Below are 115343 nucleotides of genomic sequence, written 5' to 3'. Positions count from 1 at the left end.
GTTGCAGGGGAGCCATCGATCTCATGTTCTGCAAACTCCCCGTGGACCATGCCATGCAATTCAGAATTGCTTAATGGAGATGCGGATGCGTTGGGCAGTGTTCGTGGTGCAGTTCCGACGGGTGGAGAGGTTGTATCGGCCCAGGCCATCGCGCCAGCATCGGCAGGAGTGGTCCCGGGCGCTTTCTGATCAGGAGGGTTTTGATTATTGCTCCCTTGATTATTACTCCAAAGTGGAGGCTCTGAATTTCCGGCCACTCCCTCGGGATGTTCGGTGAGAGGCGTAGTGCTTGCTGGCAGGGCAGACGATGTCTCAGAAGGTAATGCCCCAGCACCAAAAGCTTTAGCGTCGGAGGCCAGCGGCGTTACATCCGAGAGTTCCGGGAACTCTTCTTCGAGCGACGTCTGATGAGTATCCGTCGAAATTTCCGGAAGGCCAAAAATCGCAAAGAGTGGCACTGCCAGGACTGGTACGAGTAGTAACAGTGTGGTGAATGACCCCTGGGAGCTCGCACGCATGTTTGAAACCTCCCTGTCTGTTCTACCCCGACATCCCGTCAGGTCGATCTGAGAATCTCGCTGCCATCAACTTGAGTTGAAATTTAGCCCAGTCGAGAATTCTCTACAATGACAACTCATCAGAATTGAACTGTGCAACTCTCATGAAAGTCGCCTTGGAATTGGCCCGTGTTCTCTATCCTCGCCAGATTGACGGGTGATCTGAATTCTTACAGGTTTTCAAGTGGGGATTCAGAAGCATCACCATGAGATCGTTCCAATCGTTCTCTGGCCATATCGGCCCATGGCCCGCGGTTGTCGAAGTCGAGATAGCGCAGCCAATGAGGACGGGCTTTCAAATGCTGGCCGATCTGCTCAAAAAGTTCTGCCAGATGCAGATGAGCATCGGGATAATCCGGGTGGAGCAGCAGGGCAGCTTCAAACGCTTCGCTGGCTGCCTTGGTATCACCCATTTGTGCCAGGACACACCCCAGTTGCGTCCAGGCCTCGATATACTCGGCATCGCATTCCACAGCCACATGATACCGTTCTGCGGCTCCCGCATAATTTCCAGAGCGGTATAAGGCATCGGCTAATTGAAAATGAATCGAGGCTTCGTGAGGAGCCAGCAGCAAGGCTCTGCGAAAAGCCTGGATGGCGGCCACTGTTTCGCCGGAGTCGAGCAATGTTGAACCGGCATGAGCCCATTCATTGGCTCCCCAGTTTCTGGAGGGATTCTGCAGGCCATGAATCGCTTTGGTATGGCCAGGAAAGGGGATTGTCAGCGTATTTTCAGAAGCGGAACCATCGTCTGATTCCAGCTTGTTTGCCGAACTTTCGCCGTCGCTGAGAGTGATTTCATGGAAATCAAAGATCCGCTGACCTGTCTGGGGATCCAGCAGGCTGGCAGCGTCCCGAATGTAAAGTTGATGGTCTTGCGAGAGAATTTCGAGTTGAGCCAGAGGTCTTTCAATCGTGGGGAGCAGCGACTTCAGCTTCTCCAGGCTGGCTCCGATTTTCTTGGGAGAAATCCCGGTAGAAATCAGATCTGCCAGTCGGCGAACCCCCGTCACTTCCTGAAAGTCGAAGTAAGGCAATCGGCAAACTCGTCGAACTGGTCGAATGAGTCCCAGGCGTTCCCAATGACGGATGCGCGAAACGGGAAGTTTCATTAACTGACTCAGCATGGCTGGCGTAAAAACCCTGCGATCTGCTGGAGAAGGGCTTTCCAGCTCAATCAACTGCAGCCATTCGGGTTCGCTCAGAATTTTGATCGGGAATCCCCGTTCGAGCAGTTCACGAGCAGCCTCCAGCTTTAACGAAGGTTGACCATCTTCTTCCAGTGGCCAACCTTCATCGCCGACGACCAGCAGGGTTGTCTGCTGGGAAACCTGAGTCGTGAAAGTTCCCCCAAACTGCTCGACATATCCGGCTGCTTCCCGGTGGGTCATCGAAGCCAGCGTTCCCGTAAATGTGACTCGCTCACCTTGAAGTGGAGCCGTGCTTTTCAGTGGACTTGTGGATTCCGCGGAGGTGATCGGAGTTTCCGCAGAGTTCATCAAAATGTTCCTGAGCAAAGAAAATCGCGGAGGTTGATCATCCGGCGGACGGCTGACTGCTGTTTAGCAAAGTTGTGGAGTATCCAGATATTGTGGGGGATCGAACGTTCGATTGCCAATTCACCACAGGTTGGATCAAAGCATTTTTGTCTGACTTTTCGCGCCAGAATTGATTTACCGATGCGACAACCTTTTTCGAAATGTCGTCACCGGGATACGACCTTCAATTGGCCCATTGGTTTCACAGATTCATGGTGCTAAGACACGGAGAGCAATCACGATACTCTGGAATTACGTGCCCATCAGGGAGCACAGGTGCGAAGCTCGCTTGCATTGCCTATAATTTGGAGCAAAGACCAGATTGATCAGTACAGCACGCGCCATTGAGGACGTTCTGTCCAAACTGGCAAATCGATGATCAGAATAAGCAATTGATATCAGGGAGAGTAATTGATGGCCGACCGTATGCCTGTGCTGACCGCTGCAGATCCTGAGATTGCTGGTGCAATTCGACAAGAAGAAGTCCGGCAGCATGACGGTCTGGAACTGATTGCCTCAGAGAATTACACCAGTCAGTCTGTGCTCGAAGCGGTGGGCTCAGTCCTTACGAATAAGTATGCCGAAGGGTATCCGGGTCGGCGTTACTACGGTGGTTGCGAGCATGTCGATACGATCGAGTCCATTGCTCGAACACGGGCCTGCACGCTGTTCGGTGCCCAATATGCGAACGTACAGCCTCATGCCGGTTCGCAAGCCAATATGGCTGTCTTTATGGGCTTTTTGAAGCCGGGAGACACTTTTTTGGCGATGGATCTCGCCCATGGTGGCCATCTCACGCATGGCATGGGATTGAATTTTTCGGGAATTCTGTACAACGCAGTTCATTATGGTGTGCGAGAGTCCGATCACCGGATTGATTTTGATCAGGTGGCTCGTCTGGCAAAGGAGCACAAGCCGAAGCTGATTATTGCCGGAGCCAGTGCTTATCCTCGCGAAATCGATCATGGAAAGTTCGCCGAAATTGCGAAGTCGGTGGGTGCGTTGTTCATGGTCGATATGGCCCATTATTCCGGATTGGTGGCAGCCGGCCTGCACAACAGTCCGGTGCCCCATGCGGACTTTGTGACTTCGACCTCTCATAAAACTTTGCGTGGGCCCCGATCCGGGTTTATCCTCTGCAAAGAAGAGCATGGCAAAACGATCGACAAAACAGTCTTTCCCGGATTGCAGGGCGGGCCTCTGGAGCATGTGGTCGCTGGTAAAGCGGTCTGCTTCCGTGAAGCGGCTCAGCCAGCTTTCAAACAGTATATTGAACAGGTCATCAAAAACGCTCGCACATTGGCTGAGACATTAGTGGCAGGGGGCGTGCGTCTGGCTTCTGGGGGGACGGATAATCATCTGATGCTGTGTGATGTCACATCTGTCGGTTTGACTGGAAAAATCGCCGAACATGCGCTCGATGTCGCCGGTGTGACCGCCAATAAAAACATGATTCCTTACGATACACGCAAGCCGCTGGACCCCAGCGGAATTCGACTCGGCACACCGGCGCTCACGACTCGTGGAATGAAAGAAGCGGAAATGCAGCAGGTCGGTCAGTGGATCCTGCAGATTTTCAAGCATCCGGAAGATGCAACCACCCTGGGCAAGATTCGCCAGGAGATCTGCGAGTTCTGCAAGAATTATCCAGTTCCCGGCATTGCGCTGTAATGATCAAGTCGGCGGTTCTGAACAGACGCGGTCTGCCTGAATCTCCCTGCGGATTTTAAGTGGCTTTCAGGGAACCAGGTTGTTTCCCTGAAAGCACCAATCCCTCAATTTGCTACAACCGGCAAATTTGAACTCCCTCCATCTCGGAAAGTGCTTCCGACGGGCATTCCTTGACCGCACTACCTCTTGAGCGAGCTTTATTTCACCCGTATGTCCTGATGAGCGAGGGCCGGGCAGCATGTGCTGCTGCGCTACATTCAGGACATGAGGGAGTGTTCGGCATGCGGGCAGCAGATCAGCTGATCTTCGACGATGGTGACATTGTCGACGAAGAGGCGGCTCTGGAACCCACACTCGTGGGGCATGCGGCTTTTGGGACCGATCTCAAAACTCTGGATGAACTTTTGTCGGGTGGTGCAGAGTCGGCAGATGCCTCCCGGTTATTGCCTCCACACCATCCTGAAGTTCTTCATGCCACCGGTTCATCGGTTTCGGCATCTGGTGTGACAACTCAGACGAAGTTGTTGTCTGCTCCGGTTCCGAAGAGAAAAGTCGAACGTGTTCGAGATCTGTCTCCAGGCCAGGTCAATGCCGATGTAGGCCGACAGCGTGGTCGTTCCGGGACATTGATCCAGCAGCGATTGATTGCTGCTGCTATTCTGGTGTGTGTGGGATTACTGGCGTATTTCATTCGCTCGCTGGTCGTGCAAAGTTCGCCTTATCCATACTTACGTGCGATTGTCCTGCTGAACTCCATCACCTGTCTTTGTATTCTGTTGAAAAATCGAATGCTTCCCCTGGACAGACTTCGATTTCTCGAACTGTTGCTCTTTATCCCGCCGGCCATTCAGATCGTGTTGACACAACTGCTCCAGATGCGAGAAGCGGGTGTCCTGCAAAACAGCGTGCTTTTAAGCGATCTGCTGCATAATGGAACCCTGGGCCTCATCATTGTGATGATGTCCTATGCGATGTTGATTCCTAATGGCTGGAAGAGGGCTGCGGTACTTCTATCACCTTTAGCACTGGCCCCTTTGGCAACAATTGCTTACCTGCGAATGACTATTCCCTGGACTCAGGAAGTTCTCACTCTCCAGGTATGCCTCGAACTGGCCACGACATTGGCTGTTTCGCTCTTCGCTTCGATCTGGGGAACATTCACGATTTCTGCCTTGAGGCAGGAAGTCAGCCGAGCGCGACAGCTGGGCCAGTATCGACTGGCCCGGAGATTGGGAGCAGGGGGCATGGGTCAGGTTTTTCTGGCCGAACATCGGCTGTTAACTCGCCCATGTGCAGTCAAGCTGATTCATCCTCAATATGGCACTGATCCCATTGCCCTCATGCGGTTTGAACAGGAAGTTCGCAGTATGGCGCAACTTTCCCATTGGAATACGGTTGAGATTTATGATTACGGCCATACTGAAGATGGCACGTTCTACTACGTCATGGAGTATCTCCCGGGGATGAATCTGGGAGAACTGGTGGCGCGTTTCGGGCCGCTTTCTCCGGAACGCACTGTTCATTTTCTGATTCAGACCTGCCGGGCACTGCATGAGGCTCATCAATTGGGCATGATCCACCGCGATTTGAAGCCCGCCAACGTCTATGCTGCCAAGCGGGGCGGTGAGTATGATGTGGCGAAACTGCTGGATTTTGGTCTGGTGCTCGATTCCCGAGGCGTTCGTGTCCGAGGTTATAGCGACAGCAGCAGGCAGACGAGCGTGGCTGGCTCGCCCCTGTTCATGTCGCCGGAACAGGCCACTTATGAGAGTGTTCCTGATGCCCGGAGTGATATTTATGCTCTGGGAGCAACCGCGTATTTTCTGCTTACAGGGCGTCCGCCATTTGAAGGCAAAACTCCCGTGCAGGTGATGATCAAGCATGCGCGAGATCGCGTCGTGCCTCTGCGAGATCTGAGAGCCGATATTCCTGCCGATGTCGAGGCGATTGTTCTCCGCTGTCTGGCAAAGAATCAGGAATTGCGATTTGGCTCGGCTCGTGAGTTGGAACTGGCGCTCTGTCGATGTAGTGTTTCGGGCAAGTGGAATAGCGATCAGGCGGAAAGATGGTGGCAGACCTTCGCCCCCGAGATCGATTTACCCGTCGAAATCTGAAATTCCAGCGTTGTTGGCGGAATTGATATCACGATGAGCTTACGAAACGACGAGTGAGCAACTCAGGGTGAATTCCAGGTCACTTCGAGGCTGCATTCAATTGGATGAGTTCGTTGTGGCTGCCCGAGCGAAAGCCGGCAAGATCGAGGCAGATCTGACGAAATCCAAGTTCGCTCAGGACTCGCACGCATGCTTCACGCATTGGCGAACTGACAAGCTGCGTCAGATCCTCGGGATGCAGTTCGATGCGGGCCAGCTCTCCGGGTTCAATCCTGACTCGGAATTCCTGAAAGCCGAGTGATCGCAGGTATTTTTCGGCCTGTTCGACTCTCAGTAATCGATCGGAAGTGACTTCGACGCCATAAGCGATTCTGCTGGCCAGGCAGGGGCTGGCAGGTCGATCATGGACGGTTAAACCTGCGAGATGAGCCAGGTTTCTGACGATCTGCTTGTTATAACCCAGTTCGACGAGAGGACTGCGGATCTGAAATTCTTCAGCCGCCATCAGTCCTGGGCGATGATCTCCCAGGTCGTCGAGGTTTGTGCCATTGACAATCAGGGGGAATTCGCTGGCTGGGTATTTCGATCGAATCGTGCTGTAGAGTGTGGATTTGCAGAAATAACAGCGAGTTGGTGCATTGGCCCGATACGCAGCTAGCTCAATTTCGTGTGTGTGGATTGTCTGATGCTTAATTCCCATTTCACGGGCGACTGCTGCGGAGAGTTCCCGGTCACTCTCAGAAACACTCGGGCTCAGGGCTGTCACGGCGAGTGCCGAACTTCCCAGTGCCTGAAACGCTCCCCAACTGACTAAAGCACTGTCAACTCCGCCTGAATAAGCCACGATCACAGATGGCCACGGGCGAAACCATTCCACGAGCTGGTCGAGTTGCTTCTCGGTCAAAGATCGAGTCGCTCCAGGACTTTTTGATGGATCATTTTCCTCAAGCTGAGGGCGATTCATGGCATTGATGGATGTTTGTGGAGGTGGTTGCGGGTTCATGAGTCAGTCATTTGTGAAAAATCGGTCTCTGCGGAAACTTCCGGGCGAACTCCGGGCATGAAAGAAAGGTTACCCGAACATCTGGCGTTAGAATGTCGCAGCAATTCGTAACCCACAACCGAAACGGGGTTTGCCCCGATTGCGTCAAACAGGATACACTACCGGGAGTTGACAATCTCGGAAGAGTTCAGGTGTGAGACAAATCGGCGGGTGGTTCTGTGCCAGGTAGCGGCTCCTCGCAATTCGTATGAATTCAAATCGATTACTGGTCGAATCGAAGAACAAAATCCAAAACAACGTCAGGCAATACGCGATGTTAAGAATGTTTGGATATCAGGTCTCTATGCTTCGTCAAATCTGTTTCAGTCTCGTCATGGCAACAGCCCTGATTCAGGCTTCATCGCTGATGGCTGCCATCACGCCTGAGCAGCGGCAACAGCTCAATGATCTCAAGACGGAAATTGGCAAGGTTCCCGCACTCCTCTCAAAAAAGAAACTCGACGAGGCCACGGCAGCCGTCACTTCCGTGGAAGAAAAACTCAATACACTGGTAAAGGACGGGATTCCAGAGACCGAGGCGCTCGTCAAAGCTCTTCGAAAACAAGTCGAGACGCAACGAGGGATTCTCGCGAAACAGCAGGCCTTGGTAGCAGCCAAAATTCCGACCAGTTTCTCGAAAGAAGTGGCTCCGATTCTTGAGGCCAACTGTGTCTCCTGCCACGGAGAAGACAATCCACGGGGTGGTCTGCGGATGGATACCTTCGCCGGGATGGAACGAGGCGGCACGAATGGCGCCCTGGTGGTGGCTGGCAATCCGCTCCGCAGTCCTCTCGTCCTGCGGCTGACGACCACGGACAACCGCTTGAGAATGCCGAAGAATGAAGAGGCACTCAAACCTGCCGAGATACAGGTAATTGCCAAGTGGATTTCGGAAGGTGCCAAGTACGACGCGATGGACAAAACCGCGTCGCTGGGATCGCTGGCCGCCATGGCAGACGGGAAACCGAAGCCAGCGCCGGTTCCTGTTGAAGTCGCCAAGCCGACTGGCAACGAAAAGGTCTCGTTCATCAACGATGTCGCCCCCACTCTCGTCACCACCTGCGGACAGTGCCATTTAGGGAACAATCCGCGAGGTGGCTTCAGTGTCGCGACTTTTGAACGCATGATGCAAGGTGGTGAAAGTGGTCGCGTGATTGTCCCTGGCAGCCTGGAAGGGAGCCGGTTGTGGCGACTGGTCAATGCTGATGAAGCTCCCGTCATGCCGGCAGGGCAGGGCCGCATTACCAGAAAGTGGCATGCGGATTTGCGCACATGGATTACGGAAGGCGCCAAATTCGATGGCCCCGATGCCAAACGACCACTTATGCAACTGGTGCCGACTCCCGAGGAGATTCGAGCTCGGGAACTGGCCAAGATGACTCCCGAACAACTCCTTGAGCGGAGACGCAAGGATACGAACGAAAAGTGGGAGATGGCACTCAGTTCGACTCAACCGAATGTCCATGAGACGGACGAGTTCATCATGATTGGGGATGTTGATGCGGCTCGTCTGAAAGAACTGGCTGAATCGGGAAGTGAGTTTCTCAAGGTTCTCAAAACAACCTTTGGCTTTAAAGAGACACCCGTCTGGAAGGGTAAGCTGGCGGTGTTCGTCTTCAAAGAACGCTTTGGCTACGAAGAATTCAATCAGACGATCAACCGCCGCGAAGTTCCCAAGGAAATCATTGGTCATGCCGATGTCTCACCGACACTCGAAACAGCACTTGTGGCCATTTACGACGTGGGCGACGATCCCACAGAGAAGTCTCCAGGGGCAGTTCTGAATCTGGCCGAGCAATTGGCTGCTGCTGCATTACTCAAGGGGGGCGGAGATCTCCCTGACTGGCTCATCAGAGGTACCGGCTTATCATTGGCTGCGTCCGGTCCGATTGGTAAAGGCAACCCGTATGTGGTGGCCCTCAAGCCAAGGGCAGCCGAAGCGATGCAATACAGCATTCAGCAACCACAGGATGTGTTCCAGGATGGTACGTTTTCGCCAGCGGATGTCGGGCCTGCGGGCTATGCGATTGTTGAATTTCTCATGCGAAATGGTGGCGCATCGAACTTCGGGAGTTTCGTGAAACGAATTCAGGGTGGAGATACTCCAGCCGCCGCATTGCAGGCTGTCTATAGGCAGGATGCCCGGACAATGGGTGCCAGTTTCCTGAGTACCCAGGGTGCAGCTCCAGGAAATCGCAAAGCGAAGAAAAAGTGATTGTGGTGTGATTTCCGCCGCTATACGTGGCGAACCAGAGTTTGTTAGACCCTTCGGCCACGCGAAGCACGGTAGCCGAACTCAATGGCGAACCAGTTGGCATAACGTTCACGGTCGATATAAGAGCGATTGCGATGGTCGTTCAAGTGGCCAATTTCGTGAATTAGAACGTTATTCAGATAGAAATCTTTAATCGTCTGTTCGGTCCATGTGAGTTGCCAGATACCGCCGACCTCTTCCCATTTCCCACCGTACATTTCTGAGTCGATGCGAAATTGTGGCTTGGGCATACGTGCGTATCGCTCGATCAAGCTTTCTTCGAGTGGGTAGAGGTAGACATTTGGGCCCCATTGCATGCCATAAAGCGGGAAGATAGCTCGTTTGCGCGTCATGCGACTCAACTGCACCACTTGCAGATCGGAAACTAAGTGTTCGGGCAACTCGGCGAGCCGATCACGGATTTCCTGTTCCGTCACCACATGACGAAACGAATCTCCGGCTGTCTCGATGACACACCGAAATTGCTGTTGTTCGACGGGATCATGCCAGGTCTCCGGGGCAGAGAATTGTCCGGCTCGATCCATGCGGCCCGGAGATCGACTGCGATGGGCTGCGGTTGGCCTCACGACCGATCTGGCCTTACGACCAATCGGCTGATGTCGCTCGGCACGTTCCCGTGCCTGAGGTGCTTCTTTGCGAGCAGATTGATGATGATTAGAGAATCTCATAGACAGTCAACTTCTGGGCTCGTATCTTGCCCTTAGGTTCTGTCGCTCCTCGCTGAGCGTTCTCGCTGGCCTCCTGCCTGCTCTCGGATCGGCCGGAAACTTTTCCCAGCCACTCCTTTATCCTCAGGGCTGAGAAGACACGTCGCAAGTGTACACTTTAAGTGACCAGCTCACAGGAATTTACGACAAGTCTTTCGGTTCAGCGACCGTATTCAGGATCGCGTTGACATGTTCTCGTTATCGTAACACGTTGCTGGGAAGTGGTTTGCGAGAAAGAATGTGAGGCAGCAGACCTGTTCACCTGTCCGCAGTCAGGGTCAGTGCCGAGGGGCAGAATATTACCGTAGATCATTACAGGGCATAGGGTTACTGCCCAATAGCGCCGGTATGGTTCAGCTCTCGCTCCAAAGCGTTATCTGTCGGCTTGGGGATCGCTGGAGTCGCTGGAACCAGGAAATTGGGATCAGTGGGTTCCATCGATTTAAAGCTGATTTTGCTGCCGACACGGCTGCCACCCGAGTTTGCCAGATCAATCACACCCGGAGCAGGTGAGGGGGGCAGACGGTCAGTCACATTACCCTGAGTTCTCCCCTCAGTCGCCTTCTTCCAACCATCGGCACTGAAATTCGATTGAATACGAATCTCGGCTCCTTTCAGACCAGCAAACAGATTTCGTCTGATCGAAAGTGTCACGCTGTCTGAGCCGGGCTGTTCGGTAAATACAACTCCCTGGTTTCCAGCAGCAATCGTGTTATTACTGACGGCAATTCCCAGCCATGACGCTTCGCCTGCAAACTCGATTGCGTTGTCGCATTCGAAAAAACGATTCTCGCGAATCTGGATTTTCGAAGCAAAACTGGAGGCTTCAATCAGTACACCAGCCGCCATCGGGCCATGGAATCGATTTTTAAGCAAACTCACATCTGCCAGAGTTTCTTTGGCTTCCAGCCGGACACCGACGGCCTTCTCCGACTTCGTTGAAATCAGGCAGTCATTGATGGTGAATTCCTTATCCAGAAGCCCGGAAACATCCTTTCCAATGATTCCAGCATTTGAAAAATCCAGAAGGCTCAGATTGGTCAGGCGTGTACCATAAAGGTAATCCCCGACTTCGATGGCGGTTTCATGCTTTTCAGCATTGATTGTGATGTTTTCGAGTTGAAAACCTTGAACATCGCGAATCTTCACGATGGGATCACCGGTTTGTGTTCCTCCCTGAATCACGACTTTTGCATTTTCAGCCCCAGCCACAGTGATGTTTTCGGGCCATTTACGGCCACTTCCTCGTGAATCGAGCACGATTCGCTCGGGATATATCCCCGCAGCGACCTCAATGCGGAATCGGTCTTTCTCTCCGCCAGGTTTGAAGTTGGCTCGCACCTTGGCAAGAGCGTCAGAGATCTTTTTGAACTCACCTTGAGGCCCCACTGTCGTTTCACGTCGATCAATCCACGTGGGGTCGGGTCGGCTGTAATCCACAGTCTTGGTGGGAGTGCTGTAAGTGCTGAAGATCGTATATCCAGCGCCGAGAACGAAGACGACGCTCAAAGCGATGCCAGCAGGGATTGCCCAGCCGGGAAGTTTTTTCGCGGTTCCTTTGTGACGACTGGATTGTGAGCGTGAACTGCTGTTGCGGTTCGAAGTGGACGTATCTCTGATCGGTTGCTCGACATCCGCAATCATCTGTGAGGGTTCGCTCGCCAGATCGGTATTGGAAATCGGGATTGCTTCCAAAATGACTTTTGTGGGGGAGGGAGTTGTTGCAGCGGGTCGAATCACTTTCGCAGTACGTCGTACAGGAATGGCCTCAGGTATGGAATTGCCAGAACCTTCACGAAGAGGGATCGCTTCGAGAATGGGAGCTTCGCTGGCAGCCACAATCTGTGGAGGGGTTGCAACAGGTTTGGCTTCAGGAGGCTCTAACGCGGCTTTCGAACTGCCCGCAGCTCTCTGGATCCCGGAGGCTGATTTTGGGGGAACTGGAGTTTCGAAACTCTTCGAACCCGCGTGATCTGTGGAAGATTTTGCAGCTGATGCTTCAGCGGCGTTCTGATTCGCTGGCAAAGTCTTCGATGAGGGGAGCTTAACAGACGATGGAGCCTTTGTTGGAGCGGATGCAATCTCGGCCCCAAAAACCGAGCTGGATTTCGAAGAATGCCCCTCTTCAGGCAAGTGGTTCAGTGGCTCAAGAAACTGAAAATCATGGACTGGCTGCCCAGTGCTGCTCGATGATTTCTTTCCTTTGGCAGAATCCGTCGAAGGCTTGGCGACCTCTGGCGTTTTTCGCTGCGGTACTGGTTCAGGGAGGGGTGTGGAAACTCCACCGGATAACGAGGTGAGGAACGCTGAGAGTTCATCCCCGGCTGGAGCCACGCTCATATCCGTCGGGAGAGGTTCCCGAGGAGGGAATTCCAAACCTGCCACAGCCGCGGGATGAGCATCCTCCTGCTGTAAAACATCACTTTCTACAGAGACGCCGCCAGAAGAGACTTCACCCGAACGATACTGCTTCAACCAGTTTTCCAGGGTCTCTGCCACCGCCATTGCAGAAGCAGGCCGGTCGCCTGGGGATTTGGCCATCATCTTGCGGACGATGGCAGCGAGTTCGACAGGAACATCCGGCCGCTTGCTCTCAATGGATGGCGGCTGTTTGGTCTGATGCGCCATCAATCGCTGCGCCAGAGTCCCTTCGGTAAATGGAGGGGAGCCCGTGAGTAGAAAATAAAGTGTGCAGCCCAGGCTGTAGATATCGGCACGAGCGTCGACGGAGTGGCTGTCGAGGGCTTGTTCCGGTGCCAGATAATCGGCTGTCCCGAGAACTTTTTCATCGTGCTGAATGGTGAGGGCATCGTCGCCGGTATCACTGAAAAACCTGGCAAGTCCCAGATCGAGAACCTTCACGACCCCCGTATGATCCACAAGCAGATTTCCGGGCTTGATGTCCCGATGGACAAGACCGGCACCATGGGCGTGGGATAATCCCAGAGCCGCCTGACGAATGTAATCTGCTGCATCTGCAAATGGCACCTGACCAGATTTTAACACCAGTTCCTGAAGGCTCTGCCCGTCGACAAATTCCATGACAAGGAAGTGGATATCTGTATCGCGATCCGCCTGATGATCGACATCGTAAGCGCGGACGATATTGGGGTGATCCAGTGAAGCAACAGCCTGGGCTTCTCGGTGAAATCTTCCCAGGTACGAAGTATCTGAGACTCGTTTTTGTGGGAGCACTTTAATCGCGCAGCGGCGGCGCATCACAATATGTTCAGCGAGATAGACCGAACTCATGCCTCCCCGGCCGAGGAGTGACAGCAGGCGATACTTCCCCAGGAAAAACCCCTTATGTTTTCCCTGGAGCAGCTTTTCACCCTGCCAGGCGGTCACCGCATTCCGGTTGACAAGAAATTGAGCCAGGTCTGTGGAATCGGCCTCGCCGTTCAATCGTTCCGCGTATTCCGCATACAAAATATTAAGTCGGTCGTCCTCAATGAGGCCGCTGCGGCGAACAGTTGCAAGGAATGATTCACTGGACAGTTTGGCGGGCATTGACTGATCCGCTTGTCTTTCACGAGAAAACGTCATGACGTACTGATGACCAACAACGAGCATCATGGCTTGTTGCAGTGTGTTCCTACCGGGCACGCAGGTTAAAATGAGAAAGGGTGACAAAAATATGGATGTGATTTATGCAAAAAACAGGCTAACACTCTGACTCATCCAGTTCTAGGGTCGAACAGATTCTGCTGAAGAATTGCTCGATGGAAGTGGATCATAGGGCCATCGGCATTATTCTTTGTGCATGACTTTTCGACGATCAGGAAGTGTTTCATGGAAGATGCATCTCAGGAGAGACAGAAATCAGTGGCAGCAGACTCCATGAATTCGTGGCGAAGCATGGGCTGGTTTTTGCTGCTGGCTGGAAGTGTTTTGTTGCTTCTCAATGCACTGGAATCCGTGGAATCCTTAGATTGGATGCCTTCGATCTGGTTCATGAATCGCACTCTCTGGTGGATGATTGCCATCCTGATGGCCGGGGGCGGTCTATACACCCTCAGTACTGTTTCGGTCAGCGATGAAGATGACGTGACTCATTCCGAGTGACTCTTTCCAACTCCCTGCTGAGACGGGCTCTCTGCATTTCGAAGATACGACAAAGTCGTTACTATTATCATCTTGCGGAATTTCAGGGTGTGTATTGTGAGCTCACTTGAACACCAGCGGCCTTGTGAAACCTTGCAGCTCGATGGGCAGCATCGCAATACTCATGCTGACTTACGAACTGATAATTGCGGATTAAAGTGATGACAATTGTTTCTCGAATCCTGATTGCAGACGACAATTTGCAGAATTGCGAATTGCTCGATGCCTATCTCGCCAGCGATGAATACGAAATCGCCATGGCCTATGACGGGCAACAGACGCTGGAAAAAGTCCGGGAGTGGCAGCCCGATCTGGTGCTGCTGGATATCATGATGCCTAAACTCAGTGGTTTTGAGGTCTGTGCCAAACTGCGCAGTGAACCCTCAACCAAGTCGCTCCCCGTGCTGATGGTGACAGCTCTGAATGAGATGGGGGACATCGAAAAGGCCATTCAGGCAGGGGCTGACGATTTCCTCACCAAACCCATCAATCGACTCGAACTGACCACCCGGGTCAAGTCTCTGCTGCGCGTGAGGCATCTCACCAATGAGCGCGATCGTCTGCTGGCCTATGTTGAAGAAGTTGATCAGCAGCAGGCTGCCCTGCGTTCACGGTAACTGCGTTCACGGTAACTTTCTGAGATGACCAGTGGCTGCACTTTGACAACGACCTGAGACAACGACCTGATTCGTCAATTGGAAGTTTTCTGTTATTCGTGAGTGGAGAAGGGCGGGGCGTTTGATTCGGGTTGTCACCAGTCGTCAGTTTTCGCGAGGAGCCTCCCGGCATCCCTGGCTGTTTGATTCTGCCATAGACCGCGTGGAAGGTCAGCCACAAGTTGGCGATGAAGTTCTCGTGGTGGGGGCCAATGAAAAATTTTTGGGCTATGGCCTCTACAACAGTTCCAGTCGCATTCGAGTTCGCATCTATTCATGGAATGAAGATCAACCTTTAGCGGAAGATTTCTGGCGGTCGAGAGTCCGAATGGCGTGTGACCTGCGCCGGAAATTCATGCCAACTCCAACGGTTATGAATGGCTCACGGTTGATCTCCAGCGAGGCCGATTTTCTTTCGGGGCTAACTGTCGATCGCTACGGAGACTGGTTGCTGGCCCAACTGGGATCGCACGCTCTTCAATCCCGCATGGAATTGCTGGTTGATGAACTGATGCGGCAGACACAAGCCAGTGGTTGCTGGCTCAGGACAGAGAAGGGGATTCGTCAAGCCGAGGGCATGCCATTAATAGATGGATTGTTTCGAGGCGAAACACCTCCAGCGTTTATCCCTGTTGAAGAGCATGGGCTGGTTTACCATGTGGATCTGGTCGACGGACAAAAAACGGGTTTCTATCTGGATCAGCGGGAGAACAGATTCAGAGCCGCTCAGTTTGCCAGTGGCAACATGCTTGATCTGTGTTGTTATTCGGCGGGCTTTGGCATGAACGCCCTGAGGCATGGGGAAGTCACACATGTCATTGGTGTCGATACTTCGAAGATCGCTGTTGAGAATGCCACTGCGAACGTCACACGAAATGGTCTTGCCGACCGATATGAAGTCCGCCATGGTGATGCTTTTGAAGTTCTGACGGAGTTTCGTAATCAGGGGGTCCGGTTTCAGACCATCGTGCTGGATCCGCCCAAGCTGGTGAAAAGCCGATCAACTATGGATTCGGGTCTCAAAGGCTATCACTCACTGAATCGACTGGCACTGGATGTTCTTGAGCCACAGGGAACGCTCGTGACCTGCAGCTGCAGCGGATTGGTGACTCATGACCTGTTTCAGCAGGTTCTTCGTGAAGCTGCCTGGCAGGCTCGGCGTGAACTGAAAATTTTAGAAGCGCGCGGCCCCTCGCCAGATCATCCGCAATCATTGCAATGTCCGGAATCCAACTACCTGAAGTGTTACATTACGACCGCCTGAGCCTGAATGTTTTGGCGGCAAGCGGCAACCGGAATACAAAGTAGCCATCGCCGGACGATCTCAAACGATCGACTGGTTCTGGCTGCAGATTCGATTCCGAGCCAACGAATAGAATCAATGAATACAGCGGGCTGACTCCAGATGGGCCCGATAGGAAAGATCTTCTTCATGAATTCACCGCGCCGATTACGAAAAGGGGAGGTGGCTCCCCAGTATGTCCCGAAGGTTCGACCAGCCGAACAATTGATGGTCGATGCGCTGGCTGATGTTCAGGGTGAAAGAATCCTGTGTAACAGTTCGGGGCGGGCACAATTTGCTTTTGCACTGGCCATCGCAAAGCCACAAAGTCAGGTGACCTGCTGGTTTCTGGATGTTCATTTGCGTGATCAGGCCGCATTGGCACCAGCGGGTGTGCCTGCCAATTTGCAGCTGGTTTGCGAACCCGACTTTCCAGGAATCGAGTACCAGACGATCTGTCTGGTGTTACCTAAAACTGGTGAAGCAGAACTGACCAGAGATCTGTTACAGCAGGCATGTGTTCGTCTGGTCGAGGGGGGAACTCTCATTGCGACAACTGATATGAGAGATGATCAGTGGTTGCATACGGAGATACAGCGATTCTTCCCTAAAGTGACTCGTCGGCCCACTCGTAAAGGTGTGACATATCTGGCAATCAAGACGGAGTCCCCGAAGAAGCTCAAGAATCATGACTGTGAATTCATGTTTCGAGACGGTGAGCGGCTGATTCGCATGAAAAGTCGCCCAGGTGTGTTTGCCCACAGAAAGCTGGATGTCGGAGCACGCACGCTGATCTCGGTGATCGAACCGATGGAGCAGGGACAGATTGTTGATCTGGGTTGCGGCAGTGGTGGAGTGGCTGTTGCCGCCGCCTTGCGACATCCGGAACTCGACGTGTTGGCTGTGGATTCGAATCCTCGGGCTATTGAATGTACTCAGTGGGCAGCAAAGGAAAACGGAACCAGTCGAGTGCAGACTCGATTGGATGCCACCGGGAAATCCTTGGAATCCAACAGCGTGGATGTCGTCTACGCGAACCCACCCTATTTCTCGAATTACAAGATCGCCGGGATTTTCATTGAGACTGCGTTCCGTATTCTCATTCCGGGTGGTCGAATTTATATCGTCACCAAAGCACCTGCCTGGTATGTCGAATCGCTACCGTTATTGTTTGAAAATGTGACCAGCGATCTGATTCGCGGCTACTCGATTGTCAAAGCCACGAAATCCATGAGTGGCAAGGTACCGGCACCAGCACCTGAGTACGAAGAATACCGCTCTGCCAAGCCTCGTCGCCGCAAACCGAAGCTTTATGAAGAGTAGAGGCTTTGTTGGTCCTTGATTCTGGGCAGACTTTCACAACGATCCATTCGCTCTCGGAATTTTTGCAGGAGTGTTTATTGCAAAGATTCCTTCATCTCCTCGATTCAAATCGACCTGCGAATTGACTTTATAGAACGAGTCAACGTAGCGTTACCAGTTGGAGAACTTCATGTTCTGCCAGTTGGAGAATTGATTTGTGAGCGCCACCGTTTGAAAGGCTGTCTTCATGGCGTTTGATTTAAGAGCACTCAGGCAGAGTGTTTCGCTGTCGATGATGGGGGCAACATTCCTCCTGACTGATCCCGCACCGGGTCTGGCCCAGCCTCCCGCTGCTCCAGCAGCTGAAACAGGCGAGGCTAAACCCATTGCCAGTCCTGGTGATCAGATTGTGATCAAGCGGGAAGGGGTGCAGTTGATTGACCCCCAGAAGTACCGAATCAACTTTTCTCTCGTACCGAAATCACGAGTCGAACTGGTTGCTCCCGCCGATGGCGTGATTCGATCCATCACGCAAAAACCCGGCGCCAAAGTCGCCGGACAGTCCGAGATTCTCCGGCTGGAAAATACACGGGCCAAACTGCAGTTGGATCGTGCCAAAGCACTCTTCAAAGTGGCGACACTTGAGCAGAAATCGGGAGATGGTTCGGAATCGGCCAAGGCCGTCAGCGATGCAAAGCTTGAAGCTGCCAAGGCAGAACTCGATCTCGCACAACTCATCTTCGATCAGACTTCGATTCGAGCACCCTTTGATGGCGAGATCGAGCGATTTCTCGTCGCGACTGGCGAGTTTGTCAGGGCAGGGCAACCGGTCGCGGTTGTGGCAGATTCTTCCCAGATTGTGGTGGAAGTTCCCATCGAACGGGCCGCCGCAGAAGTCGGGAAAGCTGTAAAACTCAAAATTGAAGGAAATGAACTCGAAGGGAAGATCGAATCTGTCCTCCCACTGAATCCCAGGTTTGACAACCTGCGAGATCTGTTCGAGACGGTCACGAGTGCGATTGTGATTTTCGAGAACACCGACGGAAAATTGAAATCCGGGATGACGGTCTATCCCCCGATGATTCCGAGGCAGAATGTGGTCGAAGTACCGGCAGCCGCAATACTCAATTCTGGTGATGGTGGTCGCAAAGTCCAGGTTGTGCGGCTCAACGTCATTCGCGATATCCCTGTCAATTTGCTGGCATCGGTTGGCACCGGTCGTTTGTTTGTCAGTGGAGCTTTCCTGACCGGTGACGAGGTGGTTTATGAATCGTCTCACACTCTCGGTGATGGATTCCAGATTCAACCCAGCCAGTTGACGACCAAACCAGGGGCGACACCAGCCACTCCTGGTCGTACCCCACCCCCAGGTAATTCTGACGTCGGCTTTTGATCGCATTTCTGGGTGTGACTTCGTGTGTAAGCAATGCTTACCCGTTAAGCATTTTTTCAAAGCGACGCGTATCAGTTAGCTCGATTCACGTTCAAGGGTGCTCAGGTTTTCTGACAGGTAATTCGTGGATTGAGTTGTGGTCACTTGAAGGGCTCGCAGAGGAATTCTCTGCGAGCCCTTTTCTTTGAACTTGGTCATCATTTTTCCCGGCAGGCAATAACCTGCTGGAAATCTGCTGATCAGCATAATTATTCTAAAAGGAGGAACTTACCTATCTGGAAGTTTCCCTGGAGTGGCAATTGGCCTTTGTTGGATGGAATGGATTGATGGCATGTACTCGTGCCTGATTCTGTTTCAGAAGGGGAGCCCGTTATCGCCCATTCCTCAGGTTGACCCGTCGCTGTTGTATTTCCCGACCAATCTTCCATTCAGTGAGCAGACCCTTGAGTGACGACGACAGCAATATGATCGATGAGTACCAACTGATCAGTCCCATCGCGACAGGAAGTACGACTCAAGTTTGGGAAGTTCAGGAAGGTGGGCCGGGGGGCCGCACTCTGGCGATGAAGCTCATGCTCGCGAATGTCCCTGATAAAGCAGCTGCCAAAGCCACTTTGCGGATGGAAGCCGCCGTCGGTAAGACGCTCGATCACCCGAATATCATCCGCAACGAGAAACTCGTCATTGGGCGGGATCACTCCTACCTGCTGATGGAATACTTTCGGGCAGTCAATGTGAAGCTGCAAATCAAGGGGGAGCCGGCGGCTCTGCAATCGAGAATTGCCAAATATATCGAAGGCACTTGCCAGGCCATGGCTCACCTGCACCAGAAAGGCTGGATTCATCGAGATTACAAGCCGGAAAACGTGCTGATGAATCGGGCCGGTGAAGTGAAATTGATTGACTTCTCTCTGGCCATGCACCCGCCCGGCGCACTTTCGAAACTCATGGGTGGCGGTGGTGTCAAGGTGATTCAAGGGACGCGAATGTACCTCGCGCCGGAAACGATTCTGAAGCGCGCCCCCTCGTTCCAGACAGATATGTACAGCTATGGCGTGACGCTTTTTGAGATCGTGACTGGTGGAAAAATGCCATTCCAAGGTTCCACACCTCAGGAATTGCTGCAGAAGCATATTGCCATGGAACCACCCATGGCTTCGTCACTGAATCCTAACGTCACCCCCGAGATGGATCGTGTGATTCAGAGGCTGATGGCTAAGAAGCCACAGAATCGATACAAGGATTTTCAGGAGATCAATTCTGAACTCCGACGAATTCGCATCTTCAAGGAAGATGTCGTCCCTAAGGCTCTCGATAATGAAAAGCTGAGTGAAGAAGCCAGGATTATGGAGACGCTGGGGGAAGTGCAGGTCGACAGCCGGGCCGATGTGTTACGCCAGCAGATGATCCGCGATAACCCGGAACTGGGGGCTCGTCACTCGGCCGAACTTGAACGGCGTAAACAAGCAAAGGCAAAAAAGGCGGCCGCCGCACAAGCGCCACAGACCAGGCCAGGGGGAGCACCGCCCACAGCGCAGCGGCCACAGTCACAAGGGGGGCCACCTCCACAGAATTTTCCACCGGGCATGCTGCCGCCTGGTGTGATGCCTCAAAACCCTTATGCACCATCACCTTATGGCCCCCCAGGGAACTTCGCTCCGAACGCTTATCCTCCGGGAATGGCTCCAGCAGCCATGGCCCCTCCCGGTATGGTTCCTACAGGAATGATGCCGCCAGGTTCTGTACCACCTGGCATGCTTCCCCCGGGAGTGATGCCACCGGGAGGCATGCCTCAACCGGGAATTCCTCCCCAAGGGCCCCCCCGCCCGGCACAAGCGGGTTTCCCAGCACAAATGCCGCGACCAGCAGGATCAGCAGCACCCATTCCCAATGCACCACCGGCAGGGCCTCCCATGCCTCCCCAGAATCCGCCAATGGCTGGGCGACCTCCTCAGTCCATGCCGCCCAAGCCGCCCGGGCCAGGGCAGGTGCCTCCCCGGCCAAACGCTCCCCATCCCACAGCTCAAGGTTCGGGTTCCAGCGATGATGATCTCGAAGTCATGACGGAATTGCCGGATGTGATCTAACTGATTAACTTAACGGTAATCCCAAATTGGGAGATTCGCCGAATTCTCCGTCATTGGGAGACCTCGGCATCCCTGTGAATTTTTGACGACCATTGACTTTCACCCAGTGATTGCGATTGGCCGGTCATGCGGAGCAACCCGCTGACTGGCAGCAGCGGAGCAATTGCCGTGTCTGTCATGCCATGGAAGTTTTATGTCACCGCAATTTCAGCTCCCGTTTGAACGCCCGATCTTTCAGCTCGAGGATCAACTCTCGCAACTGGAATCGCAGTCGAATCCCACACCGGCAATTCTCGAATCCATCCGCACTGTCCGACTTGAACTGGCGAGGATGAAGCGAGAAGTTTTTGAGAATCTTGACGCCTGGGATGTTGTCAAGGTCGCCCGTCATCCTGAGAGACCACAAACTCTCGATTACATCGAACTGATCTGTGATGAGTTCATCGAACTGCACGGAGACCGGACATTTGGCGACGACCGGGCCATTATCACTGGTTTCGCCAAACTGGATGATTACAAGGTGATGTTCATCGGCCAGCAGAAAGGCCGCACGCTCAAAGAGCGAAATGAATGCTTCTATGGCTGTGCTCATCCCGAAGGATATCGTAAGGCTCTTTTGAAGATGCAGATGGCCGCCAAGTACGGTCTGCCGATTGTGTGCCTCATTGATACTCCAGGCGCCTATCCAGGCGTCGGTGCCGAAGAGCGGGGCCAGGCTTACACGATCGCCTACAATCTCCGAGAGATGGCCCGGTTACCCGTCCCGATCATTTCCGTGGTGATTGGTGAAGGGGGGTCTGGTGGTGCTCTGGGGATTGGCATTGGGAACACGGTTTCAGTCCTTCAGTTTGCTTATTACTCCGTGATCAGTCCCGAAGGCTGTGCGGGGATTCTGTGGAAGCATGTGAAATTTGCCGATAAGGCCGCCCGGGCACTCAAGTTCACCGGGAAAGATTTGCTCCGTTTCGGGATCGTCGATGAAGTGATCCCTGAACCGTTGGGTGGCGCCCATCGCGATCATCGGGCCATGGCCACCAACTTGAAGGCGACCATCGTTCGACAACTGCGAGCACTCTTGCCATTGAGCGGGCCGGAACTTTTGGAACAGCGATATCAGAAGTTCCGCAAGATTGGCGAGTTTGACGAAGTCGTCCAAACCAAGATCAGCCAGGAAGCGCCCACGGCAGAGCAGACTCTCGTGAGCAATTCCAAATAAGAGGCGAATCTGTTTCATAGACAGAGTGAACTTCAAGCCTCACGAACAGACAGCCCGGAAGGCAAGCCGCCACCGGGCTGTCTGTTTTCGTTAGCAGGCCAGCCAGTCCATTCCGTGTCGCCAGACAACAAAAAACACCCCCAACTGCAACGTCCGATAATGTCCGTTATGTTGCTTTTCGACCCAGAAATCCAGTTGGGAATCGTCGTACCGAATTTGCGGCTGGCTTGAACCCGTCGATTGGCTCCTCTGAGATGCTCCCCTGTTGATCGCTGGGTGAAGCGAAAGATCGATGAGGAGTTTTGCTCATCAGCCCGAAAGTTGTCGCGATGCAACTCGGGCGGCTGACCAGGAAGAACTTGCCCGGCAAAACTTAAAAAAGTTTCTGGCTGTCGAGCAGCATGGTGACTGGCCCATCGTTGATCAGTTCGACTTTCATTTCCGTACGGAACTGACCTGTCTGCACGTTAAGCCCTCGATCACGGAGAATGGAAACGACCTGCTCGTAAAGTGGCTCTGCCAGTTCTGGTCTGGCGGCCATAGTGAAACTGGGACGCCGGCCCTGACGAGCATCTCCCAGAAGTGTGAATTGAGAGACAGCCAGAACACTTCCCCCGATCTCAGTGCAGGCGAGGTTCATTTTTCCGTCCTCGTCTTCAAAGATGCGGAGACCCACCAACTTGTCTGCCAACCATTCCGCGTCGGCCTCTGTGTCACGCGTGCTGACACCAATCAGCACCATCAGACCACGGCCAATCTCGCCCACGATCTTGCCCGCCACTTTGACACGGGCTTCTGTCACTCGTTGAACGACTGCTCTCATGCCGTATCCTCGATGGCCTGACTATGCCGGCTGAGCTAAGGCCAGTTCCGGAGAGATGGGAGGTAAACTGATGGCTGTCGGTTGCTGCAGGATCAACTGTCGGGCCAGTTGGGCGGTGGCCGGAGACATCTGCAGGCCATGACGAAAGTGTCCGGCAGCGATCAAAACCCGTTCATGGGCTCCGCACCCTGCTTCACTCATCCAACCGATCCAGGGGGTTGTCGAACCGTTCCAAGGCCTGAGGCCGGCCCAGGATCTTTCCAGTTGGGCATTAAGCAAAGATGGGACAAGACGAGTGCCAAATGCAACCAGTTGCTGAATCGACTCCGGCTGAGTTGATCGATCAAATCCACAGTCATCTTCGGTGGAACCAATCAGCACATAACCATCACCCCTGGGAACCACGTACTGCTTGCCACGTTCAATAATCGTAGAAAGCGTGGGGATGCTTTCCTTGAGTAAGGCAATCTGTCCGCGAATGGGGCGAATTCCCGGGTTTATGACATCAGAGGAACGCCGCAGAAGATGTTGCGTCCAGGCTCCTGTGGCCAGAATCAGTTTGTCGCCGCAAATTTCTTCGCCATTGGTGGTGGTTAAGCGAATCCCTTCAGAAGTGCTGATATTCCACTGAGCGACCGTCGTCTGTGATTTGATGATGCCACCGGCCTGCTGAAAGGCTGTCTGCAATGCGCGGAGATATCTGGGATTTCGTACCTGACCAAACTCTGGAATGAAAAAACCTGTTTCCTCGGTGGAGGATTGGCAGCCAAAGCGATGCTTTAGATCTTCTTTCGAGAGTTGTTCAACAGTCACCCCTTCCTGCGCGTAATCATCAAAGAGCTGACGCTGCGAATCCCCACTTGGTATCAGGCCCACAGCACCTTGCCTGCGATAGCCAATATCAATCCCCGTTTCCGAGGAGAGTTGATCAGCCCAGGAATTCCAGAGCTGATGAGACATGGCTCTCAGTCGAGCTTCAGAGGAAGAGTGATCCAGCTGATAGCCTGGTGGGAGCATGCCCGCTCCTGCCCAGGAAGCTTCTTGTCCCGGCAGCGACTTTTCAAGAACAATGACACCCAAACCCTGACGACGAAGCTCGAGAGCCATCGATAAGCCCACGACTCCGGCACCGAGGATCACGATGTCACAACTCAATCCTTTCAAGTGCTGGCTCCCGTATTGAGCTGCGGAAATCTCTCAAACAGGTCGAGTCCGATGGCATGCTGTAATGCTCGATTTCGTCGCTGATGCCACCCTTCTCCGGGCATTCCATTCGTGGCCCAGGTGACAACAATCCCCGATTCAGGATCGCAGAACCCAATGGATGATTGAGAACCACCATGACCAAACGTTCGCGGGGAGGTCCAGAGTCCATAACTATATGGTACGGTCTCCGGGCCATAAGCCTTCGAGTTAATGATGAAACCCAGTCCAAAATCGACGATATGCTGAAGCGTCAAATCAAACAGGCCCACTCGATGCCTGGCTGTCAGAGCGGCGATCGTCGTGGGGTGGAGGTAACGCGAACCATCAGCCGCCACCCCCTCTTTAAGAATCATTTCATAGACGGCACCCAGATCTCGTGCTCGCCCACGGGTGTTACTCCCCGGCGAAATGCAGATGGCTCTTGGGGGTTGGTGCCAATCGAGAAGTTGCAATTCCCCTTTGATACGAGCATACATGGGTGCAACGGACGATCGGTTCTCGATGTACCATTCCTCGGATAAGCCGATGGATAATTCTGGCAAGCCGAGGGGATAGCGAAGTTCCTGATCGAACAACTCCCGCACAGAAAGCCCTGTTGCCCGCGAGAGTGCTTCAGCCAGGATGAACCAGCTGCTGATGGTGTGATATCCAGCCGTGACACCGACAACCCAGTCATTTTCCAGTGATGTCCGACAGATTAATTCGATCACGTCTGGCCACGATTTTGTTTCCCAGCCCAGGTCGAGAACGCGAAAGCCGCCTGTATGAGTTAAAACATGTCGGAAGGTGATCGTTTCTTTTCCGTGAGTACCGAATTCTTCAATCCAGTGGCAAATCGGTTGATCGATGCCAATCAGGCCACGCTCCCAGATTCTGGCAAAGATTAAAACGAGCAGCGGCTTACCTGAAGAAAGCCAGAGCATCCTGTGTTCTGAGGTGAGTGGCAGGCCTGATTCGGCTTCTCCCAGTGCTGCTTCCAGGAGAAGCTGGCCATGTTGTGAGATGTAAATCTGCAGGCCACGATGCAGTCCGGTCGCCACACCCTCATCGAAGGCTTTGAGCAGGTGGGGCCAGTCTTTCAAATCGTCTGCAGGCACATTTCATCCTTAATGATCAATTCGAGGGATCAAGATCCCAGAATGTGAATCCGTTCGGTGGCGATAGGGGATTATTCATCCTTCAAGCGAATATCGACACTTTGACTGTGCGCCGTCAGTCCTTCCACAGTCGCGATTGTGCGAACATCCTGTGCAGCATCATCGAGTGCGTCACGATTGAAGCGAATCACTGAAGATCGCTTGAGGAAGTCATTCGAACAGAGCCCATTTGCGAATCGGGCCGTTCCCCCTGTTGGTAGAACATGCGAAGGCCCGGCAAAGTAATCGCCCAGTGCAACGGGAGTGTAATGTCCGCAAAAAATAGCGCCGGCATTTTGAATCCGCTCTAGTAACTGATCAGGCGATTTCGTCGACAGATGAAGGTGCTCGGGGGCAAGTTCATCGGTCAACTGGCAGGCCGTTTCGAGCGAATCGACCAGAACAATCGCACCAAAATCTCGCAGGCTCGCTGAGGCCAGTTCAGACCTGGGCAAATCAGTCAGCTGACGATGAATTTCCGCTTGCACTTCTTCGATCAGCGGGCGATGCCAGGTGATCAGAATACTCGATCCGGGGCTGTGTTCGGCCTGAGAGAGCAGATCACTGGCAACAAAGCTGGCTGTGGCGGAATCATCGGCAATCACCACAACTTCACTGGGGCCCGCAATGCTGTCGATATCGACATCGCCATAAACAAGTTGTTTGGCCAGTGCGACGAACATATTGCCCGGGCCTACGATTTTATCGACCCGGGGAATCCCTTCGACGCCGTAAGCCAGTGCGGCGACCGCCTGTGCTCCTCCCACACGATAAACTTCTGTGATTCCCAGTTCAGCACAGGTGGCCAGAACGTGGGTGTTGTAAGCGCCAAATTTTGTGGGAGGCGTCACGACTGCCAGTTCTTGAACTCCCGCAGCCTGGGCGGGGATAGCCGTCATGAGAATTGTCGAGGGATAAGCTGCGGCACCGCCGGGAACGCAGATACCAACCCTTTTGAGTGGCAGATATCTCTGAGTCAACTCCACCCGGGCCAGGCCGTCTTGTCTGACGAGACGGACATCTTCGTGGAGAATCCGTGACTGGAACTCAGAGACATTTTCGCGAATGCGGCGAATCGTGGACAGAAATTGTCGATCGACCGCTGCGTGAGCTGCTTCAATTTCTGCTTGAGGAACACGCAGATCGTCGTCTTGAAGATCTGGCTTGTCGAGTAAGCGAGCATACTTCAGCAGAGCTTCTCTTCCCTGCTCTTTGATTTCAGAGAGAATGCGAGTTGCCACCTCACGAGGCGAAAGCGGTGCACCGAAGAGTTCGATGGTTCTGGCACGACCTGCATCAGAGACAATATCGCCGCGCGGGCTCAGTTTTTTCCGGAGAGTCAGTAAAGCCTGCTCTGCTGATTCCGTACCATACTCATAAACGGGAAGCCAATCGGCGCCAGGGCCAGCGGTCATGGGAGGTGATTCCGAGGTTAAATTTCAATCGTCGCAGGAAGTCATCTGCCTGAGCTTTCGCTTTCGGGCAATGACTGGCATTCTCTTCGGTGTGATCCGATCTCTGTCCTGTCCGATCTCTGTCATATGTGATCAGTGAATCGAAAATGCATAATGTATGGTAGGTAAAGCGTCTCTTGAAGTCCACGAGAGCCCACCTCCTGAGTGAATTGTCTCTCCAGAGGGTGGATGGTGTTCGATGACAGGTCGTTCGAAATCTAAGGGTTAGTCGTAGTGAATGTCAGAACAATCGATTTACGCAGCGATACAGTGACACGGCCGACTCCCGAGATGCGGCGGGTGATTGCGGAAGCTGAAGTGGGCGATGATATGTTCGGCGAAGATCCGACAATCAATCGGCTCGAACAGCGTGTGGCGGAAATGCTGGGTAAGGAAGCTGCTGTTTATGCCTGTTCAGGAATTCAATCCAATCAGATGGCCTTGCGAGCCCATTGCTCGAGTGGTGACGAAATCCTGCTCGATGGTTCCTCACACATCTTTTATTACGAACAAGGAGCCCCTGCTGCCCTGCATGGTGTGACTTGTCGATTGATTGATGGCGAAGGGGGAATCTTTCGTGCAGATCAACTGGAAGGGATGATTCACGGCCACGATCAGCATGAATCGATCACAAAAGTGGTCTGTGTTGAAAATACAACAAATCGCGGTGGTGGCAGACCCTGGCCACTTCAGGCATTTCGTGAAGTCGCCGATTGGGCACATGCCCGTCATCTGGCAGTGCATGTCGATGGCGCGCGTTTGTTCAATGCCTGTCAGGCTATAGGTTACAGCCCACGGGAGTTTTGCGAGTTCGCCGATACCGTCTCGATCTGTTTTTCCAAAGGATTGGGCTGCCCGATGGGTTCCATGCTTGTGGGAAGCCAGCCGATGATGGCCAGAGCCAGACGTGCCCGTAAGCTCTTTGGTGGCGGCATTCGGCAGGGCGGGATGATGGCTGCTTCCGCGTTGTTCGCTCTCGATCATCATGTCGAGCGATTGAAAGACGACCATGCGCATGCTCGCTGGTTAGCGGAACAGATCGCCAATGTTCCCCAGCTTTCGATCGATCTGAAGGCTGTTTCGACGAATATTGTGATCATCGAAATTGCCAAAGAGTGGGGCCCTGCTGATCGATTCGTCGAACTTTTGCAGCGGGAAGGTGTCCTTGTGCTGGCCTTTGGCCGCCAGAAAATTCGTTTGTGCACACATCTGGATATTCCCGGCGATTGTTTGCCACGAGTCGTGGAGTCGTTTCAAACGGTGGCAGCAAGCTCATGCGATTAACGCAGGACATGCAGAACAGGTCCCCGAGGGGAAGGAAATGTCTGCTGAACAGCGGCTGGATATCCTTTTGCCTGAGAGAGTTGGGAATTTTTGAACAAGTTTTCTACCGCGAGCCCATCGAGACTTCACGAAAGATCGCAGGAAAGATATTGTACTGCTAAATAGGCATAGTCTGGATTATCTCAGATTACGCTGTACTAGTGTGCATTTCAGGATTCATGCTTCTCTCCTCAGCAGTTCTTTGCCTGATGATTCTGGGGATGCTTTGAGAAGTTTGTTTTATGAAGTGGGAATTCAGTTGGGAAAATCGAGAATGCTGATTTGGGAAGTTCCTCCACCCATGTAGTTTCCGTGGTGCGCGAGTATCGGGGTCATTTTGAGGAGCCCTACTCTCTCGTGCATCACGACAGTGGTCTGACTGATCACTGCGATTCCACTGATTACTGCCCCGAACAGCATCGCCTTTTTCAACGATGCTAAAATCCTAAGTTCTTTCTGCGTCAGGGTTTTCATCCTCAGCCCCAGTGATCGCAGAAGTTGTTTTTCACTCACTTTCTGTCGATCAGATGGTTTGTTTCCTGAAGTTCCTCCGGCGGCTGATCTGCCGAGGCAAATCAAGGTTTCTGATTGTCTGGTTGTTTTCTGTCCCTTTCACGGATTTTTGAAATCATGGATCTATCCCGTTACCGCAACATTGGTGTTTCGGCCCACATTGACTCCGGCAAAACGACGCTCTCCGAGCGCATTCTGTTTTACTCCGGCCGTATTCACTCGATTCACGAAGTGAAAGGTAAGGACGGCGTCGGGGCTACCATGGACCACATGGAACTCGAACGCGAAAAAGGGATCACGATCACTTCCGCTGCGACGCAAGTCACGTGGAAGGATTACACCGTTAATCTCATCGACACTCCTGGCCACGTGGACTTCACCGTGGAAGTGGAACGCAGTCTGCGCGTGCTCGATGGTGCGATCCTCGTGCTCTGCTCCGTCGGTGGTGTGCAAAGTCAGTCGCTGACTGTTGACCGCCAGATGAAGCGGTATAAGGTGCCACGCATTGCGTTCATCAACAAAATGGATCGTACTGGGGCCAATCCCGAGAAGGTCATTGGGATGGTGCGCGATAAGCTCATGGTCAACCCCTGCCCTCTGCAGATTCCCATGGGTCGTGAAGCAGCTTTCGAAGGCGTCATCGATCTTGTCGAAATGCGCGCAGCGTTCTTCGATGGAGAAGACGGCGAAGTCGTTCGCTATGAAGAAATCCCTGCTCAATATGCTGAGAAAGCTGCCGAAGCTCGTCTGTTCATGCTCGAGACACTCTCGATGTTCAATGATGACGTGGCCATGGCGATTCTCGAAGAGCAGCCACTCTCCGCTGAACAACTCCGTCCCATCATTCGCGATTGCACGCTGACACATAAGATCGTTCCTGTCATGATGGGCACGGCTTACAAGAACAAGGGTGTGCAGGAATTGCTCGATGCAGTGACATACTACCTGCCCAGCCCGCTGGATCGCGAACTGTCGGCCATGGACAACGACATGAAGCCGCCAGCGGATACTTCGGCCCTTCAGCCAGGTTGGAACCGGGTACCGCTCTCGTCAGATCCTGCTAAGCCGCTCGTCTGTATGGCCTTCAAGACCGTTGTCGAGCAGTTTGGTCAGTTGACTTACACCCGTATCTATCAGGGCAAGATCATTAAGGGTGATAGCTATGTTAACACCCGTACGGGCAAGCGAGTGCGCTTTGGCCGACTGGTGCGCATGCACGCCAACAGCCGTGAAGATATTGAAACGGGTGAAGCTGGTGACATTGTGGCTCTGGTGGGTGTTGATTGTGCATCGGGGGATACGTTCTGCGCAGAAGGCACGAACTATTCGCTGGAAAGCATCTTCGTGCCTGACGCCGTGATCCGTCTCTCGATCGAGCCAGTGAAGCGCGATGGGGCAGACAAGCTCGGCAAAGCTCTGGAACGTTTCCGCCGTGAAGATCCGACTTTCCGCGTTTTGACTGACGAAGAAACTGGTCAGACGCTGATTGCCGGTATGGGGCAGTTGCACCTCGATATTTATGTAGAGCGCATCAAGCGAGAATATGGCGTCGAATGTATCGTTGGTCAGCCACGTGTGGCTTACCGCGAAACACCGACCAAGAAGGTGGAATTCAACTGGAAGCACAAGAAGCAGACCGGTGGTTCAGGTCAGTTTGCTCACATTGTGGGCTACCTGGAACCATTGCCTGAAGACAGCGTGATGCCTTATGAATTCGTGAATGACGTTTCCGGTGGTCGTATTCCGAAGGAGTATATTGCTCCAACGGATAAGGGCTTCCAGCGCGGGATCGTCAAGGGGCCACTCTGCGAGTGCGAAGTGGTGAATGTCCGTATGGTTCTGCAGGACGGCAGCTACCACGACGTCGATTCTTCGGAAATGGCGTTCGACATCTGCGGTTTCGATTGTATGCGTGATACGCTCAAGAAGGCCGATATCGGTCTGCTGGAGCCGATCATGAAGCTCGAAGTGGAAGTTCCCGAAGAGTTCCAGGGTTCAGTGACAGGGCAGCTCTCCAGCAAGCGTGGTGTGATCAATTCCTCGGATACCAACCTGGGAACTGCCGTCATCAGTGCTGAAGTTCCTCTGTCCATGATGTTCGACTATGCCAACGAACTGCGTTCGATGACGCAGGGTAAGGGTACGTTCACCATGGAATTCAGCCGCTACTCCATGCTGCCACGCAACCTGGTCGACGAAGTGGTCGAAAAACGCAAGAAGGAAAAAGCTGAACGTCTGGCAAAGACGTAATGGCTGCTTCGAATTGAATAAAGGCCTCAAGCGAGCCCGTCAGGAGAAATTCTGGCGGGCTCGTTGCTTTATGGCTGTTGACTTCGTGACATCATGCGGATTGCATCGGCCGGGCATAATTTTCCCTTGATGATTGGCGAAATGACCGACACAATAAGTAAAGAAAGTTTGATGTGATCATGTTCGCATGAAACTCCTGCCGATCATTTGCCCTCCTGCATTGACTCTCCCCTGCCCTGCCGACGGTGATACGACATGTTGACACTTCGCGAGCTTCGTCTGATCGATCCAGGTACGACTGGAAACAGTTCCAGGGGCCGCCATTTCGTGCAGTACGCAGTCCTGGTTCTCCTGATGCTTGTTGCTCATGCGATACCTGCCGTCGCTCAGGCCGATGACGCGGCTGACCCCGCTCAAGTGGCGTTCTTTGAAAACCGCGTTCGTCCGCTCCTGGTCGAGCATTGCCTCGATTGTCACGGCCCCAAAAAACAGGAAGGCGATGTCCGCCTCGATTCAATCACTTCATCGCGAGCCAAAATTTCTTCAGGCCATGTGATCCTCCCAGGTAAGAGCCCTGAGAGCCGACTCTTCAAAGTGATCGAATACCGCGATGATGACATTCAGATGCCTCCGAAAGGGAAGTTACCCGAAGCTGCGATTGCCGACCTGAAACGCTGGATTGATGCGGGTGCTGTCTGGCCAAAATCGGCACAGGATGGGGCGCCCTCTGGCGATAATCTCCGCGATCCTCAAGTGGCCCGTGAAAAGCACTGGGCATTTCAACCACTCAATGAATCCCCTCCTCCCTCAGTAAAAAATCGTTCCAAGGTCAAAACACCTGTCGACCAGTACATTCTTCATAAGCTGGAGGGAGTGGGCCTCGATCTGTCGTCCGCTGCAGATAAAGCGAAATGGATTCGTCGAGTGACCTTTGATCTGCATGGACTGCCACCAACTTTTGCGGAAGTTCAGTCCTTCATGTCAGATCGGTCGCCAAGTGCTGAAGAGACAGTCGTCAATCGATTGCTCGATTCTCCACGTTATGGTGAGCGCTGGGGACGCCACTGGCTGGATGTGGCTCGATATGCCGATACCAAAGGGTATGTTTTCACAGACGAGCATCGTTACCCATACGCCTATACCTACCGTGACTGGGTTATTCAGGCATTCAACAGCGACATGCCTTACAACGAATTCGTTAAGTACCAGTTGGCGGCCGATCAGGTGGATGCCGGGCCAGACAAGATGCATCTGGCCGCGTTGGGCTTTCTGACGACCGGCAGGCGTTATCTCAACAATACACATGACATTATCGATGACCGCATTGATGTGACCATGCGTGGTTTTCTGGGCATGACAGTGCAATGTGCCCGGTGCCACGATCATAAGTTCGACCCGGTCTCGATCGATGAATATTACGGTTTTTATGGCATTTTTCAGGCCTCTTACGAGCCGGAAGAGCTTCCCGAGATTGGCAAGCCAGGGGATTCGCAGGCTTATAAGGAGTTTCTCGAAGAACTGGCAAAGCGGGAAAAAGTTGTCGATGAGGCCGAGCAGAAGTACTTTGAGAAAGTCCAGCACTCGATGAGGCATCGAGTGGGAGAGATTCTGCAATTGTTGATCAAGCAGTCATCCCCTGCACGTGATGACGCTCAGATGAAGATTGAAGGCGAGGAACCGCAGCCACGCATGGTGAATCAGTGGCGCGACTGGTTGAACAATCATCGTGACAGAAATCAACTGGTGTTCGGTGTCTGGTACGACACCTTCGGGCTCAAGGCCAGCGAGTTTTCTTCTAAGCTGGATGAACTGATCACAAAGGCGAAAGCCTCGGGTGAAGGAAGCAAGCCAGTTCATCCTCTACTGCTCAAAAAACTCGAAGAGAAGAAGCCGGTCAACTTATACGATCTGGCTCGCCTTTATGGCGAATTGTTCCGTGAGATTGACGGTGCCTGGCAGGAATACCTCAAGCAGAATCCTGATTCCAAAGCCTTTGTGGAAGGGTCTCAAGAGCAATTGCGGGTGGTACTCTATGGAGATGCCTCACCGACAAAATGGACAATCAACGAGGCTCGACAGGCCTTTGACCGCGCAATGAACGACGACCTGCGGGCAAAACGCCGCAAGGTGGAAGAACTCAAGGTCACTTCCCCCGGTGCTCCGCCCAGAGCGATGGTGTTGCTGGATCGCGAGAAAATCGGTGGCCAGCGTGTCTTCCAGCGAGGTAATCCGGGCCGACAGGGAAATGAAGTTCAGCGGCAGTTCCTGAAGGTTTTGAATCCTACGGGGGCGCCGTTCAAAAAAGGGAGCGGACGCCTGGAATTGGCAGAAGCGATCACGGGTTCTGCTCAGCATCTGGCAGCTCGAGTGATGGTGAACCGTGTCTGGCAGCAGCATTTTGGTAATGGACTGGTGCGTACAGCGAGTGATTTTGGAATTCGTGGCGAACCCCCTTCCCATCCGGAATTGCTCGATTATCTGGCCCGCGAATTCATTCGTTCGGGATGGTCAGTGAAGAAACTGCATCGTCTGATTTTAAAATCGGCGGTTTATCGTCAGGCGAGTACGCCTACAGAAAAATCGCTGACGGTTGATCCCGAGAATCGACTGCTCAGCTACATGCCCCGGCAAAGACTCAGCCTGGAGGCTATGCGCGACTCGATGCTGTTTGTTTCGCAAACCTTGGATGAATCTCATGGAGGGCGACCATTTGGCAGCCTGACAGACCCCAAAGAGCATCGAAGAACGGTCTATGCACTGATTAACCGCAATGATCTACCGGGGACATTCCGGGCTTTTGATTTTGCCGATCCCGATGCCAGTGCTCCCGCTCGCCCGCAAACGACGGTTCCTCAGCAGGCGTTATTCTTCCTGAATTCCGAGTTTGTGGCCGATCAGACCCGATTGCTGGCAGCATCGATTAAGGTGCCCGCCAACGATGGGGATAAAGCCGTAACCGAGCTTTACAAGCGGGTTCTCAGCCGGGTGCCCACACCTGAAGAGAAGAAGCTGGCCGTTGAATTTGTGATGACAGGTTCCACTGGGAAACCTGCTGAAAATGCCGAGAAAAAAGATCAGCATCTCACACCTTGGCAGCAACTGGCTCAGGTATTGCTGATGACCAATGAGTACTTGTTTGTCGATTGAAGAATTTTGGTGTTCAACGGCTGCCAACCGGCATGTAGCCCTGTGAATCAAGTGACATAGATCCGAATCAAAAGTGGCACGACGTAATTTCGCAGCCCTTGATCGACAAGGCAGGTTAACCATGTTTTATTCATCACGCCGAGAGTTTCTGGCCCGATCGGGTTGTGGCTTTGGTGCACTGGCTCTGGCGGGAATGACGACTGAACAGGCCATGGCGGAAATTTCTGCCGGGCCCAAGCAGTTTTCATCTCCGATGCAGCCCCGCCCTGCCCACTTCCCTGCAAAAGCCAAGCATGTGATCCACATCTTCTGCAATGGCGGGCCTTCTCATGTGGACACGTTCGACTATAAGCCTGAACTGCAGAAGTATGGTGGCAAGGCTCTCCCCGTCGAAACTTTGAAGACGGAGCGGAAGACAGGCGCTGCCCTTGCCTCGCCGTTTAAGTTTCAGCAGTACGGCCAGAACGGGGTCTATGTCAGCGAACTGTTCGCCAAGACGGCCAAACACATCGACGATATGGCCATCATTCACTCGATGCATGCAGACGTTCCCAATCATGAGCCATCATTGATGCTGATGAATTGTGGCGACGCCCGCCTCGCGCGGCCCAGCCTGGGGGCGTGGGTGACCTATGGCATGGGGAGTGAAAACCAGAATTTGCCGGGCTTTATTGCCATGTGTCCCAATGGTCTGCCGATCACGGGGACGCAGAACTGGCGGTCGGCCTTTTTGCCTGGTGTCTATCAGGGAACACATATCGATACGCGTCATCGCGATATTGAGAAGCTCATTGAGAACATTAAGAGTCATGTGGCTTCACTGCCTGAACAGCGCCGGCAACTCGATTTGCTGCAGAAGCTGAATCAATTGCATCAGGCGAAGCGAGCGGAAGATGCCGCTCTGGATGCCCGCATTCATTCCTTTGAGCTGGCGTATCGTATGCAGATGGAGGCGACGGATGCATTCGATATTCAGAAAGAACCCAAGCACATTCTCGAAGCTTATGGGGATTCTGTGCAGGGGCGTCAGTTATTGATTGCCAGACGGCTGGTGGAACGGGGTGTGCGATTTATTCAACTCTGGCATGGCGAAGGGCAGCCCTGGGATAACCATGATGATCTCGAAGAGGGGCATCGTCGTCTGGCAGGGCAGATTGATGGCGGGATCGCCCAATTGTTAACGGACCTGAAAGAGCGTGGTTTGTTTGACGAAACGCTGGTGATCTGGGGCGGTGAATTTGGACGCACTCCGGTCGTCGAGATGCCTACGGCTGGCTCGAATGCCGGTAAGATCAACGGCCGGGATCACAATCACTGGGGCTTTACTGTCTGGATGGCAGGTGGTGGTGTCAAAGGTGGTCAGGTTTATGGAGCCACCGACCCCTTCGGATTTCAGGCTGTTGAGAAGAAGGTTCACGTCCATGATCTGCAGGCCACGATCCTCGCGTTACTCGGGTTTGACCACGAAAAGCTGACGTACCGCTATGCCGGGCGAGATTTCCGCCTGACGGATGTTCATGGAACAGTCGTCAAAGATTTGATCGCCTGATGATTTGCGCCGGTTAACAGTTTCGCCGATCCATGTCTTGATGTTGCGATTTGAACCTGTTCTTTTTCAAAAGCATGCATTTGGTGCGAAACCGCTTTCGCAGATCGGAATTGAATAAGTACGAGTTGCTCAGCACGTCGCGATCGCACTGCTGCCAGCTTTGAACCCAATTCCTTTATGGAACAGGCGGAGTATCGTGAGCATAACCCATCAATTTTTCTTGATGATCGCTGCCTTGTGTTCGATTTCCTCGACCACACTCACTTTCCCGGCTGCGTCAGGTGCTGATTACGCTCCACTGACGACGAGCGGCAAAGTTTCGACCGAAACCTATTCGTTGGTTGATACGGCACGCTCTAGAACCATTCCCCTTCGCTTCTATCTGCCTGAAAACATCGAGCCTCAACCAGTTGTGCTCTTCAGTCATGGCTTGGGCGGTTCGTGTGATAACAATCGCTACCTGGGGGAACATCTGGCCGGGCGTGGTTATGTCTGCATTTTTCTGCAGCATCCCGGAAGTGATGAATCGGTCTGGAAGGGGAAGAAGCCAGCCGAAATCATGCCCGCCATGCAGCAGGCCGCCAACTATGAGAATCTCAAACTTCGCTGTGAGGACGTCAAAGCCCTGGTTGGTGCGTTAGCTCAGTGGAACAAACTGGCTGGCCATCCTCTGAAAGGTCGCATGGATCTGGATCGAATCGGGATATCAGGGCATTCCTTCGGGGCACAGACCACGCAGGGAGTTTTGGGACAAGGGAATGCACGGGTGGGAAATCAGTTCAAAGTGCCTGAAATCACAGGCGGGATTGCCTATAGCCCATCCATTCCTCTGGCAGGTTCACCCCAAGAGGCCTTCCGGCGAGTTGATCGTCCAATGCTGTTGATGACGGGAACCAAAGATGATTCTCCAGTGGGTGGGCAGACGCCTGAATCTCGGCGGAAGGTCTACCCTGCCCTGCCCGAAACCATCGACCGCTATGAACTCGTTCTCGATGGAGCGGAGCATTCGGTCTTCAGCGAACGAGAACCGCGCATTCGTACTTTGCGAGGGACGGGGCGGAATCCCAATCATCACAAGGTGATTCTCTCGCTGTCGACCGCCTTCTGGGATTGTTACTTGAGAGATGATGAGAACGCCAAAAAATGGCTGCAAGGTGACGGAGCGAAAGCCGTTCTCGAACAGGCCGATCAATGGCAGTTCGCTACCAGGAATTGAAGGCGATGGCAGTTCGCAGCCACTCCCAATTTGCAGATCGACATTGATGAACGGATTGCGCAGCGATCATTAGGAATTGAGACACCAATCTTGCTAGACTCTGCACGCATCGTGATTGACTGATGTGTTGCCAGGAGTCTAAAGATGATGGGTGTCGTGTTGAGCCGATGGATGAAAATCGCATTTGCGGTACTTGCAGGTTTCGTACTGCTTCAAAGTCTGGTTTCTCATGCAGCCTCTGCTGCCGATGTTCCTAAAGGCGAGGTGACGAAGCATCAGTTTCGTTCCAGCAAAATCTTTCCGGGAACTGTACGGGATTTCTGGGTCTACGTTCCTCAGCAGTACACAGGCGAGAGGCCGGCAGCACTCTATGTGAATCAGGATGGCATCCAGTACAACGCACCGGCTGTGTTTGATCAATTGATTGCTTCGGGAGACATGCCAGTCACGATTGGTGTCTTCGTCATGCACGGGAAGGTCCCCGCAGTCAACGGGGAAACCCAGCTCGATCGTTTCAATCGCAGCTTCGAATATGATGGCCTTGGTGATGGTTATGCCCGCTTCCTGATTGAAGAACTGTTACCGGAAGTTGAGAAGCTGAAAACCAGTGATGGGCGCCCGATCAAGCTTTCGAAAGATCCTAATGATCGTGCCATAGGTGGCTCGAGCAGCGGTGCCATCTGCGCCTGGACTGTCGCCTGGGAGCGTCCCGACTCCTTCCGCCGGGTCTTCAGTGCCATTGGAACTTATGTCGGTCTGCGCGGAGGCCAGAACTATCCGACATTGATTCGCAAGTACGAGCCAAAGCCTTTGAGAGTCTTTCTCGAAGACGGCACAAACGATCTGAACATTTATGGCGGCGACTGGTGGATTGCCAATCAGGCCATGGAGCGATCACTCGTCTTCGCCGGGTATGAAGTGAATCACTCCTGGGGTGATGGTGGCCACAACGGTAAGCACGCGACAGAGATTTTTCCCGAGGCAATGAAATGGCTCTGGAAGGATCATGCCGCAGGTATCAAGGTTGGCAAAGGCTCTCCTCAATTGCAGGAGATTCTCATTCCCGGCGAAGAGTGGGAACTGGTGGGCGAAGGCTACAAATTCACCGAAGGCCCGGCAGTCAATGCTCAGGGCGAAGTCTTCTTTAATGATGTCCCGAACTCGACGACCTACAAAGTTGGCAGCCAGGGTGTTGAAGTCTTTCGCAAAGAGACCAATAACGGTGACGGACAGGCCTTTGGCCCTGATGGCCGACTCTATACGGTCGCTGGAAAATCTCAGCAGATTGTGGCGACCAGTCCTGATGGGAAGGTAACGGAGATCGCCAAAGGATTCCGCGGAAACGATCTGGTGGTCCTGAACAATGGCAATATCTTCGTGACAGAGCCGGGCTGGTCGGGAACTGAGCCGAGCAAGATCTGGTTCATTCCCAAGTCGGGTGAAGCCAAAGTGGTTGATACCGGGCTCAAATTCTCGAATGGGATTACAGTCTCGCCCGATCAGAGCCTGCTCTATGTTTCGGACTCCAGATCGCACTGGGTTTACAGCTACCAGATTCAGCCTGATGGGACGCTCTCGTTCAAGCAGAAGTACTACCATCTGCACATGCCTGATACCGCCGACGACAGTGGCGCCGATGGCATGAGAACCGACAAGAACGGCCGCTTGTGGGTCGCCACGCGGATGGGATTACAAGTCTGCGATCAGGCCGGGCGGGTGAATTGCATCATTCCTTCACCCAATGGGAAAGTCTCGAATCTGACTTTTGGCGGCCCTGAGTTCGATACGCTGTTCATCACGGCAGGTGATCGGGTTTACAAGCGGAAGATCAAAGTCTCAGGGGCCAATGCCTGGCAGGCACCCATCAAACCAGCAGCGCCTCGGCTGTAAATGACAAGTTGAAGAGAGAAATCTGCTAATGAAAACAGCGTCGGAGGGATGATGTTCGAATCATCTCTCCGACGCTGTTCACATTCAGTAACCATTTCAGCCAAGACGGCTGAAGAGCATCAGCGTGATGTCGTCGTTCTGAGGACGACCATTGGCATGGCGGCGGACATCCTGCAGGATCGTCCGTCCTAACTCTTCGGCCCCTTCATGCCCGTGGGCATGCATCAGTTCGCGAATCCGTTCAATGCCGTAAAGATCACTGTTGTGATTCATGGCCTCACTGACACCATCGGTGTAGATCAGGCATGTCTCGCCTGGTGCAATTTGTCTCGTGACCACATCGAAGGGGTAATCTTCCATGACCCCTAAAGGAATACCGACGGCTTCGGCTCCGAATTCTTCGACTGTCCCATCGGCCTTGCGGATCATGATGGGCATGTGGCCGGCATTTACGAGAGACATTTCGCCCGTTTGCGTATGAATGACGCCCAGGACGAAGGTCACAAACCGGCCTTCGACAGCTTTTGCACACATCTGATTATTAATTCGTCCGACAGCGACGCCAACGTCTGTCACGAAGGCCATCACGTTCTGCACGACGCTGGAAATTCGGGACATGACCAGTGAAGCAGGCACACCCTTCCCTGCCACATCGCCAAAAGCAAAGAAGACGCGATCACCTTCGAGTTGCATGCAGTCGTAGTAATCGCCACCTACTGCCTGTGCCGAATCGTAAGAGGCGTAGAACTGGTAACCATCGACTTTGGGAAGACTTTCCGGCAGCAGGGCCAGTTGCACATTGGCGGCAATCTGCATTTCACGGTCCTGCTTCTGTTTTTCCAGAGCCGTCACCATGAGTCGAGCGGTTTCATAAGAAAGACCCGCCTGACCAGCAACCGCGATCAACAGATCGAGGTCATCTTTTTTAAACTGGTTGAAGGCATTCTGAGTATCGATATGAATCACACCCAGAACATCACCGGCGACGCTCAGCATGGGGACAGCCATCATCGAGCGGATGGTGAGAGCCGAGATTGATTCGCTGGCTTCAAAACGAGAATCGTTCGTTGCGTCTGCCGAAAGAATCCCTGTTTTCTGCTCGAGCACAGTGTTAAGAACTGTCCGGCTCAATTTCACCGATTCATCTTCGTCTGAGCGACGATGTTTAATCGCTCGCGGAATGAGTTTGCCATCGTCTTCTTTGAAGAGAACAACGCCACGATCCGCATGTGGAAAGATATTGAACAGCGTGTCGAGTATCTTGGGGAGCAATCCATCAAGATCAGTGCTGCCTGCTAAGGCACGGCTGATTTCGAGCACGGCCTTCAGTTTGGCTTCGGGTTGAACTTCCAGGGCGCCAAACCCTTCGACACGCCCGGATGTTCCCATCACAGTGGCGACATCGTCATCGCCAGAGGCAAACTCGAGATTGAAAGTCGCTGTAGCTGCCTGGTTTCCGGCTCCACTGACTCCACTTCCTGGAGCCAGCGCGGGGCGACTGGCAGGATTATCCGGATCTTCAAATCGCAGGAGAATGGGACCCAGCTTAATGCGGTCGCCATCTTTGATTTTTGTCGCTGCTTCGAGTTTTTTGCCATTCAGGAACGTGCCGTTACCACTCCCGAGATCCTCAATGACGAAGCCATCATCGTGAGAAAAGACTCGAGCATGCTTGCGGGAAACCATGTTCGAGTTGATCTGGATCGAGCATTCAGGATGTCGCCCCAGCACCACTTCGCCACCAGCGATTTCATAAGGGGTGGCTTCCCCTCCTTGAAGCAGGAGCAATTTGGCCATGTTCGACTCCGGAAAGGCATGAGAAGTAAGGATCAAAAAAGCTGATCAGTCGTGATGATGAATAGGATAGCGGCATTCTAAGGACAAATGACCACATCTCCAAGTCGCGGGCGGCTCGATTGCTCTGATTTCCCGGACTCAACATCAGAATTTCGGCTGGCAAGTTCATTCAGACTATGAATGAACTTCTAGCACGCTCCCGAAAAGATGGTCTCTACGTTGCCTCGAAGGATCTGCCGCCCCAGTTCGACCGCTCTCTCTTCCGACCAGTGGCGTCCGACCACAAAATCTTCGAAGAGCACTTTGGCGAGAACCCGGCGATACATCTGGAACTTCGGCCAGCCAAACTCCAGTTTGTACATGTCACTGTAGTAGCCAATGTTCTTATTGCGAGGAATGGCTTCCAGACGGCTGCGGCAATCAGGTTCAATGAACGCAGGAATGTTCGAATACCACCAGTGTCCATTCGCAATCACGTTCGGAAAGATCCACGCATAGCTCACCAGTTCCATATTGCTCGCATGCGCCAATACAGAGATCGGGAACTTGACTCTCGGGAAGGCATTGAACAGGCGGCGGTACTGATACAGCGAGACCCGCTGATCGAACAGGTCCTGCCCCTGATAGACACCGGATTCATAGACTCGCCGGTTAACCCCGATCATGAGGTCAAATGGCAGGTGGTGCTCTGAACAGAATTCCGCAATTGTCCAGAAGACAAAGCGGCTCAAAATCTGCGATTGCTCAGTCGTCAGCACATGGCCTGCATACGCAGCCCTCAAGGGGCCTTCGGCGTCAACGTGACTGACGGGAGTCGGTTCAAAATCAGGTGGTAAAGAAATGGCGCAGGCTTTGGCTCCGTGGGAAACGAAATGGGTAAAGAGCTGCCCGATGGCATGAATCAACTTGGCGGGGGTTGCACAATCAAAGCCGGTGGCTTTGGCCAGTCTTTGTCTGACTTCAGGCTTCTGCAGATGAAAGACAAGATCGTCAGTTCTTAAACAGGGAATGTATTTTTTGGTGTCGAACCCGGTGAGTGGATCATCAAAGTCATTGGTCAGAAATACAGCTTCAAGTTGACTTTTCTGCAGGACGGTTTGCTCCCAATCCGGTGCCGACATCAGCTTTTCTGAGTGATCGTACAATGCCTCCCAATTGTCTGGAGTCAGTCGATCATCTTGAAAACCAAAGAAACGCTCGCACAGTTCAATCAGCCATTTGACCTGGATCGTGTTATCCAGGTGTGCAAGACCTTCAACGATTCGCCCAACCTTTTCTTTGGCGGTTATCCCTGGAGCTTCAATCACTTCTCTGGGCATGCCGGCTGAATGGGCCAGTTCAGTGAAATAATGATATCCGAGTATATCTCCCAGATTTTTCGAAGCCGCTGCATGAGGGTTGATATGCGAATGGGGATCGATCAGCACAATCTCATCGAGTTGAGCGCAGAGTTGATCAATCGGCGAGCTCTTGGTCGCAATCATGGCGGTCTGATCCTGGTGATAGAATGGTGCTTGATCGTGGATGTAAGGTCTGTCGAGGATGAGCTGGAAAATTGAGACAAATACTTAAAGAGCTGGAGATTGAGGCAAACCTGGCAGCCAACTGAAAAGGAACATGGCTCTCGGTGTTGTGGCGTCGACCAGAGCTTGCCATTGAGCGGCTGTGACATTCTCGGTTCTGCTTCCGAGTAATAGATCGACAAGCTGCGGCTGTGAGCGATATTCGACGACGCGGACTTGATCCAGCTTTAACGATTTCTGCAGGGCCGCCAGGGCATCTTCTTCGAATCCAATTTCATCAATCATCCCGTTGGCTCGCGCGTCGCGTGCCGTATAAATCTGACCGGTGGCGAGTTTTCGAGCCTGTTCCCGGTCGAGAGTATCGCGGTTGGTGTCAATCAGCTCGATGAATTGTTCAAAAGACTGATTGAGAATTTCTTCCCAGACTTTTCGCTCAGCTTCTGTCAGCGGATGAAACGGACTGAGTGCGTCTTTGAATTCCCCGGTCTTCAGCGGATCCGAACTGACACCAATCTTCTCCACCAGTTCGCTCATATCATACCGGGGAATGATGACACCAATCGAACCCGTCCAGGTCGTTGGTTCAGCAAAGATCTGCCCTTTGGTGCCAGCACCCATCGCGATGTAGTATCCGCCGGATGCTGCCAGTCGCTTCATTTGAATACTGATCGGCTTCTTCGCGCGGAGTTTTTCGAGGGCGTGGTAAATCTGGTGGCTGTCAGCAACAAACCCACCTGGGCTGTCAATCGTCAGGAGCACCCCTTTCACGCGTTCATCTTCGGCAGCGACTTCAATCTGTCGAATGATGCGTTCGGTGAGTGGTGGCATGATCGTGCCACTGACTCGCAATACCGCAATCCGCTGCGTTGTGGAAGAGTTTCCCGAAAGGAATCGCTCGCTGACTTCCGGACTGCGGGCAAAATAGTCGCGAAAGGTGGCATACAGGCCCATGTTGAGGAGTACGGAAAACCCCAGAATGATCGCCATGCCACGGAAAGCCCAGCTTTTCCAGAACGACTTACCGGCATGGACAACAACGGTCGGCGAACTGGTCGTGGACATGGTGAAAGTTGTTTCTGTTTCGAAATGAGGGTAGAGGCCGGGCAGAAGCTCATGATCCTAACAGACAACGCAATCTCTGACAAAATGGGAGGTTGGAAAATCAACAGGATTAAAGATGATCCTCAGATCTGAGGGTATTTCACTTCAGGGCTATGGGATGACGGGCGACAGAACGAGTTTTCCCGCCTCGACCTGAAGCCGTATCTTACCCATGGGGAACAGGCCTTTGACGAACTCATCCAAAGGAGTGTTCTCGGCCACGACATCGATCTTCTGATCCAGTGGTAGTCCTTGAGCGATGAAATCTTTCTCGCTGTACTCGATGACCATTCCACTTTGTGAGAGTTGTTCGAGGACTGCCAGTCGAGTTGTCTGTGTCGGTTTGAGTGTGATTTTGAGTTTAGCAGGATTAAGACCAGCAGGATTCTCTGGAGGCTTTTTCTTGGAAGATTTTTTTCCCTGGGAAATCCCAGGCTCGACGGCAGTGGTTAATCCCTGAGACGGCGACGAATTTGCCGGTTGAGAGGCAGTGGTTGAACTCTCTGTTTTATTGCGTGTGAGCCAGTACAGCTGCCTCAAGTCTGGTTCAGTTCCCGTAACGATTACTAAGGGTTTTTGATCCACGATCTTGAGTTGCGGCAATTCTGCAGCAAGTTTCAGCAACCTTTCCTGTGGGACATCAGGAAATTGAACGCGGATTGTTAGATCATCTGGTTGCAGGGGACGAAATCTGCACGACTCGCCCGAAGAGGAAACGTCAAAGGTCTGGTTGGAATTGGCAGCGATGAGCGAGAGAACGTCTGCCAGAAGCACATTAGTCAGTTGACCAGCGGGCAAAAGATCGTGAGGAATTTCTCCTTCAATTCGCACATCCCATAATTGTTCGGCTTTTTCGATCAGTTCTGACATCGCTGTCAGATTGTCCCAGGTGAGGCTGTGACGTGATTTCCAGGCTTGCTGGCGATGAGCAGGCCAGTGGATCAGTTTGGCACGAAGTTCCAGCTTACGTAGTGCTGCTGTCGTCGCCACGACTGGCGTGTTTTCTGGCGAGCTGACATAAACAATCGTGTCGATGCGGAGAATTCCCAGATCCGTTTTTTGTGCAAGTTGTTGTAACGCTTCCGAGGTGGTGATCTGAATGGCCTGAAGTTCCACCTGACGAGTCCCGTCAATTTCCGGATCAATCCAGCAGGACCATTTTTCGTTCTCCACAATCTTCAGGAGTGTGTCTCGCAGAGATTGTCCGGTGAGAATCATTGTTCGTGGTAATTGCTTCTCAAAGGCAAAGTTCAAATCTTTGATGTTGAAGTATTCCGGACGCTGTATTTCTGGCTCTTGAGCAGCGAGGGATAACCCACTGAACATCACCACCAGGGCCAGCAGGCACCCGGTTTTTCGGAAGACTTGCACGGAAAGCGGCCTTGTGCATTGTCTGTCGAGGAAAATCGAAGTCATGCTCAGCAGCACTTTCGGTAGAAAATTCATCCAGTCACGCAGGGAAGTCAGTCATTGGGAAACTGATTATTACAGCTTAGATTTTGACTTTCTGGAACAGGCATGGGAAGGTGTGTTCTTGCCCTGATTGCCGGAAGTGGATTAAACTCCTGTGGCGACAGCAGAGCGTTTTACCACGTTTTACAAAACTTTGTTGGGAAAAGACGGGAGCATGGCGAAGGCGACAGACCTCCAGATAAAAGACGTAACTTGCGCCTTTGAGCCGATTGCGTTTCGAACGCCTCTCAAATTCGGTGATCGAGTCCAGAAAACTGCAGTTCTGGTGAATGTCGATGTGGTCGTCGAATCCCGTGATGGGAAGCACAAAGGACAAGGGTATGGAAGCATGCCCCTGGGAAACCTTTGGTCGTGGCCATCGACGGTTTGCACGCCCGATCAGACCGAAGCAGCGATGAAGCTCTTCGTTGAGGAAATCGTCAATCTCGCTCAGATCTGTACGGAGGCAGGACACCCCATCGATCTGGTTTATCATCTGGCTGGCGAATATCCCCACCTGGCAAAAACTTTAGCCGTGCGGAATAAAATGCCAGAAGCCCTTCCCGCATTGGCTCAACTGGTAGCCGCCAGTGCGTTGGATGCGGCTCTCCATGATGCCTTTGGTCGCATGCATCAGATGAGCAGTTACGATGTCCTCACCAAAAAGTACATGACCTTCGATCTTTCGGAGTATCTCGATAAATCGTTTGCGGGTGAGTATCTCGATAGGTACACCTTGCGGATACCTGCCGAAACGTTGGCACTTTATCATCTCGTGGGAGCAGTCGATCCACTGACAGCTGGTGATGTGGCACAGAAAATCGGAGATGGCCTGCCGGAATATCTGGGTGAATGGATTGTTCGGGATCAATTAACTCATCTGAAAATCAAGCTCAGAGGGAATGATCCGGGGTGGGATCGAGCACGAATTTTAGGTGTCGATCAGGTGGCCACGACGACTGCGCAACAGACACAGTGGCATTACTCTCTCGATTTCAACGAGCAGTGCGAATCCGCTGATGTTGTGCTTTCTCTGCTCAACTTTCTGAAGACGGATCACCCTGCCATTTATGAACGGATCGAGTACATCGAGCAGCCGACTCATCGCGATCTCGCAGCTCATGCGATTTCCATGCATGAGGTGGCCAAACTCAAGCCAGTCGTGATCGATGAATCACTGGTGGATTATGATGCTCTGGTCGCTGCACGTGATCTCGGTTATTCCGGTGTGGCCATCAAGGCTTGCAAGGGGCAGACTGAATCCTTGTTACTCGCAGCGGCTGCACAGAAGTTTGGGATGTTTTTGTGTGTGCAGGATTTAACCTGCCCGGGAGCTTCGTTCCTGCATTCGGCGAGTCTGGCGGCTCACTTACCCGGCATCAAAGCTGTCGAAGGAAATGGTCGTCAATATTGCCCAGCAGCCAACAAAATCTGGGCTCGCGACTATCCAGAAGTCTTTACGGTCAAACATGGAGTGATCCAGACAGCCGCGATGAATGGGCCGGGCCTTGGTTTCTAACAGTCTGACCTGACTGTTCCAGAACAAGCATACGACATTCGATAAAGAGCCCAGAGTGTGACGACGTCCTGGGTGCTTTGTATGCCATGCTTGCGGCTTCGAGACCTGCATTACACACAACTTGGCCTCACAGCCCGCCCCCAAAAAAGAGTAACGACGGGTGACCCGGCCAACTTGTCGCCGGGTCATCGTACTTTGTGCTATGACAAGAGGCTGCGACATGCGCGTGCTCTGCCACCACCTTTCATACACCCTTGGATGGCACGACACTGAAGGCCCAAAAATCAAAACACTGCGACAGAGCTTGGTCTTTACCCACTTGAACGTCACATTTGATGTCAGGGACTGTGGCTGGGATCCGATGGCCTCATCTGCAGCGAGTTCCGTAATGCTGCCAGCATGCAGGCAGCTATGACATGCACTTATGACTTTCAAGCATGTTCGTTACTAACTGATGAGAGTCAAAGAAACTGGGGCCAAAGAGGATGTTTGACCTCAGCTACACAGTCGGTCACTTTCGGCTTGCCGGCCATCCTCACCATTGCCTGCGGAATGGGAGTGGTCATCGCCGCCATGGAAGCCTGGTCGCCTCTCGGTTTGGACAATCTCACCATCCCGCTCGTCACCGGCCCCTGCATCGACTTCATTTTACTTTGATCAAACAAAAAGAAGCGGGGAAGCTTCTCTTCAGAGAAACCACCCCGCTTCAATCATCTCAAACCCAATCAACACGCAGCGACTGGCGGCGTAAGATCCATTCGAAGATCAATAACTGACCCCCAGACGCCGCCACAAACCCCGACAGCGGTTAGGAGAGGAGGGTTTTGCCGGTGCTGAGGAGATCGTCGCAAGCTTGGCCCAGACGAGCAGCCATTCCGACTTCGGCCCCCTTCAGATAAGCACGTGGGTCGTACTGCTTCTTGTCACCAATTTCGCCATCGACTTTGAGCACACCGAGATAGTTCTTGAACATATGGTCGGCAATAGGACGTGTGAAGGCGTACTGAGTATCGGTGTCGATGTTCATCTTCACCACGCCATAGCCCAATGTCTCACGGATTTCTTCCAGTGGTGTGCCAGAGCCACCGTGGAACACCAGATCGAATTCAGCCGATGCGCCATACTTTTTCATCACGGCATCCTGGCCATTCTTGAGGATATCTGGTCGAAGTTTGACGGCCCCTGGCTTGTAACTGCCGTGGACGTTTCCAAAGGTGGCAGCAAACAGGAAGCGACCAATACCACTCAGAGATTCATGGACAGCCACCATGTCTTCCGGGGTGGTGTAGAGCTTCTCAGCAGGATGGTCTGAGTTATCAATCCCGTCTTCTTCACCACCCACCACTCCAGCCTCGACTTCGAGAATGATTTCATTCTCCACGCAGAGCTTGAGCAGGTCTTTGGAGAGAGCCATGTTCTCGCCCAGTGGCAGCTCCGAAGCATCCAGCATGTGAGACTGGAAAAGATTGTTCAGCCCTGCCTTGCGGCGTCGTGCTGTTTCAGCAATCAAGGGCTTCAGGAAGGATTCAACCTTCGCTGGCTGGCAATGATCCGTATGGAGAGCCACCAGCACGTTGTGCTTTTCTGCGAGACGGTGTGCCGCTTCTGCCAGAACAATGGCTCCAAATGCCATGTCTTTGACGTTCTGACCTGACGCAAACTGGCCACCACCTGTGGAAACCTGAATGATGCCGTCAGACTTCTTGTCAGAAAATGCCTTGAGTGCTGCGTTGATCGTGACGATCGACGAGACGTTCACTGCGGGATAGGCATATCCGCCCTTCTGAGCGGCGTCTAACATTTGGGCGTACTGCGCAGGGGTGGCAATTGGCATTTCGGGCTTTCCATTTTCGAAAAAGTGTCAGGTGGCACTACAGCCAGCGAAGACAGGCTTGGGATCATCGACAGTTTTCACTGCCAGAACGCGAAAGTTCCTCAGGCATATCGCAACATTGCGGCGTTACCTGCAAGAAAATCTACGCGAATGGTACGGCCTTTTGATCTGAAGTTGAAGTGTCGAGCAGACTTTTCAACTTTCACCTCCAGCAGGTTTCCTGGGGCAGGAAAGTCTGTCGTTGCAGCGAGCAGCAACATCCAGCCTTATGGCATGTTCGCTGGTGTTTTACTGCGTCCAGGCCAGCGAGGAATCAGACCTCGTAAACGAGAATTCCCACTTCCTTCGGGTTTGGAATGTCCAGTCGCTGACTCTGCCGGGGACAGCTTGCGTACCTGCAGGTTGTCGATCAGCACTTCTCCACTTCCACCCAGTTCCAGAATCCATTGCAATTGGCCAGCATCGGTACAGGGGCGCACCATTTCAAATCGTTGCCATGCGGGCGATGGCTGGAATCGATGGTATCCCGCTTTGCCGGAAAGACTTTCCGTGATCGTCAATCCTTCCCAAGGGCCGACAATCGGCTTCGTCATCAAAATGTTGCCACTCATGTAAACAATGTCACCGGGTGAAACTTCAATGGCCGGTGAGCGGATTGTCAGAAGTGGCTCGTGATCCAGCATTTGATCAGCAGGAGGAGTTTTTTCGTCTTTCGATTGCTCAAAGGCGGCGAGACGGAGTGCATAGCGACTCTCCTGCCCCTGGGGACAAAGTTCGGCCAAGGCCATCCAGCCGGGAACATCGTTCTGCCAGTGTGTCCAGCCATCAGAAATCAACTGGTCAGGCGATTCAAAATCTCCCGATTTGAGCAGGTTTTCTCCCTGAAAAAGATGAGATCTGCCCATGCGGGAAATCAGTTTCCAGTGCAAAGGTAACGTCTGGAAGCAGACACTGTACGGGCTGCTTAATGGTGAATTCCCTTTACGGACAGCCTCATCCCAATGGGCGCGCTGGAGGATTCTTGTTAACTGTAAAGCGGCCTGACAGGCGTTTTGCGTCCCGCGATAATCCTGATTTCGAAAAGCGTATTCGGCCTGCTCGAAATAAATTCTGGCAGAACCTAAAAGCTGCGGGCTGTCTGCCTGGCCGACTCCCATCTGTTGCAATTCCTGATCAACCAGCCGAACACGTTCGAGTTTCAAACGCGTCAATTCGAGGCAGGCTTCTGCATAAGCTGCCTGATAGATGGCCGCCCGCTGTTCCAGCTGGGCAATCAACTGTCTGTCAGACGTCAGGAGTATGACGGCAGTCTGATCGAACTTTGGGAGAACCACTTCCAACCCACCTGCAACTCTGCGGTGCTTACGACTGTCAATCCCTGTCGGAGTGATCTCGTAAGCCATGGCAGCTTCATTACCTTCGGGAACCAGAATGGTTGCCGAGTTGGCAGCGAGCTGGGCCGGAACATACTGCGATTTGGATTCGAGCCACATGGGAACAACGAGCGTTCCAGATTCTGTACGCAGCACGGCAGCAATCAATTCCTGTGAGTCTTTCTCGGAGGGCTTAGGTGCCGTCGATTGACCTTCCCGCCGGCTGGAACTGTTACGCCGCTCGACTGTGAATGTGGTTTCTGCAAAAGGAGTACTGGTCGCCAGCCATGGCTCGAGCAATTCCAACTCGAGATTCAACATCGTCATGGCGAGTCGTCGTTCACGGTTCAGTACAGAATCATCAGTGAGGGGGGATGTTGACCAGAAGCCCAGACCTCGATAGCCACTGGTGGCCGCAATCCAGGCCTGCAATCGGAGCTGCTCAGGTTCAACATAATGCACAAAAGGAATATTCGTCGGGCTCTGTCCCCGGCTGATATCGACCGTAGGGACTTCTGCAGAGACGGTCGATAATCCACTCCCCTCCGGCTGAAGAGGGTTTGCCGTGAATTTCCGCCAGTTGGGTGATGGTTCCGTTTGCAGCCAGGTCCAGGCAAATGTTCCAGGGCGTCCGCGCAATTTCTGCTCGATGAGCCAGCGGCGATAATCAGTAAAGCTCATCGAAGAATGGACGACGTGGCGACTCATTCCGAGCATGTCGATGTAACGGGAGTAAAGCCTTTCCCCGCCAATCACATCGGCACACAGCGGGCGATTGAACTGGCGATCGGCTGTCTGGACCTGTTCCACCCAGTTCAGAAGGTCGTCTTTAACCTGGCTGGTGACTCGAGTCCCCAGATTCCAGAACAGGATTGGCGAAGTGTTTGGTAAGAATGGTGGTAGACCTGCCTCATCAGCAGGGAGGTTTTCACCTGTGGCCGATTTGGGTTTGGGCGGCGTGGCTGTGGCCCAGAGTCCCGCTTTTCGGAGTTCGGACAGTGATTCGATATCCGACCAATCTGGTGCCCACACCAGGTTCAGTCCCATCTTTCGCAAATCCGATGGTGATTCGCTGTGCCACGGCACAAAACGCGGCATCATCGGTTTGCCATCCACGACCAGACGATCCAGGCGAAAATCAACGTGCGAGGCCTGCTCGATGTCTGATGGCGTGGTTAACGTGTGGGGTTGAGTTTCCACTGGCACAATAGGGCTGACCTTCAACTCATCAAGTGAAACATCGATGAGGCCTCTGTCAGCAGGAATCGCGAGCATGACGGAATGAAGGACAAGCTCACTCAGAGGAATTGGTTGCCGGTATTTGGCACGCAGTGGGCGAACTTTCTCCGCGAGCTTCTTTTCAGTCAGCGTGCAGGAGAGCTTTTGCCATTGGCCAGAGGAAACATAGGTGTTTCCTTCGATGATCAGTTCCAGTGGATGACCTGTTTCAGGATGGGTGGTCGAAGCACAGATCAGTTTGAGAGCCAGCACTGCACCCGGGCGATTGGACTTCAGAAAAATTTCGGCACTGACACCCTCCAGTGCACGGCCCTTGGAAATTGGCATTTCTGCCTGAATGACATTCCCATCTTCGAGGATCTCGACGCGGAACATTTCTCCTCGGAGACCAGACTGTGCCGACTTGGATTCGCGGGAATGATTCAAAACTCGACTGCGAGTGCCACCCACACGAATGCGGAAACTCGTCTGCTCGCTATCGAACGTTTCGGCAAAGTCGGCATAAGCGGACAGAGAAACCCCCATCCATCCCATCAGGACAGCAAGGCACAACCACGATTTGCGGAGTAATTGCAAATCGTCCTGAGGAAACGAATATGTCGGGCCCGGTGCATCCATGCAGGGTTACTTAGTTAATCGGCAATGATCAAAATGAGATCAATTCAGAGATTTCTTATAAAGAATTGATCGACTTTCCGGCTCATCGGACTCCACGTTGTCGCTTTTTTCAAACGTTCTCTCCGTCACAGTCTATTTCCTAAATGCTTTTGCGTAAACGTCTTTGCGCTCCATGAAACTGACAAGAAGTGGCAATTTTGCAACATCAGAAACTGGCAGGTGGTCACGCGGATTATTTCTAAGTTGTTTTTTTGCATGAACTTATATCAATCTGTTGCGTTTGGCTTACTCGTTGGCACAAAATCTGAAGAGGACAAATTGATTCCCTTCTCTGCACGCACGGAAAAGAGTCATCATGGATTACGCGTCGAGATTGCCAAACCCTGAGACTGAAGAGCTTCCACGTGAACTCTCCGAATTGGGGCGGCAGATCGCTGTCTTGAACGCGACCCGGCGCCACGAAGAGCTGCAAGTGGCTTACGATCAAGTGGTGGATAGTGTGAAACGACGCCGAAGAATTCTGAATCTTGTCCAGGAGGCACTCAGCCAGCTTCGATTGGATATCAAATACCTGATGTTCGATCTGGAAGTCACACGCAGCGAGAGAGATGAACTTCGCCAGCGGCTGGAAAGTAATGACTGAGCGTGTCGTAAGATTCAGGATATGCTGCTCCTTGTGAAAAGCCCTTCTTCTCGGGTCAGCACTGAATTTCAGGAATCTCCCCTTCTCTCTCCCTGTTCCGGGTGGGAAACCTCCGCCTCTCAACAAGCCCACATCTCCGGGCCAACGGTCGAGTTGACGGTTGCGGGCTTTCGCTGCAAGCTCATACCTTTCCGTGTCAATTGATGCGGATTCCAGAATTTGGCAGCGTTTCATGTGCCATGCTTGCAGCTCCGAGCAAGCATGCTTTACTGAGTCTTGACGCGCGACTCTTCTCTGGGATGCGTATATCACTCAATTTGTAACGAATACATGAGCGTTGCACTTCCGAAAGTCGTCATCGATGAAGACTGTCTGTTCGATTGGGGCATTCGTTCAGGCGCTGGCAACTCAATCCCGAAATCCGCACAGTTTTGATCTAGCCTCTTTAGGAAGAGCGGCTGAAGCGGAATTGATTCGCATCACCGTCGCGGTCGATCCTCGAGAGGAACTTTTCGAGATTGTTCATCAGATCGACCAGCTCACAGAATTTCCACCGGTCGTTGTCTTTGACGATGTGCGTGGCAGTCAGTTTCCAGTCGTGGTGAATCTCCTGGCAACTGAACAGCGCTGTGCCCAAATGCTCGGTGTGCCTTACTGGAACGACATCAGCCAACTATTTCCATTCAGCCGGGCCACAAACTCGGAAACGAAAGGTTTTCTCTGGAGCACAGCGACAGAGCCAATCATCAGACAGCGAACAGTGGCCTCACAGCAGGTGATCCGTCTGGGAGGCGAGGTTGATCTCGGCACTCTTCCAGGTATTTACCGACAGAGCCAGAGCCCTCATCCAAGCCTGTTTCATGCACATTCGGTAACGAGAGGAACTGGAGGCGATCGATCGGTTGATCGATGTCATCTGTCAATTCTCGATAGCAAAACATTGATCTGTGACTGGCCTCTGGGGAGTGCTTCCCTAAGACATCTGGAAGAGGCTCGAGTTGCTGGGCAGCCCTTGCCTGTGGCCTTTGTGATGGGCTCGGATACGGCCTGCTACGCCATGGATAGCCGCTGGTTGAACCTGCATCCGGCATGCTGGGGGCGTGATCTTTGGGAGTTTCTCGGTCGACAACGAGAGTCTGGCTTTGTAGTAGCCAGGGCTCGAACTTCCGATATAGATGTCGCAGGTGAAGCTGAGATGATCCTCGAAGGGGTCATCGATACAGGCGTTGTCAATGTGCCACATCGTCTGGAAACTCGCCGCTCAGGTTGGCAATCTGAGGTGGCTGAGTTTCCTTTGGCCAGGATTACTGCCATTACACACAAGGCTTTGCCAATCGTGCCGATGGTCTTGCCGGAGACCCGAGAATCACATTTGGCTGATCGACTTCTGGAGCAGGTATCCCGAAGCCGATTGTCGTCGATCATTCCGGAACTCAATGAACTTCACTTCCCTGCTCTGCAGGAAGGCCATCAACTGATCGTTGCCAGTTTGAAAAGTTCCGACGTTGGGCGAACTCGACAGTTAATCCATGCCATCTGGTCGCTGCCGATTTTGAGCGAAGCCAAGCTGGTGATCATTGTGGACGATGACGTCAACATTCGCGATCAATTGGCCGTCTGGCGGGCAATTGTCCGGGAGGCCAGCTTTCCTGAAGATATCGAATACTCCAGAGGAACTGGTGTCCCCTGGTCAAAACCACCGAGTTCCATCGAGTTCTTATTCCGGCAAAATCCCGGAATGCCATTGAGTTTTTCGGGCCATAAGATCGGGATTGATGCCACTCGTAAGAAGCGCGTATCAGACTCAGGTGATCAATTAACCCGTGCGACGATTGAAAAAGTCAAAGCCCGCTGGGAGGAATACGGATTGTCAAAGTACTTGAGAACGCCTGGACTCCTGTAAGCAAGTCGGCAGATGGTGGGCGAAAATAGACTGGTTTTGAATTCAGTCCCGTCATCTGAAATCCCGGTTATCAATCGATTGTTTGCTGCGGTTCATTTGAAATACACGATTAAGAAGTTTCCGATTGATGAAATTTCTCTCGTTTTGTTGATGGAAAACAAAATGAGTTGCTAATGAGAAACTCTGTGTCCATCAGTGAGGTTCGGACAGGCCCCATGGCAGCTACCGTCGATAAATCGGAAAATCGAATTCGCCAGATGTTTGGCGAGATTTCCAGTCGTTACGATCTGATGAACCACCTGCTTTCCGGTGGGGTGGATTACTACTGGAGATGGTTCACCATTCGTCGCTGCCAGATCCGTAATCAAGCTCCCATTCTTGATGTCTGCACAGGAACGGGTGATCTGGCAATTGCTTTCTGGAAACATAGCCAACAGCAGATTCCGGTGATCGGGACAGATTTCACTCACGAAATGCTGGCCATCGCCCGCAAAAAGACGCGAAAGAACACTCATCAATCCGCTGGCTCAAACTCATCACCCATCACGTTTATTGAAGCTGATACTCAGGCGTTACCATTTGAGGCGAATCAATTTCAGTTAGTTTCAGTCGCCTTTGGACTCCGCAACGTCACTCGAATGGCGTTGGGTCTGGAAGAGATGACCCGTGTCTGCCAACCCGGAGGTCAGGTCGCCATTCTCGAGTTTTCGCTTCCAGGCAATCCGATCATTCGCAGCGTTTATTGTTGGTATTTCCGCAACATTCTGCCACGGATTGGGCAATTGCTGGCTCGTAATCGTCAGGCGGCATACGACTATCTTCCCAGTTCGGTAGCCGAGTTTCCTTACGGAGAGGCTCTCGCAGAGCACATGCGCAGTGCCGGCCTGATTAATGTCAAGTTCTGGCCGCTGACTCTGGGAATTGCCACGTTGTACATTGGCCAAAAGCCCGACGGTGGTCATCGTGCCGAGTAAACCTCGATTTGTTCGCTTGATGGAAAGATTTTGCCATGCGCCGCATTGTCCTCGCCATTACGGGTGCCAGTGGTGCAGTTTATGGCTTACGGCTATTAGAAACATTGGCTGCAGCAGGTGTGGAAATACATCTCACAATCAGCCCCGCTGCGCAACAGGTTTTTTACCATGAGATGGGTATCGAGCTTTCTTTAGATCACTTTGACCCTCGCTCATTACTCCCCGAACCATGGGGAACGTGGAAGAAAGCCACGTTGTCGCATTATCAGTTCCGGCCATTGCTGGATGACTCCATCCAGCCTGCAAGTATTGGCCAGCTGTTCTACTACCCAGTGCGTGATTACTCAGCAGGGATCGCCAGTGGAAGTTTTCTGACAGATGGCATGGCGATCTGTCCTTGCTCGATGGGAACTCTCGCGTCCATCTCTCACGGTCTGTCCAGTAACCTGATTCACCGTGCTGCTGATGTTCATTTGAAGGAACGACGTAAGCTGGTCCTCGTGCCGCGAGAGACGCCGCTGAGTTCGATTGCTCTGGGCAATATGCAGAGGCTTTCTGAGGCTGGTGCCGTCATTTTGCCTGCAATGCCAGGCTATTACCACCAGCCGCAATCGCTGGGAGATTTAGTGGATTTCGTTGTCGCCCGAGTCTGTGATCAGTTGGCTGTGCCCCACAAACTCGGTCGACGATGGAGTGAAACTCCATCTGCGGGTGAATTTGAATAACTCAAAAAGAATTCACGAAGCGACAACTTTGTCGAGTTACATTCCTGCCAGCTTTTTATAACGCATCGGCTTAGGCTTGTTGGCGTCTTCGCCCAATCGCTGTTTCCTGAGCGTTTCATACGACTGGTAGTTGCCTTCATGCCAGACGACCTGGCTATCTCCTTCAAAGGCCACAATGTGCGTGGCCACACGGTCCAGGAACCAACGGTCGTGGCTGATGACGACGGCACAACCGGAGAAGTTCAAGAGACCTTCTTCGAGAGCTCGTAACGTGTCGATATCGAGGTCGTTGGTAGGTTCGTCAAGCAGCAGAACATTCCCACCGACAGTCAACGTCTTGGCCAGCAACAGTCGGTTACGTTCCCCGCCAGACAGGAACTTGACCTGCTTCTGTTGATCCGGCCCCTTAAAGTTGAATTTCCCGCAGTAGGCCCGTGAGTTAATCGTCACGTCGCCATACTTCAGATTGTCGTTACCCCCGGAAATGTTTTCGTACACCGTCTGCTCGCCATTCAGTGATTCCCGGTTCTGCTCGACATACGCAATCTTGACTGTGTTGCCGATCGTGACGGTTCCTTGATCCGGCTGCTCCAATTGCATGATTAACCGGAAAAGTGTCGTCTTACCGGCACCATTGGGGCCAATCACACCGACGATCCCAGCTGGAGGCAAACGGAACTCGAGCGAGTCGAACAGCAGCTTATTGCCAAAAGCCTTGCTGACACCATCGAATTTAACGACGAGTTCCCCCAGTCTCGGTCCAGGGGGAATCTTGAGTTCGATAACGTCATCCCGCTGTTCCTGCTCTTCTGCCAGCAGTTTTTCATAGGCAGCAAGGCGGGCTTTACTTTTGGCTTGCCGAGCCTTTGGTGACATGCGCACCCATTCCAGTTCGCGCTCCAGTGTTTTCTGTCGAGCCGAGGCCTGACGTTCTTCTTTTCGAAGCCTCTCCTGCTTCTGTTCCAGCCAACCGCTGTAGTTCCCTTTGAAGGGAATTCCATGTCCCTGGTCGAGTTCGAGAATCCATTCGCAAGAGTTATCGAGAAAGTACCGGTCGTGAGTCACCGCCACCACAGTTCCCTGATAATCGTGCAGGTATCGCTCCAGCCAGGCGACCGATTCTGCATCGAGGTGGTTCGTTGGTTCATCCAGCAGCAGCATATCGGGATGCTGCAGCAGAACTTTGCACAGAGCGACCCGGCGGCGTTCCCCACCCGAAAGCGGCCCAATCTTGGCATCCATCGGAGGCAGACGCATGGCGTCGGCAGCGATCTCCAGTGCCCGATCCAGCTCCCACAAGTTCTGGGCGTCGATCTGTTCCTGAATCTTCCCCTGTTCGTCAATCAGCTTATCCATTTCGTCCGCATCCGGACCTTCACCAAATCGCTGATTGATCCAGTCATAGCGCGCGAGCAAAGCTCTTTTGGGGGCGACAGCCTCATTCAGTTCATCGAGAACCGTATTCTCGGGATTCAGCACTGGCTCCTGTGGCACGAAGCCACAGGTAAACCCTGCTGTCAGCCGGGCAGTTCCCATAAAGTCTTTATCCACTCCCGCCATGATTCGCAGGAGAGTACTCTTCCCGGCTCCGTTCCCGCCGAGCACGCCAATTTTGGCGCCGGGATAAAACGACAGCCAGATTCCCTTGAGAACTTCCTTTTTGTCGTGGAACTTTCTCAAGTCTTCCATTGTGAAGATGTACTGTTCACCCATCTGGCTGTTTCCCGGGACGAATTCGGATTTGAAATTTGTATGCAGTTTTGATCGCAAGTGTTTTTTGAGTAACGACTTGTGATTAAGAGTAGATTTCTTGGGCTCTTGGGGATGGAATTGAGGTTCATCCCTGATTACTGCGATTTCTCCATTGTGACTGATTCCAGGTCGCATCGGAAGTGAAGCGAAACTGACAATTCAGCAGATGCAAGCCAGAGGGGGATGGAATTTAGAACTTTCAGCATCAGCCAAGTGCAAATTCGTCATACCGCGCTCGACAGCACCCAATCTGAAGGTTGGAGCCCGCCACAAGGTGAAGGTGATGAATTCTTGCCAGAAGCTTGCCGATAACTCTGTCTGTCAGACGATTCAACGCCGATGAGAAGCATGCAACCCTCTTTGTTGTATGATGTTGGGAACTTTCCCAGAACTTCGTGCCTATTCGTCTGTCATTGTGGGAAATCAAGAGGTTTCCTCGGAATTCGTCGGGATGACGGCCAAAATCAGTGTCTGTTGTCCCGATGGAGCCCACGTAATGTCTCACTCCTCAAACGCCAGGTTGAACCTGTCCGACGATTTACGGTATCATTCGGAAGTGTCATCGCTCGAAATCTCGAACGACGACGAATTCATTGATACGGTGTTCCGGTGGATCGAACCTGGAGTAGTCGGCATGGATGTCAGCGGAGTGAATCCTTCTTTCCGCATGTTGACGAACCAACCCACAAGGGGTGTTTCGTCAGGTGACAACCGCTACCCTGCAGTGACAACCTCTCCTCAGGATGAACTGCATATTTCGACAGCAGGCCGAATGCTCGATCAACTCACCCAAACGCCGGAAATTCGCGAACAGCGTCTGAATGCCATTCGTGAAATGATTGCCAACGGTACCTATGATACAGAAGCCAAGTTAGAAGCCGCTCTTGAGAAGATGTTGAATGTCTGGCGAAATGAGGATTAAGGATCTCCCCACGCGACAGACGACATGTCTTCGATGGCTTTTTTCCCAGCCAGCCGTTGGAGGTTGTTGTGCATCTCGCTGCATTTGATGAAGACATCGACCCGACCGAAAAATTTCGGGAATTTCTGCAGACCAAAGGGATGCGGCTGACACCCGAGCGCGAGGCCGTTGTCACAGCGGTCTATGCCACGCATGATCACTTTGATGCAGAGCAATGGGTGGCGAATCTTTCACAACGCGGGCGGAAAGATGGTGCCAGTCGTTCGACGATTTACAGGACATTAAGTCTGCTCGTTGAGGCTGGCTTGCTGCGTCGAGTTGCCCGTGCCAACGACCGTGAAGTCTATGAACACGATTACGGTTATCCTCAGCACGATCACCTGATTTGCAGCAAATGCGGCGACATGATCGAGTTCGCTAACGATGTGATTTCCGAAACACTGGAAAAAGTGGCCAACGCGCATGGTTTCCGGATGTCCGGGCATCGTCTTGAAGTCGAGGGGGTCTGTGCGAAGTGTCTCAGGCCGCCCCAAAGATCGCATCGCCGACTGGATATGATCTAGGTGATGATTCTGGCTGGAAATCCCGGCGATGGGCGTTGGACTTTCACGCTGGGAGACTTGCCTGTTTGACGAGCGTCAAGTATTCTTCACGAAGTGCTGGCCCAGGTGGCGGAACTGGCAGACGCGCTAGCTTCAGGAGCTAGTGGGATCACTCCCGTGCAGGTTCGATTCCTGTCTTGGGCACTCGACTTACGGAAAACACAATTACAGGTGACCTAGTCAAGCTGTGAGTTTTCCGTAGGGACACTACGCACGCCGAACCGGCAGCCCGATTGGGCGTGTGGGTTCGGCGTGTTTCCTTTTGGGGAGTGCAAAACTTGAAAGTTAGTGTTGACCTTCATGTGCTCGTAATCACCACCGATGACATTGTTGAACTCGACAAACAAGAGTGCTTCGCAATAACTCCACAGATTGGAATGGGGATTTTCACTCGCTTCCTGAAAAAAGAGCGATTGGAAAGAAGGCTGGTCGTCGGGGCAGATGTTTTTGATGACTCTGTGGGCATCTATGTTTCGGCCATCGATCTTCGAAACGAAGGCATCGACACCGAATATCTTCTGAATGAGATGCTTGCGGATGGAGTCAACAAGGGGGCTTGCAATCCACACTCACATCCTCCTGACCTTCATTGTTACTACCCAATTCTCAACGAATTTTGCGAGTTTCATGGTCATTTCGATGATGAACTAAATGTTGCTGCTCTCTAACCGCAGCAACTCAAGGAAGTCATCCAGTTATGAAACCCGAAGAGCTTAGAACTGTGTTTGCTCGTAACTTTCGCCTCCAACGGAAGGCGCGCGGGCTCACTCAAAAGCAGTTGGCTGAAAAAATCGGCGTTACGGCTGCTCAAGTCTCACATATCGAGTCGCAAAGGTCTTCCCCGTCTTTTGAAGTGATCTTCATGTCGGCAAGGGTTTTTAACCTCTCACCGGCGGCGTTGTTAATCCCCGCTGAAGTTCCGGGAATGAGCAAGGAAGTGGCATGAAACCATCTGAACTTCCTGAGGTGTTTCAAGAGAATTTAAGGGCTGCACGCCTTCGTTCAGGCCTTAGTCAAAGACGGTTAGCAATGCTTGTCGAATGCTCTCCCAACTCAATTGTTGAGTGGGAGACTGGCAAAGCATCACCCAGCCTCAACTCGGTACATCGACTGGGGAAGGCGCTCGGAATTAGTTCAGAGCTGTTGCTCGTGAAGTTCTGTAGCGAACCAGTTCAGTTGAAGCCCCAGCAAAACCAAAGTTCGTCCGGAAAGAGTGAAAAGATTCCTGCCTAGGAAATGTTGCCGCTTGGCATAACATAAGGGAATGGAAACAGTGAAACCAAATGAGTTGCCCGAGGTGTTTAGCCGCAACCTCAAAGCTGCTAGACAACGAGCTGGAATGAGTCAGCGAAAGCTCGCTGAGATCACGGGATGTTCATTTGCCTCTGTTTGTAGGTGGGAAACTGGCAGGGAATCTCCAAATCTCACAACCATTGTAAAGCTGGCAGAAGGCCTGCAGGTTCCCCCTGAGGCGTTGTTGACCAATTTTGGCTTTGAAATGCTGCAGCCAATTTCCGCTTGAACTTGTTGCCATTTGTGTCTACACTTAGCCCCGTGAGAGCCACGGTGGGTGCTGAATTGCTAACGCCGCGATCCTCACAGGGTCAGCGGCGTTTTTCATTTCGCTGCGGCCTTTTCTCTTCACAAAGGGTCACTAGCTCACTGCCAACTGTGCTGGCGTGAACTAGCTTTTCAGCGGATGGATTCATGCTAAACGCGATGGAGCGATTCAGGAACCACGCTCACCCAACGGGCCCCGATGATCGCACACACACCTTACACGCTGGCCTCCGCCTCTGCCGCCGCTCGCTTCGAGGCACTCTTCAAGGATTCCGCACCAGTCGAGGAGAGCATCACGCCCACCACTGCTGCACTCACGGAAGACGGGCCCACCATGATGTGGATTGTCTTGAAAGAGGTCTATGGCCAACGCTGCGAAATGCGTTTCTCCCCCGTCTTCGCTGCCAACGTCAAACGGGTGCTGGATCGCTTCACCAGGTATTGCCATCTGCTCGAACGGCGGCTGGGGTCAATCACCTCGATCGATCTCGAAAACTATGTGCATCGACGGCAGCGGGATCAGTGGCGAGGAAAACCGCTCACCAATACGACGATCAACAACGAGATTGCCATTCTCAATTCGGTCTTCTTCTATTGCGGCCCCAAACAGCCACGCGGGGTCGGTCGTCGCAATCTGGGGCTGCTCCACAACCCGCCCTATGTCGAGCCATTGCCCGAGATGGACACGGCCCCCGTCGATCTGGCCGACGAGCAACTCCGGGCTTTCGTGGCGGCCACGGCCCTGGCGAAGTCGCCACGCCTGCCGGGCTGCAGCCCGCAAACCTTCTGGATTGCGGCCTTGATTCTCGACGGAATCACAGCTCTGAGGCGAAACGCACTCCTCAACATTCCCCGGCCCGACGATGCCACGCTGTGGGAACTGCGGGAACTAGTGCTCCCTGCCAAACTCAACAAGACTCGCAAGGAACTCCGCATCAGCCTGGGCCGCAACGACGAAGTTCTGCACCTGCTGGCCTCATTGCCGAGCCAGCCGGGCGAACCGTTTCTGCCCTGGGTCGATCGCCTGGGCCGCCGCATGTCGGAGTCTCATTTCAATGCTGTGATGAGGCAGTTTCAGCGAGAAGCGGGAATCAAGGATTCCCAGCGGGTGTTGACGAAACATCTGCGATCGACGGCAGCCACGGAGATTCTCGACCAGTTCGGGGATTCGGTGGCCAAGAAGAAGCTGGGCCACGGCCCCAAGTCGAACGTGATTCACACGAACTATCAGGCCCGCAAGATCACCGAAAACGATCGAGCGGCAACCGATGCTTTGTCTTCGCGGCTGCTTTCCATTCTGGGGAAGGTGCCCGAATTGAAGCTGGCCACGGGCTGACAATCTGGGCCCCGGCCTCACGCGCTGACAGGAGGGCCGCATGATTCAGTTCAATCAGCAGATATCGAGCATTGGAGAGGCCTGCGAAACGTGTGGCGGCAGCGGTCACACCCATCGCGAAAACGGCCACCTCAAGCCCTGTGCGGCTTGTGATCAAGTGGGGTTTACTCGCCTGTTTGACCTTCGATGCCATTTCCCCCCAGGGAGTCCCGAGAAGGTTGCGATGCTGGCCTTTCGCCAACGGCTCGGCATGCCTCTGTGGCAGGCTCACGATGCGACTTTTGCGGCGGTTTCCGACCAACAAATGGAGGTGGAAGGCGATGATTCAGAAGAAGATTGATTCGGTGGAAAAGCTGGTGGAACGCTTTGCAGATGATCCAGGCACCAAAGAGTTCTTCAGTCGAACGGTGTGCATCGAAACAGATGCCTTTTCGTTCTTCTGCCTCATTGCCCAGGTGCAACTGGCCCTGCGACATCCGGGAAATCATGACGGTAATGAATGTGCCCGGAAGGCTCGTCGCATGATCATGACGTTTCGCGAGCAGGTGCCGCCACTGCTGCAGGAGCTGATTGACGAGGGGTTCAAGCCAGTCCCCAACCTTGAAATTCTCGGTCTCTAACAAGTCTGGGGGACGGGTCGCAGCGGTGGCTGGCCCGCCGCCGCGATGTTCGCAGGCGCATCACGCGGCCCGTTCCCGGCTTGTTGTTTTGATGGTGATCTGATCGTTCAGGAGGAACAAAAATGACTTGGATTCAAACCTACAGCGGAAAGCGGGTTGATCTGCTCGACCCACAGCCGCACCAGATACATATCGATGACATCGCCCATGCCCTCAGTGTGGTGAACCGCTTCAATGGCCACACGCGGCGAGCCTACAGCGTGGCCGAGCATTCGATTTTCGTCTGCAATCAGCTTCCCCGAGAGCTGCAACTGGCCGGTCTGCTGCACGATGCCGCCGAGGCTTACCTGGGCGATGTGACACGACCGCTCAAGGCCTTGATTGCGGACATCTACAAGCCCATCGAAAACCGCTTCAATGAGGTGATCGGCCAGAAGTTTAGCGTCGATCCTAAGCACTTTGACCATCCCCTGGTGCATGCGGCTGATCTGCTCGCACTGGCTTCCGAACGCCATCAACTGATGCGGACGCCCTGCCCTCACGAGTGGGAAATGGAATTGCCCGACCCTGTGGCCATTGATCCCTCACGACGGGAGCCCGGCCAGGTCTATGTCCATTTCATGCAGGTGTTTCACGCCTGCCAATAGATCACTTCCGAAACGTATCGGAACTGTGAACGTTTCCCATCACATACGGAAGGAATCCGCATGTTAGTGCTGTCACGGAAAAAAACTGAGGCCATCACGCTCTACACCTCAGACGGCCCCATCACTGTGCGTGTGGTGCGCGGTGAGCAAGTTCGCCTGGGGATCGAGGCCCCCCGGCATATCCGCATCTGCCGCGAAGAAATCGAACCCCACAACGAGAACACGGAACCCGCACCGATAGCCGCTTAGATGTTGGAGCAAGGATGCCCACGCAGAAGACTTTTCGACCAGACCCGGCCCCCAACAGGCCCAACAATTGGTTCATGGCTGATTGTCTCCGGGCCTTTGTGAACGCCGATCTGGTGCAGCAGCTCGGGGCCCTGCCCTTTGCTCTGCTGGCCTTGCTCCTCAGCAAAGAGCATGGGTGGCATTACAGCCGGTTGCCGCATTACTCCGAGCGGCAACTGGCTGAAGCCCTGGGCTACAGCCCCAAGAACAGAACGCCAGTTCGCAACGCCATTGAGGTGCTGCGGAAAGCGGGCTGGCTGGAACGCATCGAAGGCGGAGGAAATCGAGAGGGTGACTGGTATCGAGTGGTACTTCCGGCCTGGGCGAGTCCCGAGCCGGTTTTCAGTGGTTCTTTTTCGGACGAAAAAAGAACCACAAGCGAACCACTCGAAGACCGCTCGAAGACCACAAGAGAACCACAAGAGAACCAACCTATATACCCAACCCAATCCCCACCCATCACCCACCCCAAAGACGTTTGGGCGGAGGTGGAGGGGGAAATGTTCAGATTGGGAATACAGGAAACCAAGACGCCTTTCGCCTCATTCCGTGAGCATGGCGTCTCGGTGGAGTTGGTGCTGGGTGTGCTCAGGCACGCCAGCCAGCTCAAGGCCTGGAACGCGGGAAAGATTCGGCGACGGCTGATCAACCTGCGACCTGGGCAAGACCCCGCCGGACTCTGGCCCACGCCAGACCGGCAGCCAGTGGCCAGCGTAGAGACCAGAACGCGGGTGAACCTTGACGAGGAACGCCGCCAGCGAGAGGCCAGCAATCGCGCACTGGATGAGAAATGGCGTCAGCTCGAATTGCAGTTTGGCTCAGAAATGGATGAGTGCCAGACCCTGCAGGAGCTGCTCCAAAGGATCGGAGCCAATCCCCTGGCGGACAGGCTCCGCTTCATCCGTCCCGATGCATGGAAGCGTCGGGCGGCTGGAGACATCACGTTCGAGCGTGGAATCGCTCTGGAGGCCTGGGAACTTAGTCGCTCAAATTGACAGATGCAACTGATCCAATTGCACTTCGCACACCTTATCGCCGAGTAAATCTAAGGTATGAATGTAGATTGTATTGGCTATTAATTGTTGTTGTTATGCATGTGTCGTGATAATATGAAAAACTTATAAACACGAAATTATCTCATTGATAAACTTAGGTGAACATAGAACACTCGGACGAGTTGCAACAAGGCTCGTCGGTAAAAATCTTTTGGGATAAAAAAGTGCTCGACACAATTGCCCCGCCTCAAAACAGTCTCGGCTCGCTCCCCTCCAGCAACAAACCCTTTCAACTCTTCATCCCAAAAATCAATGAACCGATCTTTCAAGATTACACTCCCACAACTGATGAGTTGCTGAACGGAGGAGCCATCTCGCTAACGCGATTTCAAAATGAGCGGACTTCATTCCAGATTGGCATCTTCTTACGGAAGACCGTGCGCCGGGTCTGGGTTGAGTCCTTCAAATGGGCTGATGATAACATCAATGGGCCTGGCATCTTTTCCCTGTTCTATATAACTCCTCGCGGTCAGCTTCCGATACCAAACACACATTGCACTTGGCAACCAACCTTCGTCTACAGCGACAACCTGTGCAGCGTAGCTCCCAACTCAGTCAACGAATCACTGGAAGCTGGACGCTCAACCGGAAAATGGTTCATCTTCAACAAGCTCGACACTCCCATCTATCGACCATCACTTTCCGCAACCATCACCATTTGTGCGACGCTTGCCGACGGCACGACCTACCGAGAGCAAGTGAACCTCACGATCACAACCAGAAAAGTGCCTCTCCCAAGATGCCACGCGGTCTTCGGCTTTTTTTTCGAACCAAGTAAAATCAACACTTCACAAGTCCGACCATGTGTCCAAAAGGGTGGCCTATCCGAAACGCATATGAGTGCATACTACGAGGACATGCAACAACACGAATGCAATACCGTGTCCTTGGATATCTGGCCACCATTGCTCTTTAAAGGAACTCTGAAGGATGGCAAGCTGACTGCTCCGTTCCGAGCATTCCAAAATGGAAAGATACTTCCCGAAAGCCTCGCAAGCCCTGCTGATTGGGTCGATGCTGAAAAGCACTTACTCCATTTTGGTGAGGGTGCAACGCCCTATCGAGATGGAGTAAAATCATATTATGACCTTCAAAATGAGAACGCTGATGCCCTCTACCGCGTAGCACCATACAAAAATGCGACAATTGCATATCCACATGACATTCTAAATTCAATGATTGACAATGCGAAAGGCTTTGAGTTCGGTTGTAATGGTATTCCAATATTGACTAATGATAGCCAGCTAAATGACGTTCCAACCGCCACTGACATGGTTTCAAGAGTCGGAAACGACGGTGATGAACACATTCCCGTTGAGGCATTGTATCGCGCAGGGAAGGAACGAAACTGGCCTGAGATAATTCTCAAAACTGCCGAAGAGCCCTTATGGCTTACGCCGGACGAAGACAAGATCGGAGGCGCTTTCATCCTTATGAGTCGCCAGGAGTATTTCCGAACAGAAACACCATTGGGAATTGGTGCAGTCATTTCGTTCGGGGATCTCTTCAGCGTCTGGGAAGTTCTCGCCGGTTCAATTTCGCCTGAATTGATGGCAGAGGCGGCGAGACAGAGAGTCGAGGTATGGACCTACTCATTTGCTTTTCGATCTACGAATTATCGGACAAATCGATTCTATTCCGGCGTGTACACATGGGCGCTGGGTCTCAAGGGGAATCGCGTTTACGCCTATTCGACCGGTCCGACCTACCTTCCCCCAGATCCGTTGCCTGCAGGAGCTAAACCTGAAGCAAGGCACGGCGAGCGGCGAAAGTGCTACAGCACGCACTTGAGGCCATTAACGTGGGAGTCCTTTAGATCCGATACATCGACATTCCCGAGTAATGGCTTTGCCCTACCGTTCCAGGATGAGAAGGATGCGAAGGCCTTTGGAGTCGTTGGTTCGGTAGGCTATGAAGGAAGAGCGGATGGAGCCACGGACTTTAGAATTCTCTCCCTTCTTGAAGCTGAACTTAGGGAAAACAATTCTCACCCTCGTGCAAGCGAAGCGCGAGCCTGGATGGAAGGTGTTCGAAGGTCGCTTTTGGATAAATGTGTGAATGGCTCACTTCTTAGTGAGCAGTCCGATTCGAACAAGTGGGACTTCAGGGATGCTACTTTTGGTCTAGAGCCTATTGCACAGATTATGAGAACTGCGAGGGAGTTTATTGATGTGCTAACGTCCTCCCGGGATACAGTCCTTGACGAGCAACCAGAACCCCCGCTAGTTCCTGAAGTCAAACGTCCATGGGAGGGTCGAGATTTTTTTGGGCTTTCGGTTAAGGATGCCGTGGAGAAATTGCGAGCGGGAGGCACTACTGTGAAGCGAGGCGTAGCTTCCGCAATTGCACGCTGCCAGTCACCAAGCGAGTTTGTCGAGTGCGTCGATGATCTTGCACAACTATTGACTGATGATGAGACTCGTATTCCTTCCGTCAGAGCGCTTTGCCATGTTGGCCCTTATGTCCTGTCTGAGGAGACTCTCAAAAGAGTATTTGGGGAGTTTAGGCTTCTCTCGAAGAAATCCGACCATTTCTTGAGGGCAACTGCCGTTGTCTTCTGTGCGCGAATACTGGCTGGGTCACCAAGTGTTTTCGGAAAGAGAATGGCATCTGATCTCATCTTAGAAATGTGGCCAGGCGATGTTTCAGATGTAGTCAGTCAAATGTGCAGAGAAGTACGAAGTGTATTCACTAAGGAGTTCGCTCGAATGAAGTTTATTAACGAAGTGCATTCATTGGTTGTAAGTAATGGCCAGTCAGATGAGATGAAAGCAATCTCATCGTTCGTTGGACATGCTTTTCTGGTTGATACAAATGGTGCTAATCGTGCTGCAATGTTTGAGTTAAACTCACAAGGGGATGGGAGTTTTCAAATTGATGGAGAAGGAAATGTTGTCCCAGAGAAAGGAAAATCGGGGTATTGCAGAAGGTCATACGAAAATGGATTTCCAACTGTCGTTTTGAAGAGTAACGATAAAAAAAAGTGGCAGCTGTTAGGTCTTCCGCTCGACATAAAGGTTTCTGTTCAGTTGGGTTTTTTTGGAATGATCCCCGATTAGAAAGTTAGAGAGAAGTTAAGCATTGTTGGCATTTTTTTTCATGTTGTGTATGACATATTTTTTATGATCAAGTACGTCGTTGTGGGTCCCAGTTTGGTAGTTTTTCGTGATTCCTTACGTTGTGGTCGAGAGAGTTCACACACTTTCTTGCCTGCCTTTTCAGTGACCGGGGCGCCGAAATGCTGCCAATTGATTCCACGCGGAATCAACTGCGACTGTCAGCCAATCCGCTTTTGGCCACTCATGCGGTGAAGTCGGTCGATGTGGCCGAGCTGCAGGCCCCCACGATTCACCGACACCTATTGCGGGAAACGAAGCGGGACATGCGCGACCTAAGGCGAAGGCAGACCGCAGCCGAGGCCATCGCTGGCCTCGACCACGTTCACGAGATTTATGGATTCACGAAAGGCCAATTCGGTCTGCTGCAACTGCTCGAAGCGATACTCGAGCGCACCGGCCCGGCCCGCGTCTCACTCTCGACCTGGACAGCAGCACGGCACGAAATCCAGACGCTCGATCGCCACGTCAAAGCCGGTCGGCTGCTCTCGATGCGTTGGCTGATCGATTTCTCGTTTGCCCGCCGCGACCCGGAAGCCGCCCACCAAATCCGCCAGACGTTCGGCCTCGATGCCATCCGAGTGGCGCAGAACCACAGCAAATTTGCTCTCATTGAGGCCGAAGGCTGGGAACTGGTGCTCCGCACTTCGATGAATTTGAACATGAACCCCCGCTTGGAGGATTTCACACTTGCGCATGACCCCGCCCTTGCGTCATTCTTGAGGGACGTGTTGAACGACATCTGGACACGGCAAAAAAGGAGTCTTGCCGATGCCAGCGGAAGAGAGCAGCGACAATTCTTCACTCACGAGCTTTGACCATGCCGCCCAGGTGGAGCAAGTGGCCAAGTGGATTCTCACGGGTGCCCGAGATCGCGATGTGCTGGAGGCGATCGAAAAGACATGGCCGCAGGCTGACCCCATGGCCCTGGTGCAGGAGGCCATTGGCGGCTTCGCTCTGTCGGCCACGCTCTCACGCGATGCCGTGCGGGGATTCTGCTTTGAAGCCACCCGCGACCTCTACCGGCGAATGACGGAAATCGGGGACTTCGCGGGAGCCCTCCGAGCCCTGAAACAGCTTGCGGACTTGGCAGCTTGAGCTTCTTTGCTGGAAAGGATGCCGAGCCGCCAGCACCTGATCCAAAGAACAAGCAAGAGCGGTACGAGCAGAAGAAAGCCCGCGAAGGCCAACGCCAGCGAGAGCAATCGGCCCAGGCTCGCGACATCGCCCCGGAGATGCCCGAGGTGGCCGAACCGGCACGCCGAGAGCGGGCCGCCCATGATCTGCAATTCTTCTGCGAAACGTATGGGGCCAAGACGTTTTGCTTGGGCTGGTCTCCCGACCACCGCGAAGTGCTCGCGACCATGCAGAGCACCATTACCGATGGAGGCTGCTATTGTCTCGCCATGCCCCGAGGGAGTGGCAAGACCTCACTGGCTCTGTGGGTCTGCCTGTGGGCCATCCTCCACGGCTATGAACATTTCTTTGTGTTGATCGGTGCCACGGAAGGGGCCGCCAAAGAGATGCTGGCCGGGATCAAAGACGAGTTGGAAACCAACGAGCTGCTCCTGGCCGATTACCCCGAGACCTGCTACCCGATCGCCCGGCTGGAAGGAGTGCCGCAGCGAAGATTGTTATTCGCCGGAAAGCCCGTGCGGATGCTCTTCACGAAAACCCGGATTGTGTTGCCCAACATCCCGGGCAGCAAAGCCGCTGGAGCCATCATCGGCGTGGCTGGTCTGACGGGCCGCATTCGAGGCCTGCAGCATCGTCTCCCCGATGGGAAGAAAATCCGCCCGGGCTTTGTGCTGCTCGATGATCCGCAGACGGACAAATCAGCAGTGAGCCCCGACCAGAACGACAAACGGGAGCGTCTCATTTCCGGAGCTGTGCTGGGTCTGGCAGGCCCAGGGCAAAAGATATCTGCCGTCATGTGCTGCACAGTGATTGCCCCCAAAGACCTCTCTGACCGCTTCCTCGATCACAAGCTCCACCCGGAGTGGCACGGCAAGCGGTGTGCCATGCTGGCCATGCCCAAGCTGGAGGGGGAGCAGTGGCAACGGTGGCTGGAGTATGCCGATGTCATGGTGCAGAGCCATCACTTGAACGACGGGGGCCAGTTGCGGAATGCGTTCTATCGGAAGCATCAGACCGAGTTGGAAGAAGGTTTCACGGCGGCCTGGGAGGAACGCTTCGAAGAAGATGAAATCAGTGCCATTCAATCGGCCATGCACCTGTTCTTCAAAGACCGCTATGTCTTCTTTGCCGAATACCAGAACGACCCCGCCGCCGCTCAGGAAGATGATGCCGCCCTGTCGGCTCATGCCATCAAAGAGCGGCTGAGTGGATATGCTCGCGGTGTGGTGCCGCCGGAAACTGTCCTGCTGACCATGGGCACCGACGTGCAAGGCGAACTGCTCTTTTATGTGATCGTGGCCTGGGCGGCCAACTTCTCGGGGGCGGTGATTGACTACGGCTCTTTCCCGGATCAGGAACGGGCCTACTATTCGCTGGCCGATGCCCGCCGGACACTCTCTCGCAAGTTCCGGGGAACTGACCGCCCGGGCCGCATTTATCAAGGCCTGTCGCAACTGATGACTGAAAAGTTATCCCGCGAATGGAAGAAACCCGATGGGGAAACCTTGCGCATTGAGCGGGCTTTTGTTGACATGGGTTTTGAGACCGACACCGTGCGGAAGTTCTGCGCGGAGTCGCCCTTCAAGTCGCAACTCATGCCAGCCAAAGGAAGCGGGAAACCGCTGCGGTACATCAATGACGTTAGGCATCAACAGGGGAACGGCTGGTGCATTCCACCAGTGGCCAAGGGCCGGAAGGTGCGGGAATGCACCTTCGATTCCAATCTCTGGATCAAGTTCCACCGCGACCGGTTGACCGTCCCTGTGGGGACTCGGGGAGCCCTCACACTCTGGATAGAACGCCCTTCCCCGCACCAGATGTTCGGCGACCACATCGACGCCGAAATCAAGACCGGCACATTCACCACCACGACGGGCGAGATTCACGACCGCTTTGATTTGCGGCCTGGACTCAGTGACAACCACTTCGCCGACTGCCTGAAAATGGCCTGCGTGGCGGCTTCGACGACTGGGAAAATCAAACTTTCATTGGCCAGCGAGGAAGCGGCCAGCACCAAGCCCAAGGGCCGCAAGAAGCGGGAACCCAAGGCGTATGAAATGACCTGGTAAAGGAAGACCGATGAAGGCTGACACATCAAAAGACAAAGACAACCAGAAAGGCCGACCCAAGGGAGCGGCCAACGTGACGCAGAAAACCACCACCATGCTCTCCCGCTGCCCCAAGTGTGGGAGCACTGAACGGAGTGTGCTGTCGACGACATCGCAGCAGTTTGCCGGGATTGCTCCCGATGGTGAGCCGTACAACTTCATCATTCGTCGCCGGGTGAGATGCTCCGGCTGCGGCCAGGTGCGGATTGATCGCGAGTTCAGCCAGCGGCGAGCCCAAGAAAAGGAATAAATTTTTACGGGATAAGCAGGGCCTGTTTATCCGGTCTAGGAATCTGAAAAGCTGGCAGCAGAATCGACTGCATGCCCGAACCCACCCCCACATTCGCCGAAGAGATGCTCACCAAGGTGGAAGACCTGTTGCGCAAATCGGCTGGCCTGAAAGTGGTGACATGGGACGGGAAAACCATGCAGTACGAAGACCTGTTTGAACTGCGCAACAAGTGGCGGCGAGAAGTCGCCCAGGAGCAGGCCAAACGGAATCGCGTGCTGAGAGTTGACCTCAGCGGATTCTAAATCTTGCCCATCGGTGCCTATCTGCCGCCGTTTGTCCGCCGAGCTGGTCTGGCCTTTGCCAAATCACTCGAAGGGGCATTCGCGTATGACGCGGTCAAGAACAATGGCCGCCGCCGTCCGGCTGATGGAATTGTCCGCAGTGCCGATGCGGAACTGAACGCTGAAGACCGCCGCCGGTTGCTCTCTGACAGCCGCACGATCGAGCAGAATTTCAGTGTTGTGGGGTGGATGGTGCGCAAGCATCTCGACTACACGACCACCTTCTCGTTCGATGCCAAGTCCGGCGACGATTACACGGATCAGTGGCTCGAAGACTTTGTGGCCGAATGGAGCCAGCCCGAAAACTTCGACGCCGCGCACCGCATGGATATGGACGGCTTTTTGCGAGTCGCCGAGGGCCGCCGGTGTATCGATGGCGATTGCGGGATGCTGAAGCTGGAGACTGGCCAGTTGCAGGCCATCGAAGGGGATCGCATCAGAACGCCTTACAACGGGCTCCCCAACGATGTGCCCAAGGATCAAGTGATCCATGGCGTGCAGACTGATGTCAACCAGGCGGGCCGAGCTCTGGCGTATGCCGTCTGCCGCCGGGCGAAGACCACCGATTACGGCCAGATCGGTCTCGATTTCCAGTTTGAACGCATGGTGCCCGTGCGGGACATGCTGCTGTATGCCAGCTTCGAGCGATTCGACCAGACGCGCGGCATCAGCCCACTGGCGGCTGGCCTCAATCCGCTCAAAGACCTCTACGAAGGATTTGATTACACCCTGGGCAAGATCAAGCTGGCCCAGCTCTTTGGCCTGGTGCTCTTTCGTGGTGATCCTGCCAGCTTAACGCAGGAGACCTACGACGAAGAAAACGCCCAGGACTACAGCAAGATCAACCTCAACAGTCAGAGGATTCTTGACCTTGATGTGGGCGACCGGGCCGAGTTTCTCGAAAGCCGCACCCCTGCCGCCGATACGGCCGCCTTCTTCCAGCAGATGCTGGCCTTGACCCTGAAGACGTTCGACATCCCCTACTCGTTTTACAACGAGAGCTTCAGCACTTATTCCGGCAGCCGTCAGGCACTGCTGATGTATGAGCAATCGGCCCATAACAGCCGCAAGCTCCCCATTCGCACGCGCAACCATCTCCTCAAGTGGCGGCTGGCTGTCGCTCTGCTGAACAACCAGATTCCGAGCCGCGTCAAGATCGAGCTGATGCGCTGGAGCTGGATACATGCGGGCCTCCCGTGGATTGATCCACTCAAAGAAATCACAGCCGATCTGGCGGCTGTTCGCGGGCGGCTGGCCTCCCGCACTCAGATTTGCCGACTTCGCGGAACGGACTTCTACCAGATCGTCGATGAGCTGGCCCGCGAAGAAGACTACATGCGCAAGAAGAGCGTCTCGGTCTCCGAGATTGACGACAAGACGCTCTCCGAGCTGGCCCAAGCTGCCGAGCCATCACAGCCCCCAAATGGAGAGGGAGAGGACAATGCCTAGTCTCACGAAGCCACTGGCCCCACGCGCCAAGCCGACCGCCAAAGCGATGTGCTTTGCGGCAGCGCTGACGATCGACCCCCGGCACAAGAAGGGGGCCTTCTCCGAAACCTCGACCGAAGACAAGACCAAAGAGGGCTTGTCCGATGACACCGAGGAGCCCGAGAGTGAGGCCAGCAAAGAGGGACTTTCCGAAACCACGAAAGAGGGCATGGGAGAGGACGGCAAGCCGCAGGAAGCCACTGGCTTAGCGGACAGTGTGGCCGTCACGGTCAACGCTCGCACAGGTGGCGTGGCTTCCCACTGGTACTGGGATCGCTGCGTGCATGACTTCGCGGGGATGACTGCCCCGCCCCGCATCACGATCGATTACTGCCACAACCCCGGCGAGGTGCTGGGGTATGCCGATGTCTTCGAGCCATCGGACTTGATGCTGGTCATCAAGGGGATGTTGACCCCGTTCGGGCAGGATCGAGCCGCCGAGGTGTTGCACAAGTCAGCCCTGGGTGTTCCCTATCAGGCCTCGATTCTCATGAACCTGCGGAAATACCGCATTGAGGAATTGGGGGCGGGCCAGAGTGCTCAAGTCAACGGCCAGACTGTCGAAGGCCCCGTGGTGATTTTCCGAGAGTGGGAACTGCTGGGGCTGGCCATCTGCCCCTATGGTGCAGACACCGGCACTTCGGTGGCCCTGGAGGCCAACGGAGGAGTCACGGAGGACTCAGCCGGTTTGAGCAATGACGAGCAGGCTACCGAGCCCGCGAAGGATGGTCTCTCCGATGATGAGGAGCCAGAGGACGAAGAAAAGCCATCCGGCGAGTTTTACATGAAGACCTTCGGCGAAACGCATGGGGCCAAGTATTTCGCCAAGGGGCTCTCGCTCACTCAGGCCGCCGCCCAATTCGCTCTCGATGTGGGCGAAGAAAACAAGCAACTGCAGAGCAAGCTCGATGCTTTGCGGGGGCTGGGAGTGGCAGGAGCACAGCCCGTCAGCTTTTCCGCTCCACCAGCCAAAGAACCCGAGAAAGACAAGTTGGCGGCCAAAGCTGCTGAATTCGCCGATCGACTGCCCCCTGGTCTGTCGCGGTTTGCGGCAGGGTTCCAGATGCCTGGCCAAACGCAGCAGAGTTAGGCCGCACGCTTTCCGCCACCCGTGTTCCGTCAGTCCGTTGTTCACGTTTGATGTTTTGCCAAGTGTCGGCCCATGTGGGCCAGAAAGGATTTCGCCATGCCCACGGGAATGATCACTCTCTTGGATATCGCCAAGAAAAACGGCTCTGACCGCACAGTCGGGCTGATTGAAGAAACCGTTGTTGCCACTCCGGAGCTGCAACTGGGAGCGGCCCGCACCATCAAAGGGATCAGCTACCCTGTGCTGGTGCGAAACGAAGTCCCCAGAGGTGGCTTCCGCAGTGCCAACGAAGGTACGGATCGATTGAAAAACAATTACGTCAACAAGACGTTTGAAGCGATGATTTTCAACCCGCAGTGGGCCATGGACAAAGCGGTCGCCATGGCCGATGAAGACGGCCCGGCAGCGGCCATGGCTCGCGAGGCTCAGGGGATCATGTTGGGAGCCATGATCCATCTGGCCATGCAGTTTTATTATGGCGTCAACAACGATGCCAAAGGCTTTCCAGGCCTCGTTGCTCAATACGATCTCACCGGCATGACACTGGACGCCGAAGGAGCTGGTGGCCGTTCCGTCTGGGCGGTGAAGTTCGGCCCGCAGCATGTCCAGTGGCTCTGGGCTCAGGATGGAACGGGCCTGGTCGTGACTCCCGAACGAGAGCAGACGCTCTACGATGCCAATGGCAAGCCCTACACGGGAATCTGTCAGGAAATCAACACCCGTGTGGGTCTCCAGCTTGGTTCTCGCCACAGTGCGGCCCGAATTGCGAACCTCGATGGAACAGCGGGTCACACGCTGAACGATGACCTGATGTTCGATCTGCTGGCCAAGTTCCCTGCCGATGTCCGGCCCGACATGTTCCTGATGAACACGAATTCGCTGAACGAACTCCGCAAGAGCCGCACAGCGACCAACAACACCGGTACTCCCGCACCCATCCCCACCGAAGTGGGCAACGTCCCGATCATGTTGACGGAAGCGCTCAAGAACAATGAGCCAGCGGTGACCTAATCCGCTCTCGGTGATCTGTCGGTGCTGTGCGTGTTGATCCTTCTTCTGTTTCCCATCAGTGGGCTGGCCCTCGCGGCCCACTTTTCTGAAAGGCCTCTGCCATGCCTCTGCCCAATCTCAAAGATGCCGCCCTGCAAAAGTCGTTCGCCTTGCCCAACGGTGCGGCCTCGACAGTTTCCGCCGCCATTCTGGTGAATGCAGTGGGTTATGAGTTCACCGCCAATACGGAGCTGCTGATCGAGGCCCCCGCCTTGACCACCGCCCGGCTCCCCGACACTCAAACCGTTTCCTACGCCCTGGAGCAATCGGTCGACGAAGCCTTCACTTCGCCCGTGCCACTTCACGGCACGCTCTTCACCCAGACCGGAGCGGATGGAGCTGGTGCTTTGGCTGCCTCGGATCGCGTGCGGCTTCCTTCCGATGTGCTGCCCTGGGTGAGACTGAAGGCGACCAAAACCGGGGCTGCCAATGCCTCGGGAGCCAGTGCCACACTCAGCCTGGTCTTCTAACTCGCGTGCGGCTGCCAGCCGCTGTGCAGGACGGGTGGAAGTGCTGGCAGGTTATGCGGCGACGTATGGCCTGCCAGCACTTGTTGGGGAGAAATGTTCCATGCTTTCGCGACGAATGAACAACATCAGCACCGAGGCTCATGTGCCCATTCATGACAAGGCCACCACAGGCCTGCGCACGTTGATCCGGGCCATGCCCGGGAACACCGGCACCGTGAATGTGATTGATGTCAACGATGCTGATGCCGATGGAATCACGCTGGCGGCTGGGGAGTTTCTCCCCGACCTGAAAACACAGCCCTCACAATTGGCTGTTAAGGCCAGTGCTGCCAATCAATCGATCGAGTGGGGAGCCGAGTAACGATGAAATTCGGCAATGCCAACAGTGGTGAAGGTGGCGGCGGCGGTGCCAGTGTGGTGCTGCAGCGCGTGGTCACCACGCGAACCGATACCGCCACGATCACGTCCACCATGTCCACGACGCCGACCAATACCAGCGGCACGGAAGTCCTCAGTCGCACCATTACTCCGGCCAATGCGGCCAACCTGGTGCGGCTGCAAATCCAGATCAGCGGCAGCAGCAACAATATCGATGACGGGCCGTCGAACAAGTATTTCCTGCTGACAGTGCTTAGGGGAACGACAGTCATTGCTGTCTTTGGTCTGCAGCGACAGGCCTATTCCACAGAAACCGATGTGTTCCAGTTTACTGACGCACCCAATTCAACCGCACAACAAACCTACTCCGTGAGACTGGCCAGAAATGCCACCAGCTCAGGGAATTTCCTGCTGAATCAACTCTGGAACGCCACCACGCCGACCCCGGCCATGGCCTCCAGTCTCGAAGCGATCGAACTCGCTGGCTGATTCGGCCCATTCACTCAATCCGCTAGGGGAATGATTCGTGAATAACATTGTCCAACTGGCCATCGCCTTGATTGAGAAATCCACGGGCAAGAAGACCTACACCCTTTCGGGGCTGCTGGTCATTCTCGCCGTGTGCGACCTGCTGGGGCTCCTCCCGTCAGAAGGGAGAGAAGCCATCTATGTGGCGGCACTCGCGGGCGTGGCCGCTTCGCTGCGTCATGCCCTGACCACGAACAGCACCATCAATCAACTGGCCCAGGGGCTGGAGGGATCACAGGAGATTCTCGACTCCCTCGACTCTCCAGAACAGCCCCCCAAAGAGCCACCGACGAAGGGCTTTTACGCTCTGCTGCCGTTTCTGGTGATGAGCTGCTGTCTGGCCGGTTGTCTCCCCGAGTCGCAGGCCCGCACGAACATTGAGAAGCCAGCCGAAACCGCCCAGGTGAAAGCGACCCGCGATGCGGCCGGCAACACGCTCTTCGAGTGGTCAATCCGCTTCGAGGAACTCCGGCCCCACGTGAACCCCCAGCCAGTCGGCCCCCAGCCCGCCAAGCCCGATCCTGTGAAGCCTGCAGGCCCACAGCCTCCACCCGTGCCACCCGGGCCCACGCCACCGGAACCGGACAAGCCCTTGCCACCCGATCGATTTGCGATCCGTGACAAGCTGGCTGCCGCCGCTCGACTGGTGAACCCCCAGGAGCGGGCCACACGCTGCCCCCAACTGGCGACATCGGCAGAAGACGTCGCCGAAAAGATTCGCAAGGGGACACTGACCACCCCTAACGCAGTGCTCCAGATCATGGTGGGCGAGCTGGCCGCACTCCCCGCCGAGTGGCAACCCCTCAAGAGTGCCGCCAAGACGGAGATTCAGCGGGTCTACATGGACGGCCTGCTGAAGACGATGACCGATTGGGCCGACTTCTGCGACACCGTGGCCGCCGCTTTCCGGGCCGCCGTCTAAGTCCGAAGGCCGCCCTCATCAAAGGAGTGTGATTCATGCAGTGGAAGTTATGGTTGCGAGTGCTGCTCGCCATTCTCTCGATCTGCGGTGTGCTCTGTGTGGCCGTGGTCGTCATGCCCCCCAATCCCGCAGGCCCAGCCGCCGAGCCAGGCCCCCCTGTGGAGATTCGCCCGGACGCTGGCCCCGATCAAAACTTGGGCCTCCCCGACGACTTCGCCGAGGTCGATGCCGCCACCAATGATGCCCTCTTCCCCATGCCCTTCGCGGCGGAAGGTGACGAAAACCTCGAGCGCCACCAGTCGGCCAATGCCCGGCTCTATCGGGCCGCCGTGAAGGTCTCGACCGCCTCGAAGCCTGTGGGCCAGCAGTTTCCGGCGATGTTCCAGGAGACGGGGGACTGTGTGAGCCAGGGTTTCTGCAATGCCTACAAGCTGCGGCTCTCGGTGCAGGTGGCCAGTGGCAGACCCCAACGGGTGATTGATCCGTTTCCGCCCTATACCTATGGAGCCACGCGGGTACTGGTCGATGGGCCGAAACTCCCCTGCCGCAGAGCCGGGGCTTATCCCTCATCCGCCATCAAAGCCTTTCGCGAATTCGGTGTGGTCACAGCCGAAGAAGCGGGAGTGCCTTATTCCGGGCGGCTCGCTGATGACTGGGGCTGCAACGGGCCACCGGCCCGCCTGATTGCCCTGGGCAAACAACGCACCGGCGATGCTTACCCGATCCGCTCTGCTGCCGAGGCCGCCGCCGCTCTCGACAATGGCTACCCGCTCACACTCTCGACCAATTGGCGGCCTGATGCAGGCCGGGAAATCGATGGCCGCATTGTCTGCCGACGTGGCGGCAACTGGGCTCATCAGATGGCGGTGATCGGCTTCGATGGTGCCGTCTCCGACAACCTCGATCGCAAGTATTTCCTGATCTGGAACAGCCACGGAGCCCAGGCCCACAAAAAGCCGCTCGGCGATGAACCGCAAGGTTCGTTTTGGGTCACATGGCCCGAGTTCGAGAAAATCTGCCGTTCCTCCACCCTGTACGCGATCAACGACGCCACCGGCTTTCCTGCCGATGACCTCGACTGGTCTTTGTTTGACCGACTGAAGGAGTAATCAAATGTGTGCGTTCAAAGTTCTGGCATTTTTATGGGCATTCGGCTTTGGTGTGCTGGCGGGAGTCAGCACCTGCCGTCTCAGTCATTTCGTGCAGGCGCTGCCGCTGGCGGCCAGTGCTCCTGCCACGGACAGCCGCCCGGCCCAAGTCTTGAGTCCCGTGGCTGAAGCCCATCTCTCGCTCCTGTCGCTCCTCGATGAGGTGCCGCAGTCTCCACCGGCTCCGCCCGTGAGCCCTGCCCCGTTGACGCCCAACCCGTTGACCCCCGCTGTCTTGACTCCCGAGGAGTGCGAGGATTGTCTCCAGCAGCTCGAGAGTGCGGCCAATGCTCTCCCGCCGGTCGATCTCACGCCGCTGGAGCTGCTCACGCCCCCGGTAATTCTCACGCCATTGGTGCCATTCCCTGACCCGATCTCGACGCCCGAAGCCCCGCGGCTGAATTGGGATTTGCCGCCCTCACCCGTCAAAGTGCGAATGCCGACACCAGCGGCCATTCCCGCCGTGATGCAAAAGCCGCAGCCCACTCCCGCCGAGGCGCCCAGGCCCCAACCGACACCACAGCAGAAGCCCCAGGCAGCACGGAGCCCCACGGCTCACTTGCGGCCCCCGGCTGTGATCTGCGAAGGGGGCCAATGTCGGCCCGTCACTCTGGCGAATGTTCCACGGCATGTCGTGACTTACCAGCCCGCACCCAGCAAACCCCGCAAACGTCTCTTCAGCCGTCTCCACCGCCCGTGAGGCCCGCCACCATGGATATGTCCGATTCCATCTCTGCCGCTCTCCACACCATGAAGCTGATCAACGGGGCCACGGTCATTTATCGACGCGGCAACCAGTCGGTCGAACTCGTGGGAGTGCGAGGCCAAAGCAAGCAGCGAGGCTACAACGCAGACGGTCTGGAGATCACCTGGCAAAGCCATGAATGGACGTTCCACAGCGATGAACTCGAACTGGCCGGCACAGTCATCACGCCCACCCGTGGCGACACCATCGAAGAAACGATTGACGGCCAGCTCCGCGTCTATGCCGTCACTCACTTGAACCCCGCTCAACAGCCCTACGAGTGGGAAGATTTTCGAGGCCTCGTCACCCGCATTCACAACGTTCTGCAGAGTGTCACATGACCCGCTATCACGCACTTCTCGAAGAGTTGCAATCGGCCCTCGAACTGGAACTGGCTGCCGATCAGCAGCTCGAAATCCGCGTCGGTCATTTTGACCAGGACGAAGCCACCCGGCTGCGTGGCACAAAACTGCTCCTCATTTCGTGCGATTCGGTGCAGACGGTGGCCATGTCTGAGGATCAGCGATGTGATGAAGGCGTTCTGCAGTTGCAGATTGTCCGAAATGTGAATGGAGCCAATCGCGACTCACTGACCATTGAGGCCCTCGACCAGTTTGTGGAGTCGCTCAAAGACTCTCTGCCCGGCAGTCTCTTCGATTCGGGCCGCCTGCTGACTCTGCTCCCCTCCCCGCTCGTCTCGCCAGACCTGCTCCGTTCCCCGGGCATTTATCTGGCCACCATTCTGGTGAGCTTTCAGCAGTTCTACACGATCGAGGGCGTGGAGCTGCCCGAGATCACGCTCCCCGATCCCTTGCCGATCGTCTCACGTGTACGGCAAGCCGTCTGGGAGGCCATTGACCATTGGGAGTGGCCGGAAGGCTTTGAATGGGGCCGCATCTTCGAGACAGACGCCGACGTCGCCGAGCTGGCGTTACGTGGCGGCCCGGCTGTCGATGAACTGCCCGCCCTGTCGGCCCGCTGGCAGGTCTATCAGGTGCAGGAAACCATGAACCGGCTCGAAGACCTCCCTTTGCGGCTGGTGCTCGAAGCGTGGTTGCCAGTCGGCTGGCAGACATTGGCCGAAGTGCTGGCCGATCAGCTCATGCGGGCCGTGATTTCCTCGGCTCCCACCAATGGAGCCATGCCGTTTGTGCGGGCTGTCATCGGACACGTTCCCCGCCCCCTGGGCCCCGTTTCGATCACTGAGAAAGAACTTCCCGGCCCGAGTGGCCGTCTCTGTCTGCAAGTGCAGGTGGTCTTAGGCCTCCTCTCTCGCACTGACCTCTACCATCAAGGAGCTTAGGCCATGCCGCAAGATGTCCAAATTCAAACCGGGTTCGAGTCGTTCATCACCATTGTCGATGAATCGACCTGGAGCGATTATCCCAATGACCCCGTCCTCTGGCATTGCCCCTACGACACGTTTGACGTGAAGCATCAAACCGAAGTCCGCACCGGCAACCAGTTCACCGGCTTCCGTCAGGAGACCCACAGCCGCTTCGTGCGTGGCATGCCGCAAGGCCCCTTGTCGCTGCCACTCTTTGGGTGGCATCCCGTCGAGGGCGAGATGAGTCTGGCCCAGTACCTCATTGAGTGGGCTTTTGGCAGTCCGGAAGTCAAATTCCGCCCGTCAAAAAGCATCAACTACTATGAGGGGGTCAACTTCGACAACAACCGCTATCAGGGCCTGCGCGTCAATCAGGGGACGCTGGCCGGTCAGGATGGTGGGCCAGTGACGATCAATCTCGATCTGATGGGCCGGGAAACCATCCCCCAGGTGGCCGATGAAGAGGAAGGGCCGGAAGTCGGCAATGCTCCCACTGTCCCTTACGACCGCTTCAAGCTGATTGAGTGTGATTTTACCGACGTGACACTCAATCTGGCGGGGGTGAATGGTGTTCCCTTCTCCGGCTTCAATCTGGTGGCCACGCACGGACTGATTCCCGATTATCTCGGGGGAAAACTGCTCCGCACCATGCCCTCCGGGCAAACAGTGCAGAGTCTCACATTGAACCCGCCCAAGACCTCCAAAGTGTGGGCCGAGACCATCCGCAAGATGGATTACATGGAACAGGAAGTCACGGCTTCGCTGGTCATGAAGATTCCACACATGGGGACAGGGGCCGTCGACACCAACTTCACGCAGGTGACAGCCACCTTCAACCGGCTCTCAATTCAGAAAGCCGATACGGCTCGCTCGAAGGGAGTCATCCAGCAGCCTCTGGAATTCAAGGTGCTCAAGCCGATGAGCAACAACTCGGCGATTACCTGGGCTTTTGCGGACGTGGCCTAACAATGGCTGATATCCCGGTGGAGCAGGCCGCCCAGCGGCTGCAACAGCTCCAGCAGGAGTGGGAAAGGGAGTTTCGGCAGTTGCTCCGGGAGGTGGAGCAACTGCTGATTCGTCTCCAGCGGGAAAGGTTGTCCCGCTTATCGCAGGGCCAGACGCATGCCGGGGATCAATGGCCCAGCACAGAGGATTCCCGGCGAGGTGTGCGGCAGACGATCGGGATTCGCTCGCGCAGACTGGCCAACAGTCTCACGACCCGCACCCGGCAGGGCCGCCGCAATTTCGGCCAGGTGCAACTGGTCTATCAGGCCAGTTATGCCGCCGCCTTTGACAAGTTTCGACGTTTACTACCGCAGCGGATTCCCCAGGAGTGGGCCGCCCAGATCAATGCACTGATGGAAGCCCGGCTCGCGCGTCTCGAAGAGAAATTGAGACAAGCCGGGCTCATCGATTAAGGAAGAAGTATGTTTCAGCTCAAAGAAGTGACACGTTCCGTGGTGCTCGATATCGATGCCGCCGAGGGAAAATTCTGGATCAGCTTTCGCAAACCGACCTTTGCGGAAGCGATGCAGCACGACGCCCTGTGGGAATCGCTCCCCCGGGATGACTCGGGCCAGCAGTATGCCCGACTCACTCAATTGCGGCTGTCGCTGGTGACAGACTGGGGGAACGTCCAACAGGCCAATGGTGAGCTGCAGCCCTTCAGCCGGGAGGCGTTGGAGAATGTTGTCTGGCAGTCTCCCACGGCTTTCCAGCAGATCACCAAGAAAGCCATTGAGCTGCTGACAGGGACTCCGCTGGGGGAGTCCGCAAGCGTGCCCGTCTCTGGATGAGAGGCCGGGGACGCTCGGAGGCTCTCGACGTGATGGCTCATCTGCTGCGATCGGCCCCACTGCGCAAGCGGCTGGGGCTGTCGCTGGTGGAGTTCGATGCACTCCCTGCCGATGTCGCCGAGGAATGGCTGGTCTGTTGGGAGCTGATCCAGGAAGAGGCCGCCCGCAAAGCGAAGAAAAGGAAGTAACCCATGGCCGCAGTTTTTTCGTTTGGCGTGCGTGATGAGGTGGGCCCCGGTCTGGCTGAAATGGGCCAACGGATTGAGCAGGTGGGCCAGACGGCCCATCAGACCACACAGGAGCAGCAGGAGCTGACCCGCAGTGTGGCCGCCATGGCCAAACAGATGGAAGAAGCCGCCCCCCGGCAAAGGAGCTGGGCCGGGGCCATTGCTGAAACCGGCGCTGCTATGGGAACGACCTACTATGCAGCCGAACTTTATTCTGCAGCGGCCACAGCACAGCGCAAGGTGTCGGAGCAGTTAACCGCGGCAAACGCCAGGCAGCTCACGACATGGACGGGCTTAAGATCACAGCTTGATGAAAACACCGTGAGATTAACGCGGTGGGGCCTACAAACTGAAAAAGCCGCTGAGAGCACGGGAAAGTTGATTGCTCGAACGGCTCAATTGACTGAAGCGAGAGCCAAACTCAGCGCTTCGTTAAGGTCGAGCTCGATCAATGCCGTACGTGGGGCCCGAGCTGCCAGCAGAGCCATTGGCAATAGCAACACTGCCCGATTTGGTCGAGCCGCTGCCCGTGTGGGAGCGAGAACAGCAGGAGCTGCTGGAAAGATAGCGGGAAGAGTCGGAGTAAGCACAGGGGCACTTAGCAAAGGAGCTGGTGTCGCTCTAAAGGTTGTTGATAAAGCCCTGCCCGCTGCTTTGATACTTACGGCAACGATTCAAGGTCTCGGAGCTGTAATGGCCCGTACTGGAAAGACGTTTGAGCAATCCAGCAGAGCCACCGATGAACAACGCCGACAGTTTGAAGCCCTGAAACGTGAATCAGCAGATTTGGGTGTCAGTCTGGATACTCTTGCAAAGCAAAAGGGGATCGACCTCGCAGATGATCTGGCAGTTAAGGTTGAAAGCAACCTCGACCGAATCAAAGCCGGATATCGGGATTTGGGAAACACTGCCACAAAAGAGCTGGGCCGTGTCGGCAGTGCGGCAGGTGCCATTGTGGCCGGATTGAATCCTCTTCCCCCGATTTACGAGCGAATCAACAAAGAAGCCACCAAGTGGGCTCGATATCAGGTGGAAGGGCTCAAGGAGTCGGAACGCCTTCTGAAAGAGGGGTTGTGGGGCTATCAGTCCCTTTATGCCACCATCACTGAGGGTGGGGGCGAGGCATACATCGCCGAACAACGGCGGCTCGATCAAATGGGTCGTATGACGGAGCGCATGGCGAAACTGAAGGAATTGACCCGAGAGACCTACAACGAAATTCGCCAGATCAATGAGAACGCTGAAAAAGACAAAAAGGAGGCTTCGGAATCAAAGCGCATCGGGGAGTTAAAAACGGTTTCTGATGTTGTTGGTGAAAGAGAAAAGCTAAAGCAGAAGGTGATCGAGCAGACAGAGTTACAGGCACGCCTTGATCTGGACTCGCAAGATTCGAGCCTGACGCCAGAGCAAAAAGATAAGAACCGTCGTGCCCAGGAAAAACTGAACGAGGAGCGGATCGATACCGCAACCTACGAACGCCGCCTGTCGCAATTGCAGTCGAGAGAAAACACGCTCACCGGAAAAGATGAGGCCATCGAAACGGCCAAGGTTAATGAAAAAATTGACCGGGCACGAATCGCAAATGAAGGAGTGCTTAAAGAGGCTCTGATTGCCAGGCGAGGAATGCTCGAAAAAGAACTTGAGCTGGTTGAATCCCGAGGCCGGCACGAAATCGAAATTGCCGAGGCCAGTGGAGCAACTGAACGCGAATTGCTCGGCTTGAGGATCAGTTCTTCTCAAAAAGTTCATGCTGAAAAGCAAAGGTTGATAAAGGCTGAATGGGAAGAAAAATCGGCTCTGATCGACCAGGAAGAAGATCGATTGAAGGCCCAGTTGAAGCGGGAAGGTCTTACACGGGAAGAAACCGACAACCTGAGCGAAAAACTTAGGGAAATTGAGACCGATCGGCTCAAGGCCACCATCGATATGCGTCAGTCTCTGGCCAAAAGTGACGCAGATTTTCGAATTGAACAAGAGCAGCGAGTTTTTGCGGAAGAGTCGCGTCTCGCGAATGTGCGAGTTCAAGCCAGTAAATTGGAGATCGAGTCAGAGAACGAACTGTCAACAATGCTTCGAAACACCTCTGTTCAGGAAGAACTCAAGAATCTTGAGAGAGTAGGCAATAAACGTGCGAAACTCGCGCAGACTGATGAACTTCGCCATCGCGAGGAAGATCGAACCGCTGAGGAAGTGTTTCGACGTAGGTTGCAGTTGATTCAGGAAGAGGGCAACCGACTGATCAAGGCCGCAAAGGATGAACGTGAAGCTGCGGAAGAAACAGCACGGTTAAAGAAGGAGCTGACGCAGGCCACTATCGACTTTCAATTGAGTGAAACCGAAAGGAAATTGGCGAGAGAAGAAGAGTTGGAGCAGAAAGCCGCTGCTGCGAGGGAAATGCGGAAACAAAATGCTCAGAACGCTCTCGGACACGCCAAATTCGATGCTCAGCAGTTCATTCAGAATCAAGACCCTCGCAAAGTGGCAGCAGCCTTAGCGAAGCGGGCTGGCGAACAGGCGGGGCAGAAGGCGGTTGACGACTTCAACGCCAATCCAGAAAACCAGCAGGCTTTCCGGGATGCTGGAACTAAGGAAAAGGCACGCATGCTGCGGCAACGCGACCGCGAACGGCAGCAGGCCATTGAGCAAGAAGAACGTCGAGTGCGTCGGCAATTTGCCAGGGGTGAAGTCGATCCGAGAGAACTGGCAGCCGCTCAAGCGGATGTTGCCACTCAGACCCTCGATGGACTGAAAGCCGGTAATCAGAACCAAAAGGATTTGATCGATTCGGCAAAAGAACAGGTCAAACAGACGGCTGACATTCTTTCCACTCAGGAAGCCATGCAACAGGAAATTGCCAACCTGAAGGCCCAGCAGCAGGCTGTCGGCCAGAACGCCGCCGCCCAACGGCAGCGGGCCCAACGCGGCAGCATCAAGTAAGGGAAGGCCATGACGGTACACATCGAGATGCAGACCGAGCCCTTCGGCCCCTTCACGGAATTGGACGTGGAGCAGCTCGCCATTTCCAACATGAAGCTGCAGATTGCCTATGAGCATGCGGCCCGACTCAGCTTTTCGGTGGCGGAACCGCAGCACACGCGACCCATTCCCTATGGGGCGTTTCTGCGCGTCTGGATCGAAGGGGAAACCGTGCGGGGGGCGGCTCAATCGGCCACCAATCCACTCTTCGAAGGGTTTGTGGAACCGATTCAGCCTGCTGATGCCAATCGAGTCGATTACGAATGTTTCGACCCCACTTTCCGCTGCAACAAACAGGTCAATCTGTTCAACGCTCCGTGGGAGCCCGGCGACCCGTTCGAATTGCTCTGGCCTCAGCCGACTCTGGGAGCCCTGCCCCGCCTCGTCTACAACTGCAAGAACGAGGCGGATGAAGACTATGCCCATTCCGTGGGAAACGATGGGACTGTGGCCAACATTCTCGCGGGGATTCTGGAGTACAGCTATCACCCGCTGGTGTGGCGAAATGCGGCCCCGGGAGATGGAACGGTCGAAGCCGCCGAACTCCCCTTTGTGTCGGCTGATCTCGAGCCCTTTGACTTCAAGCCGCAGCAGAAGTTGGTGTTTCAAAGTGAGGGGATTCGCTCCTGCGTGGAACGTGTGCGGCAGTTCGAACCCCGCATGCGGCTGATCTTCGAGCCCGGGACGCGGCTGTGGCGATTCGTGAAAATCGACAGTTCCAGCGTGGTGACACTGCGGCTGAATGATCCCGAGGTGCCTTTCCCGGTGTTGTCCCTCAACATGAACAGCTCGATCGAGAATTGTCACACGGCCATGAGGGTGTATGGGCCCGAGACCAACACGCTGGAGGAATTCCGCTGGACGAAAGCGACAGAGGCCGACCCCTCACCCGTGAACACGCTCGCACCCCTGGGCGATCCGATCGAGCTCGAGACCTGGGGCGATTCGTCCGGCTTCACGACCGAGCAGACATGGCAGCGGTGGCAGATTGTCCCGGCGATCAAACGCCGCGGGGCTCAGATGTTGCCCCAGTGGATCACCATTCCCATGAATGCCTACAACTTCATGCCCTGCAGGCGGCCTGTGTTGCAGATCTCCTACGACCGGGGCACCACTTGGACGACTGCCGAAAACGTGTGGTTTGATTGGCTCAATGGCATTGCCACCTTTCAGGGGACGGCCCCGTACTATCGCCACCCCACCGCCCGGCCCGGATCGACGCAGAGAACCTATGCCCCCACGGCGGTGCGGCTAATCTGGGCCCCCTATGCGGCCCCCCTGATGGTGCGAGTCCCCGAGGAAGGCTATGAGGGGACGGCTTACACGGTGGCCGGTCTGGAGCAGGAGCTGGAGGAATACAGCGAGTTTCTCGCGACCGGCAAAGAGTGGGGAACACCGGTCACCACCGAGGCCCGCAGGGAGCAGTTCCGCAAGTATGCCCGGTCTGTCCTCGATGAGCGGAAGGACATTGTGTGGGGGGGCGGCCTGACTCTCGATGGTCTCGACTTCCAGTGGGCCGGACTCAATCGCCGGGTGTCATTTACCAGCAGTGATGGAGCGGGCGGCACAAGCGCGATCGGGTGGGAGGACATCAACGCCATTGTCACCGATGTGGAATACGACATCAGCCAGCGGCTGACGACGTTGACCTTTTCGAGTGACTGGCTGGAGCTGCTGGGCCTCGATCCCGCCGAGCTGCGGGAGCGGCTGAAAATCAAGGCCTTGGAACAGGTGACCTTATACCAGGGCCGGACGCTCTTCTTTGGTCTGTTCAAGACCTACAAGGGCTACAGCGTGCAGCAGGTGGTGGGAGTGCGGGACAACTACCGCATTGCCTATCTGGATCAGGAAACGGGGCTGGAACAGTAGCAGGAGTGGCAGGCATGCCCGCAGACTTCCGTTCATTCGAGCAGCGACTGAATGCCCTCGAGCGCAAGGGGAACATCCACGACGTGGACATTGAGCGTTTGTGGAAACTCCAACGGCCCCAGGGCGAAGGCGTCCCAGTCGGCGGCCCCTGGCCCCCGATCGACTTCACCGGCCCATGGGATGAGGAGCCCCCCTGCACTGATTGCGAAACGGAGTGTTTCCGCATCGAGGCCAGCGGCTTTGGGGGCGAACTGGAGCAGTTCAACGGAACGCGATGCTTTTCCCGATCGAGTGATTGCGGCTGGACAACCAGTTCTGCCGACATCTCTCTCTTGCGTTACATGTCGATCAGCATGAATGAATCGGCGGAGCCGCCGGTGGTTGTCTTGAGCCTGCAGGGTCAGACCGTCACCTTCCGCACGAACGACATGGATTGCTTGATCACCCGCACACTGACCGCGACTCCGGCCCCTGATGAAATGACACCACTCTGGCCAGCCACACTGGAGCTTGTCCCGGTCACATGCGGCGATTGCACGCCGAGCACTAGCACTGGAACGGGCACTGGCACAGATACCGGAACGGGAACAGATACCGGCACAGGGACAACAGCCACCTGTCCGCCCCTGGCCTCCACGGCTTGGGAGTGGACGGGTGTGTTCCCCTGGGTTGTCGGCAGTGGTGGCATGTGTTCCGGCCAAGATGGCTGTGAAGCCTGCCCGCCTGATTACCCGGGCGAATATCCCGGTCAGATTGTGACCACGCCTTGCGGCCCGGCCCCCGCCGATTGTTCGAGTGGCACAGGCACGCCATCGGGAACGGGGACAACGACCGGAACCGGAACAACTCCACCCACAGGCACCGGAACGACCAGCGGGACAGGGACAAGCGGCCCAACATCGCCACCCACCGAGGGGACAAACACAGGCGATCCATCCAGCACTGGCACTGGGACAACGGCACCCACAGGCACAGGAACGGGAACAAGCGGCGGCACTGGCACCACGGCCCCAACAGGGACAGGGACAACGAGCGGAACCGGGACGGCTGCGACAGGGACTTGCAGTTACACGCTGGCGGCCGCTGCCTGGTGTGTGGTCGGTGGCGTGACTCACAGTCTCTACAACCTCGCCACGTCCTGCAGTGTCTCCGGGGGTGGATCGTGCCCGGCACAACTTGTCGTGCCTGGAACTGCTGCCACCTTGACCGTTCCTTGCGGAACAACAGCCAGTTACCCATGCGAAGGGGGCGGAACAGGAACATCAGCGGGAACGGAAGGCCCGCCACCCGAGGAACCATAACCATGAATCCAGCACTCACCATCGGCATTCCCACTTGTGACGATCAGCGGGCTTTGTGGTTCACGTTGATTGATCTGCAACGCACGCGCCGCGACCTGGGCCTGACGGATCAGGTGGAAATTCTGGTCATTTCCCAATCGGCCAAGGAAACCCACATCAAAGCCGAACGGGAACATGTTGCAGACATTGCGAACGCTCGATATCTGCACCTGCCCGAACCTCCGGGAGCAGGCCCGGCCAAGCAAGCGGTGTTCGATCATGCGACCGGCAATGCCGTCTGCTGCATTGATTCCCATGTGATCCTCGATACGGGTGTTCTGGTCCGGCTGGTGGCGTTCGCAGCGACCATTGACGACGGGCTGTACTTCGGCCCGAACTTGCGGCGGCGGCTGATCAACGCAGATGGGAAACCCGCGATCGTCGGCACGCATTACCTGCCCAGATATGGATCCAACGGCAACTGGGGCGACTGGGCGACTCACCCATCAGCCGACAACCCCCACGCGGCCCCATTCGAAATCAATTCCTGTGGAACCGGCTGTTTCGTCGCCAAGCGGGATTCATTTCTGGGCTTTCATCCTGACGTTCGCGGCCATGGTGGCATTGAGCCCTACATCCCGGAAAAATACCGGCAAGGCGGGCGTTCTGTGAAATGCCTGCCGTGGCTTCGCTGGATTCATCTGTACGGCTATGCGGACGGATCACCCTACAAGGGGTTTGCCTGGTCAGTCAAAGCCCGGAATGATCTGCTGGGGTTTGCCGAACTCGCTTACCCATCGTTCCAGCAAATTCAGGCCAACTACACAGCCCCCGGGCGGCTCTCGATCGAGCGATTCAACGAGATTGCCCGCGAAGTGGGGGCACTCGACCGGCTGCAGCAGATGCCAGCCTCTGCCACTTTACAACCCGCGCCCGCAGCGATCCCAAAAAGCGACTATCGACGGCTGATCATTGGGGTACTGTCAGCCGACAACGAGCAAGCCCGGTATCGCGAGAAGCGGGAAGCCATTCGCCAGACTTGGGGAAAAGACTTGCCCGCCGATGTGGAACTGGTGTTTCTGGTGGGCCGTCCTGATCTGGTTGAACTGCCGGACAAACGGGGCGATATGCTTTTGCTCCCCTGCCCGGACGATTACCAGCATCTCACCGAAAAAACGATCTGGTTTTGCCGGTGGCTGCAATCAAGCCGAAATTTCGCCAGAGTGCTGAAGTGCGACGATGACACCTATGTGCATGTGGCCCGAATCTTGGCCCGCGACCGGATGACCGCCGATTACGTCGGGGCTCCCACCCCGCAGCGTGTGGCGGCGGGCAGGCCATTCGAGACAGCCAGCGGCGGGGCCGGTTATTTATTGAGCCCCAAAGCCGTGTCGATTGTGGCAGCCAGCGAGCCCCAGCAGCATTGGCAGGAAGATGTGCACGTCGCCCAGGTGCTGCACGCTGCCGGAATCAGCCTGACCAAAAGCAGGCAGTTTCAGGCGGGGCAACAGACCACTCCCAAGCCCGAAAACCAACAGGTGACCGCCCACTACATCACGCCCGAGCGAATGCGGGAAATTCACAAATCCTTGATCACTCATGCAGAGAAATACGTACATGACATGGTGCTTGTTCTATCTGGCGACTGATTCACTCCGGTTGATACATTACTAAGCGTGAAACTAAGGAATCCCGCTCGTGAACATCAACTCCTCAGTTATAAGGTTCAAATCATTAACGCGATCCTAACAATTGATCTCAAGAGTGCAAGCGATACTCAGAGAGACACATTCTATGAATATATATCTGCTCCGTGGGAAAAAACTAATCTTACGACGACATGGGTCGCAACATTTCCTGAAAGCCTCACTCAGCAGCATATTATCACGAAAACGTTATTTGTTCTTGAAATCGCGGCAATAGCAATTGGAGTGAAGTATGAAGCCGTTATTGCAGTGACACCCACAAAGCCGACAATATTTAACGGGCCAAATAGTTAAGGCTAAAAATGATATATAGAGACGATTAAGAGAATGGGTTCCTTATAACTGTATTATTCGAGAGCTGTTGATATGGTGGTGCGAATGCTCAAGTTATAATATCGCAATACGTGAGTACAATCACAATCGCTTACATGTTCAAAATTGAACCAAGAATCCACCGGGTAAGCTGGTCGCACTTGAGTGCCAATATGAATTGGAGAGATGTGCAAGACAAAAATCCGAGAAACCCTCTTCCTTCAAAATGAGGCTGCATCGGATTTTTGCGAAACGTCGTCTCGGTCGAACAAATTAATCCGAACAAAACTCAAGTCAGAAAGGACAGGTTTTGACCTTAGCGGAGAACCAGGAAGACACAGCAGCAGCGGAAAGCCCAAAAAGCCGACAAAAATATCGGTAATTGTTGCGAAAATATCGCATTGACTGACGATAATATCGCCGATACGATGTCGTTTGAGCTGGTGAACAGAGAAAATTCGCGCAAGGGGCCGCTGCATGATTCGTGACTACCTTTTTGACATCAATAAAATCATCGAGGGAGCTGCCAGTGGCGACCACGAAAAAGTGCTGGCCTACTCGGAATCACTTGCCCGCAGGCTCGAATCGGGCGGCGAGTTGGCGGCTGCCAAGCGTATGAGGCAGATTGTCGGAAAGAGTTCTGCTTCGAACATCTCTCTAGCTCGACAAGGTGGCCAGGCACTGCTGCCAGTGGACGGTGAATCAAGAATTCCAGTTGCCGACGAGGAGCGACCAGTTGAAGCCGATGTTTCGGTCTTCCTTTCGGAGGATGTTCAGAAAGTAGTCGATCAATTCCTGTTATATTTTAGGGCTGCTGATCGGCTGATTGCCAACGGTGTCGGTATCTCACCATCTCTCCTTATTTATGGTCCCCCAGGGGTCGGGAAAACTCAGTTGGCTAGATATATTGCAGCACAACTGAAGTATCCCCTCATCACAGCTAGGTCGGATGCACTAATTTCTTCCTATCTAGGAAGTACTGCAAAGAATATACGGCAACTTTTCGAACACGCTGCATCACGTCCATGCGTGTTGTTTCTTGACGAGTTCGACGCGTTGGCAAAGATGAGAGATGACGATCGGGAATTAGGTGAGTTGAAACGAGTTGTGATTAGTTTGATGCAAAACATCGATGCAATGGGGCGGGACCATGTTCTTCTCGCGGCGACCAATCATCCGCACCTACTTGATCCTGCCGTTTGGCGTCGATTTGCCTACAAAATCGAGATGAGTACTCCCGGTCTGGCTGCGAGACAGGAGCTGATACGGTTTGTACTGGGGCGGTTTGCAACAGCACAGGACGTCGAGGTCGCTGCGTGCCTGAGTGAGGGGATGTCGGGTGCACAGCTTAAAGACATTACTGAAAACCTGGTAAGAGAGGCTGTGGTCAACGATCAGCAATCAGTCAACTTAGTTGAGATGTGTGCTCGTTTTACTGGTACATCCGACGTGGCTGCAATTCTTCGAGCGATTCGGAAGGTTGACAAGAAACGGTTCACTCAGAAGAAGCTGTCTGAGCTCTTCGGGCTTTCACAGTCCTATATATCAGAACGTTTGAATCAGGAGCCCGCTAGTGCCTAAAATATTCTTACCCATGAAGGTGGTTTTGGCCCGTAAAGACTTGGATTATCGTCTCGATCCCAATGCTGGGGGCGAAACAAAAATCTTTGAGCCTGTCACGCAAGAGTTGCGCAAGAAGTATTCAAGCGAAGTTGCATCTCTGCGAAAGGAGTTTTCGGCTTCGTTCGCAGAACATCCTACAATCCCTGCCGTAGCAAAAGTCCTGCTGAAACCTGAGGCAGGGGCCAAATCATACCGGCCAGGCACTTTGTTTAATTCTGAAACCTGCCCCATCATTGGTGTTGAAGGTCCATCAGAGTTGTTGGTAAGTGTGAGTTCCGAAGGGCTCAGGGCGTTGGCTTATGAGATTGAGCAGGGTCAAACAAAAAAGCATCAAGCGAACATTTCGACACTTAATCGCCTTCTTGCGTTTAAGGCAAAAGATGCACTTGAAGGGTATTCGCCAGAGTATATAGCCAAAACGGCAAAAAGGAAGAACGCTCCCATTCGAATTCGCCTGTTTCGTCACGGCGTTGACGCAGTTGATAAGCTTATTGAGCAGGAGTTTAAGGCTGTTGCGAGATCAGAGGCGTTGCCAGATCTTGAGGCGGTTGACTATGGTGATGATGTAACTGTCTACGCCGTGAAATCCGTGACAACGAAGTCCATAAAAGCGTTGGCAGCCTTCGTGGGTACGCAAAGCATAGGACTGTTTCCTGAGTTTCGCCTTGTTCGTACGGCGGCAAATATTGTAGGTAAACTCGACGAAAGGCGGTTCCCAAGTTTTGATCCAGCTAAGGAATATGGACTTGTTGGGGTGATTGACAGTGGTACAGATCCAACCAACAGGCGACTTCAAGAATACGTGGCGAGACGTGATGTGGTGGTCAAAACGCAACACGACTTCAATCACGGAAGTTTTGTTGCTGGCCTAATCGCGAATAGTCGGGCACTAAATGGCGCAGATAATCGATTCCCAAGAGCGCAGTCTCGTGTTGTCGACGTGGTTGCCATTGATGCTAGTGGTCAAATCTCAGAGTATGATTTAATTACTGTAATCGAGAATGCAGTTCGCGACCACTCCGATGTGAGAGTTTGGAATCTTTCCCTAGGCCAAGCAACACCATGTTCTGATGCGAGGTTTTCGCTTCTGGCCTGTAAGCTGGACTCAATTGCAAAGAAGCGCAATGTACTGTTTGTAATTGCAGCAGGAAACTATGAAACACCTCCACTCCGCACTTGGCCACCAGAGAACTTGGGTGAGAACGATCGAATCTGTCCTCCTGCTGATTCCGTTCGAGGATTGACCGTTGGATCGATCGCTCACATCAGTAATCAATCGTCATGTGTTGGAATTGATGAACCTTCGGGATTTTCGCGACGTGGTCCCGCGCCACATTTCTACATTAAACCAGAAGTCAGTCACTACGGTGGCAACTGTGATGAAACTGGGGATTGCTTGCAATGCGGCGTAGTATCTACAGATGGCCACGGAAATCTGGCCGAGAATATTGGTACCAGTTTTGCTGCTCCTCATATTTCAAACATTGCCGCGAACATATATCGCGAGCTTGAGCCAGAAGGCAATTTGTCTCCGGCATATGTCAAAGGACTGATTGCCCATTCTGCATTTCTTAGATCAGGCTGCCCAGATGCCCTGGATGTTCGTTATAAGGGTTTTGGGAGTCCGGGAGATGTGTCAGAAATTCTGAATTGCACGCAGTCCTCGGCTACGGTCATCTTTCATGCTGAATTGACTGATCGCCATTTCTTTGAGAAGCATCAATTCCCCATGCCAAGTTCTCTCGTCATTCCCAATAAAGGATTGCGAGCGGAAGTCTTCATGACTTTAGCTTACGATCCGCCTACAGATGCGCGATTCGGTATGGAGTACTGTCGTACGAACCTGACGGCGAGTTTAGGGACAGTAATGAAGAATAACGAAACGGGGAAAGAAGTATATAATCCTCAACTCAGGCCCGCTCCAAAAGACGTAACTCGGGGTGGTGAGGCTCGTATGGTCTCTGAGGGGTTTAAGTGGTCTCCTCTGAAGTTTTATTATCGGGCCTTTACCGCAGGGCCTATTTGTAAGAACTGGCGTCTTCATCTAGAGATTCTTAATCGTGATGGTTTCAGGTGTAAGGAACCCCAAAAGCTTGTTTTGCTTCTTACAATCCGGGACCCGGAAGGGAAGGCAAATGTATACAATGAAATGGTTACTGAGATGGAGAAACTGTCTTGGGGGGCCCAGGATCTGAGACTTGCATCTCGAATTCGTGTGCGTCGTCGTTCGTGAGGCGTGAAATGTGTGTTGGAGAGTCTCAATTTCGTTTGCGCGATTGGCGTGGAAGCTGTGGGGGCTTCTAATTGTACTCTTTGGGGAAGAACTTTCTGAGTCTGGAAATGTCGAACCAACAGAAGCTTCACGAACATATTTTATGTCTCAGTCAATCGGATGATTGGGAGCATGCGAGGAGTGAGTGGCGTCTATACCAGATCTACCATTCGGAAACTTCGTTGACATGCCCGTGCGGACAGTATCCGATCAATGAGATATGTGTGATTGTTAATCAGTTTACTAACGTCACCACAGAGGTTGGAAATGTATGTGTTAATAACTTTCTTCAAATCGCGTCAAATGACCTTTTTAAGTCGGTTAGATATGTGAGGGAGGATGCCGGAAGGTCTTTCAATGTCGCAATGATTGAATACGCTCACCAGCAGCGATTTATTAATGATTGGGAGTACAAGTTCTATAATGATATTCGTAGAAAGCGAGCTTTGACAGGTCGGCAGAAGGAGAAAAAGATTCAGGTAAACGAGAAGATTTTGAAGTGTATCACTCGTTGAGAATAGATAAGCGGTGTGAACTTCGTGCTTTGTTGGTGTTTCAGGTGGCGAAACGCTGCGCTAATTGCGACTAGACTAGAGTTGGTTTTGATGTCAGTAGTGAACCCTGTTTAGGGGATGTGAAGTATCTCGGAGTATTCTATGAAGGTGTTTATCAGTTGGTCGGGTGAGAGAAGTCGAGCAATCGCAGAGATTCTTAATGATTGGATCAAATGTGTCCTTCAGGCAACCCGACCATGGCTTTCCACTCGTGACATCGATCGTGGTGCCTTGTGGTTCAGCGAAATTCATGACCAGCTGCAAGATACGTCAGTTGGCATCGTTTGCTTGACCCAAGAAAATCGTCAGCGCCCCTGGATTTTGTTTGAGTCTGGTGCATTGGCAAAGGGCCTGTCCTCGAATCGTGTATGCACTTTTCTTGTAGATTTGAAGCCATCAGATCTCGAAGATCCACTTGCCCAATTCAATCACACAATGCCTGAGCGAAGCAGCGTGTGGGAGTTGGTTCGAACGTTGAACAATTGCCTAGATGCTAATGCGCTTGATGAGCGAATTCTGACGCAAGTATTTGATACATATTGGAGTTCGTTTAAGGCTAAGTTTGATGCAGCGCTGTTGCAGTTTCCTGAATCTGTGGCAAGTGAACCTAGGCCGAAGGAGGACATCCTTGAGGAAATCGTTGAGAACACGAGGTCGCTTAATCATCGTCTTCGGCAAATTGAAATGGTCACGGAGCGATTTCCATTTGTCGATGTCAGAAGAAATCGCGATTTAGATGGAGTGTTTTCTTTAGATCGCGCCGAGGGCATTATTCGAGATGGAATTGCCAGCGGAATTTCGCCTGTTGAGATAATTGACAGGCTGTTGTTAATAGGGGTTCCGCCAAGAACAGCAAAGGTAATGTTGCAGAATCATCAAAAGGTTTCGTCGCAAACGGTGGACGGTTTGCCGAACAAAACTTAGGTGGGACGCTGATTTCAGGTGTGATAAGACCGGGCTTGCGCAAGGGCTCATTCCGCGGTAACAAAGAGTGCTGTCACAAAAAAGGTGGCGGCGGAGCTGCGCGAACAACCCCGCCGCCGACATCACCGACTGAACACGCAGCCGGGATGCACCCACTGGGGCATCCATGCGCCGCATCACTCCCAAATTAGTACACCTCCAGCGGCTTGCCGTGACCGCTCGCCCTCCGCCTCCAGAATTGGCTCCGGTCGTGTCAGTTGTGCCGATTCTTCCCATTCTCGGAGGCAAGGATGTCCCCCTATTTTCAAAGCGGTGCCGTGACGCTTTACCACGGCGATCTGTTCGAGGTGCTGCCGAAATTGAGCGGCCTGGTGGTCGATACGCTGTTGACCGATCCCCCCTATTGCTCGGGGGCCGCCGGTGGGGGAGCGAAATGCGACCCACGGCTCAAGTATTGCCAAAATGGCCAAAATTGCGGGCGGGTGAGTTTCGACGGCGACAACAAGGATTCCATCAGTTATGGCTGGTGGTCGATGCTCTGGCTGAAGCTCTGCCGGAGATCACTTCGGGAAACCTCATATGCGATGGTCTTCACCGATTGGCGGCAACTCCCGACAATCACCAACGCCATGCAGGGGGCCGATTTCATTCACCGCGGCACAATGGCCTGGGATAAGGGGCTGGCCTCCAGAGCACCGCACAAAGGCTACATACGGCACCAGTGCGAATTCATCCCCTGGGGGACTCTTGGGAAGTGTGCAAACCGATCGGATACAGGCCCCTTTCCCGGGTGTCTGCGGCATCAGGTGCGGCAGGACGATAAACACCACATGACCGGCAAGCCCACGGCCTTGCTGCTGGAGCTGGTGCAGATCTGCCCGGCAGGTGGCATGGTTTTGGATCCGTTTGCCGGTTCTGGCACCACTCTGGTGGCTGCCCAGGCCAGCGGCAGGAGGGCCATCGGAATCGAGCTTTCCGAGGCATACTGCGAGATTGCGGCCAAGCGGCTGGAGCTGCTCGCCTCGAAGGGACCGGAGTCGATTGCCAGACCACAGAAAAGGATCGCAAAACGACCCCCGCCCCCCTGCTCTGCGGTGTAATTTCGGGTGGCTTTTGGCATAATCTCACTAGCTTCAGGAGCTAGTGGGATCACTCCCGTGCAGGTTCGATTCCTGTCTTGGGCACTCGAGAGCCTGTTGAAGTTTTGCTTCAGCAGGCTCTTTTCGTCTCCAGTGATCTTCGACCCTGATATTTCCTTCAGTCATGACACTGCGCGCATGAATCGAGAATTCTTCTGCTGTCATTGGCTGCCACCCAACTGACAACAATCAAAACATTGTGTTGATTGACCCTGACTGGCCGCGAAAGAACATGGCGAGATGAAGCCGAAAATCGACTGGTTTCTGCTCGGAATGCTGCTGGCTATCGGGCTGGCGTGGCTTTATCCAGCGCCTGGGGCACGGGGTGGCTGGCTCCATCCGGAACTGATCACAAGTTTGGGTGTCGCTTTAGTCTTTTATCTGAATGGTCTTTCCCTGAGCTTTGCTTCGTTGCGACAGGGAATCATGAAATGGAAAGTGCATGTGGTTGTTCAAGGGGCGGTGTTTCTGCTGTTTCCTCTGATCGGGTTGGGGTTGATATCAGTCACCAGGGGCTGGCTGCCTGAGGATTTGCGGCTGGGTTTGTTCTACCTGTGTGCCTCGCCATCAACGGTTTCTTCATCTGTGGCTCTGACGGCAGCAGCAGGTGGAAACGTACCTGCAGCAATCTTCAACGCCACCACTTCCAGTCTGCTGGGCGTCGTGCTGACTCCCTTATGGATGGCAACCGTTTTGCAGGCCGGTCATTCGAATTCCACTGCGGGAAGTTTTTCCATGCAGGAAGTGATATGGGAGCTTTTACTTTGGCTGGTTTTGCCACTGGTTCTGGGGCAGCTTTGCCGGCCATGGCTGGGCGGATGGGTGACCAGGCATCGCCGATTTGTCAGCTCGGTCGATCGCGGCACGATTCTTCTGCTGATCTACACTTCGTTCTGTGATTCGATGGTCCTGGGCATCTGGACGAAGCATGGGTTGATGGTCGTCGCTATCACGGCTGCAATCACTCTCGCGCTCTTCTATCTCGTATTTTTCATTCTCAGTGCAGTCTGCCAGGGGTTGATGTTCAATCGAGAAGACTGGATTGCGACTGTTTTTTGTGGCTCGAAGAAATCGATGGCCACGGCTGTCCCTATGGCACAGATCATGTTCGGTACCAGCCCTGCTCTGGGAATGATTCTCCTGCCGATTATGATTTACCATCCGCTCCAACTGGTAATCTGTGGTCTCCTCGCCACTCGCTGGAAGAAGTTGGCTCTCGATTCCACCTTGAAATCCGAGGGGCAAATCAATCCCTCTGCGGCTCAGTCATTTGATAATCAAAATTGAAATGACTGTTCGAACTTTCCAGTGAAAATCATCTGCTCAAGAGATCGCCGGGAACGCTCGGATCGTTCTCGCTGTTGCAGTTCTGAAGGAAGCTTTTCGACTTCTCCCGGATAGCCAATCGCCATGACAGCGGCAGGTTCAAAGCTTTCGGGGATCTCGTAAATGGCCCGTGCCTGAGCAGCGTTATAGCCACCCATGAGGTGAGCCTTGAGCCCCATAGCTTCTGCCTGAAGCACAAGCTGAATGGTCGCCATCCCCGTATCATGCATCCCGAATCGATTGGGGTGACCATTCCGGGTCAGGGTGGTTCGGGCGATTGCCAGAACCAATAGCCCTGCATGTTGTGCCCAGACCTGATTGGCTTCAGCCAGACAACTCAGCAGACGGGAAAACTCGATTTCATCGTCGCGTGGTGCCATTAAAAAATACCACGGTTGATCGTTGTAACTCGAGGGAGCCCAGCGAGCCGCCTCGCAAAGCTGCTGAATCTGCAGTTTTGTCAAAGGCTCCGGGCGAAAGCTCAAAGGACTCCATCGATCTTGAATCAGAGGATGGATATCGACCGAGGATGGGGCAGGCTTATGTGATGACATACGATGAACTTTCGACTTTGCACCGGATCTCTAATGCCTAGTTCTCTGCTATTCTTCGTGCAATTCGAAGTTTTGCAGAGCGGCTGCGAGGATTAAATCGAATCTCGGCAGGTGTGGGTACGAGGGGTTTGTCTGTTAATTCTTGCCATACGTTTTTTTGTCGAAAGGCCTGCTTGACCAGTCGATCTTCCAGCGAATGGAAGGTGATGACGGCCATGATTCCGCCAGGAGCCAATACTTCCGGTGCGATCTGGTTCAACATGGTCGAGACATGCGTGAGTTCATCATTCACCTGAATGCGCAGGGCCTGAAAAACCCGAGTGGCCGGATGCTTCTCGGCATTTCGCAAAATCGCCGGTGGAACAGTCTGCTCGACAACACGTACTAGATCTTTCGTTGTTTGTAATTCCCCTCGCCGCGCAGCAAGACCAATCGCCGGTCCTAACCGATCTGCAAATGGTTCCTCGCCGAACTCTGTCAGGACTCGAACAATTTCCGAATCGTTGGCCGTGGCCAGCCAATGGGCAGCCGAAACGTTTTCACTGGTTGAGAAACGTAGATCGAGGGGCCCTTCTGTCTGAAAACTGAAGCCGCGCTCTCGATCTGCCAACTGATCGGAAGAGTAACCCAGGTCGAGCAGTAATCGATCAACCAGTGGTGGGCGGCCAGTGGCTTGTGTATGACGCTGGAGTACATCCCGGATGTCGATGTAACTTCCCTGGTGAATGTGGACGTTTTCTCCACACACGGTTTTCTCTGCCAACGAAATCATCATCGGGTCGCGGTCGAAAGCGAGCAGCATCCCTGCTGATCCGATGGCTTTCAAAATCTCTCGGCTATGCCCCCCTGCCCCGAGAGTTCCGTCTGCCACCACGAGTCCTGGTTCGAGTTGAAGCTGCTGGATAACTTCGCGAAGCATAACAGGCAGATGCACAGCCCGCTGGGACGAGTTTCTCTTGCCAGACCCCGCAGGCTCTGCGTCGGGAGTCGAAGCGTTTCCCGCCGAAAAATTACCCAAAATCTGGTCTCTCTAAAGTAAAGACAAAGTGCTGGCAACAACTCTCCAGCACTTTAGCCAATCAAAAGATCAAATGGCATTCGGCATGAGCAGGATTTCTTTCATCAAGAGACCTTCACTTCACGCTTTGAGGTTCGATCATTCGCCTCCAGCATTGATTGATCCAGTGCAACCAAGGTTTGCAATGTTTGGCGATCCACTTCATCACTCCGGCCGCCCATAAGAATTCTGTCGAAAGAATACTTAATCCCAACAGGATCGTCAGAATGCCCGGCCCAGGGATGACGAGCATGATGATCCCGGAGGCGATGAGACCTGCTCCCAGGCAGAAAATGAATATCAGCCTTAGCGGTTTAGGAAACATTCGAATTCTGCGCTGGGACAGCCTCATTCGATAACGTAGCCCTCGCCAGCATGAATTCTGGTGATTCGATGGTGCTATTGTTCCCAATGTGCTGTTCGCGGATGAATCGGAAGGACTCGTGTTGGAAGACTCCATCAAATGATCTCCTTCGCATGTGTGCATGCGTGCGAAAAGATCAGCCAGTTGCTACTCTTTCCCAAAAAATGAAACCTCAAAATTGGAAAACGAACTTCCCGAGTGACCAGATTCAAAAAATATGAGATGAAATCCACTCGCTCATAGCGGTGATTTTTCGAATGTCTGTAAATTGTTAAATGGTAACATGATGCGCAATATTTTTGATTTATCGGAAGATGTCGCCATTGTGATTGGCGCCACCGGTGTTCTGGGTGGCTCGATGGCGAGTGCTCTCGCCGCTCAGGGAGCCCATGTGGTCGTGATGGGTCGAAACCAGGAACGCGGTGAAGCCCGGGTGGCGTCCATTCGAGCGGAAGGTGGCCGGGCCAGCTTTGTATCGGCAGATGCCGGCCATGCGGAGTCGTTGTTGCAAGCCCGTCAGGAGATTGAGAGCACTGTCGGAACTGCGACAATTCTCGTCAATGCGGCAGGTGGCAACCGGCCTGAGGCGACGCTTCCTCCCGGGGCTGACTTTTGCAAACTCCCGATCAGTGCCTGGAATGAAGTGTTTGATCTCAACTTGACGGCTGGTGTATTGCTCCCCAGTCAGGTTTTCGGTGAGTCAATGGTCAAGCGGCAGCGTGGCTCGATTGTCAATATTGCCTCGATGTCAGGCATGATCCCGCTTTCACGTGTGGTGGCGTATTCAGCAGCCAAAGCCGCGGTATTGAATCTCACCAAGTTTCTCGCCCGTGAATGGGCCACGACCGGTGTGCGTGTGAATGCAATCAGTCCAGGGTTTTTTCCGGCCGAGCAGAATAAGGCTCTGCTGTTCAATCCCGATGGTAGCTACACCGCCCGTGGTCAGCAGATCATCTCGCATACACCGATGGCCCGCTTTGGGACTGCGGACGAACTTTCGGGTGCTGTCGTCTGGCTCGCTTCATCAACAGCTTCTTCCTTCGTGACGGGTCAGAATATTGTGGTCGATGGTGGATTTTCTTCAGTCACCATCTGAGACCTGATTGAGACAAGCATTTGTAGTTCCTGCGGATTGGAAAACCCGCATAACGACCTTAATGGCAAACTCTGTTTCCTCCTTTATCTGAAAAGAAAGTTTTCAACTCATGGCTGACCTCGCAATTCGTCAAGATGCCTGTGAACTCGATTTTCTGGCACTGGGTGCTCTCGTGCATCGTCTGGATCCTGGCATTATCCCCTTCCGGAAGGCCAAAAGTTTTGACATCCATGTTTCGGGTGGTGAATACAACGTCGCTGCCAACCTGGCGGATTGTTTTGGTCAGAAGACAGGCGTAGCGACGGCCATGGTTGACTACGGGATTGGTGAACTGGTGCAGGCCCGAGTCCGTGAAATGGGGGTCAAGCCTTTCTATAAGTGGTTCAAGCATGATGGTGTGCGTGGGCCGAATATTGCCACGGTTTACAGTGATCGCGGTCTGGGAGTCCGCCCTCCCGTCGTGTTCTACAATCGCTCCAACGAAGCGGGAGCCATGCTAAAGCCCGGCGATTTCAATTGGTCAGAGATTTTCGCCAATGGCGTCAAGTGGTTTCATTCGGGTGGCATTTTTGCAGCCCTCTCGGAGACAACCTCACAGGTCATTATCGAAGGGATGAAGGCTGCCAAGGCTGCGGGAGCTATCACTTCGTTTGATCTCAATTACCGAGCCAAGCTCTGGGCATCGGTCGGTGGTGATGCCAAGGGTCAGGAAACCATCGCCAAGATTGTCGAGCATGTCGACTGTCTGATTGGCAACGAAGAAGACCTGCAAAAAGGTCTGGGCATTGAAGGACAGGATGTCGAGCATAAGTCCAAACTCGACCCGGACTCTTTCTTCCAACTGATCGACAAAGCCACAAAGAAATTCCCGAACGTCAAACTGGTCGCCACCACTTTACGCGAAGTGCATACCACAAATCGACATGACTGGGCTGCTGTGCTCTGGCTCAACGGGCAGAAGTTTGTCAGTCCCACCATGGCCCTCGACGTTGTCGATCGAATTGGTGGTGGTGATGGTTTCTGTGCGGGTTTGATTTACGGCCTTCTCAATGGCAAGACACCAGAGCAGGCTCTCCGATTGGGCTGGGCTCACGGCGCTCTGCTCACGACCTTCCCAGGGGACACCACCATGGCCAAGCTGCCTGAAGTAGAAGCACTGGCCAAGGGTGGTTCAGCACGCGTTCAGCGCTAAACCGACGTTATAGATGGGGGATAGTTTGTCGGGATCGGAGTGAGGCCATCATTCCGATCCCGAAACTTTCCCAAACAAACTCAAACATTTCATCAACATGTCTGTGGATAAATCTGCAACATGCCTGCTGTATTTGCCAGGTTCTCTCCCAAGTCGGCCGATTGAGAATTGATCAGCCTGTTGAGAGTTTCGCTAAAAAGAGGGGTATTTCCTGATGCACTTCGATCATCAACCCGTGAACGAATCGGCCCCTCAGTCACTGGCTTCGCAGCAGGGCAATGCACGCCTGGGAATGAGGCTGTTCATCTTCTACACGAGTTTATACAGCCTGTTTGTTGCCATCAGTGCCTTCTCTTTTTCTTCGCTGGCAATTCCAGTTTTCGGTGTCCCCGCCGCAGTGACTGCAGGGTTCGGCCTGATTCTGGGGGCGATCATTCTGGCAGTGCTCTATGCCAGAGCCTGTACGTCGGAGTAACTCCCCTTTTCAAGTGGGGAGTCGGATTCAATGACTCATCTGATGATGGCTTCATCAACAGCATCTCGATTTCACAAATCGCTTTAACAGCCTGACGAATTCTTCTGCCGCTCGGCGTAAAGGTAATCTCGTGCTGACAGACCCTTCACCATTGGCAATGTTGATCTTTCTGATCTTTGTCGGCTTCACGCTGGGGATCAGTTTCTGGTTTGCTTCCAAAAGTAAATCGTCGGCCTCTTACTTTGCAGCGGGTGGGCAGATTCCATGGTTTGTGAATGGTGTGGCTTTTGCCGGTGACTATTTATCAGCCGCCTCGTTTCTCGGAATTTGCGGGATGATTGCTCGCTACGGCTACGATGGATTTCTGTATTCGATCGGATTTCTGGCTGGCTGGGTGGTGGCATTGTTTGTGATTGCCGAACCTCTCAAACGCATGGGGCGATACACATTTGCCGATGCCTTGAACAGTCGTTTTCAATCGCGTGCAGTGACCTTTGCTGCGGGATTGAGTGCGCTGGTTGTCAGTGCGTTCTACCTGATTCCACAAATGGTCGGCGCCGGCGCACTCATTATGCCACTCTTCGGTTTGCCTCACTGGATGGGTGTGATTGCCGTGGGACTGGTCGTCACGGTGATCGTGGTTTCCGCCGGGATGGTGAGTACGACGTACGTTCAATTCATTAAGGGGGCGTTGCTGGTGTTCTTCAGTGGTTTGATCACGATTCTCATACTCAATCGTGGTTTGACCAGCACAGATGATCCACTGGCCATGCAGCCTCAGGTTTTGACGGTGACAGCCTCTGGAGAAAAACTGATTGATGGTACTCCTCTGGGAAGTGGTGCCGGACAGGCTCGTATTCGCGGTGTCGGTCAACTGGCGTCGTTAGCCACAGGGCCCAATGGCGAAGCGCGCACGAGCACAGGCCCATTGAGTCCCTGGGGATTTTTGCAGGAATTGAATCAGTCACAAGTCATTCTGTGGAATGAAAATACTCAAGCGACCGAGGAAGGAAAGGTCACCACCTATTCCCCGATCGTTGTTTCTGGCCAGGAAGTGCTGATGCCCGGGCGGAGCCCCTTGTTCCAGGGCATCAAGTCGGATTCCATCTGGCCCAAACTGAACTTCATCTCGCTGATGCTGGCTCTCTTTGCCGGGACAGCCTCCTTACCACATGTGCTGATTCGTTATTACACCGTTAAAGATGGCCGCGCGGCACGCCAGAGTACCGTGGTCGGGATTGCGACCATTGGTGTGTTTTACATTCTGACTTTGTTTCTGGGCCTGGGGGCCATGACCGGTGGAAACATTGATCTGACGGACAGCAATATGGCGGCTCCCCTTCTGGCTCGAACCTTTGGTGAGCTTCCTTTTGCACTGGTCTCTGCCATTGCATTCACCACAGTTCTCGGAACTGTGAGTGGTTTGATTGTGGCAGCCAGTGGTGCTGTGGTGCACGATCTCCTGGTGGGGTGGCTGCAGATTCCATTGAGCGATCATCAGAAAGTTCGCTTTGGAAAACTCGTCGCTTTGTTGGTCTCTGTAATGGCCATTGGTCTGGGGATCTGGTTTCAGAAGTTTAATGCCAGCTTTCTGGTCGGGTGGGCCTTCAGTGTGGCGGCTTCGGCCAATCTGCCAGCTCTGGTGATGGTCCTCTTCTGGCGGAGGACCACCGGTGCCGGTGTCGCAGCTTCGGTTCTCGTAGGGATGTTGTCGTCCTTGACCTGGATTCTTCTCAGCCAGGAGACATTCCAGAACGTCTACGGCTACGCGAAGAATGATGCCGCCCAGATGGCGCTCGTCCCCTTCAGTCAACCCGGGATTGTGACAATCCCCCTCGGATTTCTGGTCGTGATTGTGGTATCGCTCCTCACGCGGCCTCAACCTGCGACTGAAAATCAATGATTGCATCGCTGCTCACTCGCAGCGCATGATGATTGACACGCGGATGCTTCAGAGTTGGCGAATCGGCTGGTAACGTGGGGCACGCATCGTGCTGGGAAAGTCTTTCATTTTGAACAGGGATCAACCGTTATGGAGGTGATTTTCCTGGGCACCGGGGGGTATCACCCCAATGAAAGACGGCATACGGCGGGAGTGGCCATCCCTGAAGCTCGAATTGTCTTTGATGCGGGCACGAGCGCCTTCCGTATTCCCAAGGTCATGCCACCTGGGGAATTGAATGTCTTCCTCTCCCATGCCCATCTTGACCATGTGTGTGGTCTGACTTACCTGCTGGCACCATTGCTCACTGGGTACTTTACCAGTTGCAGGCTGTATGGCACCGCAGCCACACTTCATGCCGTTCGCACTCATCTGTTTGCGGAACCGATTTTTCCCATTCTTCCCGGGTTCGAGTTCTGCATTCTTGAGGATGTGATTTCTTGCAGTGACTGTGTCATTACCTCTCGATCGATGGTGCATCCGGGAGGATCGATGGCCTTCCGTCTCGAAAAAAATTCAAAGGCGCTGGCCTATGTGACAGATACCACGGCGAACGAGAGCTATCTCGATTGGATTCGCGAAGTGGATCTGCTGATTCACGAATGCTCATTTCGTGATGCTGACGAGAAATGGTGCCAGCCGACAGGCCATAGCCATACCAGTGCAGTCGCCCGGCTGGCACTGGCTGCGAAAGTCCAGCAGCTTTACCTGACTCACATCGATCCGCGCGATCTGAGTGACGATCCGGTCGATCTCGATCAGGCACGTCAGATCTTCCCCAAAACTGTTGTGGCAGAAGATCTCCTCGTCGTTCGGCTTTAGGCACTTTGCAAGGATTGGGGCATGTTGTTGAATCCAGCGGCTTTCAAACGTGCAGCCATTTGAATGTCTCAAGTTCAGCGAAAACCTCCACATTTGTGATTGCAAAAGATTGATCGCATTAGTGAATGTTGTTATGTTCAAATAACGCTCCATTCATTTCTGGGCCAGTTCTTTTGGCCAAAACTCCTTTCTGTGGAGAAATCGCATGTCTCGTCGCGCATTCACTCTCATTGAACTCCTCGTCGTGATTGCAATTATCGCGATTCTGATTGCACTGCTGCTCCCTGCTGTTCAACAGGCACGGGAATCGGCCAGGAGAACTCAGTGCAAAAACAACATGAAGCAGTTGGGGTTAGCCTTTCACAATTACCATGATGTCCATAAGCGCTTTCCCGTCGCAGCTGTCGCAGGAGGCGTAGGAGCCAATCAGGATACCACGACCAGGTCGTGGACATGGTCATGCATGTTGCTCCCGTTCATCGATCAAACGCCGCTTTACACCGCCATCAACGTGGGGAATTCGAATCTCATTCCTCAAAACACAGCGAATATGACCAACATTCAGGATTACTCAACAGCCAATGGCGGAACCGTTGAACGATTGCTGACGACCAAGATCCCCGGTTTCATCTGCCCTTCTGCCAATGGAGGTGATTTGAATCCGAACCACAAAAATCTGGGCGTACTCATGTACGGTGGCAGCAACACGATTTTCCCGGTTCCCAACCCACCTAAAGCCACGCCCATCTCAGATATTCTCGATGGAACGTCGAATACGATCCTCGCTGGTGAAAAAGCATTAATGACGGCTCCATTTGTCGCCATTGGCTCGACCTGGGGGACGGGGAAAATGTGTCAATTCCGTATCAATATCGTTTCACCACATACTGAGATTAATACCCCGTTTGATGGAACATTAGACACCGCTACGAACTGCTATCTGGAAAATGGTACGCCGGTCAATCTTTTTTCCCGGGTGGCAGTGGCGAGTCCGCACACGGGAGGGGCGCATGTCTTGATGTGTGATGGAACCGTCCGGTTTCTGAGTGAGAATATACAATCCAATCCCGCACTCGGGGCTGATACAGGAAATTTTCTCTACCAGAATCTCTTCCAGATTAATGATCGCAATACGATTGGTGAATTCTAAAGCTGACTTTCCCACGTCAGCTGCGAGTGACTCTATTGAAGTTGACGTCTGTCTGCTCGAAAGACTCACACAGATAAGGGGCTAAACAGTGCCTGCTGCCATGTATCGAACCGGCCTATTGAGCCTGGGAATCCTGGTGCTTCTGGTCGAATGCTTGACATCTTCTGGTTGTGGGAATGGGCGCCCAAAACTTGTCAAGGTCACGGGGAAAGTCACGTTGGATGGTAAGCCTCTCGAAGGTGCTGCCATTGTTTTTCAACCCAAAACCTCCGGTGAAAAGGCTGGTTTTCAGCGCCCTTCGACAGGAGTGACGGACGCTCAGGGTCAGTTTGCCGTGAGGACATATGAACCCGGCGATGGGCTGCCTTACGGCGAATATCTCGTCGGGGTTCAGAAGCGTGAAGTCGTGGGTCAGCCTAAGGTTAATCCCGGTGATGAAGCCAGTTCCTCTGTGAACATCACTTATAAATGGGTGGTGCCTAAATCATATGCCGATCCACTCGGCTCGACTCTGACTGCCCATGTCACGAGTTCAGGAATGAATCCTTCCGAGTTCGCATTAACGACTGGTGGAAAGCCTGCGCAAATTGAAATTGTGGGGCCCAAAGCCCGATTCAACGATCCATAATCCATCATGAGGTGTTGTTATCAATACGGAGTTATTCGTTATTCCTTGGAGTGAGAAAGATGTTGTTTCAAAATCGTAAAGCCTTTACGCTGATTGAATTGCTGGTCGTCATTGCGATCATTGCGATTCTGATTGCCCTGCTGCTGCCGGCTGTCCAGCAGGCTCGTGAAGCGGCCCGCCGGACGGAATGTAAAAACATTCTCAAGCAATGGGGGCTCGCACTCCATAATTACCACGATACATACAATAGCCTCCCCGCGGCAGGTTTTTCGGTAACTGCAGGGACGCCCCCGAATCCTGGCCAGCATAATCGCTTCAGTTTTCATGTGCGTGTTCTGCCATTTCTTGATCAGACCCCACTCTATAATCAGTTCGATATGTCTCGCTTTTATAATGATGCACCCAACTTTGCGTTAAAGCGTTCCACAATTCCTGTCCTGCATTGCCCCAGTGCCTTGCTCTCTGACAGGACGTCTGATAGCGAAACAGTCACTTATGGCTCAACGAACAACCAGACTCATTCGCCCGTATCGGTACATTATCTGGGAGTTGCGGGTGCAAAAGGCTTTTTACCTGGTTCAACAACTGCGTATTACGCCTCTCTGCCAGCAGTTCCCAATCTGACGTCTGATCATGGTGGTCTGGCGACGAATGGTTTATTGACCCGAAATGTCTCGTCAAGATTCAGCGACTGTACTGATGGTTTGTCGAACACATTCCTCATGGGTGAGGCCTCAGCCAACGCAGCTTCGGGTTGGAATCGAACTTTTCGAGCCTGGACACAAGGCGTTTCGACAAACGATAACTCCACGGCCATGTATGCCTCCAAGAATATTACGCATCAGATTGGTTCAAATACCGGTTGGAGAAGTAATACTGCCGGCAGTCTCTACAATGATTCCCGGTTTGGCAGTCAGCATGTCGGAGGGACTCATTTTCTCATGGGCGACGGAACTGTCCGTTTTGTCTCTGAGAATATTGACTTTGCTACCTATCAAGGGGCGGCCAGTCGAGATGGTGCCGAATCGATGCAGATTCAATAATTCATGAGACGGCAGCCACTATGAGCTGTGTTCATTCGTCGGATGTCAGCCGTTTGTGTGAGGCAACGACTCGCTTCGCTGGCGATTCCGGCTTGATCTGCAGGTGCTGAGAAATTAGGTGATTGAAGATGATCGATGTTTTTTCCCGCTCCCATTTCAATCAACGGATGCAATGGATCGGGTATCTGTCGCTGATGCTCTGGATTGGCACCTTTGTTACAGGCTGTGGCCAGAGTGGGGTGCAACCCGTCGATGTCTCCGGGAAAGTGACTTTTGGCGGCGAGCCAGTGAAGTTCGGCCTGCTGGAGTTTGTTCCCGATAGCGCTAAAGGTCATCAAGGCCCCGCTGGTTCGGCGGAAATTGTCGATGGGCAATTCTCGACAAGGGGTTCGGGGAAAGGAGTCATTCCCGGGCCCCATCTTGTGAGGGTAACTGGTTACGAAAAGAAGCCCGCCAGCAGCCAGGGGGATGAAACGATCATCACCAAGGCTGATATTCCCCTGTTTCTCATGTTCACCATTCCTGTCGAAAAGGTCGGTGCGACCTGCGATCTCGAAGTACCCGCCTCCGCGAAAGGCTATGGCGTAGCACCTGTAAATCGAGGTGGAAGAATCGCCGCTCCTTGATTTTGCACTCAATCCTGAAATCTTGATTTCGAGATTTCATATCGAGATTGGTGGATGCTTTCGCTACACTGAGAACGGCATCGTTTGCATCTATCTGTTCGTCGAGTGATCTGGCCCGCGGTGCGATGAAACTGTGTGATGAGTTTGACAGGTTCGGCCCATGAGCCCCATGAGCCCCATTTGCTCATGATGCGATTCGGAACATTTTAAGTCATCCATTCAATCCAGCTTTGCTCCGCAGGTCTTCTTTGAGTAGCGAGTTCTTAATGAGCCAGTCTTCTCTTCGTATCGTCATGATGGCGATCACCTTCCATGTGCTAACGAACTGGCAAATGGGTGTGGGCTGGAGTCAGCCACCGGAGGCCGTCCCTGCCCAGTTGTCGAAGAGTTCTCAGGAAGCAGCAGCAACTAGTCAGGATGATTCTGGTGAATCTCAACTCTCGAAAAACCTGTATGCAGCGATGGTCGCTGCCGATCAACCCGCATTCTATTGGAGCTTTGATCAAGGCTCTCTAAAAGATGTTTCTGGGAAAGATGCTTCCGGGATAGACGTTTCTGGCCAATGGGTCTTCCAGCAGCAAGGAAACGTCAAGTTAAAAGTCGCAGGGCCCAGGGGTGAGAAGTATCCTCTCTTCAGTAGCGACAATGAGGCTCTGGAGTTCGGCAACAAAGCGGGCTACCTGACACTCGATGATTCCCCCATCAAAACCAAAGATCCAGCAGCCTTAGCGGCCAGTCCCCTGCGATTTCAGCAGGGTGATTCGATCACTCTGGAAGCCTGGGTTGACGTGCAGCAGATTGCCGACAATCAGCAGATGTATGTGGTCGGCAAAGGACGTACCAAACGCTCCGGCTATCCTGCCGAAAATCAGAACTATGCCTTGCGATTGGCTGGCAAGAACGGCCAGGCACTCGTCAGTTTTCTCTTTCGTGATGCGGACAGTCAGCCGGGGAATAGTGAGAATTACCATCGCTGGAACTCACAATCTGGCGTAGCTGTCGATTCGGGATGGCATCACATCGCGGTGAGTTACACTTTTGGCGAGCCCAAGTCGATCAAAGGTTACATTGATGGTAGCCTCGTGGAGGGAACCTGGGATTATGGGGGGGCGACAACCAAAGCTCCTGTCGTCGATGATGATCAGCTCTGGGTGGGCTCCTCGTTAGGGGGGAATCCCTCCAGTACCTTTCGTGGGTTGATTGATGAAGTCGCCATTTATCGATCCGCCTTGTCACCTGACCGCATCGCACAGCATGCCCGCATCGTTCAGGAGCCCCCATATCTGACCCCTCGTGAGCACCTTTCACGAGACAACGTCTTTGTCGAGGTCTTTCATCATGTTCCCGATAAGCATAATTGGGAATTTCGCTTAGGTAAGCCGTTCGAATCGTTCCAGCAGGTCGATTGGTCACTGATTGCGATTCCTCAGCTTTACAACTCTCATGGGGTGCGGGCTGATCGCAGCAATCCTGTCGTCGTGCGATTAAGCGGATTGGTGGAGTTTCCACCTGAAACGCGGCATTTGCTACTCAGGGCACGCAGTGGAGCCAGGCTATGGATTGATGACCAACTCGTGCTCGATAATCGGCACCCTGGTCGAGGAAGTGATGGTCATGGCCCGCTCTATCGAGTCGAGAGCCAGATCTCAGATGCGATTCGTCCTTTGCAGCCAGGTGACTATGAGCAGGCCATTGCGTGGAGTCCCACATCCGGTGAGCATCGTGTGCAAGTTGATCTCTGGGTAGGAGGTAAAGGACGCCGCCCGGAACTGGGGGAGATGTGTCTGGCTATTAGTGCTGATGGCAAACAGTTCCAGGTGTTGTCTACCAGACAACTCTTTCCACTGGATGACTGGCATTGGGAACAATGGGCCAAAACCGAGAAGAAACGTCTTGAAAGTGAAAATACCGTCAGGCGAAGAAAAGCCTCTGAGGGGTACGCCCGCTACTGGGAAAAACGTCATCAACTGGCGAAAGATACGCTCGGGCAGCAGTCACAAGGGCCCATCGGAGAAGATCTCAGCAGAAACAAAGCCACTGTCGCGGCTATTAACCGCGAGATTCAACAAGGTCTTTCTTCGGCTGGCGTCGAGCCCATGGCGCCGGTTTCTGATGCCGAGTTTTTGAGAAAATCCACACTCGACATTCTGGGAACGATTCCTTCATTAAAGCTCCAGGAGCACTTCTGGTCTCTGGCGGAATCCAATCGACGTGCCGAATGGATTGACTGGTTATTGGAGCAGCCGGGTTGGGCTGATCATTGGGTGGCTTACTGGCAGGACGTGCTGGCGGAAAACCCGAATCTGGTGAATCCTACGCTCAATAACACGGGTCCCTTCCGCTATTGGATTCATGAATCGTTCAGCGATAACAAGCCGTTTGATCGATTCGCGACAGAATTGATCCTTATGGAGGGGAGCACCTATTTTGGTGGACCCGCTGGTTTCGCTCTGGCGACGCAGAACGACAGTCCGATGGCTGCCAAGGCGCATATTCTGGCGCAGGCCTTTCTGGGCATGGAGATGAAATGTGCTCGTTGTCACGATGCTCCCTATCATGATTTTCAGCAGCGAGACCTCTTCAGTCTGGCAGCGATGCTGAAGCGAGAACCCGAGTCGGTCCCCAAAACGAGCACAATTCCAGGTGATGAAAATGCACTGAAATCGCTGCTGGTCAAAGTGACGTTGAAACCGGGTGAGCCTGTCCCACCGGAATGGCCATTTGCAGAGCGTCTTTCGGCAAGTCTATCTCCGGATATTCTGGAGCATCCTGCTGATCGACGTGAGCAACTGGCTGTGCTGGTGACATCTCCTGCCAATCGAAGATTTGCCGATGTGATCGTCAATCGCCTCTGGCAGCGGTATCTGGGAAAAGGGATTGTGGAACCGATTGATGATTGGGAAACCCCCGACCCGACGCATCCTCAGGTGCTGTCGATTCTTGAACAGGAGTTGATCGCTTCCGGTTATGAACTGAAACAGATCGCCCGCGTGATCCTGAATACCGAAGTTTACCAGCGAAAGAGTGACCATTCGGTCTATAGTGATGCCCGGCGAGCACGGCTTTTTGCCGGGCCCGCCCCACGAAAACTGACTGCCGAGCAACTTGTGGATTCGCTCTTTGTGGCTTCCGGGAAGAGTTTCCGCACAGAAGAATTGAATATTGATGTCGATGGCCTGAGGCCGATGAATCAGTCCCTGGGATTTGGTTTCCCGGAACGTGCCTGGGAATTTGTGGCCACAAACAATGAACGTGACCGCCCGAGCCTGGCTTTGCCTGGGGTGCAGAGTTTTATCAATGTGCTCGAAACATTTGGCTGGAGAGCATCGCGGCCCGATCCCCAAAGTCTGCGTAGCCAGGAAACGACTGTGCTGCAACCCGCGACCTTAGCCAATGGAACTTTGACTCTCCGGGCGTCTCAACTCTCCGATGATAGCTTGATCACAGAACTGGCGATTTCGTCGAAGTCCGTCGAGGAGTTTGTTGAGAAAGTCTTCCAGCAGTTGATGACTCGTGCTCCATCTGTTCAGGAAAAGGCCATGTTCGTGGAGTTCTTGAGTTCTGGCTTCAGCGAACGTGTGCTGGCGGGTACCGAACCGAAAGTGGTGCTTCGTCCTCAGGCAACGGGTGTATCCTGGACGAATCATCTGCAGTCAGAAGCGAACAGCATTAAGGTCAACTACGCCATGACGATTGAAAAAGGTGATGAACCCTCGTCGCGGTTACAGGCTGATTGGCGTGAGCGGGCGGAAGATTTTGTGTGGACGTTGATCAATATGCCCGAGTTTGTGCTGCTGAACTGAATATTAACAGCATGGATACAGTATCGATTATAAGTGCGAACACACCTGTCCATTCGATAGTTGATTTGGCCCAGGGCTGATGGAAGAACGCTATGAATCCATTTTTGAATCGTCGTGATTTCAACCAGTACACTGCACTGGGTGGGGCAGCAGCTTTATCGGCAGGGTTACCCTTTGGATTGTCAGCAGGAATACAAGGGGTTGGATCTGCGTCTTCTCTATTGGCTGAGGAGCATGCAAAAGTCAGCTTTCCGATGGGGAAAGCCGAGCATTGTGTCATGATCTGGCTCGGTGGTGGAGCCGGTCAGATCGATACCTGGGATCCCAAAGTGAAAGGCGATCCCAAAGCGAATAAAGCGGGTTCGTATTATGGCAAGATTCAGACGGCTATCCCAGGGGTGGAAGTCTGCGAACACCTCTCGCGCTGTGCACCGATCATGGATCGATTCACATTATTTCGAACCGTGCATCACGATGTGATTGACGAGCATGCGGCAGCGACGAATCGTATGCATACAGGCCGCCCTGTCAGTGAAACGGTGATTTACCCTTCGGTCGGTTCTGTCATTGCTCATCAGCGTGGTGCGGCAGGTGATGGTGTGCCTGCGTATGTTCTCATTGGGTATCCCAGCACGACGAGAGGCCCGGGATTTCTGGGCAGCAAAGGGAACTATGTCTATCTGACAGATACCGAAAGTGGCCCCCAGGGCTTTCAGCCAGCTTCGGTGATTCGCCAGGAGCGGCAAGCACGTCGTAACGAATTGCTGAAGAAAGTTCGCCAGCTCAATACCACTGAAGAAAAACAGGCTTTACTGAAAAATTACGAGTCGATGATTGATGAAGCTCAGCGGCTGGCTGGCCCGCAGTTCATGCGGATCTTTGATTTGAAATCCGAATCTGCCGACCTTCGTAATGAATATGGTGGCGAGTTTGGGCAGCGCTGCCTGCTGACCCGCCGCTTACTGCAGTCAGGGGTGCGGTTTGTCGAAGTCTCGCATAACTTGAACTTTCTCAACGGTACTGGCTGGGATGTCCATAATGATGGGATCGTCCAGCAGCATCGACTGATTCAGGAACTCGATCAGGCGCTCGCAGCCCTCGTGCTCGACCTGGAGCGAAACAAACTTCTCGATAAAACGTTGATTGTGGTTTCAACAGAGTTTGGACGACCTGCCAAATTCGATGGTGGCGGCGGGCGCGGGCATCATGGCAAATGCTTTTCGGTCGCTTGTGCAGGTGGCGGGATCAAGACCGGCGTGGCGATTGGTGAGACTGATGATCTGGCGATGAACATCGTCACTAGACCAGTTTCCGTACCCGACCTGCATGCCACCATGTACGCAGTATGTGGCGTGAATCCTCGGGAAGAACTGTATGCAGGTGAGCGTCCTGTTCCTATTACAGATGGTGGTACCCCCGTGCTGGAACTCTTCTCGTGATGGTTAAGTTAGAATCCGAGACCCACGCGGATCATCGCTGCTGAACTGGGATTAAAATTCCCGACATTGGACTCGTATTCGACTCGGCGATTGAAGACATAACCGGCTTCAAAGCGAGGAGCCAGCCGGCCTTTACGTTTGATTTCATAGCCCGCCAGTAGATAGAGAGCGTTGTAAGTCAGAGTGTCATCGGCACCTGATGCACGTTCGACGGCCCATGTACCGCCACCCAGTTCACCAGCAAGATAGAACCACCGCTCTTCATCACCAACTTGCGAAAGTCGCCAGGCGGCTCGTGGTCTGGGAAAAATGGCTTCGATTCGAAATGATTCACTGGGGGTATAAACAGCCCCCACGGCTGGCAGAGCCACGATATCATCCCGATCGAGATAGACGGCACCAAAGGCCAATTGCCAGGTGGCATTCATTTGCCACAGGAAGATCGCTCGGCCGGTGATGCGGTAAGCATTACTGCTGGTATTCTGAGCATCTGTGTAAATGCCCGGAGCAACAGCCAGATTCATTTTCCATTTCGGCGAGAGTTCTTTAGCCCACATGAAATCAATCGAGCCGCTGTAAAGAGTTGGCGGGAGATCGGTCGTTGTCGGGCCGTTAAGGAAATTTGTGCTGAAAGCCGGTGTCACCATCCAGCCGTTGGATCGAGGGAAGAGAAATGTTTGCCTGAACTCGAGGTTCGTCATGCCCAGTTCGTCACCATCACCAGGCAGAATCGAAATCGCGGCTTGAGTCGAAATGGGGATAATCCATGGTTTGCCGGCTTGAGGAAGCAGTGGTTCATTGAGGTTGGCCTGTCCAATATCAGTTTCAAACGGGGATGGTGGCTCTCCCGGAAGCATGACGTTATCGCCCTGCAGGATCTGATTTTGAGGTTCGCCCTGCCATTGAGCTGCAGGAATCACGTGGGGCGCGGCAGTGATCATGCCAGGAATCTCGCTTGAGGAAGATTCAGGCACAGCCCAGGTGTTTCCGGAATCGACAGCTTCGGGCTGAACTTCGATGGCTTCCGGCATAAGCAAAATGACAGGCCAGGCGGTGGCGCTGGATTCGGTTACGAATGTCTCTGTTGATTGGTGGGTGAGAGGCGAAACAGTATGAACCGGCCCGGACGGGTGC

General features: G+C 53.8%; 96 protein-coding genes and 1 tRNA gene (2 of these 97 running past the window's edge). 76 read left to right on the top strand and 21 right to left on the bottom strand.

Translation table 11 applies throughout. The features are described from left to right. Positions 1 to 518, bottom strand: partial view of a hypothetical protein gene (locus tag PLIM_RS11265; RefSeq protein WP_013110446.1) — the 5' portion only. Its footprint begins 325 nt before the window's first position; 518 of the gene's 843 nt are visible here — the first part of the coding sequence; the start codon lies at positions 516 to 518; the stop codon falls past the left edge of the window. A gap of 209 nt (positions 519 to 727) precedes the next feature. Next, entirely contained in the window at positions 728 to 2056 is a 1329-nt protein-coding gene (locus PLIM_RS11260; protein WP_013110445.1) for a tetratricopeptide repeat protein, read from the bottom strand. Between the two features lie 453 nt (positions 2057 to 2509). On the opposite strand from PLIM_RS11260, the gene PLIM_RS11255 reads away from it, so the two are divergent. Together PLIM_RS11255 and PLIM_RS11250 are read left to right on the top strand one after the other, a co-directional pair. Then, positions 2510 to 3766: a serine hydroxymethyltransferase gene (locus tag PLIM_RS11255; RefSeq protein WP_013110444.1), complete on the top strand. Its 1257-nt coding sequence runs from the start codon at positions 2510 to 2512 to the stop codon at positions 3764 to 3766. 281 nt (positions 3767 to 4047) lie between these two features. Beyond that, positions 4048 to 5880: a serine/threonine-protein kinase gene (locus PLIM_RS11250; protein ID WP_013110443.1), complete on the top strand. Its 1833-nt coding sequence runs from the start codon at positions 4048 to 4050 to the stop codon at positions 5878 to 5880. A 79-nt stretch (positions 5881 to 5959) separates the two neighbouring features. Here the strand turns inward: PLIM_RS11250 and larE are convergent, their stop codons facing one another. Then, positions 5960 to 6883, bottom strand: coding sequence for an ATP-dependent sacrificial sulfur transferase LarE (gene larE, locus PLIM_RS11245; protein WP_052301565.1), 924 nt, complete (start codon positions 6881 to 6883; stop codon positions 5960 to 5962). Positions 6884 to 7226: 343 nt separating this feature from the next. Here larE and PLIM_RS11240 point away from each other — a divergent pair, with 343 nt between their 5' ends. After that, positions 7227 to 9137, top strand: a complete 1911-nt coding sequence (locus PLIM_RS11240; protein ID WP_196349439.1) for a c-type cytochrome domain-containing protein — start codon at positions 7227 to 7229, stop codon at positions 9135 to 9137. Positions 9138 to 9181: 44 nt separating this feature from the next. Here PLIM_RS11240 and PLIM_RS11235 read toward each other — a convergent pair whose 3' ends face one another. Continuing rightward, positions 9182 to 9865: a hypothetical protein gene (locus PLIM_RS11235; protein WP_013110440.1), complete on the bottom strand. Its 684-nt coding sequence runs from the start codon at positions 9863 to 9865 to the stop codon at positions 9182 to 9184. 366 nt (positions 9866 to 10231) lie between these two features. Continuing rightward, positions 10232 to 13414, bottom strand: coding sequence for a serine/threonine protein kinase (locus PLIM_RS22855; RefSeq protein WP_013110439.1), 3183 nt, complete (start codon positions 13412 to 13414; stop codon positions 10232 to 10234). 282 nt (positions 13415 to 13696) lie between these two features. On the opposite strand from PLIM_RS22855, the gene PLIM_RS11225 reads away from it, so the two are divergent. The 7 genes from PLIM_RS11225 (at position 13697) to PLIM_RS11190 (ending at position 21944) form a co-directional block, all read left to right on the top strand. After that, on the top strand, positions 13697 to 13969 hold the full coding sequence (locus PLIM_RS11225; protein ID WP_013110438.1) for a hypothetical protein: 273 nt from the start codon (positions 13697 to 13699) through the stop codon (positions 13967 to 13969). 200 nt (positions 13970 to 14169) lie between these two features. Continuing rightward, positions 14170 to 14625 (top strand): response regulator, encoded by a 456-nt coding sequence (locus PLIM_RS11220; RefSeq protein WP_013110437.1) that lies wholly within the window; start codon positions 14170 to 14172, stop codon positions 14623 to 14625. 121 nt (positions 14626 to 14746) lie between these two features. Further along, positions 14747 to 15928, top strand: a complete 1182-nt coding sequence (locus PLIM_RS11215; RefSeq protein ID WP_013110436.1) for a class I SAM-dependent rRNA methyltransferase — start codon at positions 14747 to 14749, stop codon at positions 15926 to 15928. 168 nt (positions 15929 to 16096) lie between these two features. Further along, the gene (locus PLIM_RS11205) at positions 16097 to 17269 is read left to right on the top strand and encodes a class I SAM-dependent methyltransferase (RefSeq protein ID WP_013110435.1); all 1173 of its coding nucleotides are present in this window, start codon (positions 16097 to 16099) and stop codon (positions 17267 to 17269) included. A gap of 226 nt (positions 17270 to 17495) precedes the next feature. Further along, positions 17496 to 18641: an efflux RND transporter periplasmic adaptor subunit gene (locus PLIM_RS11200; protein ID WP_013110434.1), complete on the top strand. Its 1146-nt coding sequence runs from the start codon at positions 17496 to 17498 to the stop codon at positions 18639 to 18641. Between the two features lie 443 nt (positions 18642 to 19084). Continuing rightward, positions 19085 to 20728: a serine/threonine protein kinase gene (locus PLIM_RS24410; protein WP_155523247.1), complete on the top strand. Its 1644-nt coding sequence runs from the start codon at positions 19085 to 19087 to the stop codon at positions 20726 to 20728. A gap of 193 nt (positions 20729 to 20921) precedes the next feature. After that, positions 20922 to 21944, top strand: coding sequence for an acetyl-CoA carboxylase carboxyltransferase subunit alpha (locus PLIM_RS11190; RefSeq protein ID WP_013110431.1), 1023 nt, complete (start codon positions 20922 to 20924; stop codon positions 21942 to 21944). A 373-nt stretch (positions 21945 to 22317) separates the two neighbouring features. Here PLIM_RS11190 and dtd read toward each other — a convergent pair whose 3' ends face one another. The 4 genes from dtd to hisD form a co-directional block, all read right to left on the bottom strand. Beyond that, positions 22318 to 22767, bottom strand: coding sequence for a D-aminoacyl-tRNA deacylase (dtd, locus tag PLIM_RS11185; protein ID WP_013110430.1), 450 nt, complete (start codon positions 22765 to 22767; stop codon positions 22318 to 22320). Positions 22768 to 22788: 21 nt separating this feature from the next. Further along, positions 22789 to 23931, bottom strand: a complete 1143-nt coding sequence (locus PLIM_RS11180; RefSeq protein WP_013110429.1) for an NAD(P)/FAD-dependent oxidoreductase — start codon at positions 23929 to 23931, stop codon at positions 22789 to 22791. Then, the gene (locus PLIM_RS11175; protein ID WP_013110428.1) at positions 23928 to 25070 is read right to left on the bottom strand and encodes a serine hydrolase domain-containing protein; all 1143 of its coding nucleotides are present in this window, start codon (positions 25068 to 25070) and stop codon (positions 23928 to 23930) included. The genes PLIM_RS11180 and PLIM_RS11175 overlap by 4 nt, the downstream gene beginning before the upstream one ends. Before the next feature lie 71 nt (positions 25071 to 25141). After that, a complete protein-coding gene (hisD, locus tag PLIM_RS11170) occupies positions 25142 to 26524 on the bottom strand; it encodes a histidinol dehydrogenase (protein WP_013110427.1) in 1383 nt (460 codons plus the stop codon). Positions 26525 to 26797: 273 nt separating this feature from the next. On the opposite strand from hisD, the gene PLIM_RS11165 reads away from it, so the two are divergent. The 6 genes from PLIM_RS11165 to PLIM_RS11135 all read left to right on the top strand — a co-directional run bounded on the left by PLIM_RS11165 (position 26798) and on the right by PLIM_RS11135 (position 38451). Further along, positions 26798 to 27847, top strand: coding sequence for a threonine aldolase family protein (locus PLIM_RS11165; RefSeq protein WP_013110425.1), 1050 nt, complete (start codon positions 26798 to 26800; stop codon positions 27845 to 27847). A gap of 669 nt (positions 27848 to 28516) precedes the next feature. Continuing rightward, positions 28517 to 30649 carry an elongation factor G gene (gene fusA, locus PLIM_RS11155; protein WP_013110423.1) on the top strand — a complete coding sequence of 711 codons (2133 nt, stop codon included), beginning with the start codon at positions 28517 to 28519 and terminating at the stop codon, positions 30647 to 30649. Between the two features lie 327 nt (positions 30650 to 30976). Next, positions 30977 to 33796, top strand: coding sequence for a PSD1 and planctomycete cytochrome C domain-containing protein (locus PLIM_RS11150; protein ID WP_196349438.1), 2820 nt, complete (start codon positions 30977 to 30979; stop codon positions 33794 to 33796). 121 nt (positions 33797 to 33917) lie between these two features. After that, positions 33918 to 35345 carry a DUF1501 domain-containing protein gene (locus PLIM_RS11145; protein WP_013110421.1) on the top strand — a complete coding sequence of 476 codons (1428 nt, stop codon included), beginning with the start codon at positions 33918 to 33920 and terminating at the stop codon, positions 35343 to 35345. Positions 35346 to 35568: 223 nt separating this feature from the next. Continuing rightward, the gene (locus tag PLIM_RS11140) at positions 35569 to 36561 is read left to right on the top strand and encodes an alpha/beta hydrolase family protein (protein WP_013110420.1); all 993 of its coding nucleotides are present in this window, start codon (positions 35569 to 35571) and stop codon (positions 36559 to 36561) included. A 144-nt stretch (positions 36562 to 36705) separates the two neighbouring features. Then, a complete protein-coding gene (locus PLIM_RS11135) occupies positions 36706 to 38451 on the top strand; it encodes an SMP-30/gluconolactonase/LRE family protein (protein ID WP_013110419.1) in 1746 nt (581 codons plus the stop codon). 96 nt (positions 38452 to 38547) lie between these two features. Here the strand turns inward: PLIM_RS11135 and PLIM_RS11130 are convergent, their stop codons facing one another. The 4 genes from PLIM_RS11130 to PLIM_RS11115 all read right to left on the bottom strand — a co-directional run bounded on the left by PLIM_RS11130 (position 38548) and on the right by PLIM_RS11115 (position 44288). Next, on the bottom strand, positions 38548 to 40248 hold the full coding sequence (locus tag PLIM_RS11130) for a SpoIIE family protein phosphatase (protein WP_013110418.1): 1701 nt from the start codon (positions 40246 to 40248) through the stop codon (positions 38548 to 38550). A gap of 188 nt (positions 40249 to 40436) precedes the next feature. Then, entirely contained in the window at positions 40437 to 41732 is a 1296-nt protein-coding gene (locus PLIM_RS11125; RefSeq protein ID WP_013110417.1) for a glucuronate isomerase, read from the bottom strand. 84 nt (positions 41733 to 41816) lie between these two features. After that, positions 41817 to 42833 carry a signal peptide peptidase SppA gene (gene sppA / locus PLIM_RS11120; protein WP_013110416.1) on the bottom strand — a complete coding sequence of 339 codons (1017 nt, stop codon included), beginning with the start codon at positions 42831 to 42833 and terminating at the stop codon, positions 41817 to 41819. Positions 42834 to 42983: 150 nt separating this feature from the next. Then, positions 42984 to 44288 carry a hypothetical protein gene (locus PLIM_RS11115; RefSeq protein WP_041401609.1) on the bottom strand — a complete coding sequence of 435 codons (1305 nt, stop codon included), beginning with the start codon at positions 44286 to 44288 and terminating at the stop codon, positions 42984 to 42986. A gap of 211 nt (positions 44289 to 44499) precedes the next feature. Between PLIM_RS11115 and PLIM_RS11110 the strand changes: the two genes are divergently transcribed. Together PLIM_RS11110 and PLIM_RS24405 are read left to right on the top strand one after the other, a co-directional pair. Beyond that, on the top strand, positions 44500 to 45843 hold the full coding sequence (locus tag PLIM_RS11110; protein ID WP_041401608.1) for an enolase C-terminal domain-like protein: 1344 nt from the start codon (positions 44500 to 44502) through the stop codon (positions 45841 to 45843). A 489-nt stretch (positions 45844 to 46332) separates the two neighbouring features. Next, on the top strand, positions 46333 to 46500 hold the full coding sequence (locus PLIM_RS24405) for a hypothetical protein (RefSeq protein WP_155523246.1): 168 nt from the start codon (positions 46333 to 46335) through the stop codon (positions 46498 to 46500). A 151-nt stretch (positions 46501 to 46651) separates the two neighbouring features. Here PLIM_RS24405 and fbaA read toward each other — a convergent pair whose 3' ends face one another. Next, positions 46652 to 47677: a class II fructose-bisphosphate aldolase gene (gene fbaA / locus PLIM_RS11100; RefSeq protein ID WP_013110411.1), complete on the bottom strand. Its 1026-nt coding sequence runs from the start codon at positions 47675 to 47677 to the stop codon at positions 46652 to 46654. Positions 47678 to 47943: 266 nt separating this feature from the next. Next, positions 47944 to 50907, bottom strand: a complete 2964-nt coding sequence (locus PLIM_RS11095) for a hypothetical protein (RefSeq protein WP_013110410.1) — start codon at positions 50905 to 50907, stop codon at positions 47944 to 47946. 355 nt (positions 50908 to 51262) lie between these two features. On the opposite strand from PLIM_RS11095, the gene PLIM_RS11090 reads away from it, so the two are divergent. From PLIM_RS11090 to PLIM_RS11075, 4 genes are all read left to right on the top strand, one after another. Further along, complete coding sequence (locus PLIM_RS11090; RefSeq protein WP_013110409.1) at positions 51263 to 51550, top strand: hypothetical protein; 288 nt, start codon at positions 51263 to 51265, stop codon at positions 51548 to 51550. Between the two features lie 361 nt (positions 51551 to 51911). Continuing rightward, a complete protein-coding gene (locus PLIM_RS11085) occupies positions 51912 to 53453 on the top strand; it encodes a UbiD family decarboxylase (RefSeq protein ID WP_013110408.1) in 1542 nt (513 codons plus the stop codon). 215 nt (positions 53454 to 53668) lie between these two features. Then, a complete protein-coding gene (gene ubiE / locus PLIM_RS11080; RefSeq protein ID WP_148227311.1) occupies positions 53669 to 54427 on the top strand; it encodes a bifunctional demethylmenaquinone methyltransferase/2-methoxy-6-polyprenyl-1,4-benzoquinol methylase UbiE in 759 nt (252 codons plus the stop codon). Between the two features lie 35 nt (positions 54428 to 54462). Continuing rightward, positions 54463 to 55152 (top strand): UbiX family flavin prenyltransferase, encoded by a 690-nt coding sequence (locus PLIM_RS11075; RefSeq protein ID WP_013110406.1) that lies wholly within the window; start codon positions 54463 to 54465, stop codon positions 55150 to 55152. 36 nt (positions 55153 to 55188) lie between these two features. Here the strand turns inward: PLIM_RS11075 and ettA are convergent, their stop codons facing one another. Then, positions 55189 to 56865 carry an energy-dependent translational throttle protein EttA gene (gene ettA, locus PLIM_RS11070; RefSeq protein ID WP_013110405.1) on the bottom strand — a complete coding sequence of 559 codons (1677 nt, stop codon included), beginning with the start codon at positions 56863 to 56865 and terminating at the stop codon, positions 55189 to 55191. Positions 56866 to 57400: 535 nt separating this feature from the next. On the opposite strand from ettA, the gene PLIM_RS24745 reads away from it, so the two are divergent. The 38 genes from PLIM_RS24745 to PLIM_RS22835 all read left to right on the top strand — a co-directional run bounded on the left by PLIM_RS24745 (position 57401) and on the right by PLIM_RS22835 (position 89811). Beyond that, complete coding sequence (locus PLIM_RS24745) at positions 57401 to 57826, top strand: flagellar biosynthesis anti-sigma factor FlgM (protein WP_230849296.1); 426 nt, start codon at positions 57401 to 57403, stop codon at positions 57824 to 57826. 68 nt (positions 57827 to 57894) lie between these two features. Beyond that, complete coding sequence (locus PLIM_RS11060; protein ID WP_013110403.1) at positions 57895 to 58389, top strand: Fur family transcriptional regulator; 495 nt, start codon at positions 57895 to 57897, stop codon at positions 58387 to 58389. 99 nt (positions 58390 to 58488) lie between these two features. Continuing rightward, positions 58489 to 58572 (top strand) — tRNA-Leu (locus tag PLIM_RS11055). Positions 58573 to 58706: 134 nt separating this feature from the next. Beyond that, positions 58707 to 59096 carry a hypothetical protein gene (locus PLIM_RS11050; RefSeq protein ID WP_013110402.1) on the top strand — a complete coding sequence of 130 codons (390 nt, stop codon included), beginning with the start codon at positions 58707 to 58709 and terminating at the stop codon, positions 59094 to 59096. Between the two features lie 29 nt (positions 59097 to 59125). Further along, complete coding sequence (locus PLIM_RS11045) at positions 59126 to 59374, top strand: helix-turn-helix domain-containing protein (protein WP_013110401.1); 249 nt, start codon at positions 59126 to 59128, stop codon at positions 59372 to 59374. Next, entirely contained in the window at positions 59371 to 59661 is a 291-nt protein-coding gene (locus tag PLIM_RS25025) for a helix-turn-helix domain-containing protein (RefSeq protein ID WP_013110400.1), read from the top strand. The genes PLIM_RS11045 and PLIM_RS25025 overlap by 4 nt, the downstream gene beginning before the upstream one ends. A gap of 31 nt (positions 59662 to 59692) precedes the next feature. Next, on the top strand, positions 59693 to 59950 hold the full coding sequence (locus PLIM_RS25020) for a helix-turn-helix domain-containing protein (protein WP_052301563.1): 258 nt from the start codon (positions 59693 to 59695) through the stop codon (positions 59948 to 59950). A 237-nt stretch (positions 59951 to 60187) separates the two neighbouring features. Further along, positions 60188 to 61324 (top strand): site-specific integrase, encoded by a 1137-nt coding sequence (locus PLIM_RS11030; protein WP_013110398.1) that lies wholly within the window; start codon positions 60188 to 60190, stop codon positions 61322 to 61324. A 40-nt stretch (positions 61325 to 61364) separates the two neighbouring features. Then, positions 61365 to 61664 (top strand): hypothetical protein, encoded by a 300-nt coding sequence (locus PLIM_RS11025; RefSeq protein WP_013110397.1) that lies wholly within the window; start codon positions 61365 to 61367, stop codon positions 61662 to 61664. Further along, positions 61645 to 61944, top strand: coding sequence for a hypothetical protein (locus tag PLIM_RS11020; RefSeq protein ID WP_013110396.1), 300 nt, complete (start codon positions 61645 to 61647; stop codon positions 61942 to 61944). Before PLIM_RS11025 ends, PLIM_RS11020 begins: the two co-directional genes overlap by 20 nt. A gap of 122 nt (positions 61945 to 62066) precedes the next feature. Further along, complete coding sequence (locus PLIM_RS11015; RefSeq protein WP_013110395.1) at positions 62067 to 62591, top strand: HD domain-containing protein; 525 nt, start codon at positions 62067 to 62069, stop codon at positions 62589 to 62591. A gap of 60 nt (positions 62592 to 62651) precedes the next feature. Continuing rightward, complete coding sequence (locus PLIM_RS11010) at positions 62652 to 62840, top strand: carbon storage regulator (RefSeq protein ID WP_013110394.1); 189 nt, start codon at positions 62652 to 62654, stop codon at positions 62838 to 62840. Positions 62841 to 62914: 74 nt separating this feature from the next. After that, entirely contained in the window at positions 62915 to 63874 is a 960-nt protein-coding gene (locus tag PLIM_RS11005; RefSeq protein WP_148227081.1) for a GntR family transcriptional regulator, read from the top strand. 158 nt (positions 63875 to 64032) lie between these two features. Further along, positions 64033 to 66993 carry a hypothetical protein gene (locus PLIM_RS11000; protein ID WP_041401600.1) on the top strand — a complete coding sequence of 987 codons (2961 nt, stop codon included), beginning with the start codon at positions 64033 to 64035 and terminating at the stop codon, positions 66991 to 66993. 179 nt (positions 66994 to 67172) lie between these two features. Further along, positions 67173 to 67868, top strand: a complete 696-nt coding sequence (locus PLIM_RS10995; protein ID WP_013110391.1) for a hypothetical protein — start codon at positions 67173 to 67175, stop codon at positions 67866 to 67868. Next, positions 67822 to 68148 carry a hypothetical protein gene (locus tag PLIM_RS10990; RefSeq protein WP_041401598.1) on the top strand — a complete coding sequence of 109 codons (327 nt, stop codon included), beginning with the start codon at positions 67822 to 67824 and terminating at the stop codon, positions 68146 to 68148. The genes PLIM_RS10995 and PLIM_RS10990 overlap by 47 nt, the downstream gene beginning before the upstream one ends. Then, positions 68145 to 70256 (top strand): terminase gpA endonuclease subunit, encoded by a 2112-nt coding sequence (locus PLIM_RS10985; protein ID WP_013110389.1) that lies wholly within the window; start codon positions 68145 to 68147, stop codon positions 70254 to 70256. Before PLIM_RS10990 ends, PLIM_RS10985 begins: the two co-directional genes overlap by 4 nt. Before the next feature lie 10 nt (positions 70257 to 70266). Further along, the gene (locus PLIM_RS10980; protein ID WP_013110388.1) at positions 70267 to 70545 is read left to right on the top strand and encodes a hypothetical protein; all 279 of its coding nucleotides are present in this window, start codon (positions 70267 to 70269) and stop codon (positions 70543 to 70545) included. A 71-nt stretch (positions 70546 to 70616) separates the two neighbouring features. Next, complete coding sequence (locus PLIM_RS10975; RefSeq protein WP_013110387.1) at positions 70617 to 70829, top strand: hypothetical protein; 213 nt, start codon at positions 70617 to 70619, stop codon at positions 70827 to 70829. Between the two features lie 3 nt (positions 70830 to 70832). Further along, positions 70833 to 72317: a phage portal protein gene (locus PLIM_RS10970; protein WP_013110386.1), complete on the top strand. Its 1485-nt coding sequence runs from the start codon at positions 70833 to 70835 to the stop codon at positions 72315 to 72317. After that, the gene (locus tag PLIM_RS10965) at positions 72310 to 73446 is read left to right on the top strand and encodes a hypothetical protein (protein ID WP_013110385.1); all 1137 of its coding nucleotides are present in this window, start codon (positions 72310 to 72312) and stop codon (positions 73444 to 73446) included. Before PLIM_RS10970 ends, PLIM_RS10965 begins: the two co-directional genes overlap by 8 nt. Positions 73447 to 73542: 96 nt before the next feature. After that, positions 73543 to 74457, top strand: a complete 915-nt coding sequence (locus tag PLIM_RS10960; protein WP_013110384.1) for a major capsid protein — start codon at positions 73543 to 73545, stop codon at positions 74455 to 74457. Positions 74458 to 74558: 101 nt separating this feature from the next. After that, positions 74559 to 74966 carry a hypothetical protein gene (locus PLIM_RS10955; protein ID WP_013110383.1) on the top strand — a complete coding sequence of 136 codons (408 nt, stop codon included), beginning with the start codon at positions 74559 to 74561 and terminating at the stop codon, positions 74964 to 74966. Continuing rightward, on the top strand, positions 74941 to 75327 hold the full coding sequence (locus PLIM_RS10950) for a hypothetical protein (RefSeq protein ID WP_148227080.1): 387 nt from the start codon (positions 74941 to 74943) through the stop codon (positions 75325 to 75327). The genes PLIM_RS10955 and PLIM_RS10950 overlap by 26 nt, the downstream gene beginning before the upstream one ends. A 2-nt stretch (positions 75328 to 75329) precedes the next feature. Then, the gene (locus PLIM_RS10945; RefSeq protein ID WP_013110381.1) at positions 75330 to 75833 is read left to right on the top strand and encodes a hypothetical protein; all 504 of its coding nucleotides are present in this window, start codon (positions 75330 to 75332) and stop codon (positions 75831 to 75833) included. A 37-nt stretch (positions 75834 to 75870) separates the two neighbouring features. Continuing rightward, the gene (locus tag PLIM_RS24400) at positions 75871 to 76794 is read left to right on the top strand and encodes a hypothetical protein (RefSeq protein WP_013110380.1); all 924 of its coding nucleotides are present in this window, start codon (positions 75871 to 75873) and stop codon (positions 76792 to 76794) included. A 35-nt stretch (positions 76795 to 76829) separates the two neighbouring features. After that, complete coding sequence (locus PLIM_RS10935) at positions 76830 to 77903, top strand: hypothetical protein (protein WP_013110379.1); 1074 nt, start codon at positions 76830 to 76832, stop codon at positions 77901 to 77903. 4 nt (positions 77904 to 77907) lie between these two features. Continuing rightward, complete coding sequence (locus PLIM_RS10930) at positions 77908 to 78642, top strand: hypothetical protein (protein WP_013110378.1); 735 nt, start codon at positions 77908 to 77910, stop codon at positions 78640 to 78642. 17 nt (positions 78643 to 78659) lie between these two features. Next, positions 78660 to 79028 carry a hypothetical protein gene (locus PLIM_RS10925; protein WP_196349437.1) on the top strand — a complete coding sequence of 123 codons (369 nt, stop codon included), beginning with the start codon at positions 78660 to 78662 and terminating at the stop codon, positions 79026 to 79028. After that, entirely contained in the window at positions 79025 to 79990 is a 966-nt protein-coding gene (locus PLIM_RS10920) for a hypothetical protein (RefSeq protein WP_013110376.1), read from the top strand. The genes PLIM_RS10925 and PLIM_RS10920 overlap by 4 nt, the downstream gene beginning before the upstream one ends. Positions 79991 to 79993: 3 nt before the next feature. Further along, positions 79994 to 80980 (top strand): phage tail tube protein, encoded by a 987-nt coding sequence (locus tag PLIM_RS10915; protein WP_013110375.1) that lies wholly within the window; start codon positions 79994 to 79996, stop codon positions 80978 to 80980. A 2-nt stretch (positions 80981 to 80982) separates the two neighbouring features. Further along, positions 80983 to 81432, top strand: a complete 450-nt coding sequence (locus PLIM_RS10910) for a hypothetical protein (RefSeq protein WP_013110374.1) — start codon at positions 80983 to 80985, stop codon at positions 81430 to 81432. A 9-nt stretch (positions 81433 to 81441) separates the two neighbouring features. Further along, the gene (locus tag PLIM_RS10905) at positions 81442 to 81810 is read left to right on the top strand and encodes a hypothetical protein (protein ID WP_013110373.1); all 369 of its coding nucleotides are present in this window, start codon (positions 81442 to 81444) and stop codon (positions 81808 to 81810) included. 32 nt (positions 81811 to 81842) lie between these two features. Then, positions 81843 to 81998 carry a hypothetical protein gene (locus PLIM_RS24395; protein WP_155523245.1) on the top strand — a complete coding sequence of 52 codons (156 nt, stop codon included), beginning with the start codon at positions 81843 to 81845 and terminating at the stop codon, positions 81996 to 81998. Between the two features lie 3 nt (positions 81999 to 82001). Continuing rightward, positions 82002 to 84974: a hypothetical protein gene (locus PLIM_RS10900; protein WP_013110371.1), complete on the top strand. Its 2973-nt coding sequence runs from the start codon at positions 82002 to 82004 to the stop codon at positions 84972 to 84974. Positions 84975 to 84983: 9 nt separating this feature from the next. Beyond that, positions 84984 to 86882 (top strand): hypothetical protein, encoded by a 1899-nt coding sequence (locus PLIM_RS10895; RefSeq protein WP_013110370.1) that lies wholly within the window; start codon positions 84984 to 84986, stop codon positions 86880 to 86882. 14 nt (positions 86883 to 86896) lie between these two features. Continuing rightward, on the top strand, positions 86897 to 88183 hold the full coding sequence (locus PLIM_RS24390; RefSeq protein WP_013110369.1) for a hypothetical protein: 1287 nt from the start codon (positions 86897 to 86899) through the stop codon (positions 88181 to 88183). A 2-nt stretch (positions 88184 to 88185) separates the two neighbouring features. Then, a complete protein-coding gene (locus PLIM_RS22835; protein WP_013110368.1) occupies positions 88186 to 89811 on the top strand; it encodes a glycosyltransferase in 1626 nt (541 codons plus the stop codon). A 590-nt stretch (positions 89812 to 90401) separates the two neighbouring features. Here the strand turns inward: PLIM_RS22835 and PLIM_RS10875 are convergent. Continuing rightward, positions 90402 to 90659, bottom strand: coding sequence for a hypothetical protein (locus PLIM_RS10875; RefSeq protein WP_041401590.1), 258 nt, complete (start codon positions 90657 to 90659; stop codon positions 90402 to 90404). On the opposite strand from PLIM_RS10875, the gene PLIM_RS10870 reads away from it, so the two are divergent. From PLIM_RS10870 to PLIM_RS10845, 5 genes are all read left to right on the top strand, one after another. Further along, the gene (locus tag PLIM_RS10870; RefSeq protein ID WP_013110366.1) at positions 90658 to 91761 is read left to right on the top strand and encodes an AAA family ATPase; all 1104 of its coding nucleotides are present in this window, start codon (positions 90658 to 90660) and stop codon (positions 91759 to 91761) included. The genes PLIM_RS10875 and PLIM_RS10870 overlap by 2 nt on opposite strands. Further along, the gene (locus tag PLIM_RS10865) at positions 91754 to 94036 is read left to right on the top strand and encodes a S8 family peptidase (RefSeq protein WP_013110365.1); all 2283 of its coding nucleotides are present in this window, start codon (positions 91754 to 91756) and stop codon (positions 94034 to 94036) included. The genes PLIM_RS10870 and PLIM_RS10865 overlap by 8 nt, the downstream gene beginning before the upstream one ends. A gap of 695 nt (positions 94037 to 94731) precedes the next feature. Continuing rightward, positions 94732 to 95553, top strand: a complete 822-nt coding sequence (locus tag PLIM_RS10855) for a toll/interleukin-1 receptor domain-containing protein (RefSeq protein ID WP_013110363.1) — start codon at positions 94732 to 94734, stop codon at positions 95551 to 95553. Between the two features lie 290 nt (positions 95554 to 95843). Then, positions 95844 to 96653, top strand: coding sequence for a DNA-methyltransferase (locus tag PLIM_RS10850; RefSeq protein ID WP_013110362.1), 810 nt, complete (start codon positions 95844 to 95846; stop codon positions 96651 to 96653). A gap of 279 nt (positions 96654 to 96932) precedes the next feature. Then, entirely contained in the window at positions 96933 to 97979 is a 1047-nt protein-coding gene (locus tag PLIM_RS10845; protein ID WP_013110361.1) for a bile acid:sodium symporter family protein, read from the top strand. Here PLIM_RS10845 and PLIM_RS10840 read toward each other — a convergent pair. The 3 genes from PLIM_RS10840 to PLIM_RS24550 form a co-directional block, all read right to left on the bottom strand. After that, positions 97970 to 98572, bottom strand: coding sequence for a nitroreductase family protein (locus tag PLIM_RS10840; protein ID WP_013110360.1), 603 nt, complete (start codon positions 98570 to 98572; stop codon positions 97970 to 97972). The genes PLIM_RS10845 and PLIM_RS10840 overlap by 10 nt on opposite strands. Positions 98573 to 98609: 37 nt before the next feature. Continuing rightward, positions 98610 to 99590, bottom strand: coding sequence for a 16S rRNA (cytosine(1402)-N(4))-methyltransferase RsmH (gene rsmH / locus PLIM_RS10835; RefSeq protein ID WP_230849295.1), 981 nt, complete (start codon positions 99588 to 99590; stop codon positions 98610 to 98612). Between the two features lie 115 nt (positions 99591 to 99705). Continuing rightward, entirely contained in the window at positions 99706 to 99954 is a 249-nt protein-coding gene (locus PLIM_RS24550; RefSeq protein WP_041401586.1) for a PGPGW domain-containing protein, read from the bottom strand. Positions 99955 to 100279: 325 nt separating this feature from the next. On the opposite strand from PLIM_RS24550, the gene PLIM_RS10825 reads away from it, so the two are divergent. From PLIM_RS10825 to PLIM_RS10775, 11 genes are all read left to right on the top strand, one after another. Continuing rightward, complete coding sequence (locus PLIM_RS10825) at positions 100280 to 101089, top strand: SDR family oxidoreductase (RefSeq protein ID WP_041403512.1); 810 nt, start codon at positions 100280 to 100282, stop codon at positions 101087 to 101089. A gap of 109 nt (positions 101090 to 101198) precedes the next feature. Next, positions 101199 to 102281: a sugar kinase gene (locus PLIM_RS10820; RefSeq protein ID WP_013110356.1), complete on the top strand. Its 1083-nt coding sequence runs from the start codon at positions 101199 to 101201 to the stop codon at positions 102279 to 102281. Between the two features lie 214 nt (positions 102282 to 102495). After that, entirely contained in the window at positions 102496 to 102756 is a 261-nt protein-coding gene (locus PLIM_RS10815; RefSeq protein ID WP_013110355.1) for a DUF485 domain-containing protein, read from the top strand. A 130-nt stretch (positions 102757 to 102886) separates the two neighbouring features. After that, positions 102887 to 104659: a solute symporter family protein gene (locus PLIM_RS10810; RefSeq protein ID WP_013110354.1), complete on the top strand. Its 1773-nt coding sequence runs from the start codon at positions 102887 to 102889 to the stop codon at positions 104657 to 104659. 129 nt (positions 104660 to 104788) lie between these two features. After that, complete coding sequence (locus PLIM_RS10805; protein ID WP_013110353.1) at positions 104789 to 105520, top strand: MBL fold metallo-hydrolase; 732 nt, start codon at positions 104789 to 104791, stop codon at positions 105518 to 105520. Between the two features lie 205 nt (positions 105521 to 105725). Continuing rightward, positions 105726 to 106670 (top strand): DUF1559 domain-containing protein, encoded by a 945-nt coding sequence (locus PLIM_RS10800; protein WP_013110352.1) that lies wholly within the window; start codon positions 105726 to 105728, stop codon positions 106668 to 106670. Between the two features lie 88 nt (positions 106671 to 106758). Next, positions 106759 to 107298: a carboxypeptidase-like regulatory domain-containing protein gene (locus tag PLIM_RS22830; protein ID WP_013110351.1), complete on the top strand. Its 540-nt coding sequence runs from the start codon at positions 106759 to 106761 to the stop codon at positions 107296 to 107298. Between the two features lie 59 nt (positions 107299 to 107357). Beyond that, positions 107358 to 108341 (top strand): DUF1559 domain-containing protein, encoded by a 984-nt coding sequence (locus PLIM_RS10790; RefSeq protein WP_013110350.1) that lies wholly within the window; start codon positions 107358 to 107360, stop codon positions 108339 to 108341. Positions 108342 to 108469: 128 nt separating this feature from the next. Next, positions 108470 to 108967 (top strand): hypothetical protein, encoded by a 498-nt coding sequence (locus PLIM_RS22825; RefSeq protein ID WP_013110349.1) that lies wholly within the window; start codon positions 108470 to 108472, stop codon positions 108965 to 108967. Positions 108968 to 109233: 266 nt separating this feature from the next. Beyond that, positions 109234 to 112770 (top strand): DUF1553 domain-containing protein, encoded by a 3537-nt coding sequence (locus PLIM_RS10780; protein WP_013110348.1) that lies wholly within the window; start codon positions 109234 to 109236, stop codon positions 112768 to 112770. 92 nt (positions 112771 to 112862) lie between these two features. Then, entirely contained in the window at positions 112863 to 114209 is a 1347-nt protein-coding gene (locus tag PLIM_RS10775) for a DUF1501 domain-containing protein (RefSeq protein WP_013110347.1), read from the top strand. Positions 114210 to 114217: 8 nt separating this feature from the next. Here the strand turns inward: PLIM_RS10775 and PLIM_RS22820 are convergent, their stop codons facing one another. Continuing rightward, a protein-coding gene (locus PLIM_RS22820; protein ID WP_013110346.1) for a DUF6268 family outer membrane beta-barrel protein crosses the window boundary here: on the bottom strand, positions 114218 to 115343 show its 3' portion. 113 nt of this gene lie beyond the right edge of the window; only the last 1126 of its 1239 coding nucleotides appear in the window; its start codon lies beyond the right edge, outside the window; its stop codon occupies positions 114218 to 114220.

Origin of the sequence: Planctopirus limnophila DSM 3776 (assembly GCF_000092105.1) — a bacterium.
Taxonomy (GTDB): domain Bacteria; phylum Planctomycetota; class Planctomycetia; order Planctomycetales; family Planctomycetaceae; genus Planctopirus; species Planctopirus limnophila.
Note: the sequence above shows the minus strand (reverse complement) of the source record. Positions and strands in the feature narration are given on the sequence as shown.

What these genes read in the sequence shown, in the direction of transcription:
- PLIM_RS11260 (WP_013110445.1), bottom strand. Translation starts at nt 2,056, where the DNA reads ATGAACTCTGCGGAAACTCCGATCACCTCCGCGGAATCCACAAGTCCA.
- PLIM_RS11255 (WP_013110444.1), top strand. Translation starts at nt 2,510, where the DNA reads ATGGCCGACCGTATGCCTGTGCTGACCGCTGCAGATCCTGAGATTGCT.
- PLIM_RS11250 (WP_013110443.1), top strand. Translation starts at nt 4,048, where the DNA reads ATGCGGGCAGCAGATCAGCTGATCTTCGACGATGGTGACATTGTCGAC.
- larE (WP_052301565.1), bottom strand. Translation starts at nt 6,883, where the DNA reads ATGAACCCGCAACCACCTCCACAAACATCCATCAATGCCATGAATCGC.
- PLIM_RS11240 (WP_196349439.1), top strand. Translation starts at nt 7,227, where the DNA reads ATGCTTCGTCAAATCTGTTTCAGTCTCGTCATGGCAACAGCCCTGATT.
- PLIM_RS11235 (WP_013110440.1), bottom strand. Translation starts at nt 9,865, where the DNA reads ATGAGATTCTCTAATCATCATCAATCTGCTCGCAAAGAAGCACCTCAG.
- PLIM_RS22855 (WP_013110439.1), bottom strand. Translation starts at nt 13,414, where the DNA reads ATGCCCGCCAAACTGTCCAGTGAATCATTCCTTGCAACTGTTCGCCGC.
- PLIM_RS11225 (WP_013110438.1), top strand. Translation starts at nt 13,697, where the DNA reads ATGGAAGATGCATCTCAGGAGAGACAGAAATCAGTGGCAGCAGACTCC.
- PLIM_RS11220 (WP_013110437.1), top strand. Translation starts at nt 14,170, where the DNA reads ATGACAATTGTTTCTCGAATCCTGATTGCAGACGACAATTTGCAGAAT.
- PLIM_RS11205 (WP_013110435.1), top strand. Translation starts at nt 16,097, where the DNA reads ATGAATTCACCGCGCCGATTACGAAAAGGGGAGGTGGCTCCCCAGTAT.
- PLIM_RS11200 (WP_013110434.1), top strand. Translation starts at nt 17,496, where the DNA reads ATGGCGTTTGATTTAAGAGCACTCAGGCAGAGTGTTTCGCTGTCGATG.
- PLIM_RS11190 (WP_013110431.1), top strand. Translation starts at nt 20,922, where the DNA reads ATGTCACCGCAATTTCAGCTCCCGTTTGAACGCCCGATCTTTCAGCTC.
- dtd (WP_013110430.1), bottom strand. Translation starts at nt 22,767, where the DNA reads ATGAGAGCAGTCGTTCAACGAGTGACAGAAGCCCGTGTCAAAGTGGCG.
- hisD (WP_013110427.1), bottom strand. Translation starts at nt 26,524, where the DNA reads ATGACCGCTGGCCCTGGCGCCGATTGGCTTCCCGTTTATGAGTATGGT.
- fusA (WP_013110423.1), top strand. Translation starts at nt 28,517, where the DNA reads ATGGATCTATCCCGTTACCGCAACATTGGTGTTTCGGCCCACATTGAC.
- PLIM_RS11145 (WP_013110421.1), top strand. Translation starts at nt 33,918, where the DNA reads ATGTTTTATTCATCACGCCGAGAGTTTCTGGCCCGATCGGGTTGTGGC.
- PLIM_RS11140 (WP_013110420.1), top strand. Translation starts at nt 35,569, where the DNA reads ATGATCGCTGCCTTGTGTTCGATTTCCTCGACCACACTCACTTTCCCG.
- PLIM_RS11135 (WP_013110419.1), top strand. Translation starts at nt 36,706, where the DNA reads ATGATGGGTGTCGTGTTGAGCCGATGGATGAAAATCGCATTTGCGGTA.
- PLIM_RS11130 (WP_013110418.1), bottom strand. Translation starts at nt 40,248, where the DNA reads ATGGCCAAATTGCTCCTGCTTCAAGGAGGGGAAGCCACCCCTTATGAA.
- PLIM_RS11125 (WP_013110417.1), bottom strand. Translation starts at nt 41,732, where the DNA reads ATGATTGCGACCAAGAGCTCGCCGATTGATCAACTCTGCGCTCAACTC.
- sppA (WP_013110416.1), bottom strand. Translation starts at nt 42,833, where the DNA reads ATGTCCACGACCAGTTCGCCGACCGTTGTTGTCCATGCCGGTAAGTCG.
- PLIM_RS11115 (WP_041401609.1), bottom strand. Translation starts at nt 44,288, where the DNA reads ATGACTTCGATTTTCCTCGACAGACAATGCACAAGGCCGCTTTCCGTG.
- PLIM_RS11110 (WP_041401608.1), top strand. Translation starts at nt 44,500, where the DNA reads ATGGCGAAGGCGACAGACCTCCAGATAAAAGACGTAACTTGCGCCTTT.
- fbaA (WP_013110411.1), bottom strand. Translation starts at nt 47,677, where the DNA reads ATGCCAATTGCCACCCCTGCGCAGTACGCCCAAATGTTAGACGCCGCT.
- PLIM_RS11095 (WP_013110410.1), bottom strand. Translation starts at nt 50,907, where the DNA reads ATGGATGCACCGGGCCCGACATATTCGTTTCCTCAGGACGATTTGCAA.
- PLIM_RS11090 (WP_013110409.1), top strand. Translation starts at nt 51,263, where the DNA reads ATGGATTACGCGTCGAGATTGCCAAACCCTGAGACTGAAGAGCTTCCA.
- PLIM_RS11085 (WP_013110408.1), top strand. Translation starts at nt 51,912, where the DNA reads ATGAAGACTGTCTGTTCGATTGGGGCATTCGTTCAGGCGCTGGCAACT.
- ubiE (WP_148227311.1), top strand. Translation starts at nt 53,669, where the DNA reads ATGGCAGCTACCGTCGATAAATCGGAAAATCGAATTCGCCAGATGTTT.
- PLIM_RS11075 (WP_013110406.1), top strand. Translation starts at nt 54,463, where the DNA reads ATGCGCCGCATTGTCCTCGCCATTACGGGTGCCAGTGGTGCAGTTTAT.
- ettA (WP_013110405.1), bottom strand. Translation starts at nt 56,865, where the DNA reads ATGGGTGAACAGTACATCTTCACAATGGAAGACTTGAGAAAGTTCCAC.
- PLIM_RS24745 (WP_230849296.1), top strand. Translation starts at nt 57,401, where the DNA reads ATGTCTCACTCCTCAAACGCCAGGTTGAACCTGTCCGACGATTTACGG.
- PLIM_RS11045 (WP_013110401.1), top strand. Translation starts at nt 59,126, where the DNA reads ATGAAACCCGAAGAGCTTAGAACTGTGTTTGCTCGTAACTTTCGCCTC.
- PLIM_RS25025 (WP_013110400.1), top strand. Translation starts at nt 59,371, where the DNA reads ATGAAACCATCTGAACTTCCTGAGGTGTTTCAAGAGAATTTAAGGGCT.
- PLIM_RS25020 (WP_052301563.1), top strand. Translation starts at nt 59,693, where the DNA reads ATGGAAACAGTGAAACCAAATGAGTTGCCCGAGGTGTTTAGCCGCAAC.
- PLIM_RS11030 (WP_013110398.1), top strand. Translation starts at nt 60,188, where the DNA reads ATGATCGCACACACACCTTACACGCTGGCCTCCGCCTCTGCCGCCGCT.
- PLIM_RS11025 (WP_013110397.1), top strand. Translation starts at nt 61,365, where the DNA reads ATGATTCAGTTCAATCAGCAGATATCGAGCATTGGAGAGGCCTGCGAA.
- PLIM_RS11020 (WP_013110396.1), top strand. Translation starts at nt 61,645, where the DNA reads ATGATTCAGAAGAAGATTGATTCGGTGGAAAAGCTGGTGGAACGCTTT.
- PLIM_RS11015 (WP_013110395.1), top strand. Translation starts at nt 62,067, where the DNA reads ATGACTTGGATTCAAACCTACAGCGGAAAGCGGGTTGATCTGCTCGAC.
- PLIM_RS11010 (WP_013110394.1), top strand. Translation starts at nt 62,652, where the DNA reads ATGTTAGTGCTGTCACGGAAAAAAACTGAGGCCATCACGCTCTACACC.
- PLIM_RS11005 (WP_148227081.1), top strand. Translation starts at nt 62,915, where the DNA reads ATGGCTGATTGTCTCCGGGCCTTTGTGAACGCCGATCTGGTGCAGCAG.
- PLIM_RS10995 (WP_013110391.1), top strand. Translation starts at nt 67,173, where the DNA reads ATGCTGCCAATTGATTCCACGCGGAATCAACTGCGACTGTCAGCCAAT.
- PLIM_RS10990 (WP_041401598.1), top strand. Translation starts at nt 67,822, where the DNA reads ATGCCAGCGGAAGAGAGCAGCGACAATTCTTCACTCACGAGCTTTGAC.
- PLIM_RS10980 (WP_013110388.1), top strand. Translation starts at nt 70,267, where the DNA reads ATGAAGGCTGACACATCAAAAGACAAAGACAACCAGAAAGGCCGACCC.
- PLIM_RS10975 (WP_013110387.1), top strand. Translation starts at nt 70,617, where the DNA reads ATGCCCGAACCCACCCCCACATTCGCCGAAGAGATGCTCACCAAGGTG.
- PLIM_RS10965 (WP_013110385.1), top strand. Translation starts at nt 72,310, where the DNA reads ATGCCTAGTCTCACGAAGCCACTGGCCCCACGCGCCAAGCCGACCGCC.
- PLIM_RS10960 (WP_013110384.1), top strand. Translation starts at nt 73,543, where the DNA reads ATGCCCACGGGAATGATCACTCTCTTGGATATCGCCAAGAAAAACGGC.
- PLIM_RS10955 (WP_013110383.1), top strand. Translation starts at nt 74,559, where the DNA reads ATGCCTCTGCCCAATCTCAAAGATGCCGCCCTGCAAAAGTCGTTCGCC.
- PLIM_RS10945 (WP_013110381.1), top strand. Translation starts at nt 75,330, where the DNA reads ATGAAATTCGGCAATGCCAACAGTGGTGAAGGTGGCGGCGGCGGTGCC.
- PLIM_RS10935 (WP_013110379.1), top strand. Translation starts at nt 76,830, where the DNA reads ATGCAGTGGAAGTTATGGTTGCGAGTGCTGCTCGCCATTCTCTCGATC.
- PLIM_RS10930 (WP_013110378.1), top strand. Translation starts at nt 77,908, where the DNA reads ATGTGTGCGTTCAAAGTTCTGGCATTTTTATGGGCATTCGGCTTTGGT.
- PLIM_RS10925 (WP_196349437.1), top strand. Translation starts at nt 78,660, where the DNA reads ATGTCCGATTCCATCTCTGCCGCTCTCCACACCATGAAGCTGATCAAC.
- PLIM_RS10920 (WP_013110376.1), top strand. Translation starts at nt 79,025, where the DNA reads ATGACCCGCTATCACGCACTTCTCGAAGAGTTGCAATCGGCCCTCGAA.
- PLIM_RS10915 (WP_013110375.1), top strand. Translation starts at nt 79,994, where the DNA reads ATGCCGCAAGATGTCCAAATTCAAACCGGGTTCGAGTCGTTCATCACC.
- PLIM_RS10910 (WP_013110374.1), top strand. Translation starts at nt 80,983, where the DNA reads ATGGCTGATATCCCGGTGGAGCAGGCCGCCCAGCGGCTGCAACAGCTC.
- PLIM_RS10905 (WP_013110373.1), top strand. Translation starts at nt 81,442, where the DNA reads ATGTTTCAGCTCAAAGAAGTGACACGTTCCGTGGTGCTCGATATCGAT.
- PLIM_RS24395 (WP_155523245.1), top strand. Translation starts at nt 81,843, where the DNA reads ATGGCTCATCTGCTGCGATCGGCCCCACTGCGCAAGCGGCTGGGGCTG.
- PLIM_RS10900 (WP_013110371.1), top strand. Translation starts at nt 82,002, where the DNA reads ATGGCCGCAGTTTTTTCGTTTGGCGTGCGTGATGAGGTGGGCCCCGGT.
- PLIM_RS10895 (WP_013110370.1), top strand. Translation starts at nt 84,984, where the DNA reads ATGACGGTACACATCGAGATGCAGACCGAGCCCTTCGGCCCCTTCACG.
- PLIM_RS24390 (WP_013110369.1), top strand. Translation starts at nt 86,897, where the DNA reads ATGCCCGCAGACTTCCGTTCATTCGAGCAGCGACTGAATGCCCTCGAG.
- PLIM_RS22835 (WP_013110368.1), top strand. Translation starts at nt 88,186, where the DNA reads ATGAATCCAGCACTCACCATCGGCATTCCCACTTGTGACGATCAGCGG.
- PLIM_RS10870 (WP_013110366.1), top strand. Translation starts at nt 90,658, where the DNA reads ATGATTCGTGACTACCTTTTTGACATCAATAAAATCATCGAGGGAGCT.
- PLIM_RS10875 (WP_041401590.1), bottom strand. Translation starts at nt 90,659, where the DNA reads ATGCAGCGGCCCCTTGCGCGAATTTTCTCTGTTCACCAGCTCAAACGA.
- PLIM_RS10855 (WP_013110363.1), top strand. Translation starts at nt 94,732, where the DNA reads ATGAAGGTGTTTATCAGTTGGTCGGGTGAGAGAAGTCGAGCAATCGCA.
- PLIM_RS10850 (WP_013110362.1), top strand. Translation starts at nt 95,844, where the DNA reads ATGTCCCCCTATTTTCAAAGCGGTGCCGTGACGCTTTACCACGGCGAT.
- PLIM_RS10845 (WP_013110361.1), top strand. Translation starts at nt 96,933, where the DNA reads ATGAAGCCGAAAATCGACTGGTTTCTGCTCGGAATGCTGCTGGCTATC.
- PLIM_RS10840 (WP_013110360.1), bottom strand. Translation starts at nt 98,572, where the DNA reads ATGTCATCACATAAGCCTGCCCCATCCTCGGTCGATATCCATCCTCTG.
- PLIM_RS24550 (WP_041401586.1), bottom strand. Translation starts at nt 99,954, where the DNA reads ATGTTTCCTAAACCGCTAAGGCTGATATTCATTTTCTGCCTGGGAGCA.
- PLIM_RS10825 (WP_041403512.1), top strand. Translation starts at nt 100,280, where the DNA reads ATGCGCAATATTTTTGATTTATCGGAAGATGTCGCCATTGTGATTGGC.
- PLIM_RS10820 (WP_013110356.1), top strand. Translation starts at nt 101,199, where the DNA reads ATGGCTGACCTCGCAATTCGTCAAGATGCCTGTGAACTCGATTTTCTG.
- PLIM_RS10815 (WP_013110355.1), top strand. Translation starts at nt 102,496, where the DNA reads ATGCACTTCGATCATCAACCCGTGAACGAATCGGCCCCTCAGTCACTG.
- PLIM_RS10805 (WP_013110353.1), top strand. Translation starts at nt 104,789, where the DNA reads ATGGAGGTGATTTTCCTGGGCACCGGGGGGTATCACCCCAATGAAAGA.
- PLIM_RS10800 (WP_013110352.1), top strand. Translation starts at nt 105,726, where the DNA reads ATGTCTCGTCGCGCATTCACTCTCATTGAACTCCTCGTCGTGATTGCA.
- PLIM_RS10790 (WP_013110350.1), top strand. Translation starts at nt 107,358, where the DNA reads ATGTTGTTTCAAAATCGTAAAGCCTTTACGCTGATTGAATTGCTGGTC.
- PLIM_RS22825 (WP_013110349.1), top strand. Translation starts at nt 108,470, where the DNA reads ATGATCGATGTTTTTTCCCGCTCCCATTTCAATCAACGGATGCAATGG.
- PLIM_RS10780 (WP_013110348.1), top strand. Translation starts at nt 109,234, where the DNA reads ATGAGCCAGTCTTCTCTTCGTATCGTCATGATGGCGATCACCTTCCAT.
- PLIM_RS10775 (WP_013110347.1), top strand. Translation starts at nt 112,863, where the DNA reads ATGAATCCATTTTTGAATCGTCGTGATTTCAACCAGTACACTGCACTG.